This is a genomic window from Cutibacterium sp. LaCa_255 (assembly GCF_057458005.1).
The window spans coordinates 2,644,297-2,759,639 of the sequence record NZ_CP190956.1 but is presented as its reverse complement, the minus strand read 5'-3'; the positions used below and the strand labels follow the sequence as shown (position 1 = coordinate 2,759,639).

The following is a 115,343-nucleotide window of genomic DNA, read 5'->3' as shown; positions in this document are numbered from 1 at the left end:
CCCGCTCGCAACGGAAAGGATGCGCATGACCGACGAGGTCCCCATCTATGACGGAGCACCTAAGCGGGCGGCCTTTGATGGGCCCGAGGTGCCTGACGCAAAGGATACGGCAGCCGACCGTGCTGATGGCTCGACGGCATCTGCTGTGCCATTGACACTCCCCCGTCCCACCGGACCCGCCACGATCGTTGTAGCCAATCAGAAGGGCGGAGTAGGGAAGACCACCACAGCAATCAATTTTGCCGTCGCTTTGGCCATGAGTGGTCTAAAAGTGCTCGTCATCGATACCGACCCCCAGGGCAACGCATCGACAGCTCTTGGGATCGACCACGAGGCAGGTACACCGGGAACGTACGAGGTCCTCATTGATGAGGAGGATATTGCCCTCGTCGCCAAGGAGAGCCCGGAGGCGCCCGGTCTCGAAGTCGTACCGGCTACGATTGATCTTTCCGGAGCAGAGCTCCAACTTGTTGATGTGAAGGGGCGGGAGCGCCGCTTACGGAAAGCGCTGCGTAAGTATCTCAAGACTCACGAGGTCGACTACGTTATTCTCGACTGCCCGCCGTCTCTCGGCCTGCTGACCCTTAATGCACTCGTCGCTGCAGACGAGGTTTTGCTCCCTATCCAATGTGAGTATTACGCCCTTGAAGGCGTTACTCAGCTCATGCGCACCATTGACGCTGTCCGTCGTGCGATGAACAAGGATCTCCGCCTTGGGTCGATACTTATGACGATGTTTGACGGCAGGACCAGGTTGTCCACGCAGGTGGATGAGGAGGTCCGGACCCACTTTGCACGCGAAACGATGAAGGCGCGGATTCCGCGGTCCGTCCGTGTGTCGGAAGCGCCAAGCTACAGCCGTAGTGTTCTGACCTACGAGCCGAAGTCCGCCGGCGCCGTCGCATACCGGGAGGCGGCAGCAGAATTCGCCAAGCGACACGCGCCTGTCTCGGATTCCAGTAAGCATGGCGGAGACTCGCCTGTTGATACCTCCGAGACGAAGGAGTTGTGACTGTGGGAGCAAAACACAGCGGACTGGGCCGCGGTTTTGGGGAGTTCTTCCAGAGGACTGATCTCGATGACGATGATGATGACATCCCCGAGGAGGAGGGAGACTTCGCGGACGCCGCTGCGGAAGATAGAGTCCAAGGATCACGATTCGCGCTCATTGATGTTGACAAGGTCCGGCCAAATGGCCAACAGCCACGCAAAATCTTTGACGACGATGGCCTGACGGAGCTGACAGAATCGATCAAGACGGTGGGCGTTTTGCAGCCTGTGGTTGTCACGCCTGTTGACGATGGATATGAGCTCGTCATGGGTGAGCGGCGGTGGCGTGCGACCCGTCAGGCTGGTCTGACGACTATTCCCGCGATCGTACGTACGACAGCGAGCCAGGACATGCTTCGAGATGCTCTTCTCGAGAACCTCCATCGCGTCCAGCTCAATCCGTTGGAAGAAGCCGCGGCGTACGAGCAAATGCTCAATGATTTTGGTTGTACTCAGGACGAGCTGTCTGAGCGAGTTCAGCGCTCTCGCTCGCAAATTGCCAATTCGATCCGCCTGTTGAAGCTGAGTTCAGGTGTTCAGAAGCGACTCCTCGAGGGTGATATCACCGCTGGGCACGCGCGTCCCCTCTTGTCGCTGGATGATCCAGACCTCCAGAGCAAGATAGCCGATCGCATTGTCTCGGAAGGCTTGTCAGTACGCGCCACAGAAGAACTCGTTCGGCAGACACTGGATGACACCACCGAGGTCAAGCCGCATCAGCGCAAGAAGCCTGGGAGGGACACGGAGGCGATGAAGTTGGGAGATGAGCTGTCCCAGCGTTTCCGGACGGCGGTGAAGGTGAAGCGTCGCAACGGTCGGGGCACGATCACGATGGCATTCAGCGATGATGACGAGTTAGAGCGACTTATCGATATATTGTCAAAGTGATAATCACATGACGAATGTCCCTGGCTGATGCTGAAGCGGTGGCCAGGGACATTGTCATGGGTGATTGGTGATCAGGGGATTTGAGTCCACACGACTGGCGAAGGCCTCCCATGCTTCGAGGAGCTACGGGCAGTTGATGGCATGTCCAGGCCCCTGGGCTCGCTGTGGTTGAGCTCTTGGGGGCATCGACTCACGTAGCCTCCGAAACGGAAGCCGCGTCACTTAGCGGGTACTTCGTGGTGAGCCCAGTAGTCCTTTGCCTCGTCAATACGGCGGTCGACATCCTTACGGGCAAAATGCTCGGCAACGAAGGACAGAAACGGCACGGTTCCAGCGAGGGCAATGATGAGCAACCTCGTGAGCGGCCATCCTGCCTTGCGTCCCAAGATGTAGGCCGTGATGAGGAGAACGGGATAGAGCCATCCGTGAGAGACGCCGACGATATTGACCATGGTCGGCCTTCCGGCCGCGTACTTCAGTGGCATTGCGACACACACCAGGACGACCAAGAAGGTGCCCACGAGATAGGCCATGACTCGGTAGACGATCAAGGCTTTGCGTACCCCAGAGATGTCGTCAGGTTCGATCCACGGCTCTGTTTCGGCGTCAGCAGCGCTCCCAGTCGAACCGGGGTTGGACCCATGATCGTGGGCACTGCCACGCACGTCACTCGTGTCTATTGCCTCGCTTGTTGAAGAGGCAGCGTAGAAGTCGTCGCTGGTCACGTCGTCGCAATGTTGCACGTGAAACAGAGTACTGATGCCGGCCAACCGGCTCTGAACCGGCCACCAGTCAATCCTTGTGTTTCCCCGCTGCTCTGGTGAAGGCAATGGACATAGCGATCGTGAAGATCGCAAACACCCACCATTGAAGGGCATAACCACGATTGCGTTCGCCGCCATCTCCCTTGGGAAGCACGGGCTGGGCAGGGGACAGACCTTGGGCACGAGCATCTTGCTCGATGAGGGTCAGTGTTGCCGGCACCAATGGTTGCGGCCACGTCTGGGTCAGCACCTCCAATCGAAGCGACGGCAGCACAGCCGCCGGCATCTGTGGGTTGCGGTGCTCGTCGGACTCCGAAGCAGCCAGGACACCCGTGAGTGTGACGGTGCCCGAGGGAGCTGAGGGAATTTCTTGACCCTTGGAAATCTGGCCTCTGACGACAGCGATCGTCTCACCTGAGGTGAGACGCATTCCCTCGACGGCTCTGACAGGCCATGATGTCCCCACCATTGTGCTGGTCGATGGCTTGAAGGTGCCGGTGATCCTCACCCGACGCCCGTACTGGGCCATGACGTCAGCTCGTTTGGGAGCTTTGTTCCACGTGATGACAGGCTGATCTATACGGGCTTGGGTGGAATTGTTCTGCTGGGACTCGAAGACATTCATCTGCCACAGGCCGAGGACGACCATCACCCCGGCCAGCACTGTGCCGATCAGCATGATCAGCGTCTGCTTGACACGAATAGCAGAGCTGGATCGTGAAGTCGTGCTGTGCTCAACCATGGTTACGGGCGACGTCGTCGACAAGCTGCGAACACACCTCGCCGAGATCCAGGCCAGCAGCTTCCATGGCCACGGGGACAAGGGACGTTGCCGTCATGCCGGGAGCAGCGCCAGCCTCCAGGAACACCGGACGACCAGACTCATCGACGATGGCGTCCACGCGAGAAATGCCGGAGAAGTCCAGCACGCGCTGGACGATGCGGGCCATCTCAGTTGCAGCCTCGGCAGCCTCGTCACTGATGTCGGCGGGAGCCGTCAGACGGGTCTCGCCCCCGGTGTACATCGCCGAGTAGTCATAAACCCCGCCGACCGGACGAATCCCCACGGCAGGCAACACTCGCGTCCCCTCGGAGGTCGTGATCATGCCAATTGCCAGCTCAGTACCGGTGATGAACTCCTCGACGACTGCCATGTCGTCATACGCGTACGCATTGGCGATGGCTTGGGGGAAGTCTGCGGCATCGTCGACCTTCGTGACCCCCAAGCTCGAGCCTCCCCGAGCTGGTTTCACGATGACTGGAAGTCCGAACCGTTCCAAGATGGACCGGATGACGGTCCGAGCTCCAAGCTTTCGGAAAATGTCGTGGGGGAGAGCCGCCTGCTGCGGCGTGACGACACCCGCGGCAGCAACAGCTCGTGACGCAATGGACTTGTCGAAGGAAATACGGCAGGTTGCCGGTCCCGACCCCACATAGGGGATGCCCATGAGTTTGAGGACTTCAAGAAGGGCGCCGTTCTCTCCCAGGCCGCCATGCAGCATGGGGAAGACGACGGCTCCGTCGTTGGCACGTAGGGTCTCGATGAGGGAGGAGTCGATGTCGGCCTCGACGACCTCATGCCCGACTCGCCGCAGCGCCTGGGCAACGGTGCGACCTGACTTCAGAGAAATGTCGCGCTGGTGGCTGAGCCCCCCGGCGAGGACGACGACTGGTTGCAACATGGAACCATTCAACCAGCGTCATGACGATGATGGGGATACCGACCCTCCCGTGACAGCCAGACAGGGCACACAACCGCGGCCATACGCGGATTCTTCACATCGATTCGCAGATAAATCGACAAATCTCCGATTTCTCAGTCAGTGGCCAGGTGAACCTTGCGGTCCCATGAGTCATTGTCCGGTGAGCTGGACACGGCGTCGGACCCGGGGGCGAGACCCTCACAGACCGCGGAACCGTCCGTGCGGAATCAGGCGAGGTTTGGTCCAGGCCCAAGATCGCGGGAACGACTTCGACCATCAGCCAGCTCGAAGGTCTCGGCGATCTCGAGCTCCTCGCGCATCACACCGGCAAGCCTCTCGACTCCGACCTTGATCCGCTCAGGCGTCGGGTAACAGAAGGACAGCCGAATATTGCGCTGTCCCCGTCCGTCGGCGTAGAAAGCCGTTCCCGGGGTGTAGGCAACGAGCTTGGTGACGGCCCGAGGGAGCATAGCCGCCGAGTCGACCGCTCCAGGCATCGTCAACCAGACGAAGAATCCACCGGACGGACGAGTCCACGTCGTCCCCTCAGGCATGTGCTCGGCCAAGGAAGCCAACATGGTGTCGCGACGGATGCGGTACATGTCGATGAAGCTTCGGACCTGTCCGCGCCAGTCCCAGTGGGTCAGGTAGCTGGAAATGGCGAACTGGGAAAAGACCGGCGGGCACAAGGTCGCCGATTCCTGGGCGAGGACCAGCTTGTCGTGCACGAAGGTCGGGGCTAGCACCCACCCGACGCGAAACCCCGGAGCGAAGGTCTTGGAGAACGAGCCTAGGTAGACGACGTTCTCGGGATCCATCGACTTCAGGGTCGGCAAGGGATCCTCGTCAAGATTGAGTAGACCGTACGGATTGTCCTCGACCACGAGAAGGTCGAGCTCGTCTGCCATGGCCAGGATCTCACGTCGTCTCTCGGCCGACTGGGAGATTCCCGACGGGTTCGAGTGGTTGGGAATGGTGTAGAGGAACTTGACCGACTTGCCGTCACGACGGGCCGCCGTCACCTCCTCGCGCAGCGACTCCGGCACCAGGCCGCTGTCGTCCATGTCGACGTGGATGACCTCGGCCTCGTACGAGGCGAAGGTGTTGAGCGCTCCGACGTAGGACGGCGATTCCGCCATGATGACGTCACCCGGGTCGCAGAAGATTCGAGTCACGAGGTCGAGTCCTTGCTGGGACCCGCAGGTGACGGTGACGTCGTCGGGGTCAGCGATGAGACCTTCGACGGCCATGACCTCGCAGATGTGCTCGCGGATCTCCGGCTCGCCCTGGCCCGATCCGTACTGCATGACGACGGCACCGCGGGTGTCGACGAGCTCCTTCAACGACTCACCGACGACGTCGAGGGGAAGATCGGCGATGTTCGGCATGCCACCGGCCAGCGAGACGACTTCGGGACGGTTCGCCACCGCGAAGAGAGCCCGAACCGGGGAGGTCTTCAGACCGAGAGTGCGGATGGAGTAGCGATCATGGAACTTGTCGAAGGTGGTATCGACGCGACGGCTTGTGATGGCCTCGGCGGCTTTGGGAGCAGCAGCGGCAGCGGCATTGATGCGCACGTCGTCGGTCGAAGGGACAGGCTTCCTGATGATGTGGTCTGTGCTGCTCACCCTCCCACTGTGCCCCACCAATGCCTCGGAAATCTAGAATGACACTCGTACGAGTGTGGTCTATTTCACCCACAGGGCGTCACAGAAAGCCCTGTCGGTAGTGTTCACCGCCACAGGGCATGTTGGGGATCAACGAAGGAGGCATCGTGCGAGTCAGACACCTGACGACTCTGGCGAGGGAAGATGCCGCATCCCTTGGTGTTTCCGGAAATCTTCGTCCTTGGGGGATTGACGCCGACTCGTCCCTTCCTGACTGGGCTGACGCCGCATGCCGAGCCTGGGGGTTCTTCGGGGTCGCGAGCCGGCACGGAGACGAGGTCGACGGGATCATCCTGGTGGCACCCGAATCCTGTCTTCCCGTCGAACACCCGATGTCGAAAATTCCCCGTACACCCGGGGGAGCGGTTCTGGTGGGCTTCCTGCCTCATCGAAATGATGTTTCTTGGGGGCGAGTACGCACCTCGTTCCTGGCAGCACGCCTGAACGGGTCGGTTCCGGTCATCGAGGCCGGTGCTGTCGTCGGACCATGGGTTGATCGGCGGCTTGCGCCGGTGACCTGGTTGGAGTCGTGGGGATTCCAGGAGGCCGACCCCATGTGCGCGGGGCCCGTTCGACGGATGAGGCTGGATCTGCGTAGGTCAGTCAAGACCGAGGAGACGTGGGCGGAACGCTTGTTCGGGTGGCTGCGTGGTAACGGACTTGCTCCAGCTGACGTCGGTCGATTGCGATGGCCGACGGGTTCAGTGCGCCATGATCACGAACCGCCGGCGACTTTTATTCAGACCAGGACGCAGTCTCCGCAGCAGGCCATTCGCGAGCCGCTCACCTGATAGTAGAGACAGCAACTACGTCGATGGAACCCTGGACCAGCAGTAATACCAGGGCGAGGGTCGACCATGATCAACAACTCGGTCGCAGCGTCGATGGCGGCCTGGCGTAGATCAGGACGGCAGCGGGAAATCATGACCACCGACGTGCTCACGGCCGACGCGAGGTTGTCGCGAGCAATAATTTTGCTCAGCCCGGCCACGATGAAAGCATCCGTGATCCTCTCCACTGCCGAGTCGGTGATTTTCGCCGATCCTGGTTTCCAGGCCACTGACACCGGAATCGGAGCCTGAAGCACATCCTGGAACCAGAGATCCTCCAGGCGGGGGAAAATGACATCGTGGCCCAGAGCCCGTGCTGTCACCACTGGCACGACGAGCCTGGCGACAATTCCCAACTGAGTGGCGGACAAGGCGACCCGACGGGGAACTGGACCGGGAGCTGCGGCGACATCGTGACCGTGACCGGCCCTTCCCTCGTGGCGTTGGGCCAGCAGGGCCTCGTGGGTGTGGTTGATGCGACGGTCCATGACCTCGGGCGTCACCAGTTGGGTAGCGGGAAGCCAGGAATTGGCGGGGGCCTCGTTGGATCGGTGGTTTTCGACACTGACCCACTCGTCGAAACCCGCTGCAGTCAGATCGATGATGTCCACGCACCCATGGTGCTTCCCCCACGGTGGCAGGAGCAGCTGAATTGGGATTTTTGGACCCGGGGCGTCGGTAAAACGCTGATCCTTCGCAGCGAGCGGGGTTGGTGACAGGCACACGACAACCTTCCGGGGACAGTCACCAGGATCCGGGTGCAAAAGCTCCATCTCGGACAGGGCTGAGGCACTCGGATGCGTCGATCCTTGGCGAGGCGGGGATTTTGCCACCATGAGGAGGGCGGCTGTGGAAGACCCCGCAGGGAGAGATCGGTCCCGGGTGACATCACCCGGGACCGTCAATCTCAGCGGAAGTTGACCTGCCGTCCGAGGGTTCCCACCAATTGCTGGCGGTATTCCTCACTGACGGCCCGGTCGTGGAAGCCACGGACGTGATCCAGGCGAGCCTGGACGTCAATCTCCTCGCAGGCGGCGGCGTTGCGCGGGTCAGCCATGAACTCCTCGAGTTGTGCGATGCCCCTCTCGGAGCGTCGGACGTCCTCGGCCTGCTTGGCGTCGAGGCGCTCGGCATACCAGTCAGAGGCCAGCACGGACTCATGGGTGAACATTTCTCTCAACTCGGGATCGTCCAGGGTCCAGCCCTCCGAACAGGTCCCGTTGGCCATGACCTCGAGCAGGGCCCGAATCGGCGGCACGGCCAGTGAGATCGTCCCGTCGTCGAAGTAGGCCTTGGCCACCCGGGCGTGAGTCATCGAGATCGTCCGCACCGAATCAGCGAAGATCTCGGCGTCCTGCAGCTCCGGACGCAGCATCTCCGGGGTGAAAACCGTATCGGGGTGCAGGAAAATGCGGCCGAAGTAGGCGCGCATGAACTTCTCGGTCATGCGGTAGCCCAGACGGGAAGCGAGAATGAGCTCGCCGTCCTTCTCGAAGTCCTCCATCTTCTCCAGGTACCCGCCCTCGATGAGGGTCTTGGCATCCCTCTCCGTCGGCGACATCCGGGAGAAGATTTCCGGAACGAGCAGGGAGATGTCGTGGGCCACCTCGACGTTGGGCCCGATGAACCCGGCCGAGGACAGCCAGCCGTCGTAACCCGACAGCACGAAGGACAGGAAGGAGGAGTTGAGGTCAAAGACCGCCGGCAGGGCATTGAACGGAGCCTTCGTCAGCGCCCCCTCCGAACCGGCACCCGTCGTCGAGGGGCTCTTGCCGGTCATGGAGGAGATGAACTCCATGAACAGCTCCGGCAGCTCCATGTAGTGCAGTGGGTTGTAGGCGCACAGAGCCGGAATCTTGTCCTCCGGCGGGTTGTTGCGCCGTCCAGCGGCGACGATGTCGACCGGGAGCGGTAGTGGCTCGTTGACCCGACGGCCGTGATACAGGTGGCTGGCCAGGTTCGCGATGGCCGTCTCGCGCGGCTTCGCGATGTCGGGACGAATCTGCAGGTAACGCGGGTTACGCGACCGCACCCCGTCGATGAGGCGCGGATCAGCACTAGAGACGATGTACTTCGGTTCCTCGGAAGGATCGGAGTCGGCGAAATTCGACAGGAACGTGCGCATCGGCTTGGTGAACTTCGAGAAGGTCACCACGTCGTCACGCATCGCCGTGACATCCTCGCGAGTCAGCGGCTGATAATTCGAGATGAACAGGCCACGCTCACTCATGTCGCGCTCGGTCTGGGTGTCATAGCCACGGTGAATGGCGTCGTCAGGACGCTGGAAGAGGAGAGCCTCGCAGTTGGCGACGACCTTGCGCGACAGGCCCTCTGGACCGGTGACCATGCCAGGAGAGGTGACGATGGAGGCCGTCATGTCGTCCTCGGTCTGGACCTTGATAGCCGGGGCGTAGTCGTGGCGCAGGGTGAACAAACGCCAGGAACCGTCGGGCTGGAAACCGACGCGAGCCATGCTCACTAGGATCTTCTGGCCGTCGAGTCGCACCATGTTGCCGTGCCGACCATTCGTCGGCGCGACGGTGAAGTGGGAGAGCCAGTCGTCACCCCATTCCGGCTTGTAGTAGCGCTTGATGGTGAAGACGAGCTCCTTGCGGAACGACGGGATGGAGTTGATCCAGTCGTTGTACCAATCGGTGAAGTCCGAGGACGGAGTCAGCAGCTTGATGACCGACCCGACAGAACGCTCCGCCGACAGGATCGGACGGTGATCCTTGCCGTTGAGCTCGGGATCGGCGAATCGGGTCGAGAAGTCCCGATGCAGGATGTCCTCGACGGCATCCATGTCGGCCTCGAAGTCCGGGACGTAGGCGTTGCCCTGCAGGAAGGTGTCCGAGATCGCCTTGGAGATCTCCGACTTGCCGCCACCGGAGACGGTGCAGCACTTGTGCAGGGTAGTCGACTCACCGTAGGTGCCCTTGAGGTACCACTGGTCGTCGGCCTCGTTGTGGATCATCGTCATGCGGTAGCCGTCAGGGGAGAGGTACTCGGTGTCGGCCCGCATCGGGATGGACTGTGCACCGTCATCCCAGGAAACGGTGCCATCCCGCAGGCTGAACTTAGTCCCGCCGGGCACCAGCAGGACGTTGTCGATGCCGAGGACCTTCGCATGGCCCTTGTCGAGCATCTCGAAGTCATCCGGGTTGTCCGCGACGACGTCGGCGACTGTCTGCTGGCAGCTCGGGGTGGCGTACTCCTGGCCCTGGTTGTGGGAACGGTAGGCGCGGGCACCGCCGGAGTGCTCCTCCTCGGCCAGCCCGAAGAGGTTCGCGGAGTAGGAGATCTGGGTCTTGACCTCCTTCTTGCAGTAGCCGAAGTAGTTGTCGGCGACAATCGTGAGGATGACTCCGGATTCGTCACGGGCGCACAGCTTGAACGGCTTGCCCTCGTTGTAGAGCTCGGACTCATCGGACCAGCACATTCCGTCGCGACGCTGCCGGTCGGTGGCCTGGTCAATGTGAGGCAGACCGAGATCGACCTTGCGGACGAGGTTGAGGTGCGGGGCCAGGATGACGCAACCGCTGTGGCCGGTCCATCCGGCGGGGGCGAGGGCGGAATCGTTGCCCGGCAGCAGCGGATCGCCGGCGTTTCCGAAGATCCCCTCGACGAAATCGAGGTTGGAGACCAGACCGCCGGGGGCGAAGAAGCGGATCTCCATCCGACGCTCGGAGACGAAGTCGGGAATCTCGGGAACCACGAGCGGGCGGAGCAGCAGGGACACCCAGGTGTGAGCCTGACGCTCCACGGGCTGGGTGGAGGTGTAGGGGAGCAGGGTGTGTTCCGGTGGGGCCTGGAAGGCGAGGTCGAGGAGACGAGCGACGACCTCGATCGGAACGGCCTTCTTGTCGTCGGGGATTGCCAGACCGCCCTCTGCGACGTGGAAGACGCCGGCCGTGGTGCGGCGGTCATTGCGCGGGTTGTGCAGCACGCCGTTGGCGACCCGGTAACTCGCGACCAGGTCGGAGGTGAACTCGTCACCGTCGACCGGGAGGGAAAGGGCTCGGGCCAGACCGGGCTCATCGAGAGTCAGGGTGGTTTCGGGCAGGTGGGGATGGACGGGAGAGTCCTCGCCGAGGTAACGGTCGATGAATGCTTGGATGCGTCGGTCAGCCGGGCAGAGGAGCTCGGGGATCTCCCGTCTGAGTTCCCGTTGGCGAGCAAGTACCGGGGCGACGACGTCGATGTCGGAGGCGCGCGCGGCTGTCGGCAGTGGCAGGCCGTTGAGCGCCAATCTGAGGTTCACGGAGTCGGTGTGAGCTTGGGTGGCCATGAATCCATTGTCCCCTGAAATTGTGAAGTTTCCATGAGCGTGGTCAGACGGGCATCCAAGAGGGGTGGAGATGGGCGTCAGGGCACTCGGCCTGCGTAGGTGCGGATGGTTCTTGACGTTCGGTGGGTCGACACGTGGGCTCCCTCCACGTCAGTTGCACTTGTGTGGCCGAGGTGCTGGACGACACGGGCACCACAAGGCTTTCTGCCGTTCATCAGGGACAGGCGGTGATTCGCTCTGGATGAAAGGCTACGAACCTCTTGATTGAGTAAACGATTTCACCTATAGTCTGTCACACCGCGGGTAAACGATTACTCATCACTGTCGATGGAGGTTCTTGATGTTGCACAGTCCACACCCCACTGATGCTGTCGAGCAGATGCTGAACGCGTCACTGGACGCCTACGACCTTGAGATCGACGCCCTTAAGAAGGCTCGTGGGCATTTTGAGGAAGATCTCATTCCTGCCCTAAAGGTTCTGCAGGAGTGCCGAGGGAAGATCATCGTTTCCGGACTCGGAAAGTCCGGCCATATCGGGCGGAAGATAGCTGCAACCATGAGTAGCCTGGGTAGCCCTGCTGCATTCGTGCAGTCAGGCGAGGCGCTGCACGGTGATTCAGGGGAGTTTGCCCCAGGAGATGTCGGCATCCTCATCTCAAACTCAGGCTCCACGGCCGAGGTCTGTGCTCTTGCGAATATGCTTCACGGCTGGGGTATCCCGTTTGTCGCCATCACCAGGAACGCTGATTCGCCGCTTGCCCGATACGCTGCCTCAACGATTCGTCTTGGGATCCAGAGTGAAGCAGACCCACTAAATCTTGCACCCACATCCTCGTCAACGGCAACCCTCGTAATCGGTGATGCGCTGGCCGTCGGTCTGATGAGCACGAAATCGTTTACCGCAGAGGATTTCGCACAACGACATCCGGGCGGGGCTCTGGGCGCACAGTTGACGATGAACGAGGAGGTTTCCTCATGAGCGTGGCAGTCGTTGGATCCTTTATGTACGACCTGATGGTTGACACCCCAAGGCAACCGAGAATCGGGGAAACACTTCGAGGAATTTCTTTCAGGCAATCAGTTGGTGGCAAAGGCTTCAACCAGGCTATGGCCGCTGCTGCAACCAATGCTGATGTCATCATGGTTGGGCGACTTGGTGACGACAGTTTCGGTGCTGAGTTTCGCTCAGCAATGCATGCAGCAGCCATCGATGACAGTCATGTGAAGGTGTCGACAACCCCAGGATCAGGGACCGGGGTAGGAATGCCCTCTGTCTTCCCTGACGGAAACAACGCCATCATCATAATTCCGCGCGCTAACCTCGAAGTCAGCGTTGAGGATGTTGATGATGCTGCCCGCGAGATCACTTCGGCTGATGTCCTGTTGCTGCAGCTTGAAATACCAGTGGATTCGGTTGTGAGAGCAGCCGAAATTGCGCATGAGGCGGGAACGAAGGTCATCCTCAACCCTGCACCCCAGCGGGACTTGCCTCCCAAGACCTGGGAATTTGTCGATCTCTTCGTACCCAACGAAGGAGAGTTGCTAGCTTTCGCGGAATCCATGGGGATTCTAGGCGGGTCTGAGGACATCCTTGATGTCGCGCAGAGGTTTGCCGATCAGGTGTCAGTCGTCGTCATTGTCACCCTTGGGGACAATGGTGCCGCCATCTGTGATCCGAACGGCACACCCCGCCACGTCAGTGGTTACCGAGTCAAGGCGGTTGACAGCGTTGGCGCTGGGGACACCTTCTGTGGCGCCCTCAGTGCTGCTCTGTCTGCCAGAATGGAGATTGACGAGGCGATTGACTTCGCGAATGCAGCCGCAGCCCTTTCCGTTACGAAGAGGGGGAGTGGCACAAGTGCGCCGGCAAAGACGGACGTCATCCAGTTCATGAACGATCACACTGGTGCTGGCGCGCGGGGAGGCGCTTCATGCTGATCCAAGATGCATCCACGTTGAACCCTGACGGGTATCTTGACCGAACCCCGAGAATCCAGTTCGCTTTGTTGACAACGCTCTTTGCACTCTGGGCAGCTGCTGCTGCTCTCAATGATATCCTGATTACGGCATTCAAGAGCGTATTCAGTCTGTCTGACCTAGCGACAGGATTCGTGCAGACGGCTTTTTATTTCGGCTATTTTGTTATCGCTATACCGGCTGCCAGATTGATACGAAGATTTACTTACAAGACAGCCATTATTATTGGCTTGATATTATATATAATTGGCTGTTGCTTGTTTATTCCGGCGGGTCACGTAGGAACCTACAGTGTATTCCTTGTAGCGCTATTTGTTATCGCAGTCGGCTTATCTTTCTTGGAGACCTCGGCCAACACATATTCGTCGATGATGGGTACTAAAGAATCATCCACACGTCGGCTAAACATCAGCCAGACCATGTATCCGATCGGCTCGATTGCGGGTATCCTATTGGGTAAGTACTTGGTTTTTGGGAGCGGTGATTCCTTGCAGGGCAAGCTAGCTGCGGCGACGTCTGAGGCCCAGAAGCACGCCATTGCCGAACAATCGCTTAATGCCACCCTGCAGCCCTATAAAGTGATCATTGTCATTTTGATGGTCATTCTTGTGATGTTTATCATCACTGATTTCCCTACCTGTAAACCGATCAAGGAAGATGGCGGCCCACAGGCTGGTCTGGGTGAGACGCTGAATTATCTTCGACACGACAAAGACTTCGTCATCAGCATTGTGACCCAGTTCGTGTACATGGCGATGCAGACGTCCGTCTGGTCGTTTACAATCCGTCTTGCCCTCGAACTTGACCGGAACCTGAACGAACGTGCGGCGAGCAATTTCATGCTGATCTCCTATGCGCTCTTCTTTGTCGGTCGGGGGACAGCGTCCTGGCTAATGGGCAAGTTCCGTCCTGCAAAGGTGCTTCAGGCTTACTCTGTCCTTGGTGCCATCTGCATGATTTATGTGGTGTTCGGCCCCGGTATGACTTCGGTTTACGCCGCGACGGCCTCGGTATTGTTCTTCGCACCCTGCTGGCCAACGATATATGGCTCCGCGCTGGAGTGTGTCAAAGAACCCCGATACAAGGAAACAGGAGGCGCCATTATCGTGATGGCAATCATCGGTGGAGCCGTCGGTCCCGTTATTCAGGGATGGGCTTCGGATACGATGGGATCGATGCAGAAGTCATTCGTTGTCTCGGCTATCTGCTACGTCATCATCCTTGCATACTTTGTCCATATGGCCCGCAGTGACAAGAAGGTGGCCGTGGAAACTGTTAATTCAAAGGAGAACTGAGATGCTCAAAGAGATTCCAGATATTTTGTCACCCGACGCGGTCAAGTTGATGATGGAAATGGGTCATGGTGACACACTATTGATCGCAGATGGGAACTACCCTGCCACAACGAACAATCCGCGAGTAATTCGCGCTGATGGGCACAAATTGACTGATCTGCTGGATGCAGTTCTCAAACTTTTCCCGCTGGATCGAGTTGTTGACGCGCCGGTGACACTGATGTCGACCGGCAACAATACGAAGCCTCCAGTGTGGAAACAGTTTGAGGAGATTGTTGAACGACATGAAGGAGGAGTCCAGTTTGGTCAGCTCGACAGGTATCCGTTCTACGACGCTGGAGCAAAGGCAGCTGGCATCATTCAATCGGGCGACAGAGCACTGTTTGGCAATATCATGCTCCAGAAGGGCACACTCTGAGCTTGACTCATGGCTCTGATTAGGAGAAAACAGAGAGGGGCACGGGTCCAGAACTCGTGCCCCTATTCTGAGGTGAAGGGGATGTCGGCGTGGCAAGAGTAACCATCAGTGATGTGGCAGCGGCAGCCGGGGTGTCGACCGCTACTGTGTCGAGGGTGATCAACGGGATCGGAAACGTCAATCCTGGGATGCGTGACCGTGTCAGTGCTGCCGTCAACGAGTTGCATTACCGACCCAATCCCACCGGTCGAGTGCTCCGGCAGCAACGCACGGACACAGTAGCCGTACTCATGCCCGACATAAAGAACCCGTACTTCACGGAATTCACCTACTTCTTCGAATCCTCGGTATCCGCTCACAACATTCAGGTCTCAGTCGGCAACACCGATGAATCATTGGTGAATGAGGAGCGGTATGTCGCTTCCGCTATCGAGCAGCGGTCGGCCGGGGTAGTCCTCGCCGTCGCATCGGACAGATCTGAGGCCCCAGCTCTCATCCAGGAAAAAGGAATTCCGCTGGTTCTTTTCGATCGTCTTGTTCATGGGTACACGGGAGCGTCTGTGTCCGTCGACAATCGTGCTGTTGGAGCGATGGCCGCGTCGCACCTGTTCGCGCGTGGCTTTCAGCGTCCAGCAGTGTTGACCGGCTCCCGTCGCGTGTCCTCGACGAGGACGCGTGCGGATTCCTTCTGTGACGCAGCAGCGAAACGTGGGATGGTGGTTGACCCCGAGCTGGTGGTTCAGACTGACACCCGTGAGCTGGGAGCTGAAAACGCGGTATGGGAATTGATCGGGTCGGGCAAGGAATTCGACTGTCTCTTCTCGACGAACGGCCCGCTGACTATGGCTGCGTTCCGTGTACTCCATGAGGCTGGGTGGACGGGGTACAACCGTGTTGGCCTTATCGGTGTTGACGACGAGTTCTGGACCTCCCTCGTAACTCCCCGGGTGACGGTCATTCGACAGCCGGTCACGGAAATCGGAAGAATGGCTGCGAAGCTCCTGATCGAACAGTTTGGGCGGGGTACGGCCGAAGGCCCACGCAGCGTGGTTCTTGCACCGCAACTTGTCGTCAGGGAGTCCACCATGCGCGTTTGATTCTAGTCCTTCGCCATGGGGAGGCCGCCGATCATTGTTCCGTACCGCGCCATCTCCCGCGAAGGTGGAAGGCGGCCATCTTGGGCTGGCGATCCCGGGTGAAGATGCCCTTCCGGTTGCCACCGACGCGCATCGTGCCGCTGGTGGTCGCGAAGTCCGCGAAGTTCCAGATTTGCTCGCCGATGACGGCGTCGAAGGAGTCGAAGACCCGCTCGTTCATCTCGAGGACCTCGACCTGGTACTCCTCGCTCCACGGTTGAGCGGGGGTCTGGTGCAGGCCAGGCATGGTGTCGGCGCCGTACTCGGTGATGATGATCGGCTTGTTCTCGCTAGCCCAGCCCTCCATCTCCTCGCGCCAGTGACGCTCGGCGGCGGCGAGGTCACCGGTGTCGACGTACCAGCCGTAGTAACGGTTGAGGAGAAGGACGTCGGAGTACTGCGAAACCCGGCACGCCCCGTACGGGGCGAGCATGACGTTGACAAAGCTCACCGGGCGGGTGGGGTCAGCGTCACGGGCCACGTCGAAGAGGGGACGGAAGTAGTTTTCTGCCGCCTCGGTCTCGGACTCGGGCTCGTTGGCGATGGACCAGATGATGACGCTGGGGTGGTTCTTGTCACGGGCGATGAGGTCGCGGATGACCTGGGTGTGAACCTTCTGGGTCTCGCCGTTGATGGTCTCCTCGGAGAAGGTGGTGTAGCCCTGGGCGCCAAAAATGCCGCCTCCCAAGCCCATGTTCATGCCCACTGCGGGAGTCTCGTCGATGACGAGCAATCCGTGACGATCAGCGTAGTCAAGGACGTGTTCGGAGTAAGGGTAGTGGGAGGTGCGCAGGGAGTTCGCGCCAATCCATTCAAGGCATGCGGCGTCCCGCAGCATGAGGGCGTCGTTGTGGGCTTTTCCGATGGTCTGGTGATCCTCGTGCATGCCGAATCCGGTCAGGTGGACCGGTTCTCCGTTGATGAGGAGGCGATTTCCGTCGACGCGGACCGTGCGCACACCAAAAGCCTGACGGTAGGAATCGACGACGCGCTCCCCGTTGAGCAGGGAGATTTCGGCCTCGTAGAGGTAGCCTTGACCCGGCTGCCAGAGGTGGACCGAGGGGATGCTGGTGGTCGCGGAGGCACCGATCCCATTGGCGACCTCATAGCCCTCGGCATCGAAAATCGTCACCTGGGTCGTCAGGGAGTCAGAATTCCGCGAGAGGACCGTCCAGCTGACGATTCCGTCATCCCCGTCGAGATCGGTGGTGATGGTGACGTCCTCGACATGTGAGGTCGGACGGCTGCACAGCCAGACATCGCGGTGAATGCCGGCGTAGTTGAAGAAGTCGTGCCAGTACTTTTGCTTAGGGCCCTCGGGCGAGTCGACGACGATGCCCGGCGGAATGGTCTGGAAGGACAGTCGATTGTCGACGCGCACCGTCAGTTGACATTTTTCGCCGGCGCGGACGTGGTCGGTGATGTCGGCCTCGAAAGGAAGGTAGCCCCCGGCATGGTTGGTCACCTCGACATCGTCGACCCAGACGGTGGCGGTGTGGGTGGCGGACTCGAAGTGGATGACGACGCGATCCTCGGCCCAGCCGCGCGGGATGCGGACTTCGCGCTGATACCAGACCGGGCCGACGTAATCACGGACTGCGGGGTCGGTGGAGAGATCCTGGTAGGAGGCCGGAACTGCCATCTCGGTGCGCTCCGGCAGCAGCTGGGTGAACCATCCCTCGGCCTGGCCGCGGTCCTCGGCGTCGAAGGCGAAGTGCCACATTCCCGACAGACACTTTGTTTCTCGGGTAGGGGTGTCCTGTGGTCGAAGCATCATGGCCTCCCGGTGCTCTCTATTGTGGGATGCTGATTTGAGGCCGAAGGGGTGAGCTCGGAGATGACCGTGATCGTGCGGTCGTCGCTGGGTCGCAGGGCGAAGTCCATGGTTCCCCATGGTGGCTGGTAGTCGCCTTCGACGTGGGTGTGGACGGTGACGGTGGTGGCGTCGTGGTCGACGGTCCAGGTCAACCAGTATCCGTGCCCATCGCGGTAGCCATAGGTGTGGCCGTCGTCATCGAAGAAAAACCCCTCCGAATGGCCCTCGCCATCAGGAAGGTAGAGAACGATCCGGTGCGGGGAGTTTTCGACAGTCTGCGTCGTGATGATCTCGTCGGTGGGCTCGGGAAGGGTGCACTGTGGGATTCCCGCTCCAGCGCGAACGAGTAGGGGAAGACGGTCGAGCGGGGCATCGAGGGTGACCGTGCCGGGGTCGTGGTGGATGCCGGTGTCGAATTCGAACCAGCCGCCTGGGACGTCGGGAAGGGTGACGGTACGGGTGGCCTGACCTTCCTCCACCACGGAAGCGACCAGGAGATCACGTCCGAGGAGGAAGTCGTCGGACTCCTCGAGGAGGGAATCATCGAGGCTGAACACCGGGTTGACGATGGGTTCGCGTCTCTCTGCCGCCAGGTAGGACAAGGTGTAGAGGAACGGAATGAGCCGGTATCGCAGCCGGATCATGCTCCGGACGATGTCGGTGATCCCCGGATACATCCACGGTTCGTTGACCGATCCGTCGTCATGCCAGGAGTGAATGGTGAATCGCGGGTGCATGACGCCGTTGGCCACCCAGCGGGCGAAGAGCTCGGGGCTGGGGCGAGCGGTGCCGGCGAAACCGCCGACGTCGTGGCCGAAATTCACCAGGCCGGACATGCTCATCCCCACGCCCATCCGGGTGTTGTACCTCAGGGTGCGCCAGGAGGTGGAATTGTCACCACTCCAGGTCTGGACGTAGCGCTGCAGCCCGAGCGGTCCGGACCGGGAAATGAGGAAGGGGCGCTCGCCGGGAGCGGCCTCGCGCTGGGCCTCGTAGGAGGCGCGATTCATGAGCAGGGCCTGCACCGGGCGGATCCGGTCGAGTTCCACCGGGTGACCAAAACCGTCACAGGTGGCGTCCTCGGACCACAATTCGTACTCGTTGTTGTCGTTCCAGGTGGATTCCACACCCATGTCGATGAGCTGGCGGCGGACGTTGTCCTTCCACCACTGGACGCCGCGCGAATTGGTGAAGTCGACATTGCTGCCGTGGCCACCCCAGAACATCGAGGTGACGGGTTTGCCGGTTGGTGAGTCGGTGACGAAGATTCCCGCCTCGGCGGCGTCACGGTAATAAGGGTGGGTCGTAAGCAGGGCTGGCTTGATATTTGCCGCTAGATGAAGGCCGGCGTCACGGAACTTCGCGGTGGTGTCGGTGGGTTGGGGGAATTTGTCACGGTTCCAGGTGAAGACGTACCGACGCGGCCCAATGGTGGTGTACCCCGACGACAGCTGGAAGGAATCACAGGGGATGGCGTGCTCCCGCAGCAGGTCGATGAATTTGAGCAGCTGGTGGGAGGCGTCCGGGGCGTCGGTGTAGTGCATCGTCGAACCGGAGTAGCCCAGGGCCCAACGCGGCAGGAAGGCTGGGTCTCCTGTGAGGCGAAGGATCTGCGGGGTGAGGCCAGAGACCTGGTCGGCGGTCATGACCCAGTAGTCAATGTCGCCGTGGTCGGCCTGCCAGGAGGTGAAGGGGCGGTGATAATTGTCGACTTCCGCTCCCAAGTTGAACCGCGACGCCGACAGGTTGTCGTAGAAGATGCCGAAGGCTCCGTTGGCGGTGCGGGTCATGAGGAAGGGGACGTGCTTGTACAGCGGGTCAGTGCTGCTGGCGTCGTAACCAAGGGCATCCAGGCAGCGCATGTCGAAGATACGTCCGGTGCGTTCCAGGTTTCCGGCCTTCTCACCGAGCCCGTAGTACCGGTCGTCGAGATTGCGAACCCGATGATGGGCCACCCGACCGGTCCGCGATCCGATCTCGTAGGCACCTGTGGGGCGGTCCTCGCTGACCGTGACCCAGCCGTCAGTTCGACGTTGCCAGGTCATCCGCAACGGACAGTCCCGGATGATGACCCGTAGGGAGTCGGTACCAACGATGAAGGCTTTCTCGTCGGGATCGGGGGAATCGACCGGCTCGTCGGCATAGACCCCGGAGAATTCCGGGTGGCGGGCGATCTCCGCTGCACTGTCAGCGACGGTCGTCGTCACCTCGACGTCCTCGATGGGCCCGATGTCGCGGGAATTGCCCTGCCACGCCGGGGCGGGGGAGTGGTCGAGCAGGTCGTCGGGGCCGAAGCCGGTGTGGTCGGTGACGTCGGGGCCGGGGCTGATGCTCCAAGTACGATCGAGCTGGGGACCGCCGATGCCGAAAACTCGCACGTGGGCGATGGCCCGCGTCACAAATGTGACGGAGGCACACCATCGGTCGTCAATTGTCAGCCGGATGTTCGACCCGGTCGTCGAGTGATCGGTGATTCTCAGGAGCGTGTCCATGGTGTGCCTCCGTGATGGTGGGATCAGGCGTTGTGCTCAGCTTGGGCCTCGTGGCGGCGGGCCAGTTCGTCGGCATTGGCGATGACCTTGGCGCGGGTGAGCGGGTAGCCCAGCAGGAGGAGGGCAGCGCCGAGGCAGCAGATCGTCGGGATAGCGGTGGCGAGGGTGTACAGGTTATTGACGACCGACTCAGACTGAACCGTGCCGCCCTGAGAGGAGGACTGGTAGCCGACCATCGTCAGCATGACACCACCAATACCACCGGCGATGGCCTGAGCGAGCTTGCGGGCGAAGGAGTTGACGCCATAGATGACGCCGTCCTCGCGCTCCCCCGACATGACCTCCTGAGCGTCGATGACATCGGTGATGAAGGCCCACACCATGAGGTTGAACACACCGGCACCCAGTGACCCGAAGAACAGGCCGACGAGGAAAACCCAGGGGCTGTGGGTGTGGATGATGAGCATGGTGCCGTACACGGCCGCGCCGAAGAACAATGCCACCGTCGCAGATTCTTTCCGACCGAATTTCCGCACCAGGGCTTGGGCGAAAGGCGCAACGAGGATGACTGTCGTGAAATTGAAGACCAGAGCGATCGACATTGCTGTCTTGTTCTGGAAGTAATCATTGAACAGGTAGGTCAGGGTGACGCCGGAAAGATTCTGGTTGATGACGACAACAATATCGATGATGACCAGCATGACGAGGGCCTTATTATGGGCCATCTCCGAGAACATCTTTCCCAGCGGAACACGCTCGGTCTTGTCGATGCGAATGCGCTCCACGGTGAGCATCGTCAGAGCGACATAGCAGAACAGACCGAGGATGGCGAAGACCGCAGCACCTATGAAGAATCGGTGCGGATTGATCTGATGGGAGTTGTTGCCGTACATGATGAGCGGCACGACATAGCTGACGATAGCGGCGCCGGAAGCCGATCCGATGCTACGGGCGGTGGACAGCGAGGTCTTGTTGCGCGGCTTGCCCGAGATGGCCGAAGCCATCGACCCATAAGGGATGTTGACGAAGGAGTAGAAGATGCCCCAAGCCAGGTAGGTGACGAAGGCATAGATGACGCGCGTCGTCATGGGGAGGTGCCCGGCAGCTGGGAGAAAGAGCAGAATGGCGGAGGCGGCGAGTGGGAACTTCATCCGCATGACCCACGGGGTGAACCGTCCGTGCTTGGTCATCTTGGCATTGTCGATGAGGCGGCCGACCATGATGTCGACGAAGGCGTCGACCAGTCGGGCGGACATGAACAGCGCGCCCACCAAGGCGGCCTTGAGGCCGAACACATTGGTGTAGAAGATCATGAGAAACGAATTCACCAGGTTGAAGGTGAAATTGTTTCCTACGTCGCCGAGCGCGTAACCGATCATGTCGCGAATATCGAAATCGCGAGCGTTCACCGCCTTAGCCTTCTGGCTCTTCGTCGTAGTGGTCGACATTGACAACCCTCTGTGTTTTCGGGGCTGCGACGGTCATCGTCACAGCATTTGTGGACAGGCAACATCGCCTTGTTTAGAGAGTCGCACTGCGGCGCTGAGAACCGCGATCCTTTGCCACGGTTTGCACCCTGTGCATCTCGGGCATGAGGCACGCCGGCCAGCGGTAGAGTCAGAGCATGGGGGTAGGCGAGGGGTCCACCACACCGGTTACCATCAGCGACGTCGCACGGGCTGCCGGTGTTGCTCCGTCCACTGTTTCCCGGGCGTTTTCTCGTCCGGGACGGGTGAGTGTCAAGACGTCGGAACGGATCTTTCAGGTTGCCCGGGAGCTCGGTTATCGTCAGGACGAGGTGCCCAGAGTATCGGCGAGTCGAACCCATCATCTCGTGGCTGCGTGCGTTGCTGATGCCATGAACCCGGTGTTCGGTGCCACCGTCAAGGGGATTTTCGCCGGCGCCCGTAAGCGGGGCTACATGGTCGTCCTCATCGACTCCAACGAGTCCTCCGAGATCGAGTCCGAGACCACGAAGCGATCCCTGGTCACCGTCGACGGTTTCATTTTTGCCGGCTCACGTATGTCTGACGCCGGTTTACGGCACCTGGCCGGGATGAAACCGGTGATTACCGTCAATCGCAAGGTGCCAGGGGTGTCGTCGGTGACGCCGGCTGCTGATGAAGGACTTGGAGACGCGCTTGCCCATCTCGTGGCCGATGGACGCTTCACGGTGACCTACCTCGCGGGGCCCACGGCATCGTGGCAATCCGGAGTGAGGTGGCGCAGCTTGCTCGACGGGGCGCGGCGAAATGGACAAGTGACGGTGCATCAACTCGCCTGCCCGACACCCACCATCAGGGGTGGCATCGAGGTCTTCGACATGTGGAAGGCCCACCCAACCTCGGCCGTCATCGCCTACAACGACCTCATTGCCATCGGATTCATGAGGCGAGCGATGGCTTGTGGGGTGAAGGTTCCTAAGGACGTGGCCGTCATCGGGTTCGACGACATCCCGTTCTCGGCGTTGGTCTCGCCGGCCCTGTCAACGATTTGCGTCAACCAGTTCCAGATGGGCGTGGTCGCCGTCAATCGTCTTCTCGACATGGTGGAGAGGCCGAGCCGACATGAGCGTCGGGCCCCCAGCGAGGACATCGTCCCGGTGTCCTTCATGGAGCGTGAATCTGGCTGACGAAGTGGGGCAAGTGACGGCAACTCGTTCCAGGAAATGTCGTCACGGGGCACAGTGAATGTCATGTCAACGTCGACTCTCACCCTTTCCGAGGATCGCCTGCTGCCCCGCGAGTCCTCCGCCCTGGCCGCTGCGCGCGAAATCTACCGATCCACGAAGGATCTGCCCATCATTTCTCCCCATGGACACGTTCCGGTGTCATGGATCGCTGATGACCTGGCCTTCTCCGACCCGACGAGCCTGCTCATCACCCCCGACCATTACGTGAATCGCCTGCTGCACGCCAATGGTGTCGATCTCGAGGACCTTGGTGTCGGTCGAGAGTCTATGAGTGAGGAGGACAACCGGAATGCCTTCCGAATCCTCTGCGAACACTGGCGCGACTTTGCAGGTACTGCAATGCGTTACTGGCTGGTTGACCAGCTCGTCGGTATTTTTGGCGTCACCGAGCGCCCCAGCGTCGAGACCGCTGATCACATCTATGACGCCATCGCTGAGCACATCGCTCAGCCTGACTTCCGCCCCCGAGTCCTGATGGACTCCTTCGACATTGTCTTCATCGCAACCACCGACGACCCATGCGATGACCTTGACGGCCACGCGCGGTTGGCTGCGGATGAGACCTTCACCCGTCGTGTTGCTCCCACCTTCCGCCCTGACAAGTACCTGGAACCGGCGGCCGAGGGCTGGACGGACCTCCTCGCGAAGCTGTCCGAGGTGAGCGGCTACGACGCGACGACCCTCGACGGGTTCACCGCCGCCATGGAGACTCGTCGTGCCTACTTCAAGGATCACGGAGCGGTCTCCAGTGACCACAGCCACCGTGATCTCGGCACCGTCATTCTTGGCCACGATCGTGCAGCGACGATTTTTGCCGACTCGGTTGCGGGGCAGGCCACTGTTGAGGAGATGACCTTGCTGCGTCGGCATCTCTTCACTGATCAGGCAAGGATGGCCAGTGAGGACGGCCTGACGATGACCGTCCATCCGGCGGTGCACCGCAACCACGACACGTCCGCCTTCCGCCGCTTCGGGGCCGACATCGGCTCTGATGTCCCGATTGCCTTGGAAGCCGTGGACTCCCTGCACCCGTTGCTCGACAAATTTGGGAACACCGACCTCAAGCTGGTCATCTTCACGATCGACGAGACCCTTTATTCGCGGGAAATCGCTCCGCTGGCCGGTTGGTACCGCAGCCTCTACATAGGAGTGCCCTGGTGGTTCATCGACGCCCCCGAGTCGGTGATGAGGTTCAAGCACGCCATCACGGAGATGGCTGGGTTCAGCAGGGTGAGCGGCATGATCGACGACACTCGCGCCTTCTGCTCGATTCCTGCACGCCACGACATGAGTCGGCGTCTGGATGCCGCCCATCTCGCCGAACTGGTGGTTTCAGGCAGGCTTGACCTGGACGAGGCGGTCGAGATTGCTCACCGACTCGTCGTGGAGCAGCCCGCCCACGTCTTCGGGCTCTGATCCGGAGGAGATGCCATGAGACTCGATCTCGATTCTCTGCGTGGTTCCGTACTGACGGATGCCGGCATCAGCGTTCCCACCTTCGATGTCGAACGAATGCGTAGTCAGGCCCATGATCATCCGCGCTGGATGCATATTGGTCCCGGAAACCTGTTCCGCGTCCACATCGCTCGGCTGGCTCAAGACGTCATGAATTCGGGAGCGGAACAGTGCGGCGTCGCTGTCGTTGCGCAGCGGAGTCCGCAGCGCCTCGATCGTGGCCTTGGCGACCATGACCTGCTGACCCTGGGAGTCACTTCCCATGCTGATGGCCACACTGACTTCGGAGCCATCGCCTCCATCAGCGAAGGACTGGCCTACCGACGTACTGACGATTTCCGTCGCATCACCGGGATCGCATGTGCTGACTCCCTGCAGCTGATCACCCTGACGATCACGGAGAAGGGCTACCAGCTCACCGGGTACGACGGTTCCTTCCAGGACGCCGTCGTCGAGGATTTGGGCCGCGACCCCATGACCGATGCGATGTCGACGACGATGGCCCTTGTCGCCGCCCTTCTGGTGCAGCGCTCGCACGCCGGTGCCACTCCGGTTGCACTGGTCTCCTGTGACAATTTCTCCCACAACGGAGACGAGCTCCGCACCTCAGTGCTGACGATCGCCGAGGAGTGGGAGAAGAGGGGAACTATCGACCACGAGGTCGTCGAATGGATCTCGGAGAAGGTCGCCTTCCCGATCTCGGTCATCGACAAGATCACTCCTGCCCCCTCGCAGAAGGTTGCCGACCAACTCGCCTCGATGGGGTTCGAGGACATGTCGATTGACCCCGACGCCGGGGTGGCAGGATTCGTCAACACCGAGCCGGCCGAATACCTCGTCATCGAGGATTGCTTCCCGAATGGGCGCCCGGAGCTGGAGAAGGCTGGAGTCCACTTCACCGACCGTGACACGTGCGACCGATTCGAGCGGATGAAGGTGACGACCTGCCTCAATCCGCTGCACACTGCTCTGGCCGTCACCGGCGTGCTGCTGCGCAAGCCCACTATCGACGAGGCCATCAAGGATCCCGGTCTCGCTGGCCTGGTGCACCGTCTGGGATGGCAGGAGGGGATACCGGTCGTCAGTGACCCCGGGATTGTCGATCCCAAGGAATTCCTCCGGGAGGTTGAAGAGGAACGCTTCCCGAACGCATTCCTGGGCGATACACCAAGTCGAATTGCGACTGATTCCTCACAGAAGATTCCGATCCGTTTCGGCGAGACCATCAAGTCCTATCTTGCCGATGATTCCCTGGACGTCGCGTCGCTACGGGCGATCCCCTTCATCCTTGCCGCCTGGTGCCGATACCTCATGGGAATCGCCGATGACGGCAAGCCGGTCGAGCTTTCCCCCGATCCTCTGCTCGATGATCTTAAACCCGTTGTGGCAGGAGTTCATCTGGGTGACGAGGATCCCAAGGCCATCACCCCCATCCTGCGTCGCGCCGCCATCTTCGGTGTGGACCTGACGACGACGCCACTGGCGGAGCTCGTTGAACAATTCTTCATTCGTCTGACGGCCGAGCCGGGTGCCGTCAGGGCGGTTCTGGACAAGGAGTTCGCACAATCATGAAGATGACATTTCGGTGGTACGGTCCGGAAACCGATCCCATCACCCTGCAAAATATCCGTCAGATTCCCGGAACCAGCGGAATCATGGGAGCAATGGACTGGATTCCGGTCGGAGAGGTGTGGTCAGAGGAGGAGATTTCCTCCTACGTCCAGAAGGTCAATGAGGCCGGCCTGGAGTGCGAGGTCATCGAGTCGGTGAACGTCCATGAGGACATCAAGCTCGGCAAGCCGTCTCGTGACACCTACATCGCCAATTACTGCAAGACCCTGGAGAATCTCGCAGCTCATGGGATCAAAGTGGTCGTCTACAACTTCATGCCGGTGTTCGACTGGCTGCGCACCGAGCTGTTCCACCGCAATGAGGATGGATCGACCTGCCTGTACTACGACCACGAGGAGCTCGAGGGTCTGACTCCTCAGGACATTGTCAAGGCCACCCTGGATTCGTCGGCCTTTCCGCTGCCCGGTTGGGAGCCTGAGCGACTGGCCGACCTCGACGAGGTGATGGCCCAGTACGCCGACATGGCTCCGGACCAGCTGCGCGACAACTATCGCTACTTCTTGGAGGGAATTGCTCCGACCTGTGAAAAGGTCGGTATCCGGATGGCTGTCCACCCCGATGATCCCGCCTGGGACATCTTCGGAATTCCACGCGTCGTTCACAGCGATTCAGATTTACAGAAGGTCGTCGATCTCGTTGATTCCCCGGCGAACTCGCTGTGTGTGTGCGCAGGGTCACTGGGGTCAAATCCCGACAATGATGTTCCTGCCATTTTCACGAAATACGGAGATATGGGACGAATTGCTGCGGCTCATGTCCGCAACGTGAAGTTCCTAGGACACAAGAAATTCAAGGAAGCGGCACATCTCTCCAGTGATGGATCGCTGGACATGTACGCCATCATGAAGGCCATTCACGATCACTGCCCGGACGTCTACATTCGTCCGGACCACGGTCGGATGATCTGGGGAGAGATGGGCCGACCGGGATACCCGCTGTACGACCGCGCTCTCGGAATCACCTACCTTAATGGCTTGTGGGAGGCCATCGAAAAGGCGTCCGCCAGCTGATTCAGCCGATCACTGGAGATGACCGGACCAGTCCTCGGCGGTTGTGTCGCACTCGTGGCATGCAGGCTGTTGATGAAGCCAGGCTCGGTCGTTCTGTGTGGTGGAGTCGTGATCGTTTCGGAATGTCTATTCACTGGGAAGAATATACTTTTTCGGTGCGTGATGAATAGGTGAGGTCATGAATGGGTGAGGTCGGTCGAGAGGATGATCGCCAGGGATTATCAATACGCTATTCTCACTGCCACACATCATAATGGATATGCGTTGTTCGAGTCTGTATCTTCGCTACCCGACGGCCAAGGTATTAGGTTGAGACTTCGTTGCTGAGTTTCTCGTAGCCGTTCGGAACCGTGGGATCTGGGTAGGCTTGTACACTTCCCTCAGCGACTGGTCATGACCGGACTTCCCGCACCATGACGACCGTCAGCACCCGATGCGGGGTGTCGCCCCTGATTATGTGCCAGATCTCGAGTCCTTTCGGCAATTTTTGCATGGTCAGGTGAGAGAACTGTGTTCCGGTTATGGACCGCTCGACGTCCTATGGTTCGACTTCTCCTCCCCGGGGACGGGGCCGTAGCAGTGGGGTGCTGACGAGCCCATTCGGATCGTCCGTGAGTTGCAGCCTGACGCGATCGTGGTTAACCGCCAATTTCTGCGCTTGAGAACAGCATGCGATCATCTCGCAGATAGGATTCTTGCGAGCTGGACATGTTGGGAGGCGATGGGTGATGGCCGGCAGTGGGACCACGACTCTCAAGGGCCAGAACGGGCCGCGGGCACGTCAGCTTGCGATCGCCGAGGCGGTCGTTCGAGCGGGGTCGGTCACCGTCGAGGACCTCGTCGAGGCCACCGGTGTATCTGCCATGACGGTTTATCGCGACCTTGCGACCCTCGAGGCCAGTGGAGTGCTGCAGCGCCATCGCGGCCGGGTGGTTGCGGTTGCTAACGGTTTGCACGAGGCGGACGCCACATTTCGGCTGGAGCAGAGTTCGACGGACAAGCAGGCGGTAGCCGACCTTGCCGGAGATCTCATTGGCCCAGGATGCTCGATCATGCTCGACGACTCGACGTCGGGAGTGTGGCTGCTGCGGTCCCTCGGAGACCACTCACCACTGACGGTTGTCACCAATTCACTCTTGGTGGCCGACGAGGTCATTGCCAATGGTTCGGACAAACTCGTCGTCTCAGGTGGCGAGTACCAGTCCTGGGCGAAGTCGTTGATGGGCCCCGCGGCGGTTCGGATGATCCGTTCCATGCACGCGGATCTGTGCTTTCTGTCCGCCTCGGGGATCTTCGAGGCCGGGTGTTATCACCCGTATCAGGAGGTCGTTGAGGTCAAGCGGGCCATGCTCGAGTCAGCCGAGAAGCGGGTCCTGCTGCTCGACCACACCAAGTTCGGACGACGCGCGCTGTTCAAATTTGCCGATCTGACGGAATTTGATCACGTCGTCGTCGATGCCCACACCCCACACGGGATTCTTGACCAGCTGCGCGACCTCGGGGTTCACCTCATGGTGGCAGAAGGCCCTACGAAGAAGTCGTGATCATTGGCGGAGTAATTTTCTCCCATCCCCTTGACCCGGAACGGGTGCGGTGACACGATGAATTGACACCCGCTGATGGCGGATGGCCCTATCGCCTTGGTTTTGGGTTTGCGAAGGGTAATCGGTGGAGTGCGTCTGTGTGGACGCTGAGCCGGAAACCACATGGTCACAGATGTCGATCGGATCTATTTCGGCGATGAGGACCAGCAAACACAATCACGAGGAAGTGATCATGGCTGAAATCGTCATTGGTGTCGATGGGGGAACGACCGCGGTCAAGGCGGTCGCATTCAGTCTCTCAGGCGACGTCGTCTCGACCCGTCATGAATCGGTCCCAGTCAGGTACGGCGATCATGGCGAGGCTGAGCAGGACATGAATCAGATCTGGGAGGCCGTCGCAACCTGTATCCACGGTGTCGCGGATGCCTTGGGCCCAGAAGACGACGTCGTGGCGGTCGGTCTCACCGGGCAGGGTGACGGAGCGTGGCTGATAGACGAGGATGGGGCTCCTGTCCGGCCGGCAGCAATGTGGCTGGATGGTCGGGCCAGCGAACGTGTCGAGCAGTGGAATGACGATGGTCGAGCGTCCCGGGTCTTTGACGTGACAGGGACGAAGGTCTTCGGCGGGCTCTTCCCCGTCCTCATGGAGGAGCTGTTGGAGACGGATGGGGCACGTGTCCGCCGCGCAGCGACTCATCTCAACTGCAAGGACTGGATACGATTCAAGCTCACAGGAAATCGTCTCACGGATTACACCGAAGCTTCCCGGTCATATCTGGATGCGACGACTGCTCAGGGATTCTCGCGCGGATTGGCGGAGGATTTGGGGCAGTCGGAATTACTTGACCTTCTTCCGGAAATCCGCCGTTCCGAGGACATCGGGGGTTATGTCACGGAAGAGGCATCCCATGAGGTGGGGCTTCCGGTCGGTACTCCGGTCGGAGTGGGCATGCTTGACATTGCTGTCACTGGCGTCGGTCTGGGTGCGGCCCACGACGGGGAGGGCTGGCTGATTCTGGGAACCACTGGATTCGTCGGGACCCTGCTGCCGTCCATCGAGGACCGTAGGTCCAAGGAGTCCATGCTGGTGGCGACCGGTCGTGGCACCCAGGTGCTGGAATTCATGGCGCCCATGACGGGCACGCCAAACCTTGACTGGATCCGACGGACCCTGGGGTTGGCCGATGAGAGCTGGCAGAGCATCGAGGCCCGCGCTCGCCGGTCCACCCCTGGGGCGAATGGCGTCGTGTACCTGCCCTATGCCTCCCCTGGGGGCGAGCGCGCGCCCTTTGTCGACACCAACGCCAGCGCATCGTGGATGGGGATGTCGCTCACCACGACCCCCGAGGACGTGTTGCGCAGCGTCTATGAGGGCGTTGCGTTGTCCCTGGCCGACTGCGTCTCACACTTGGCGATGAGTGGCGATCTCGTCGTGTCCGGCGGTGGGTTCAGGTCCGACCTGGTCTGCGAGATTCTCGCTGACATTACGGGCAAGTGTGTGGTGCGACAGAGCGCGCCGGAGGCCGGAGCTCGCGGAGCAGCTGTTCTTGCCCTGGTCGCGGCCGGCCGTTACGACACGATCGGGGACGCCTCTGCAGCCATGGCATGTTCCTTCGAGACCTTCGACCCGCATCCGGAGCGCGGTGAGATTTACCAGGCCGTCGCGAATGTGTATTCCGAATCCCGTAGTGCCATCAGACCGATGTGGCCCCGGATGAGAGCCCTTCGACAGATCAAGGAGGCTGACAATGAGCGTTGATTCTCCAGTGAAAGTCCTTGTGGCAGGTGATCAGTTCGAGACGGTCGAGGTGCTTGGTGGCGCCTTGCGCAAGGCTGTCCCCGATGCCGAGATCACTGAGCTGTCATCACAGTGGCCTATCACACCCATGGGCGACATCGACGAAGTGCACGAGGCAGCCGGTGACGTGGGTGAACTCATTCATGCGCTCCAAGGGATCGATGTGTGTGTCAGCCACACCTATCCATTCACGGAGGAGGTGTTTGACGCCTGTCCCGATCTCAAACAGGTGACCATTACCCGGGGCGGTCCGGTCAACGTCGACATCGAGTCGGCCACTCGACACGGGGTCCAGGTGACTTACGCACCGGGACGCAATGCGACGGCAACAGCCGAACACACCGTCGCCATGATCATGGCGACGGTACGACAAATCCCTGCTCACCACATCACCTTGACCTCAGGCACCTGGGAGGGCGACGCATACCGATACGACCGGGTGGGTATGGAGATCAGCCGAAATGACGTAGGAGTTGTCGGCTGTGGTGCAGTCGGTTCCCGGGTAGCGATGATCATGGCGGCCATGGGAGCCACGGTGCGGGTGTTCGACCCCTGGGCCGATCCCGACTCGATGCCAGATGGCGTCAAGGTCTGTGATGACTTCGACGAGGTGCTGAAGGTGAGTCGCATCCTGACGCTTCATGCCCGAGCCAACGAGAACAACCGTCACATGATTGGGGCTGAGCAGCTCGCGGAAATGCCTGCGGGTTCCGTCCTCGTCAATTGCGCTCGCGGTTCACTCGTCGACTACGACGCAGTGTGTGATGCCATCGAGAGTGGCCATCTCTACGCTGCCGCCTTTGACTGTCTACCCCGCGAGCCGTTGCCGCCGGATTCCAGACTGCTGCACACTCCGCGCGTGGTCCTCACCCCACACGTCGCCGGCGCATCTAGGCAGGCTGCAGAACTTGCGGCGCGTATTGCAGCTGACGATGTCGCTGCACTGGTGCAAGGACACACTCCCACATACCTTGCCAACCCCGATGTCATCGATTGAGTTAGGAGAACAACATGCTCTTGGAACAAGAACGACAGGCTGTCGTCGACACATGCCGCACCATGCAAGCCCAGGGACTGGTCGTGGGAACTGCAGGAAATGTGTCGATCCGCGTCGACGACATGGTCGTCATCTCGCCGTCCGCAGTGCCTTACGAGGAACTGACTGCGACCGACATCGGGGTCCATGACATGGATGGCAAGGCCATCGAGGCGAAGTACAAGCCTTCCTCGGAGCTGCCGCTGCACCTGAGTGTCTATCGAGCCAGCGGCACAGGGGCGATCACGCACAACCATGCCCCGGCATCAACAGCTCTGGGCCTTGTCGTCGACGAGATTCCGTGGTCTCACTACTACTCCGGAATGTTTGGCGGCGCCGTTCGAGTTGCACCGTACGCCGAGTTCGGAACCGATGAGCTGGCACGTAACGTCACGAAGGCGCTTGAGGGACGATGCGCAGCTCTGATGGCCAATCACGGTGCGATCACGACGGGGCCGACGGTTGACAGGGCTCTCTCCCTGCTCCCGTACCTCGAGTACATTTGTGAGGTGCACCTCCGTGCAATGTCTACTGGCCGTCCCATCAAAGTACTTGATGAGGAGCAAATTACTGATGCCACACAGGGGATTGCCGGTTACAAGCCGAAGGCTGCCGACGAAGACTGAATACCCGGGACGACGTTGCCTAGCCTCAGCCCCTGAAACGTCCGGAACATAAGGAGAAAGCGGATGCCGGACCTCGGACGCGGCATGGTCATACCATCTGCCACGAGCCAGACGTTGCAGGCTGCCCTGGCGGCTCCCTCACCGAATGTCTTGCTGACTGGTGTGGCTCTTGACGAGCTTCCAGAACGTGCGAAACAGGTGCTGGGGGCCGGGAAGCACGCGATTGTTCACGCTGACATGACATCGGGCTTACATCCAAACGCGGCGGCGCTGTCGTTCCTGAAGGATCATTGCGGAGTTGAGACGATCATCAGCACCAATGCCAAGGTCATCGAGACAGCTCGACGCCATCACCTACAGACAGTATTCAGGGTGTTCCTGCTCGACTCAATAGCGCTGCGAACTGCGGCGCGCACGCTGGGAAACATTCAAGTTGATGCCGTGGAGATCCTGCCGGGGCCAATGGCAAGGTCCGTCATCGAGCACATACGGGCCACCGGTCCTGATCGCACATTGCTTGCGGGTGGTTTTGTCCGGACGTCGCAGCTCGTCGAGGATCTGTTTCGCGCCGGGTTCGACGGGGTGACGACGTCATACCCTCCGCTGTGGCAGAGAACGCCGCTGAGTCAAGGCACTCGCTAAAACAGCGTGTCAGATCACCCGCCGTCATCCGCTGACACAGTATGCAAAACGTGTCCGGAGAAGGAGAGCAGTTATGTTGGAGCATCTCAAGGCCGAGGTCTGTGATGGGAACCTCGAGCTCCCACGCCATGGCCTTGTGACATGGACATCGGGGAATTTGTCAGCCCGCGATCCGCAGACTGGGTTGGTCGTCATCAAGCCGTCTGGCATGGCTTATGAAGGGATGACGCCGGACGACATGGTCGTCGTCGATCTTGACGGCAAGGTCGTCGAGGGGGTGCACGGACCATCGTCCGACACGGCGTCCCACCTGTACGTGTACCGCCGGCGTCATGACATTCGCAGCATTATTCACACTCACTCGACCTTCGCAACGGCGTGGGCTGCGACCGGTCAGGACATCCCGTGCTGCTTGACGGCCATTGCCGACGAGTTCGGCGGGCCGGTACCGTGCGGCGACTATGCCCAGATCGGTACCGAGCAGATCGGTGAGCAGATCATGAGGTTCGTTGATCAGTGCCCTGCGGTCCTGCTGAAGAAGCACGGTGTCTTCACCGTTGGCACGTCGATCGCGAGGGCCGTCAAGGCTGCTGTCATGGTGGAGGACGTCGCCCGGACCGTGACCTACGCGAAGCTGATCGGGGAGATCTCGCCGTTACCGCAGTCCGAGATCGATGCAAACCATGACCGATACACCAATCGGTATGGAACCGCGGCTGCATCGTCAGGTGTGACGCTCTGACGGGACGCGTTCCCGGAATGCCCCCTGCTATCACGTCCGGCCAGACCTGACAGCAGGGGCAATTTGGCATCGCGTGGCTGGAGCCTGCGCCAGTGCGCAGAGGGGGAAGGATCCAACTGTGGCGAAATCCACACCCTAATCCCTTACTTTTCACATCAACAGTGTTAATATCAACACTATGAGTCGTTGCTTCTCGCATTTGCGAGTGAGACTCCCCAACGCACGGCAACGAAGCATGGAGGGATCATGGGACTGAGAATCGTCGTCGCCGCAGATCCGGCGGCAGTGCAGTACAAGGACGCCATCAAGGCCGATCTCGAGGCTGATGCGCGAGTCGACGAGGTTATCGACGTCGGCGTCCAGGAGGGTGATGACACCCTGTACCCGCACATCGGCGTCAAGGGAGCCCACGTCATCAAGGATGGCAAGGCCGATCGAGGTATTTTCCTCTGCGGCACCGGAATGGGCATGGCCATTACCGCCAACAAGGTGCCGGGCATCCGAGCCTGCACCGCTCACGACTCCTTCTCTGTGGAGCGCCTCATCATGTCCAACGACGCCCAGGTCCTGTGCCTGGGACAGCGCGTTATCGGGCTCGAGCTCGCTCGTCGTCTGGCCCGCGAGTTCATCGGGTACACCTTCGATCCGAGCTCTCACTCCAAGACCAACGTCGATCTCATCAACGCCTACGAATCAGGCGACATCGCCGGGGAGGCTGCCCCGGGCAGCTGCTGCTGACACCGGTGTGGCGCGGGAGCCGATGACCGCGCCACCCACTTCACACCTCACATCTGAGCCACCCCACCCCCTGGGGGGACGACCTCCAGGACGCCCAGAAAGACCGTGTGCAGCACCGTCGTTGCCCACGGACATCCGATCGCGGGTAGATCCCGCCCTCATGAAGGAACACCGATGTTCACCACCTCTGTTGGAGTCTTCATCTTCGGGCTCCTCGCCGCCATCGCCGGCGGCGCTGTCGGAGCTGCCATTGGCGGCAACTACGCCTTCGTCCTCACCGGTTTCTGCGTGCTGGCCTCCTGGGGAGTCTTCGCCGCAACCGGAAACACCTTCGGCCTGGACTACCTGGCCTTCGGTCCCTTCATGGGACCGCACATCGCTTTCGCCGGCGGCGTCGCGGGAGCCATTTACGCCCGCTACCGTGGCCGTCTCGATGACGGCAAGGACGTCAATACCCCGCTGGCCGGCATCGGCCGCCCTGACATCCTCCTGATCGGTGCCCTCTTCGGCGTTTTTGGATACCTGTGCCAGATTGGCATCTCCAACATCCCGTGGTTCGGCAAGCACACCGACTCCGTTGCCCTGACGGTGCTGATCTCCGGTCTGCTCGCCCGCCTCGCCTTCGGCGGTCTCCCCGGAAAGGGTCTGTTCCACGGCTCCCTGCACAACCCGGAGCTCTTCCACGAAGACGCCACCACCTTCCCGGCCAAGATCAAGCCGGGTCCCAACGGACGGTGGCTGGAGTGGCAGGAGAAGCCCAGCCAGCTGCTGACGATCGGTTCCCTCTTCGGCATCTTCGCCGGTGGAGCCTCGCTCTTCCTGGCCGCCAACGTCGGCGCCCGCCTCACCAAGATGGGCTTCGACAACAACCTGGCCGCCCTCAACGCTAACAGCTTCTGCTTCGGAATCTCGGCCGTCATCATCCTGTTCCTCATCACCAACCGGAACATGCCGGTCCAGCATCACGTGACGAACATCGCCGGCCTGGCCGCAGTGCAGTTCTTCCCGCTGCTGATGGGCAAGAGCATTGGCACCTATACCTGGACGGCCACCTCGACGTGGGATTCCCACACCTGGGGAATGGCGGCGGTCGCCCTGCTCATCGCCGCGATCTTCGGCATCTTCGCCGCCGGTCTCGGCGAGTTCTGCGCACGGCTTTGGTACGACCGCGGCACCAGCCACATCGACCCGCCTGCTGCTGCCATCTGGCTGAGCAACACCGTGGTCGTCACACTGGCTGCCCTGTTCGCCTGATCTGACCCAAGGAAGTAGCAAGTATGAATGACGTCATCGACGCACCAACCACATTCGCCAATGCCTATGTCTTCGACATGGACGGCACCATCTACCTTGGCGACCACCTCCTGCCTGGTGCCCGCCGCATGATTGAGGAGCTGCGTCGTCGCGAGATTCCCGTGAGGTTCCTATCGAACAACCCGACGAAGGATCCGAGTCAGTACGTCGAGAAGCTCGAGAAGCTGGGCCTGCCGACCGCTATCGAAGACATCTCCAACACAGTCGTGACGACGACGCGCTGGCTGGTCAACAACCACCCGGACGCCAGGGTCTTCGCCATCGCGGAGGAGCCCCTCAAGCGGAGCTTGCAGGAGGCCGGTGTCGAACTGTGCGAGGATCCCGAGAAGATCGACATCGTCATCGCCTCGTACGATCGCACCTTCGATTACCGCAAGCTGCAGATCGCCTTCGACGCCATCTGGTTCCACAAGCGCGCCTTCCTCGTCCAGACCAATCCGGACCGGTTCTGCCCCTTCCCGGGCGGCCGCGGCGAGCCCGATTGCGCTGCCATCACAGCAGCCATCGAGGCGTGTACCGGACAGCAGTGCAAGGTCAGCCTGGGGAAACCATCCCCGGTCATGCTCACCGAGGCGCTGTCCGGGCTCGACGTCGATCCGTCGGATTGCGTCATGGTCGGTGACCGACTGCAGACCGACATTCAGATGGCCCTCGACACCGGCATGCAATCAGCCTGCGTGCTGACCGGTGAGGCCACCGCGGATGACGTCGCAGCACTGGATGCCGAGCACCGTCCGACCTGGACCCTGGATCGCATTGACCGGCTGATCCCTGCCTCGGCATGGCAGGAACTCGGCTGGACCGAAGACAACGACTGACACGACGACGGGGCTGCGAGCATCGCGGCCACAGCCCCTCAAGACACACTCACAGGAGACAACGATGTTGAACAACGGCCCTTACCTCTTGGGCATTGACTACGGCACCGAGTCGTGCCGAGTGGCAATTTTCGACCTTGAAGGACGTCCGCTGACTTTCGCAGCGACCCCGTACAAGACCACCCACCCCCGTCCAGGCTGGGCCGAACAGGATCCCGAGGAGTGGTGGAAGGCCCTTCAGGCGTCCTGCCATCGTGCCATCGCGGCTGCCGGGATCTCCCCGGCTGCCATCGGCGGTATCTCCTACGACGCCACGACGCTGACGATGGTTGCCATGGACGAGCGTGGCAACGAGCTGCGTCCGGCCATCATGTGGATGGACGTCCGCGCCACGGAGCAGGCCGCTCGCGCGGAGGGATCTGACTCGGTCGCCCGCCTCTACAACGGCGCCGGAACCTCCCCGGCAACCGCCGAGTGGTATCCCTTCAAGGCCGCCTGGCTGCGTGAGCACGAGCCGGAGACCTATCGCAGGACCGCTCACCTCGTCGACGCACCGGACTGGGTGACCTACAAACTCACCGGCGAGTGGACGACCAACATCAACTCCGCCGCTATCCGGATGTACTACAACCGCGACAAGGGCGGCTGGCCGGAGGACTTCTACGAGACCATCGGCTGTGGTGACGTTTTTGACAAGATCCCGGAGCGGGTCCTCGATCTCGGCACCCCGGTCGGCACCCTCGGCACGATTCCTGCTCAGCTGCTCGGCCTGCGTCCGGGAATTCCGGTCGCTCAGGGTCTGGCTGATGCATGGGCCGGCCAGATTGGACTGGGCGTGCTGTCCCCAGGTTCGATGGCTCTCATCACCGGCTCCTCGCACGTGTTGACCGGCCAGTCCGACACTGAGATCCACGGCCAGGGATTCTTCGGCGCGTACACCGACGGCGTCATGCCCGGCCAGTACACCGTCGAGGGCAGCCAGGTCTCGACCGGTTCGGTGCTCAAGTGGTTCAAGGACAACTTCGCCGCCGACTACACCGCTGCCGCAGAGAAGATCGGTCTCAACCCCTACGACGTCCTCAATGAACAGTCCCGGAACATCCGTCCCGGATCCGACGGCCTCATCATCAACGAGTACTTCCAGGGCAATCGCACCCCGTACACCGATTCGAAGGCCCGAGGTATCATCTGGGGACTTTCCCTCATGCACACTCCGGCGCACTTCTACCACGCCATTCAGGAGTCGGTCTGCTACGGCACGGCCCACAACCTGCGCGCCATGAAGGCTGCCGGTTTTGAGGTCGACCGCATGGTCACCTGCGGCGGTGCCACCAAGAGTCGCAACTGGATGCAGATGCACGCTGACGTCGCAGGCGTCCCGATCGCACTGACCGAGGTTGGCGACGCCGTCGTGCTCGGTACCTGCATGGTCGCCGCCGTCGGTGCCGGCCTGTTCAAGGACCTGCCCGAGGCTGCCAAGCAGATGGTTCACGAGATTGACGTCATCGAGCCCGACCAGGAGCGTCACGAGGAGTACCAGTACTACGTGGACAAGTACTGCGACACCTACCCGCAACTGCGCCCCATGATTCATGACATGGTCGATCACGAGGCCGACAAGAACTGACGATCACACCGATCAGAGGAGAAGTAATGTCCGAATTGATTGACAAGGCATTGGCTGATTGCGACGACACTGACGTCGTGATCATGGGTCACGACGTGCTTGATGAGACCGGGCGCGTGTTCAAGGAACTGTTCGGTGGCGCGAAGGCGATCATCATTGCCGACGAGAACACCTGGGCCGTTGCCGGTGAGCAGACCAAGACGTCCTTCGAGACCCACGGGGTTGAGACCGTCGAGCCGATGATCTTCCCGGGACGTCCCACCGTTTACGCCTGCTACGAGAACATCGAGAAGATCCGTGACCACATCCGTGACCTCGACGGGGTGATTGCCTGTTCCATCGGTTCGGGCACCCTCAATGACCTCACCAAGCGAGCCAGTGACGAGCTGGGGCGGCGCTACATGAACGTCTGCACGGCCGCATCGATGGATGGATATGCCGCCTTCGGCGCCTCCATCACCGAGAACGGTTTTAAACACACCATGAGTTGTCGCGCCCCCCAGGCCCTCATTGCCGATCTGCCGATGATGGCTGGTGCGCCCCAGCGCTGCACCGCCACCGGACTGGGTGACCTCATCGAGAAGATCCCGGCCGGAGCCGACTGGATCGTCGCTGACGAGCTGGGTGTCGAGCCGATTGACCAAGAGGTGTGGGATCTCGTCCAGGGTCCGCTGGCTAGCGCGATCAGTGACCCGGAGGGCCTTGCGAATGGAAAGCCGGAGGCATTCAACGGCCTCGTCGAGGGTCTTGTGATGTCCGGTTTGGCGATGCAGAAGTACCGCATCTCGTCTCGTCCCGCGTCGGGTGCCGGCCACCAGTTCTCCCATGTGTGGGAGATGGAGCATCTCGGTATGGATCAAGAACCCCCGTTGACCCACGGGTTCAAGGTGGGCCTGGGGACCATCTCGGTGCTGGCCCTGTGGGAGAAGGTATTGGAGCATGACTTCACGACTCTTGACGTCGACACCGCCGTCGCCAAGTGGCCTACGGCCGAGGAGATGGAGGCCAAGGTTCGCGCCAACTTCACCGGAGACATGCTGGAGCCAGCCGTCAAGCAGACGATGGACAAGTACCTCGACGCGGATGCCCTGCGCGAGCGTTTGGAGGTCGTGAGGTCGAAGTGGCCGACCATCCAGGAGCGTTGCCGCGCTCAGGTGATGCCTGCGGCCCGCGTGGAGAAGATTATTCAGGCCGTTGGCGGTATCTACCATCCGGCCCAGATCGGCTTGACCCGGGAACGTTTCCACGACACCTACTACCGGTGCCAGATGATCAGGTCGCGGTACACCCTGCTCGACCTGCTGGTGGAGACGGGGACCATCAGCGACTTCGTTGAGCCGCTGTTCGAGTCTGACGGATTCTGGGGTCAGCGCCCCTGGCCGCAGGACTGACAAGGTCCGTCAGAACTGACACATAGACCGTCGTGGGGTGGGGCCGGCTTACTCGCCCCGGCCCCACCCCACGACTGCATCGAGGAGAGGGTCATGGCCGACAAGTTCGTGGTGGGACTGGATTTTGGCACTCTGTCGGGACGTGCTGTCATCGTCAGAGTTAACGACGGTACCGAAATGGGCACTGCTGTCCACGAGTACCCGCATGGCGTCATGGACCGGGTATTGAGTGCGGCAGGCGGACAGGAATTGCCGCCTGATTTTGCGCTCCAGGACCCTGCTGACTACATGGAGACACTTGAGGTCATAGTTCGCAGGGGCATCGAGGATGCCAAGATCGATCCCGCGCAGGTTGTCGGGATCGGATTGGATGTCACCTCGGCGACGGTCGTGGCCGCGAAGGCGGATGGCACACCCATGTGTCAGCTGTCTGAATTTCGTGATGAGCCTCACGCCTGGGTGAAGCTGTGGAAGCATCATGGTGCGCAGGACCAGGCGGATCGCATCGTGAAGCTCGCACAAGTGCGTCGGGAGCCGTGGCTCGCTCGCTACGGAGGGATTCTCTCCTCCGAGATGCTCATGCCCAAGGTCCTTGAGACCTTGGAATGGGCGCCGGACGTGTACCACGCCACCGATGTCTTTTGTAACGCATTGGACTGGTTGACGTGGAGGCTGACCGGAGTTCTCGCCTTTTCGGCAGGGGATTCGGGATACAAACGTATGTATCAAGATGGCCAGTACCCGTCCCAGGAATACCTGGCCAGCCTGAACCCTGAATTTGCTGATGTCTTCGTCGAGAAGATGAATGCACCTGTGTTGCCGTTGGGGGCGCGGGTCGGTGGATTGACACCTGAGTTTGCCGAGCGTCTTGGCCTGCCGGCAGGAATCGCCGTCGCGACCGGAAATATCGATGCTCATGTCACGGCAGCAGCTGTTCAGGCAGTTGAGGATGGCCAGATGACGGCCATCATGGGAACCTCTGCCTGCTACGTCGTCCCAGGGCCGCAATTGAAGGAAGTTCCGGGGATGTTCGGCGTCGTCGACGGAGGCATAGTCGACGGCTCATGGGGCTTCGAAGCCGGTCAGACGGCCGTCGGGGACATCTTCGCCTGGTTCGTCAACAATTGTGTCCCAGGTTCCTACCATGACGAGGCCATGCGTCGCGGTATAGGTATCCACGACTTGTTGACTGAGAAGTGCGCGGGTCAGGAGGTTGGAGCCCATGGGCTCATCGCGCTGGACTGGCACAACGGCAACCGATCAGTCCTGGCGGATGCCAATCTGTCTGGAATGATCCTTGGCCAGACCCTCACGACGACCCCGGAGGATCAGTACCGAGCCCTGCTGGAATCAACAGCTTTTGGGGCCCGCACCATCATCGAGTCGTTCCGTGATTCGGGAGTTGACATCGATGAGCTCGTCGTCGCTGGTGGGTTGACCAAGAACACTTTCCTCATGCAGCTGTTCTGTGACATTTGTCGGGTGCCTCTGAGCGTGGGGACCGCGCAGCAGCCGGGTTCACACGGATCTGCGGTCTTTGCGGCAGTGGCCGCGGGTCTCTACCCAGATGTCAAAGCAGCCTCTGCTGCCATGGGAGCGAAGGAGGATGGCGTCTACCAGATCAATGAGGAGAGAGCCGTTCAATATGACGCCTTGTACGCCGAATACGCTCGTCTTCACGACTACTTCGGCCGCGGCGGAAACCAGGTCATGCACCGGCTCAAGGAGATCCGACGCCAAGCACGTTTGCGGGCCCGGGAGGTCAAGAGAGGGTGACGAAGGACGGCATCCTTGCACATCTGTGACATCAACACCTCCACAAGTGCATGACGATGGGGTTGCGAATAGGATTCCCAGTGAGGACCTGAACCCCCACCCATCGCCATGACGAGCGACAACACATCACACAGATCAGGCCAACAAGCCAATACGAGAGGAACATCGTGGCAACCGAACTGACGTGGACCGACACCGACAAGCTCGCTGTCGACACCGCACGAGTGCTGGCGGCCGACGCCGTCGAGAAGACCGGTAACGGGCACCCCGGCACCGCCATCTCCCTGGCCCCGCTGGGCTACCTGCTCTACCACAAGGTTATGGCCGTCGACCCGGCCGACCCGAACTGGCTCGGCCGTGACCGCTTCATCATGTCCGCAGGACACTCCTCGCTGACCCAGTACACCCAGCTCTACCTGGCCGGTCTGGGCCTCGAGCTGTCCGATCTGGAATCCCTGCGCACCTGGGGATCCCTGACCCCTGGCCACCCTGAGTACGGCCTGACGAAATTCGTCGAGACCACCACCGGCCCGCTCGGTGCTGGCGTTGCCAACGCCGTCGGCATGGCGATGGCAGCTCGCCGTGAGCGTGGCCTCCTCGACCCGGACGCCGCTCCCGGAACCAGCCCCTTCGACCACTACGTCTACGCCATTGCCGGTGATGGCTGCATGCAGGAGGGCATCGCTTCCGAGGCGTCGTCCCTGGCTGGGACCCAGGAACTGGGCAACCTCATCCTGTTCTACGACGACAACCGGATCACCATCGAGGGCGACACCACCATCGCCTTCTCTGAGGACGTCGAGGCTCGTTACGAGGCTTACGGCTGGCACGTCCAGCACGTCGACTTCACCAACGGGGGCACCACCTACGAGGAGAACGTCGAGGCCCTCATGGAGGCCATCGACAACGCGAAGGCCGTCACCGACAAGCCGTCCTTCATCCGTCTGACCACCGTCATCGGCTGGCCGATCCCAGTGCTCGCCGGCCTGGCCCAGGTGCATGGTGCGAAGATCGGCACCGAGGGCGTCAGCGCCCTCAAGGAGAAGCTCGGTTTCGAGGACACCCCCTTCGCCATTGACGTCGAGACGGTCCAGAAGGTGCGTTCCGCCTTCGCCGAACGCGGCAAGGGTCTGCGCGAGGCATGGGACAAGAAGTTCGCCGCTTGGCACGACGCCAACCCTGACGGCGCCGACCTCCTTGAGCGGATGCTTGCCCACAAGCTGCCCGACGATCTCGAGATCCCGACCTTCGAGCCCGGCAAGATGAGCACCCGCAAGGCCTCCGGAGCCGTCCTGAGCGCTCTCGGCCCTCAGCTTCCCGAGCTGTGGGGCGGATCGGCAGACCTCGCCGGCTCCAACAACACCACCATGAAGGGGGCCGACTCCTTCCTGCCCGAGGATCGCTGCTCCGAGAAGGATCCAGGTGGCCCCTACGGTCGCACCATCCATTTCGGTGTGCGCGAGCACGCCATGGGTGGCATTCTCAACGGCATCACCCTGTCGGGCCTGACCCGTTGCTACGGCGGAACCTTCTTCGTCTTCTCCGACTACATGCGTCCCTCGGCCCGTCTCGCGGCCCTCATGAAGGTCCCGTCGATCTTCGTGTGGACCCACGACTCCATCGGCGTTGGCGAGGACGGCCCCACCCATCAGCCGATCGAGCACCTGGCTTCCTACCGTGCCATCCCGGGCCTCGACATCGTCCGTCCGGCCGATGCCAACGAGACTGCGGTGGCGTGGCGCACCATCCTGGAGCACAGCGACCGTCCCGCCGGACTGGTGTTGTCGCGTCAGGACCTGCCGACGATCGACCGTAGCGAGTACGCCTCTGCCGAGGGCGTTGCCAAGGGTGCCTACGTCGTGTCCGAGGCCGGCGCCGAGCCCAAGCTCATCCTCATCGGCACCGGATCCGAGCTGTCGGTGGCCCTCGAGGCGCAGAAGAAGCTGGAGGCTGACGGGGTCCCGACCCGGGTCGTCTCTATGCCGTGTCAGGAGTGGTTCGACGAGCAGGATGAGGAGTACCGCGAGTCGGTTCTGCCCAGCTCGGTGACCGCTCGTGTCAGCGTTGAGGCCGGTATCGCCATGGGATGGTCGAAGTATGTCGGCTGCAAGGGTGCTTCGGTCTCCCTGGAGCACTTCGGTGCCTCTGCTGCCGGAACCCTGCTGTTCGAGAAGTTCGGCTTCACCGCCGACCACGTCGCAGAGGTCGCCAAGTCCGTTCTGTGACGCGGACCGAGGCATGACGATGTCGAACCGACGCCGGGCGAGCCAAGACGAGGAGATGCTCCACGTCGCGGAGATGTACTACTTCGAGCAGATGACCCATGCCGCGATCGCCCAACGACTCTCCATGAGCCGTTGGACGGTTGGCAGGATTCTCGAGGAAGCTCGCCGCACCGGGATGGTCAAGATCACCATTGATCACCCACTCGCCCGGCATCACCGGCTCGAGACCGAGTTGGTGGAAACCTTCGGGTTGCAGACGGCCGTCGTCGTGCCCGTCCAGGCCAGTGACGAACTGACCTTGGACCTTGTCACTCGGATGGCAGCTCAGCGGCTGTCCGAGTGGCGACCCCAGCCGCAGGTGGTCGCGGTGAGTTGGGGACGGACGACGGCTCATCTTGCTCAGCACCTGGGGTCTGGTTGGGATCCCGATGTCGTTGTCGCCCAGACCAACGGCGGTGTTGCCGTCACGAGGAACGACCTGGTGGGACGCTCCGTCGTGCGGATGGCCGAACTCGGCCCGGGCAGATCTCTCACCCTGCAGGCCCCGACGATCGTCGGATCGGCGGATCTGGGGAAGATGCTCCGCAAGGACGCGTCGGTCTCACGCCCGCTGGAGGCTGCCCACAAGGCTGATCTCCTCGTCTACTCGCCCGGAGCTGTCAGTACCGATTCGATCCTGGTGACGGCGGGCCACGTCACGAAGGACGGTATCGAGGAGCTGCGTCGCAAGGGTGCCAGCGCAGACATCATGAGCCACTACGTCGATGTCCACGGCGAGGTCGTCGACGAGGAACTGGATTCGCGCACGATTTCAGTGGATTTGGACTGCGTCAGGGTGACAGGCGACGACCACAATCCTTCGCGTTCTCGACGAGTCCTGGCTGTTGCCTCGGGAGCCGAAAAGGCCGAGGCCGTGGGGACCGTTTTGCGGGGAGGATTGTGCACGGATCTCGTTGTCGATGCCCATGCTGCGGAGCAGGCTCTGCAGTGATCCTTTGTGTGGTCTGAAGGCCCAGACCCTCATTTCTGCACGGAAGTGCAGACTGCTGACGAATGTGGGATTCGCGTGTGACTAGTGGTTAGCGTGAATGGTGTCGGGCCCATTGCCGGGCCACAACCCACCTTCGGAGGTACGAAGATGCTCAAGATTGCAGTGCTCGGTGCGGGCGTCATGGCCACCGCATTGACCTTCCCCGCTGTCGAGAACGGCAATGACGTCCGTCTCATCGGCACCCACCTCGATGATGAGATCATTGATTCCATTCAAGCCACCCGGGAGCATCCTGTTCTCGAGCTCAAGGTCGACGAACGCGTCAAGGCCTATCACTTTGCTGACGCTGCCGAAGCCGTCGAGGGGGCTGACGTCATCATGAGCGGCGTCAACTCTTTCGGTGTGGACTGGGCCGGTGAACAGCTGGCCAAGCTGGCGAAGCCGGGCCAGACCATCCTGTGCGTCACCAAGGGCATGCAGGCTGACGAGGACGGTACCCTTCACATCCTTCCTGATGTGTTGAAGAAGCACATGGGCGACCTTGCCAACGAGGTTCACTGGGCAGCGATCGTCGGACCGTCGATTGCTGGTGAGCTGGCTGTGCACCGCAACACCTGTGTGGTGTTCTGCGGTGAGGAGCAGAAGGTCCTGGACCGGCTCGCTGCGGCGTATCGCACCGACTACTACCACGTCTGGACGTCCACCGATTTCATCGGACACGAGGTCGGTGCCTGTATGAAGAACATTTTCGCCTTTGGAGGCGGATTTGCGGCTGGCATGCTCGAGAAGGCTGGCCAGACTGATGCCAGGTACGTCATGTACGACTACACGGCAGCCCTGTTCGGTGAGGGAGCCCGTGAGCTCAAGCAGATGGTTTCCTTCATGGGCGGCGATCCCGAGGTGGCCACCGGTCTGGGCGGTGTTGGCGACATGTTCGTGACGACGATGGGCGGACGCAATGTACGTGCCGGCACCTATGTCGGAGCCGGAGTGCCGTTCTCGGAGATCCGCAACGTCAAGATGAAGGGCATCACCCTCGAGGGGGTTGCCGCCATCGGCGTCGTCGGTGAGGCGATCGGAAAGATGACCGAGCGCGGGGCCATTGCCGAGACCGACTTCCCGCTGGTGCGGGCACTGTACGAGATCGTTGCCCACGATGCGCCGCTCGACCTGCCTTGGGAGAAGTTCTTCGGTGGGGAAAGGTGATCACTGGCCCGCCTCGGTAGGGGGGAACCCCAGTGCGGGCGTGACGGTGCCCGAGAGCCGTGAGGCTCTGCACACCTTCCCACGGCCATGAGCACCCACCGTCACTGGTATCTGCCGTCGGCACCCACCGCAGCGGGTGCAAAAACTGCCGACTCGAGAGGGTCTTGAGCACTCTGGTGTTTCACGACCCCGCGGGTCGGTGTTTTTGTGCACCGGGACTGGATTGCTGGGTGCTTCCAGTGGTTTTGCCTGGATGGGCCGGGTAACCGCTCGGTGGTTGTGAACCGGAGGTGCCCTTCGAGCCACCACGACCTAGACTCATCTGGTCGAACTAGAAAGGCTGTCATGAACAACGTCATCGAGGTCACCGACGCGACCTTCGCCTCCGAGGTTCTCGGGGCTGCCAAGCCCGTCCTCGTCGACTACTGGGCTGACTGGTGCGCCCCCTGCAAACAGCTCTCCCCGATCATCGAGGAGCTGGCTGGGGTCTATGGCGACCGGATGGTTTTCGCCAAGGTCGACACCAACGCCAATACCCGGATTGCGGCCGAGCAGGGAATCATGTCCCTGCCCACGATTCAGATCTGGCAGGGCGGCCAGCTCGTCAAGTCGCTGCAGGGCGGTAAGACGAAGAAGGCGCTCGTCAAGGTCATCGAAGAGTTCGTGCGCTGAGGAGGAATCATGCCGTCCGCCACCAAGAAGGTTTCCCTGGTCCGTCGTAGCGAGGGCCACTACACCGCCACCAACGCGCGTGGCGGTCAGATCCGTTTCGGCTCCGGTCAGGATGCCGAGTTCACCCCCGTTGAGTTGCTGCTGGCAGCCATCGGTGGATGCTCGTCCGTCGACGTCGACACCGTAACGAGCCGTCGCGGCGGGCCGACCCAGTTCACTGTGTCCGTCATGGGCACCAAGGTGAGCGACGAGGAGGGCCGAGCATCCCTGGGAGACGTCTCGGTCGACTTCCAGCTCAGCTTTCCCGACACCGACGAGGGCCATGAGGCGGCGGGACTGGTGAATCGCGTCGTCGCGATGTCGCGAGACAAGAACTGCACCGTTTCTCGCACGGTTGAGGCGCAGACCCCGGTGACCTTCAGCGTCGCCGGTGAGCCCTTGGACTGAGGCACCTCACGCGGAGGTCCTGGGAACTCCACACAGACGTGACGATGGCCGGGCCCGGCGACGAAAATCCCCGGGCCCGGCCATCGTGTGTCAGCAGGAGATGAGATCGCGCAGCCAGGCGATCATGTTGTCCTCAGCCTCCTTCGCTTGGGGGAAGGCGAGGGTGAAGCTCTGGGTGGCGTGGGCCATCCCCGGGATTGTCGTCAGCTGTACCGGCACCCCGGCCGCTTCCAGCTTGTGTTGCCACGCGAAGGAGTCGTCGCGTAGCGGGTCGACCTCGCAGTTGAGCACAAACGTCGGCGGAAGGCCGGTCGCATCCTCCAGACAGATCGGGTTGCTGCACGGGTCGTCAAGACTTGCCCCATGAGACAAGTAACGAACATGGCTGTGGTGCAGCGCGGCCGCGAGACCGGGGGCGTCACGCTGGGCCTCGGCCATCGCGTCGGAAGTGTCTGAAAGGTCGAGAACCGGCACCTCGAGGACCTGACCGAGAATCTTCGGGCCACCCTCGTCACGGCAGGTGATTCCTGTCGCAGCCGCGAGATTTCCACCGCCTGAGTCCCCGCCGACGACAACCCTGGATGCGTCAAACCCCTCAGCTTGGGAATTTTCTGCAACCCATCGCACGACATCGACGACGTCATGCAAGTTCTCGGGGTAGTTGTGCTCGGGCAGCAGCCGGTAGTCGACGCTGACGACGCACATGCCGGCACGCTGGGCAATGCTGGCCGTGCGGGAGAGCACGGTGCGCGGAGAGCCGTGAACAAAAGCCCCGCCGTGGGCCCACACCAGTACTGGAGTGGGATCAGGGAGGCCCTCCGGACGCTGGATCAGGACCGGGATGGGGCGATCGCGGCCTGGCACCATGCGATCCTCGAGCTCCAGCGAGTTGGGAATCTCGGGTGTCAATTTTCCCCGCAGGCTTGCTGCGAAGTCGTTTTGCTGCGCCCGTTGCTCCGCGAGCGTCTGTTCCTTCTGGGGCTGACGCTCCAGGATTTCGGCTAGTCGTGGATCTAGTTTCATCTCACTTCACCCTTGTCACTCGTGTGATGCACAACGATCCGAGGACGGCCAGGACGATCGTTGCGATGAAAAGTCCGGGATAGCCGGTCGTCTTCACCAGCGTCGCGCCGATACCGGGAGCGAAGACGATCGGCAAGGAGTTGGCGGCGTTGAGGAAGCCCAGGTCACGAGCCGAATCGTCGCGGTTGGGCAGGACCTCGACCATGAGTGCGCCATCGACGGCCATGTACGTACCGAAAGCGGCGCCGCCCAAGGCTGCGAAGACGGTGAGGGTCCAGGGCTCGTTGACCAGGAAGAGAGGGATGACACCCGCTCCCGCGATGAGCGGGGCGATCATCGTGAAGGGTTTGCGACGTTTGACCTTGTCGGACCATGGCCCGGTGATGACGTCGAGGATGACGGCGGTGACGGCAAGAACCGATGAGTTCATGGCAATGAGCTTTCCGGCGGCTGCCCGTGTCATTCCCATCTCGTCAGTGGCGATGTAGAGCTGGAACTGCATCACCATGAACAGGGAGATGACGAAAAGGAACCGGCCAACCAGAATCCACCAGAACTGTCCGTCCGAGGGCGGCTTCATCTGGGATGCGAACTGACGCCAGGTGACCGGTGGCCGCGGGGAGTGATTGCGCAGCGGGTGAGGCGGCAGAAGGAAGACCACGATGATGCTCGAGATCAGCATCATCCAGGCTGCGACGAGGAATCCTTGGGATGGTCGGGTGACAAGCGCCCCTGCGATAACCGCACCAATGATCTGGGCCAGAAGATAGCCCGCGCCGCCAAAGGCGGACACCTTGCCGAGTACGGAGTCGGGGACGTAGTCCGGGGGAACGGCGTTGAAGGCGCCGAGCATGCAGTTAAGTCCGCCTTGGTAGATCATGTGCGCGATGACGAGGAGGGCGGGGTTTCTGGTCAGGCCGATGGCGGCGAAGGCCAGGGTTCCGACGATTGCGCCGCCGATGATCCAAGGGTTGCGCGGGCCGAATCTTGACCTCGTGCGGTCTGACAGGGTGCCCGCCGTGATCATGCAGATGACAGCTGCGATGGCTCCCGTGGTGGTGAGCAGGGCAAGGAAGTCGACCTTGTCCTCAGGCTTTACTTCAGCAGCCAGTGCCGCGAGCAATGTTCCACAGGCTGCGCCGACGGCGGCCCAGCCCAACTGTCCGATGAACATGACTGTGCCAAGACGGCCGGTACTCGCGTACTGCTTCTGCTGAGGCTGGGCAGCTTCGTTCGGGGTTGTCGTCATGGGCTTGCTCCTTTGCCGGGGAGGTGCGGGTGGGCCGACCTCCACAAACCCTAGTGGTACTAGGTATTGTAGGACATGGTTCCCGGCGTGGTCGACATCTGGGGTGGCTCGGGCACGTCGGAGAACCCAAAATCCCGCCTCGCGGGCGGTTGAAACACTGCCTTGAGCTGTAAGTCCGTGAGACGGGATTCTTGTGAACCGGAGCTGAGGGGAGTGTGGGGTCGGCGTCGGCTTACCCGTAGGCTGACACGGTGCCCCGATCGCCTCTTCCACAACGTCACGGCCTGGAATCGGCATGGGTCCACACCCCCGATCACGGAGAATGCCGCAGGTTGGCGACCGCACGGGGGATTGACGGCTGGCCCTGGCCGACGATGCGTGACTATCTGGTCGAAAAGCTCGTCAGAGTGGGTGGGCAACGAGTTGACGAGATGCTCGACGAGGGGAGGTTCGTCGACGAAGCCGGATGTGCCTTCACGGGGAGCTCCCCCTTCGCTCCGCAGACATTTGTCTTCTTCCACCGCGATCTTCCTGAGGAGACTTCTGTCCCGGCTGGTATCGGGATCTTGTACGCCGACGATCGGATCCTGGCCGTCGACAAACCGCACTTCCTGTCGTCAATTCCGCGAGGCCAGCACGTTCTCGAGTCGGTGGTTGTCCGGCTGCGGACCCAGCTGGGGTTGCCAGAACTGACCGTGGCCCATCGTCTCGACCGGGTCACTGCCGGAGTGCTCCTGCTGACCAGGGAGAGGAAGTGGCGTCGGCCCTACCAGGAGATGTTCGAACGCCGGAAGGTGTTCAAAAAGTACCGGTTGGTCGCCCCTGTGGCGCAACACCGTGCCGGGGACGGGGTCGTGGTGGCGAAAGACGGCTGGCAGGTGAGGTCGAGAATCATCAAGGAACGAGGCATCCTGCAGGCTCGTGAGATTCCGGGCGAGCCGAATGCCGTGACTGGCATCACTTTGCTGGCCGAGCATGAGGGGCTGGGCCTCTACGAGGCTAGACCGAGGACGGGTCGCACCCACCAAATTCGTCTCCACATGCAGCGGTTGGGAGCTCCCATAGTCAATGACCCCTTTTACCCGGTACTTCTGGATACCCCGGTGGATGACTTCAGCCACCCGCTGCAGTTGCAGGCCTGGCAGATGGGATTCACCGACCCCGTCTCCGGGGAGCCAAGGATCTTCACGTCGAGGTTGGGTCTGTCCGCCTGGCAGTAAGTGACATGGGCCCACCCGAGAATGAGGTGACGAAAATGGCCGCCTCCCCGGAACACGATTCGTAGGAGCGCTTCCCGCTGTGCCAGAGCGGTGTCTCTCGGTGTGGAGCACCCACTGCTATTCCACTGAGACAGTGGTTCGCCGCATCGCCTCGTACCTTCACGAAGCGACACGGCGAAAACTGACGAGAGACTCAGCGTCCCAGCTCGGCGAGGAAGCTCTCCGCGTCGAGGGCCGCACGACATCCGGATCCGGCCGCGGTGATGGCCTGCTGGTAATGGGAGTCGACCAGGTCACCGCAGGCGAAAACTCCCGGCAGGTTGGTGCGGGTGGATGGCTCGGTGCACACGACGTATCCGGCATCGTCCAGGTCGACCTGGCCCCGGAGCAGCTCGGAGCGCGGGTCGTGTCCGATGGCTTCGAAGACTCCTGACACCTCGAGTTGACGTTCCTCGCCGGTCTTGGTGTCACGCAGGGTCACCGACTCCAGTTTGGATTCGCCCTGCATGGCGACGATCTCGCTGTTCCATGCGAAGGTGATCTTGGGGTCGGCCTCGGCACGGTCGGCCATGATTTGGGAGGCGCGTAGCTTGTCACGACGGTGAACGAGGGTCACCGAGTTGGCGAACCGGGTGAGGAAGGTGGCCTCCTCGACCGCGGAGTCACCGCCGCCGACGACAGCGATGTCCTTGCCGGTGAAGAAGAACCCGTCACAGGTGGCGCACCAGGACACGCCACGACCCGACAGACGGACCTCGTCCTCGAGACCGAGCTTGCGGTAGGCCGATCCCGTGGCGAGGATCACCGCGCGGGCGTGGTGAGTGTTTCCATCGGTGTCGATGACCTTCTTGATCTCACCGGTGAGGTCAACCTCGGTGACATCGTCAGCGACGAGCTCGGCCTCGAATCGCACAGCCTGGGCGCGCATCTGAGCCATGAGATCCGGACCCATGATGCCCTCGGAGAAGCCGGGGTAGTTCTCGACCTCGGTGGTCTGCATGAGGGCGCCACCGGCATCCATGGATCCCTCGAAGACGAGCGGCTTCAGCCCTGCGCGGGCGGTGTAAACGGCTGCGGTGTATCCAGCCGGACCGGAACCGACGATGATGACGTCACGGGGCTCGTCGTCGCCTCGGGTGTCGGTGTCAATGGTCTCGGCGGTCGGTTGAACGGTGTCGGTCTCCGAGGAATCGGACAGCGAGATGTTGCCGAGGATGGTGTTGGGCACGAGGGGCTGAGGTGTCATGGCGTCTCCTGGTCGGTGACTGGTTCAGGGATCAACCTATCCAGCACACAAAGGGTTCAGGACATTCCCGGTGGGGATTAGGGGCGGACGGCGGGCCCTCCGGTGCTCTCACGAATGACGAGGTGCCAGGGTACGGGGACGTCGGTTCCTGGTTTGTGCGTGTCACTGCTGGATTGGCCGATGCGTCGGGTGAGGATCGTCAAGGTCTTGTCAGCGAGCGCGTTCAGATCAGGAGCGATGGTGGTCAGGGTCGGGGTTGAGTAGACACCCTCTTCAGTGTTGTCGAATCCCGCGATTGCAATGTCTTGCGGGACTCGCACCCCAGCTTCGTGACAGGCGCGAACCGCACCGATAGCCATTGTGTCGTTGAAGCAGAAGACGGCGTCAGGCTTTTCCGTGAGGCCGAGGAGATGGTTCATGGCATCAAACCCAGCTGATCGCGAGTAAGTAGGTACACCCACCACCAGGTCGTCGTCGAGGGGAATGGCTGCTGTTTCTAGCGCCTGACGATATCCGGTGAGCCGCGTCGATGCAGTGCCCTGATCTGGGACGTGACCTATGACGGCGATCCGTTGGTGCCCAACTTCGATGAGATGCTCGGTCATCCGACGTGCTGCGTCGACAGATCTCACTGCGACATGGTCATGATCGGGTGGAGTTGCCCGCTCACCGAGTAACACCATGGGAACACTGGTGGGATGGTCGGAAATCTCCTCCGAGGTCAGAGACAGGGGTGAGAAGACAATCCCATCAACGACGCCCCGGCCGAACCGAGTGAGTACTCGATTTTCCATGACGGGATCCGCGCCAGTCAGCTCCATCAGAGCGATGAGCCCCTCCTTCTTGGCCCGCTCTGAAATACGAGAGGCGAGCTCTGCGAAATAAGGGGTCTCAATTTCCGGGAGAGCCAGAGCGATGAATCCGGTTCGTCCGGCTTTCAACTGGCGCGCTGCGCGATTGGGTTGATAGCCGAGTTCCTTGATGACCTGCTCGACCCGAGCCCGGGTCTCAGGGCGGACGTGGGGGCTCTCATGTACAACGTTGGAAACAGTTTTGACGGACACCCCTGCAGCTTCGGCAACATCCACGAGGCGCGCTGTCATGGTCATGATTCTAGATCCTCGTGATGGTTCGAGCAATGTCGCAGGGCTGACGTTTCGGCGTGTACCTTGCATGTTCCGTTACATCGTTGTAAGAATGGATTACAACGTTGCACAGGAGCTACGGAGACGGCACCGACGTCGTCGCATAGAGGAGACATCCATGAGGACAACGACTGTCCACGTCCATCCCGCCTATCAGGTGGGAGAAGTAAACCGGAGGATCTTCGGCAGTTTCGTCGAGCACATGGGTCGCTGTGTCTACACCGGCATCTTTGAGCCGAATCATGCCGATGCTGATTCCCGCGGATTTCGGCGTGACGTGGCAGCACTCGTCAAGGAACTAGGAATTACAGTTCTGCGCTATCCCGGCGGAAATTTCGTCTCGAACTACCGTTGGGAGGATGGCGTCGGACCGCTCGAGGAGCGACCGAGGAACCTTGATTTTGCGTGGCGGTCGGTTGAACCCAACACCGTTGGGGCCAATGAGTTTCTCGCATGGTGTCGACGCATGGGTATTGAGCCGATGCTCGCAGTCAATCTTGGGACACGTGGGCTCAACGAGGCCATGGAATTCCTCCAGTACGTGAACGGAGATACTGACACCCGTCTTCCCCAGTTGCGTAGGAGCCATGGGTGGGAAGATCCGTGGAACGTCGAGACCTGGTGTCTGGGAAATGAGATGGACGGACCTTGGCAGATGGGCCACAAGACGCCCGACGAATATGCCCGGACGGTGACCGAGGTGGCCAATGCCTTCCACCGCTTCGACGACAAGCTGTCACTCATTGCGTGCGGTTCGTCATCGCGGTCTATGCCGACGTTCGGACGCTGGGAGCGCGTCGTCGTCGATGCAGCGTTCGACAACCTCGACATGGTGTCAGCCCACGCCTACTACGAGCCCATAGATGATGATGTCGCCTCCTTCGCCTGTTGCGCAGAGGACATGGAGAGGTACATCCGCGATGTCGCCGCCACCCTCGACCACGTCGCGGCCATGCATCACAGCGACCGTCGACTCAAGATCTCCTTCGACGAGTGGAATGTCTGGTATCAGAGCCGGTTTGGTGGGGAGAATTCTATCGGCATGGAGCATGCGCCACACCTCATCGAGGACACTTACTCGGTCTTGGACGCGATGGTCGTGGGCTCCCTCCTCATTACCCTGCTACGTCATACGGACAGGATTGGTGTCGCATGTCAGGCGCAGCTTGTCAATGTCATCGCTCCGATTCGTACTGAAGAGGGTGGTCGCGCCTGGAGGCAGACGATCTTCCACCCATTCGCGTTGATGTCACGACACGCTCGCGGGGTGGTTCTTGATACTCGCTGCGAGGGACCGGCAATCTCCACACAACGGTGGGGAGGGGCCGATCAGGTGTGGACCGTGGCGACGTGGGATGCCGAGAACCATGATCTCGTGGTCTTCCTCGTAAACCGTGACCTTCACGAGAGAGCTCGGGTGCGGATCGATCTGCGGGCCTTCGGCGACTGCAAGGTTGTCGAGTGCCTCGCTCTCGACGATGAGGACATTGCAGCTGTCAACACTGCAGACCGACCAAACCGCGTTGAACCGCGCAACGCTACCTGCGACATCACGTCAGGAATTCTCACTTTCGATGCCAATCCGGCGAGCTGGAATTGCCTGCGGCTGAAGACCTCGTCCAATGAGGACAACTGATTTTCGGAATGGGTGGATCGATGTCGATCTGACCAACAAGGAAGGAAGAACACAGCATGATTGAAAATCTGACACGACGGGGTTTCCTCTCTGGCACAGTGGCGGCCGGTGCGGTAGTCGGCCTGACTGCTTGCGGTGGCGGCAAGTCTGCCGGTGGTACGGCGAGCGACCAGGCATCGGGCAGTGGCGGAAAGACGTACGACGGTCCCAAGGTTGAGCTCACCTTCTGGAATGGCTTCACCGGTGGTGACGGTACCTTCATGAAGAAGCTCGTCAACAAATTCAACTCCAGTCATGACAACATCAAGGTCACCATGCAGTCCATGCAGTGGGCCGACCTTTACAAGAAACTTCCGACCGCTGTCACAGCAGGCAAGGCCCCTGACGTGGCTGTCATCCACCTTGACTCGGTGGCGACCATGGCGGCCCGCAAGTCCATCCAACCTCTCGACGACGTTGCCAAGGCACTTGATCTGAAAGGCTCCGACTTTGCGAAGGTGCCGTGGGTAGCTGGAATCTACCGCGATGTGCGGTACTCGATTCCGCTCGACGTCCATCCCATGGGCCTGTTCTTCAACAAGACCGTCATGGACAAGGCTGGGCTGGATCCCAATAAGCTGCCGCAGACCCAGGGCGATTACATGTCTGCGTTGGAGACACTCAAGTCCAAGGGGGTTGCTGGGCACTGGGCATCACCGTTCCAGTTCACCGGAGGAATGAGCGTCTACAGCTTGGTGTCCCAGTTCGGTGGAGGACTCTTCTCGGAGGATGCCTCCCATGCGACGTGGCACGAAGAGCCGGGTATCAAGGCCATGACGTGGTGGATGGATTTGGTCAAGAAGGGGTATTCCCCAGCCAAGGTTGCCCAGGATGCGGACTTCGTCGCCCTTCAGAACGGGAAGACCGCTTTCAACTGGAATGGCATCTGGTCGCTTAACACCTTGGCTGAGAACAAGGCTTTGGAGTGGGGGGTTGCCCCGTTGCCACAGATCGGTGAGCGTAAGGCCGTCTGGGCTAACTCTCACCAGTTTACGATCCCGACACAGCGCAATGGGAACTCAAACCGTGCGGATGCTGCCAAGGTGTTCGTCAACTGGGTTTCCCAGCAGTCGCTGGAGTGGGCCAAGGGCGGCCAGATCCCGGCACGTAACTCGGTCCGCGAAAGTGATGGTTTCGCCAAGCTGACTGGCCAGTCAACCTTGGCCAAGCAGATCAACGATGTGGTGTTTCCCCCAACCGTCCCTGGCATCAGTGATGTCATCGGTGAGTTCTATCGCGCTGTCAACGAAATCATGCTTGGTGGCAAGGGAATTGAGTCGACGTTGAAGGAATCCGCCAGCAGAGCCGACAAGATTCTCGAGGAGAACCGAAAGAAGTATCAGTGATGTCGGTCTCAAGGGAAGGAACTACAAGGAGGAAACGTAAGAGCGTCGAGGGCTCTGCGGGTGTTGCGTTAGTCTTCCTCGCTCCCTACCTCGTCGTGTTCACGGTCTTCGTCGCCGTTCCTGCAGTGTACGGCATCTGGATCAGTCTGCATGACTGGGACTTCACCCTCCCGGCGCGTCCTTGGGTGGGGTTGCAGAACTATGCGGACCTGTTTGACCCACAATCGGTGCAGTACGAGCAGTTCTGGCGAGGCATGGCGAACACCGGTATCTTCACGGTGGCGAGTGTGCCTTTCCTTGTAAGCCTTCCGTTGGGGCTCGCAATCCTGCTGAGCATGAAGTTCCCGGGGCGGACGTTCTTCCGGGCAGTGTTTTTCGCTCCCTACGTGCTCGGCGTCGCTGTCATCGGTGTCATGTGGAGATACCTGCTGGACGGCAACTTCGGTCTGGTGAACGCCATCTTCCACACAAACATCCAGTGGACCACCTCCCAACCCTGGGCCTGGATTGGTCTGGTCGGTGTCACGGTCTGGTGGACGATCGGGTTCAACGCAGTGATCTACATGGCTGGCCTGGCCAATATCCCTCAGGAACAGTATGAAGCTGCGGCCATCGACGGTGCTGGACGGTGGCAGCAGTTCAAGTACGTGACCATGCCAGGGCTGCGTCCCGTGTTGATCTTCGTTCTTGTCACAACGGTGTTGGCCAGTGCCAACATGTTCGGCCAGTCTTACACCATCACCCAGGGTGGCCCGGCTGAGTCGACACGGACCGCAATCATGGTCATCACCGACCTGGGATTCAGCCAGAACCGTGCCGGTCAGGCCGCCGCGGAGAGCTACATCCTTGCTGCCATCCTCATTGTGATCTCAATCGCGCAGTACTACGCCACACGCGATCACAAAGAGGCGAAGGACCGACGTCGGTTCCGTCATACGGCCCGGTCCAGGAAGGGCGAACTGTCATGAGGAAGACATGGAGGAATCCGATGTTCTGGGTAATGATGGTAATTCTTACCGTCATCTTCCTCGGGCCTCTCGTGGTCATGATCCTCACCTCGTTCAAGACGAGCATCGAGGCAAAGCAAGTTCCGGCCACATTCTTTCCACACACCTGGACGTTGCGTGCCTACCGGCAGTTGCTGTTCGTAGATGATGCGAGTCCGGTTCTTCGATGGGTACTGAACTCATTTGTGGCTGCGACGGTCAATTCGGTACTGACCTGTTTGTTTGCCGCGATGGCTGCCTACGCCTTCGCCCGCCTGCGGCTGCCCGGGAAGAACGTCCTGTTCGCAATCGTCCTGTCGACGATGTTCGTGCCGGGATTCATCTTTCTCATGCCGAACTTTGAGTTGATGTCGAAGCTTCAGTGGTTGGACTCGCTTCCCGCGATCATCTTCCCGGGAACCGCAGGAGCTTTCGGAGTGTTCTTCCTCAGACAATTCTTCGTGGCGCTACCGAAGGAGTTCGAGGAGAGCGCGAGGATTGACGGAGCCGGACCATTCACGACCTTCTTCAAGATCGTGCTCCCCAACGCCAAGGGAGCCTTGGCGACCCTGCTCGTGCTGTCTTTCCTGGGCAACTGGAATGACTTCGTCTGGCCGATTTATGTGTTGTTCAGCGACGCGAGTCTCACGCTCCCAGTCGGTCTGACCCGCCTGCAAGGAAGTTACACAATTGACTACCCGGTCATCATGGCTGGCGCGACGATGGCAGCCGTCCCGGTTCTCGTCATTTACGTAGTCTTGCAGCGGTACATCATCGAAGGCGTTGCCAGCTCCGGCCTCAAGGGGTGAGGATGTGATGTCGAAGCGGCCTTTCGCAGCGCTTGTGCTGGGGTTCTGTCTGATCGTGATGGGTTGTGACGCCGGTAACCGACCGGACCCGACTCCCCGCGCGACTCCGGGGATTGCTGCCGGCCAGATCATCAACCCAGTGTCGCGGAGCTTTGCCGACACCTGGGCCGACCCGTCAGTTATCAGGGGTGTGGATGGCTGGTGGTACGTCTATGCGACGTCAGACCCGCTGCGTGCCGGAGGGGCTCCTGCCCTAGGGCATGTTGCCAAGACAAGGGACTGGCAGCACTGGACGTATGTCGGACCGCTTCTCACCTCGGAGAACATGCCCGACTGGATCAGTCCGGCAGCCGGACTCTGGGCCCCGGATGTTCGTCGTATCGGTGACCGATATGTCCTTTACTTCGCAGTGACGGAGACAGCTCTCAACGCCGGGAAGGACGACTCGGCGATCGGCGTTGCGACGGCTCCCTCTCCAGTAGGGCCGTGGACAGTGAAACCGGAGCCGCTCGTCCCTCCTCACTCCGATGGACACGACGGGTGGTTCTCGACCATTGATCCAACTGGATTCACGGATGTCGACGGTACTCATTACCTTTACTGGGGCTCGTACCGTGGCGGGATTTTTGCTGCGCGAACCGCTCCGGACGGCCTCTCCTTGGCGACAAAACCGGTACAGGTTGCCCATTCTGACCGGTACGAGGCTCCCTACGTCGTCAAACATGGCGACCAGTACTACCTTATGGCGTCCTCGGCAAATTGTTGTGCCGGGCCGAGTACCGGATACTCGGTCTTTGCGGGACGTGGTCAGTCGCCGTTGGGCCCATTCCTCGACGCTGACGGCACCGCCATGACGAAGTCGAACTCAGGTGGGAGCATCGTCGTGACCCAGAACGGTAACAAGTGGATCGGTGTCGGCCACAACGCCGTTTTCACTGATTCGTCAGGACAGGACTACCTCCTCTACCACGCACTGGATCGGGTACGGCCATGGCTTGGGGAGGCCGGAGGGATCAATCGACGTCCGCTCCTGGTCGACCGCCTGGAGTGGATTGACGGTTGGCCGATGGTCAACGGTGGTGCGGGGCCCTCTGACACACCCAGCTCCGCGCCGTTAACAGCCTCTCTACTAGGTGGAGAACCGTGGAATGCCTCGTCGCAATTCACCAATGCTCATCCGGTCGACGCTGGAGGGGTCAATCAGGCCATGCGAATCGAAGGTGAGCGCGTCGTCTCACGAAAGAGACTTCCGGCGGACGACGTGCGCCTGGAGGTGGATGTACTGCCCAAAGATTCGATCTCTGTGGAACTGGCGGATGACGTCAGTGTCGAGGTGGACGCGGATTCCGGTGTGCTGAGGGCGAGACGAGATTCGTGGACTGGGTCAACAGAGTTCCCGAAGGACGGATCGTGGCGAACCCTTGTTGTCACCATTCAGGGGCCGCAGTTGCGCGTGGCACTGAGACCGGCGGGATCAAGCGATGCATCGGCCTCCCTGGTCTCTCCGAAGGGTCGTCAGTTTGAGGGCGGCCCTGTGAAAATCTCCGGCCACGGTGTCGTGACTAACGTCGTCGCGGCCCGGACCCACAGCATCCATGACGACAGGGCACCGCAGCCAACTCCCGTCGGGACACCGCAGCGGGTCGATCTGGTAGCCGCTGTGAGCGGAAGCAACGTCGAGTGGTCGTGGATTCGCCGGCCTTCTGGCGTTCACACGAAGGGTGGCGCGATCGTTTGGCCAGTCACCGACGGAGATCTCGCGGGGGAGGGCGCCTCGGGTGGATTGCTGCTGCGTGACCCACCGGAGGGAGACTGGATCGCTCAGGTGAAAGTCGGTCTGGACCTTGGTTTGGACACGGTCCGTAATTATCAGCAGGCCGGGATGGTGGTCATCAATGGTGATGACGACTTCATCCGCCTTGGCGCGGTGGCTGTTGAGGGAACGCGCATCGTCGAATACGGACGCGAGATTACCGATGCGGATCGGTTCCGCAGTTACGGTGGGGCAGTGGTCGGTCGACCTGCGGGTGTGACATGGCTACGTGTTGCCCATCACGTCGACCATGGCGGTGAGCACCTCTACCGATCGGCGCTCAGCCATGACGGTCGCCATTGGACGTGGGGCGCCACGTGGACGATGTCGTCGGCCTCTCGTCCACGAATTGGGCTGTACGCCGGGGGAGGGGAAAACCCAGCGGTGGAGGCCCACTTCTCCGATCTCATCTTTGTGAATGAGTCGTGGCCTTCCTGAGCACCTCCTGTGGAGATGAGAGGTGGCGAGGTCGATTGGACGGCGGGTTCCCTGACTGGGGGTTGACGCGATCCCCGTGGCGCCTGACCACGGTCGGATCCGACCCCGTTGGAGGGTGGGACTGCAGCCTCGAACCTTCTCCGCTGACGGGAACACGTTGCTGGACAGTGCATCGACCAGTTGGTGCGGTCGTGAACACTTGGAGTTATGAGTGAGTCGACGAATGGTCCCCGTGAGCCGCGTGAACCCAATCCCCTCCAGCACGGCGAGGAGGGAGGCTACCCCTCTCGCCCTGACGACAATCGCCAGAGCTGGGCGCAGGATGCCTACTGGTCGCGCAGTAACGATTCCTGGACGAACCAGGGAAATCCGTCAACCACCCAGCCTCCTCCGTGGGAGGCTTCTGAGCAGCCGGCCCCGAGCGCGGGTGGCAAAAACCCCGACCCGGCTAAGGGCTCGTCGCGATCGGCCCGGAAGGGCTTTCGGGGCGGCACAGTTGTTCTCGTCGCCGTGTTGGCGGCGGCTGTTGGCGGCGTTTCCGGGGGCCTTGTCGATCGCTCCCTGGCAAGGAACGACGCCCCGGCTGTGACGTCGAGCCCTGCATCCCCCAACAGCGTCACCAAAGTGGTTCAAGGCTCATCCTCCGCCCCGGACTGGACGGCCACCGCCTCCGCCGTGTCGAACTCGGTAGTCGCCATCACCGTGAGGACGGGCAATGGAGGAGACGAGGGGTCGGGAGTCGTCGTCGACACGAACGGCAACATCGTCACCAACAATCACGTCGTTGCCGACGCGGTTTCGGGCGGCCAGCTGACGGTTTCCATGGGCAACAAGACCTACGAGGCCAAGGTAGTTGGTACAGATCCATCGACGGACCTTGCCGTCATCCGGGTGACGAACCCGCCGAAGTCCATGAAGCCGATCGGTGTTGCTGACTCCAGCAAGTTGACCGTTGGGTCTCCTGTGATGGCCGTCGGCAATCCGCTCGGCCTGTCGGGGTCGGTGACGACCGGAATCATCAGTGCCCTCAATCGTCCGGTCACCACCATGAATCGCAGTAATTCACGGGATCTGCTGGGATCTCGAGATTCGTCGTCGGGTGTGGTCGTCACGAATGCTATCCAGACCAGTGCAGCCATCAATCCGGGCAACTCAGGTGGTGCTCTCGTCAATGCCAATGGTGAGCTCATCGGGATCAATTCCTCCATTGCGAGCCTTTCGTCAAGTAATTCCGAGCAATCGGGCAATATCGGAATCGGCTTTGCGATCCCGTCAAATCTTGCCAAATGGATTGCCGATCAGATCATTGACACCGGAAAGGCAACTCACGCCTTCCTGGGCATCTCCGTGCGTGACGTCGCTGGCAGCAAGGATGGTGTCCAAGTCCTCGGAGCCGGGATCGCCACGGTCTCACCCAACTCGGCAGCTGACAAGGGCGGGCTGCAGCGTGGCGACGTCATCACCAAGATCGACGACACCGATATCGTGTCCGGAGAGTCCCTGGTCGGTCTCGTGAGGTCGTTCAAGCCTGGCCAGAAGGTCAAGATCAGCTACATCCGTGGTTCGCAGCAGGCCACCGCCGACGTCACCTTGGGTACGGCGAAGTCCTGATACGGGTTACGCGACGTGGGAAGGGGCCCCGCAGCTGCTGTGGCTTCGGGACCCTTCCCACGGGCGCAGGACTGGCGAGTCACATCAGATCGAGGACTGCACGAGCAGTTGCATCGTCGACGACGAGGTCCGTCGCCACCCTGGCACGCAGTGCGGCCAATAGTCCGACAGCCTTGGCGCGGCCAGCGACGACACAGAGCCGACGCGGTATGCGCTGCAACTGGAATGGGGCCAATCCGGTCGCCCTCTTGTTGAACTCGACGTCATAGGCGCCGTCAGCCTTGAGAAAGACGGTGTTGACGTCACCAACAACTCCGGACCGCATCAAATTCGCCTTTTCCTCATCGGTGATGTAACCGGCGGAATAGACGTGGGAGGGGACTGGGCTGTCGAGGGCCCCCACGCCGAACACGGCGAGGTCGAGCTCGCGATGTGCCTTGAGTACTGCCTGAACGGAGCGCTCCTGCCACATCGCGGTCTTCGTCGTAGCATTGTCGAAGAATGTCGGGACCGGGAAATGAATGACCTCACCCCCAAACGCGGCAGCCATTCTGGAAAGGATTGATCCAACGTAAGGAATCCCTGAACTAGCGGGGTTGGCCGACCCATTCATCTGTACGACGCGCACTCCCTTGACGTCCTTGGGGACGACATAATGGGTGACGGCATCCAGGGTTGTTCCCCAGGCAACTCCTATCGCGGAATTGTCCTCGATCATGTCCGTAACCATCTGTCCGGCGATCCTGGCCACCTGGTCCAGGCGGTGAATCTCGGTCGTCCCTGATTTCACCGGCACGACAGTGGTGTTGACCCCGAACATCCTCGTCAGGGTGGAATCCAGGCCGTTACGTAACCCAGTCGGCTCTGACAAGGTGATACGCACAACTCCGGATTGACGTGCCTGTTTGAGAAGGCGAGACACGGTTGAGCGGGATGTGCCGAGATGGCTGGCGATGGCATCCATCGTCTCGCCCTGCATGTAATACATGGACGCTGCTGTCCATACGTCATTGGACAATTCGTTCATGCCCCTCCCCTTGCCATGCACATAAGTGCAGAATTGCGATTCTCCGGCGCCGTAGATGTTTGACTGAGCCACGTCCAGCCCCCACAGGGTCGGGACGACGGTCCCCGTTTGCTGAATCCTACGGGATCGACCGCCACCGGCGAGTAAATCGGTGTCAATGGATGACGCCACGACGAAGGAGTCCTCATGCTTCTCGAAACTGCGGTGCCCGCCGCGACGATCTTCGGATCTGAGTTCCTGGGCACCATGATCCTCATTCTGCTGGGTTGTGGCGTCGTCGCCAACAACCTCCTTCCCAAGTGTAAGGGCAATCCCGCTCCCGGTTCCCTCCAGATCAACTGGGGATGGGGCTTCGGTGTGATGTTCGGTGTCTACGCAGCCTACAAGACCGGCGGACACCTGAACCCGGCCGTCACCATCGGCCTCGCACTTGCTGGTAAGGACCTGGCCAACGGCATTCCCGCCACCGCGAGCAACATCATCATCTACATCCTCGCCCAGTTCGCCGGTGCCTTCGTCGGCGCCGTGCTCTGCTGGCTGGCCTACAAGCAGCACTACGACGAGGACTGCGACCCGGCCCTCAAGCTCGGTACCTTCGCCACCGGCCCTGAGATCCGCAACCCGCTGTGGAACACCATCACTGAGGCCATCGGCACCTGGGTCCTCGTGCTCTGGGTCATCATTTCCGGCTTCACCCAGGGTGTGACTATTGGCCCGCTCGCCGTCGCCCTGCTCATCGTCTCCATCGGCGCCTCTCTCGGCGGCCCCACCGGATACGCCATCAACCCGGCTCGTGACCTTTCCCCTCGTATCGCCCACGCCGTCCTGCCGATCAAGGGCAAGGGTGGCAGCGACTGGGGCTACTCCTGGGTTCCGGTTGTCGGCCCGATCATTGGTGCTGTTCTCGCCGCCCTCACCTACACCATCTTCTGGCACTGAGTAGATTTCTCACTGTCACACCAGAGCTGATTTCGTATCAGTCGCAACCTCTCAGACAAGTCAACGTAGACAAGAAAGGCAACAATCATGAGCGACGAGAAGTTCGTGCTCGCCATCGACGAGGGCACCACCTCGACCCGGGCCATCGTCTTCAACCACTCGGGCCAGATCGTGGCCGTCGGCCAGCAGGAATTCGAGCAGATCTTCCCGCGTGCCGGATGGGTTGAGCACGACCCGATCGAGATCTGGGAAGCTGTTCGCGATGTCGTCGGACTCGCGCTGACCAAGGCCAACATCAACCGCCACCAGCTGGCTGCCGTTGGAATCACCAACCAGCGCGAGACCGCCGTGGTGTGGGACAAGAACACCGGCGACCCGATCTATAACGCCATTGTGTGGCAGGATACCCGTACCCAGAAGATCTGTGACGAACTGGCTGGCGACGAGGGTGCTGACCGCTTCAAGCACATCTGCGGCCTGGGTCTCGCCTCGTACTTCTCCGGCCCGAAGGTCAAGTGGATCCTCGACAACGTCGAGGGTGCTCGTGAGAAGGCTGAGGCTGGCGACCTGTACTTCGGCAACATGGACACCTGGGTGCTGTGGAACCTGACCGGAGGCACCGACGGCGGCGTGCACGTCACCGATCCGACCAACGCTTCCCGCACCATGCTCATGAATGTCAAGACCCTCGAGTGGGACGACTCGATGTGCGAGGTCATGGGTATCCCGAAGTCGATGCTCCCCGAGATCAAGTCCTCCTCCGAGGTCTATGGCTACGGCCGCAAGAACGGCCTGCTGATCGACACCCCGATCTCCGGCATCCTCGGTGACCAGCAGGCTGCCACCTTCGGCCAGGCCTGCTTCGAGAAGGGCATGGCGAAGAACACCTACGGCACCGGCTGCTTCATGCTGATGAACACCGGCGAGGAGGCCATCTTCTCCGAGAATGGTCTGCTGACCACCGTCTGCTACAAGATCGGCGACCAGCCCACCGTTTACGCCCTCGAGGGCTCGATCGCCGTTGCCGGGTCTCTGGTCCAGTGGCTGCGTGACAACCTCAAGATGTTCGAGACCGCCCCGGAGATCGAGGCTCTCGCCAACACCGTCGAGGACAATGGCGGCGCCTACTTCGTGCCAGCCTTCTCCGGCCTGTTCGCACCGTACTGGCGTCCGGACGCCCGTGGCGCCCTCGTCGGCCTGACTCGTTACGTCAACCGCGGCCACATCGCCCGCGCCGTGCTCGAGTCGACCGCCTACCAGACCCGTGAGGTCCTCGAGGCCATGAACGCCGACTCCGGTGTGCCGCTCACCGAGCTGCGCGTCGATGGTGGCATGACCGCCAACGAGACCCTCATGCAGTTCCAGGCCGACCAGGTCAACGTGCCGGTGGTTCGCCCGGTAGTTGCTGAGACCACCGCTCTGGGCGCCGCCTACGCCGCTGGTATCGCCGTCGGCTTCTGGGAGGGTGAGAAGGACGTCACCGCCAACTGGGCCGAGGACAAGCGCTGGGAGCCCAAGATGGACCAGGACGAGCGCGAGCGTCTGTTCCGCAACTGGAAGAAGGCCGTCACCAAGACCTTCGACTGGATGGACGACGACGTCAAGGAGTGATCCTGAGTTGGTTCTGATGGACCGATGACACCTGGTGCCCCGTGCTTTCGAGCACGGGGCACCATTGCGTTTTTTGGGGGGCACTCGCTTTCGCGGGTGACTCTGCAGTTGCCCTCTGCGGGGTTCTCGTGACGGGCCCCTGTCACACGGACCTTCCTCCACCGGCCCCTCATGTCAGACCGCACGACGACCGGCCTGAACAACGACCAGACCGCACGACGAAAAGTGTCAGCTCGAGCGAAGGTCGTAAAATCCTGGCCGCGGAGGAGGGACGAGTTGGGGGTTTCGTCACTGAGGTGGTGCGGCGGCAGAAAAGATGCCTCACTTGACGACGGTTCCGTCGGAAAGCTGTCGGTCAGCAGTTGGGTCGCTGCCAGAAAGCACATGTCGGAGAGCAGATGGTCGCCAGCCCCGGGCGTCGAAAAATGTCGTCAGGACCCGGTGACGGTGATATCTGCTATCCCACCCTGGAACCGCGAGGTCGATTTCGGAGGAAGCTCCGTCAGATAGATCAGGAGATGACGGGCCTTCGTCTTGCCGGATGGTTTCAACGTGACCGTCGATCCGGCCCCCGGCACCGCCGCCACCTGAGTCCACTCCTTGATCGTCGTCATGGGAGCCTCATCGGAGGAGACATCACTGGTCGGCTGCCACAAGGAAATGTCCGTTCCGGATCCGACCAGCCGCACCTTCACCGATGTGACCTCGGTGACGCGTCCCAAATCAATGACCAGGCCGACTCCGGGCTTGAGGTTCCCGAGCTTCGCAGAGTTGTGATAGACGACTGTGTGCCAGGCCGTTGACGGGTCGCCGTCGATCGCGAGTTTGACCTCGTCGTGGTTCTCCTTGGCGTCGCCACCGTCCTTTTCGGGATCAAATTCCTGGACGTGCGTCACCTCGACGGTCGTCGGCTCGCTGGATGCCTCCGGGGCGTTGCTGCCAGAATGACGCACCCCTGCGATGATGAGACACACGATCATGACCACGCCAACGGCAGCCATGAGTACTGGTGGCCATCGACGGTTGTGAGGGCGCGGTTTGGCCAATACCAGCTCGGCACTGCCGTTCTCCGAGGAATCCTGCCCAGCGGGGGAGAGCTGTGTGGTGTGGGGATCGTTGTTGCTCGTCCACGGCACTGGCCCTGCCTGACGCCCCCACTCTCCGGCAGCCGCGTCCGGGGACCAGTACCCCTCGTCGTCAGGTCCGTACTCCTCTGCCCGTTCCGGCTCATCCTGGTCCGGCGCAAAAGCGGCGGATTCGTCGGAGCGCCATGGCTCTTCCCCGGCACGGGAAGCCGGTCCCACTGGGAACCGGATGCGACGCTCGAGGTCAGCGGCGGCGTCAGCTGAGCCGAGGGTCCGACGCAGGGAATGCGCAATCTCATTCGCGGTGCGCAATGGCACCTCGTCATAACGGGGAACCTGCGAGAGGATCTGGTCGCAGAGGACATCGAGGGCCGGGGAGACCCCGGCGCGGACCTCACGTGGGGTGAGCCAGCCGTGGGAGTCAGTCGGGGCGGGTGGCAGTCCCCAGGACATCGTCGAGGCTGGCTCGACGGACGGGCGGTGGCCATGTCCGACTGGCCAGCGCGAGACCAGACAGGCATAAAGAACCCGTCCGATGTCTGTCACGTCGGCGACCTCGCGGTCCGGCCAGGGACGAGAATTGTCGCCCGGCCGAGGATGCAACGCGGCTTCGACGAGCAAGCCACTGATCTTGAGATTCCCGGTCGAGGTGACGAGAACCGTTCCTGGGTTGATGCGTTCGTGGAAGACCCCTTGGGCATGCAAGGGTGCCATCGCGTCGGCGATTTCATGGGCAATCCATGCCGCCTCCAACGCCGAGAGGGGCCCGGTCTCCAACAGTTCCTCGACCGACTTTCCAGGGGCGTATTCGCTGACAACCCATGATGCTGGTTCGCCTGGTCCGGCGACGATGGCGTCGAGGACCCGCAAGAAGCGCGAATCGGTGGCCACGGCAGCTTGTCGGGCCGCGTCCAGGACAGCGGGTGTGCGACGACCGTGCGGGGCCAGAGCGTGAATCAGGACCGGGCGGTGCAACTTGGTGTCGAAGGCTCGCCAGGTCAGTGAGGACTCGGGATGGGAGAGCTCCTGGTCGAGACGGTAACGCTCACCCAGAAAGGATCCTGGGAGAAGGTCGGGGAGGTCATCCGCGGCATGGAGATCCGAGTCGTACTGACCGCCGTGACGATCGGCGAGGTCCTCGAAAGACACTGCCACCTCCTGCCCGATCGATCCGAATGTGCATCGTCAACGATACCGATCCGTGCCGCGAACCCCGGGATTGTCACTCGGCGAGGTTGCCCTCACCGGTGGGGAGGTGATGCTCAGAATCGTCGTCCGAGGCCGTGTCAGGATCCTCTACTGCCGAAGGGGAAGGCGTGGTGTCAGAAATGTCATCGGAGGTTGAGCCAGCGGTGGGGCCACTGGTCTGGGACTCACCGTTGGATTCGGCCTGACGCCGGGAATTCGCGGTCACCTGACGAATGCGCAGCACCGTGGCGATGATGAGCACCAGCGCCGACACCACAACGATGATCCAGCCGACATCGTCCATCTGAGTCGCTTTGACAACGAAACTGGTCTGGGACCCCAGGCTGCGTCCTGACGGAGTCGACAGGTGTGCCTGCATCTCAACGACTCCATTTGAGCTTGCTTTCGGGGCGAACCTGATGGTTTGCGTTTCCCTGGGCTGGATCGTGACGACCTGGGTGTCCGGGATGTCGATGCGCTGTGGGTTTTCTGAGAAGACGACGACCTTGACGTGAACCGTCTGTGCGAGCGAGTTCGTGACCGTCAGGGGAAAGTCATTGGTCGAGGAGGACATCACGAACTGCGGGGCTGAATGCAGGACTAGGCCCTTGCCGGCCATGGCGTCCGCTGCTGGGCGCATGACGTCAGTAGCCCATGCCTGACGATCCTGGAGTGACGACGACAACGACCTGCTGACAAATTTCGCCGAGGTCAAGGAGGTCGCCTCCGTGGGGGCACCCACGAGGTCGGACCAGTCGTCTGAATCGATCCCGACGTCGTGCTGGACGCGCCACCAAGGGCCCTTCAGGGTGATGTCACCGGCGCGTGTTCCCGGTAGCCGAAGGCCCGGCTTGGCTCCGGTGAGAACTGCCGAGAGATTCTGCAGGTGCAGCCACCCGACCGGCGCGGTGGCTTGAACATCGTTGACGGTGGTGACGAGGGTGACCGCCGGAATCGACTCGTGAGTCATGAGGAGGGCCTGGGACAGCAGCATTCCGCGCCGCTGGGGGTCGCTGTTGGATTGTGGATGGCCGTCGGTTCGGGCGGTGTCGGCCAGACCGATCACCTTGACTCCGGACTCCTCCCGGACGCCGTCACGAGCCGATGCCGCACATGTCAGGACCAGCGCGGGGGAGAGTTCCTTGGTGAGGGTCTTGAACGAGGACCTGTCGAGTTCAGCTGCTGGGTCGACGACTGCTAACGGTAACTTCGCGGCTGGATTCGAGGGGTCGAGAGCGTGTTTCACCGTCAAGAGGACGTTGGGGCGGCCCTGCCGAACCGCTCCAATGACATCGGCATTTCCGTACGGTAGGCGATATGCCTGGCCGGTGGTCAGTAATGGTTCGACGAGGTCGAGCCATTCCCTGGCTGTTTGCTGGCCCTTGCCCTCGACGGTGGCCGTGCCTTTGCCAGCCACGCGATATCCCGAGGCCATCGCCCTGGCCTCGTCGATGAGGCTTGGATCGACGAGAACTGTCGCGTTACGGGTGTGTGCCGCTTCAGCAAGAGGCTTCAGTCGATGGGTGATGTCATCCGCGAGCGACTCGTCGGTGAAGGTGCCATCGATCCTGCGGGTGGGCATGGTCGAGAGCACGATGACGGGGGCGAGGTTCGCGCTGGTATGAGCATCTGAGAGAACCGTGAGTACTCGTGCTCGACCGACCGTTCTGCGCGACTGGTTCTCGGGGGACGCCTGCACGTGGATACCGATCGCGTCAACGGCGTTGGGTGACGTCAACCCCATCTGGGCTGGTGTTCCAGTCACGGTGAAGGACCCACTGTCGCCTGGTTTGAAGGTCTGGTTGGCCTCTGGGTCGGTGATGTTGAAAATTGACGCCTCGTTGGGCTCCCGATACCACCGCATGCCAACCGGCACGGTGGCGGGGGATGCCAGCAGGTCAGAAAGGTCACGGGTGTCGTTGATCTGGTCCTGGGAGCGCCAGAACGACGCTTGAACCCATGTCATCGACACCGAAGAGGTATTTGTCACCGTTCCCTTGATGGTGATGGGAGTTTTGGGATCCCCTGTCGGTGGGCTGACAGAAGTAATCGTCACCTTGACCAATTCTGCCGCGGTACGTGCCTGGGCAGGGGAAGATCCCGCGAAGACGGTCGTGAGGACCATCAACAACCCCAGCAGCCAAGCGGCTGGGCAAAGGCGGGAAGCAGGTGACACGTTTGTCATGGTAGTTGGCCGGGGACGGGATTGAACCGTGGTCCGCGTGAGGTTCAGTGCTCTTGCTTGGCCCACCACGCCAGTAGCGCGGCCTTTGCCTCGTCAGGAGTGTGCGGGCCTTCGTCGAGGCGGAGGTTGAGGAGGAACTTGTAGGCCTTGCCGACCGCTGGGCCGGGCTTGATGCCCAGAGTGGCCATGATCTCTTCGCCGTCGAGATCGGGACGAATCGCAGCCAGCTCTTCCTTGGCGGTGAGGTCGGCGATGCGCCTCTCGAGGTCGTCGTAGGCGAATTCCAGCCGCTCGGCCTTGCGACGATTCCGGGTAGTGCAGTCAGAGCGGGTCAGGATGTGCAAACGCTCCAGTTGGTCGCCAGCATCACGGACGTAACGACGCACCGCCGAGTCCGTCCACCCCTGGTCGCCGTAGCCGTGGAAGCGCAGGTGCAGTTCGACGAGTTTGGACACATCTTTGACGACCTGGCTGGGGTAGGTGAGGGCCTTGAGACGTTTGCGGGCCATCTTTGCTCCCACGACGTCGTGGTGGTGAAAGCTCACTTTGCCGCCGGGCTCGAACTTACGCGTCGGCGGTTTGCCGATGTCATGCAGCAGAGCAGCCAGACGACCGGTGAGGTCAGGCTCGTGACCGCGGCGCTTCTCGAGGTCGATGGACTGGTCCAGGACTGTCAGGGAATGCTCGTAGACGTCCTTGTGACGATGGTGTTCGTCGCGTTCCAGACGCAAGGCTGGCAGCTCGGGGAGCACATGGTCGGCGATACCAGTGGCGACCAGGAGGTCGAGGCCCGCGCGCGGATGGTCAGTGAGGAGGGTCTTGGAGAGTTCGTCACGGACACGTTCAGCGGAGATGATCTCGATGCGTGGGGCCATGTCAGTCATGGCGGCACGGACCTCGTCGGTGACGGTGAAGCCGAGCTGGGAGGTGAACCGCGCAGCTCGCATCATGCGCAGCGGGTCATCGCTGAACGACCGCTCTGGCGGGAAAGGAGTGCGCAAAACTCCCGCCACGATGTCGGCGAGTCCGGCGTAGGGATCTGAGAATGCTCGAGTCATGGCATGCAATGCCATCGCGTTGACCGTGAAGTCGCGACGGATGAGATCGTCCTCGAGGGTGTCTCCGTAGACGATCTCGGGCTTGCGGGAGTCAGGGTGGTACGCGTCTGCGCGGTAGGTGGTGACCTCCACCACCCAGTCGTCGATCTGGGCGCCGATAGTCCCGAAGGCTCGGCCAATGTCCCACGTCGCATGGGTGCACCTGCGAAGAATTGCCTCCGTCGTGTCGGGGCGAGCGTCGGTGGTGAAGTCAAGGTCGTGTCCAAGACGACCCATGAGGGCGTCGCGGACGGACCCACCGACGAGATAAAGATCGTGACCTGCCTGCGCAAAGACCTTGCCCAGTTCAGCGACCAGCGGCACCTGCTCAAAAAGCACATCGATGCGGTGTTGGAGCAGCTGCGGCACGGTCATCCCCGACTCGTCGGGGGTTGGGCGCAGGGCGGTGGGCAGCGTCGAGGGGCTGTTGACGTTTTTTTCAGGCATGGCGGCAGACAGCCTACGCGACATTGGCTTTTGCGGCGGTCACGAAGCTGACGAGCTGGAAGGGAAGTACTGAAACCAGCGTAATCAGAAACCGTGTCTCGGGGATGGTCAACAGCCTTGTCAGGACAACTTGCGACCGCGTGAACTCTGGTGGCTGGTGCCGCGGGACTTGCCAATGCGGGCCAGGGTGCGCACTCGGGACCACTCGCAGAACAGGGAGAACAGGACGACGCACGCCAGCGTCACTCCAGCCGCCCAGCCGGGTAGATGACGGTACGCGGCCACCCACAACACGAGGGCAAGAACGCTCAGGGACAGGTAGGCGCGATTCACCATGACACCGAGTTTACGGGGTGCGACGAAAAGCGCCGACATCGTGCGTGTCGGGCAGATCTCGTGATGAGGATCGATGCGACGCGGCGAAAATGTTCAGCAAAGGTCAGGGGGCCAGTTTCAGAGGTCGACATGTCCGCGTGTCATGCTGAGACCATGCGTCCTGATCCGAATGCACCTGTGGTTGTGGCCGTTGACTCGTTCAAGGGCTCCCTGAGCTCCGGCAAGGCGTGCCGGGCGGTACAGCGAGGGTTTTCCGCAGCTGACCCGGGGCGTGAAGTCATGACGATTCCGGTTGCTGACGGCGGTGAGGGAACCGTGGAGGCTGTTCTGGCAGCTGGGTTCCACGCCGTAACCGTCAAGTGTCACGGGGCGACCGGTGACCTTGCCGAAGTCGACTATGCCTTGCGCGACAACCAGGCAGTCATCGAGATGGCCACCTGTTGCGGTCTGGAGAGGGCGGACAGAGTGTCCGGACCACCGAGCCCTCGACGCGGGTTGGTGGCATCCAGTCGCGGCCTCGGGGAGGTCATTGCGGCTGCCCTGCGTAGTGGAGCGACTGACATCACCGTCGGGGCCGGCGGTTCGGCCTCCACCGATGGCGGTGCGGGGATGCTGGAAGCCCTCGGGGTGCGCTTGCTCGACAAGAACTTGGCGCCCATTTCTCCCGGCGCAGCGGGGTTGCCGGAACTCTCGCGCCTCGACCTGTCCGGGTTGAACCGAAAACTGTCGGGAGTGAAGCTGACCGTGGCATGTGACGTCACCTCACCGCTGCTGGGGCCGAGCGGTGCAGCAGCAGTTTTTGGTCCGCAAAAGGGATTGGACGAAGGAGGGATCGAGGTTGCTGAAGCCGGCCTGACTAGGCTTGCTGATTTCATGGAGGCGGCCATTGGTAGCGCGTACCGGGACGACCCTGGCTCTGGTGCCGCTGGTGGAGTTGGCTGGGCGCTCCGTTGTCTGGGCGCGAAGTACCGTCCAGGAGCAGCTGCAGTGCTCGGATGGGCAAAGGCGGTGTCAAAAATCTCCGAGGCAGGGTTGGTCATCACAGGTGAGGGACGGATCGACCGGCAGACTCTCCTGGGGAAGCTCCCCGACACCATCCGCAAGATTGCTCTCGATGCCGGGGTGCCGGTGTGGGCAGTCTGTGGAAAGTGCGACCTCCCCGAGGATAAGCGCGGGGCATTCCAACGAATCATCTGTTTGTCGGACATCGAGCCGGACCCGGATGAGTCGATGGCCAAGGCCGGATCGCTGCTCAGCCAGGCTGTGGAGCAGGCGGTGCGGGAGGAACTCGGACGTTGACACTCTCCCTTGCTGACGACGCACGTTCGGCAGAGCCATCCACGACCATTCCTAGGATTTCGGTCTCACGATCGGTGATGAGAGAGTGACCCCTTCACATCGCAGTGGCGGCGAGATCCAGATCGATGTCCTCGGCAATGAGAGTTCTCATCGTCATGCGCGTTCTTCCGTCACCCCGGTGACGGCGTTGGTGCCTTGAAGGGAAAATCGCACCGGAGCTGGAAGTTGTTCTGGAATCGTTGGAAGAATCCTCAAGGAGTCGTGGCCACCGCCAATGTCCATGCCGTTGGTCAACGGGCAGCGGGCAAGAGCCGTGATGTCGTAGGCGGGGTCCATCGTCCGATGGTGGGCATGGTGTCGCTCAATGGGATGAAGACATTGTCGAAGAACGCCAATCCGGTGATGACCAGACCGGGAACGTGCATGGCGACCTCGAGGCGTACGTTGTCCGGGCGGGTCAGGCCCAGGGGCATGTCGATGGTGGTCGACGGTGAAGGAGATGTCGTTCACCGCGTGAACAATTTCCCTGGCTGAGCGACAGAATGATTTCGACACGCCCTTGATGGTCAGCGGGGTGTGATTTTTCGTCATCAGCCGCTCCTGCCCTGTCGTTCCATTGGGAAGGACTCTTGCCGAGGGAGAAGTCCAGGACCGCATTCGAGAGTCGTTTCGGGGCACGGTGTCACACCATGGTGATGACAGGTGTCATGTCGTGATGAAAATGGGCCGCCGGATCAAAAGGCTCCACGGATTCTCGCGGCGTCGAAAGCGTCCTTGCACTCACGGCGCAGGGCGCGCAGCACGTCATGATGCTGGTTCGCGATGCACTTCGTCATCACCTGGAAGGTCATGGTGTCGCCGGTGATGTCGCCGACTCCCAAGACCAGGGGCTTGTCGAGCAGGGTGCCCTCGAATTCGACCGCAATATCGTCGAGGACCTTCCGGATGACCCGGATGACCTGATTCGGGTCCTCCAAGGCGTGCACCTTGATGTCGGTGAACGAGGTCGTCCATCCTTGAGTCACATTGCCGACCTTGGTGATCTCGCCGTTGCGCAGGTACCAGGCCACGCCGTTCCAGTCGCGGATGCGCGTCACCCTCAGTCCGACGTCCTCGATAACCCCCTCCACCTCGTTGATCTTCACCGCGTCACCGACGCCATACTGGTCCTCGAAGATGATGAAAAGTCCCGCCAGGACATCCTTGACGAGCGTTTGCGCGCCGAAGGCCAGGGCGACGCCGACGATTCCGGCGGAGGTCAGGATTGGGGTGATCTTGATGCCAATGGTGCTGAATCCCGACAGCAGGGCGACGATGATAATGATGGCAACGCCGACATTCGAGAGCAGTCCGCCGACGGTCGTCGTGCGCTGATTCTGCCTGTCGAGAGTCGCACCTGTCGCTTCGGCGAGGATACGGCGGGTGCGCCCGGGCATGGTGGCCTCGCGCTTCTCCGAGCGCGACACCATGAGGCGAATCGTCCAGTCGACGCCTTTGCGTAGCAGCCAGCGGGCAACTATCGCAAGGGCGATGATGATGAGGATGTGGATCAGCGTGTCCCAGGTCCACACGTCGGACTTCAGCGGAGGCATGGTCTCCCTTCGCGGTCGGGTTCAGGTGACAGATGTGCTCTTGGTAACACTTCTACCTTCTCACTCCGGGCAAGAAAAAACCCTCCCCGGACGCGTCCGAGCCATCAACATGACAGGATCAAGGCATGAGTGACGACAACGTCTCCCCTGCAGCACGCCTTCCCGGCGGTGATCAGCCGGCCGCAGAGCGACCGCTGGATCCGCAAGACCTGCCTGAGCATCTGGCCGAGCCGACACAGATGCCTTCGACTGGCCCTCAGGTTGCCCAGGCCGTGGTCGAGGCCGTCGGCGGCACTCCGCGCGCCGACGGCATGGTCGATGCCGCTGAAGAAGTTCGTATCGACGTCCTGTCCTTCGCGGACGCACCTGCACCGGGATGGTCAACCTGGTCGACGGTGAGCTTGCACGCTGAGCCGAACTCAATAGCCCTCGTCGACGGGACCAGCAGTGACATTCGCGCTGAGCTCATGGTCGTGGGCGCTCCCGGCTCCGACGTCATGGGCAAGGTTCTGGGGTCGTGCGCCTTTGCGGTGCTGCGTGACCACTGGCCGATGGCCCCGGGAATCGTCTTCGGCGACGTCGTGTCGATGTACGCGCCGAATTCCACCACCCCGCATCTGATGTGGTGTCATCCATTCACCACCCCTCAACTCGACCGGGTGGAAATTGGTGATCTCAAGGTGCACTGGCTCCTGGGCGTCCCGATCACCGAGGCCGAACGTCAGTGGCTGGAGGTCAACGGCTTCGACGATTTTGTCGATCTGCTGGACGCCAAGGCGGTGAATTACACCGACCTGCAGCGTCCGTCGGCGGTGTGACGTCTCAGGCTGACTCCCGCCAAAGCACTTCGTTCGGTATGACGAGGTGGCGTTGGGGGAGTTCCTGACCACGAATCTGTGCAACCACCATGTCTGCCAGGGCGGCTCCGGTCGCCCTGGCATCACTTCGTACGGTCGACAATGGCGGATCGCTGAGGGTCGCAGCCGGCGCATCGTCGAACCCGACGACTCCAACATCCTGCGGTACTCGCCGCCCAGCTTCGTTGAGGACGCGGATCGCACCGGTGGCGAGTAGATCGGAGGCCACGACGACTCCGTCGAGATCCGGGTAGCGCTGGAGGAGCTCGGACATTGCCCGTTCGCCTGCGGCGAGGGTCCACCCATCGACCGTGGTGTGCCCGAGCGCGGCATTTCTCGCACCTTGGTGGAACCCGTCGAGACGCAACGGGGTGACTGGTGCCCAGGAAGGCCCACCAATGGCGACCACTTTTGACCGACCAGTGGCCACCAGCCGTTCGGTAATGGCTCGGGCACCTCCGACGTTGTCCGTGTCAGCGGAGGGGATGTCGGATCCGGGGAATGGCGTTGATGCCGTCACGAGCGGGATATTTGTCGCCATGAGGCGTGCAACGAGCGGATCCTCGTTGGTCATGGCGACCAGAATCGCCGCGTCGAAGGATCCTCCGGCAATCAATGACCCCACACGTTCTGCTGAGCGGGGATCATCGACGAGGGCAAGCAGCATCTGGTAGCCGTGCTCCGACAAACGAAGGTTCGCGCCGGATGCCATCGGGGACAGGGTCGGCTCGGTGTAGAAGACATTGACGTTCTCGCGGGCGACGAGGACCACGGTGTCAGTTGACTGAACCCGTAGTGACCTTGCTGCCCGATTGGGTACGTAACCGGTGGTGATGATCGCGTCAGCCACGGCACGAGCAGTTGCGGGGGCCACATTGGTGTGACCGTTGAGAACTCGTGACACCGTCGCATGGGATACGCCGGCCACCCGAGCCACGTCATGCATGGTGGGCCGACCTGTGTCCTCGCTCATCGGCAATCCTCCTTTTGTCCCCGGATCGTCATCGGCGACGCTCCGATTGTGGGCCCTCACTTGTCGGAGTGGGGTGGCATGCCGTAATGTACACGTGTACACGACGTTTGTGGCGGATCCAAGGCGGTCTCCACCACACGCCGGTCAACATCCCGAGGATGCGGGCTCTCCGCGTCCCGACGCTCAAGGAAGAGGGTTGACATGATCACACGCCGTACTCGTCGGGTGGCCTCTGTGGCTGCGATGGTCGCCGGAACGCTCGTTCTCGGTGCCTGTGGCAGTTCCTCGGAAGGATCCGGGTCGTCGAGCCAGAGCGCTTCGCAGTCCGCTGCCACATCTGCGTCCGGCCCGGTCACCATTAAGTACCTGCATCGTCTTCCCGACGGCGAGGGCATGACAAAGGTTGCTGACGTCGTCAAGAAGTGGAACTCCGAGCACCCCGACATCAAGGTCGAGACGACGAAGTTCCCAGGCAAGGCCAACGAGCTCATGCCGAAGCTCGAGGCCGACGTCAAGGCCGGAACCGCCCCCTGCCTGGTGCAGGCCGGGTATGCCGAGGTCCCGGACATGTACGTCAAGGGCCTGGTCCAGGACGTCACCAGCGAAGCTGAGAAGTACAAGGACCACTTTTCCGGCGCCTACGGGCAGATGTCGGTCGGCGACAAGGTCGTCGGTCTCCCCCAGGACACCGGCCCGCTGGTCTACGTCTACAACGAGGCTGAGTTCAAGAAGCTCGGCATCGAGGTTCCGAAGACCTCCGATGAACTGCTCACCGCTGCCAAGAAAGCCGCGGCCAAGGGCAAGTACATTCTCGGGTTCGAGCCCGATGAGGCCCAGAACTCGCTGTCCGCCCAGGCGGCTGCCGCTGGTGCCGTCTGGTACTCCGCCGAGGGTGACAAGTGGAAGGTTGACACCAACGGCGACAAGACCAAGGTCGTTGCTGACTTCTGGCAGAAGGCCCTCGACGACAAGAGCGCCCTCACCGACGCTCGTTGGAGCGACGCCTACACGAAGGCTCTCGTCAACGGAAAGCTCATCGGCAACATTGCTGCTGCCTGGGAGACCGGCTTCATGCTCGACGCCTTGGACAAGACGCTTTACAACGGCCAATGGCGTGTGGCTCAGCTGCCGCCCTTCGGTGGCTCTGAGCTGACCGGTCCTGACGGTGGTTCCGGCGTGGCGGTGGTCAAGGGCTGCAAGTACGCCGCCCAGGCGATGCAGTTCAACGACTGGTTCAACACCCAGGTCGATGACCTTGCCACCCAGGGGCTGGTTCCCGCCGCCAAGGGCCAGGTGACCACCCCCGAGAAGATGAAGAAGCAGTTCGGCGGACAGGACGTCATGGCTGAGCTCGCCAAGGCCAACGAGAAGCTCGCTCCTAAGTTCGGTTACATCCCTGGATTCGCCGTTGTGGGCACAAAGATGAATGAGAAGGCTGCCGATGCCGCAGCCGGCAAGGTCAAGGTATCGGACATCTTCCAGACCGCTCAGGACACTTCGGTCAAGGCGCTCAAGGACGCCGGCCTTCCGGTCAACGAGTGATGTCGACTGGGGCCGGGATCAATTGCCGGCCCCAGATCCCATCTGTCGCATGACGAGCGCGGATCGGGACAACGATTTTTCGTCAGCTCGGGGCCTCTTGAGCTCCAAGAGGCCCCGGTCCTCACCCCAGCAGACATTTTTGGTCCGCCATGGACGCGGTTCTCGGTGGTCGGCAATTGGCCACCTCACGAACGGTGCGAGACGATCCACACCGTGACAATTCCTCACAGGAGACGTCATGTCCTCAACCACGATGGCCAGTCGAAAGGCCAGACACGAGGCGCTGACCGGTTGGCTCTTCGCGTTGCCGTTCACCGTCGTCTTCATCATCGTGTTCATCGCCCCCATCATCGAGAGCATCCGGGCAGGCTTCCACAAGCAAGTTGCCGAAGGCGGTGGGCTGTTCGGTGGCGGCCAGACGGTGGAGAAATTCGTCGGTCTGCAGAACTTCCAGGAGGTGTGCACGAATCCGGCCTTCTGGCACGGTATTGGTCGCGTCATGCTCTTCGGAATCTTCCAGATCCCGATCATGATCCTGGCGGCGCTGTTCCTGGCCCTGGTCATCGACTCCTACTTGGTGCGCCACCCCGCATTCTGGCGCCTCTCCTACTTCCTGCCCTACGCGATTCCGGGTCTCGTCGGCGCAATCATGTGGACCTACCTCTACCTGCCCGAAATCTCCCCGTTCGCCGGGCATCTCGGCTTCAGTCTGCTGAGCTCCCACGTCATCCTGGGCTCAATGGCCAACATGACGACGTGGACGTTCACCGGCTACAACATGCTCATCTTCTTGGCCGCCTTGCAGGCCATCCCGTCGGATCTCTACGAGGCAGCTCGCATCGACGGTGCTTCCGGGTGGCAGATCATGACGAAGATCAAGATCCCGATGGTTCGCGGTGCTGCGCTGCTGGCCGTCCTGCTGTCGATCATCGGCACCGTCCAGCTCTTCAACGAGCCGACGGTTCTGGCCACCGTGGCGACCTGGATGCCGCGTGACTACACCCCGATGATGATGGCCTACAACACCATGAACGGAAATATCAGCCCGAGTGGTGCCGGACCGGCCTCGGCAGTGTCCATCATGATGGCGTTGGTTGCTGGAGTGCTCGCAATGATCTATGCCCTCGTCCAGAGGAAGGCGGACTGACATGGCACGCGACAAGACCGCCGTCACCAAGGATGGCATTCGCTATCGTCCGTCGCTGGCGGGGCTGCCGCCGCGCTCCATTGCTCCCTCCAAGACAGCTAGGACGATCACTTTCGTGATCCTGGCCTTCGTGGCCTGCTACTTCTTGCTTCCCATCATCTGGTTGGTCGTCGCATCAACCAAGAACAACACCGATCTCGTGAGCACCCCCGGATTCGCCTTCGGCGAGTTCAACTGGGCCACCAACTGGCATTCCCTGATGGCCTGGACCAAGGGGATGTTCCCGCGTTGGGTCCTCAACTCGCTGGTCTACTCGACCGTGGCAGGTGCCGTTGGGACGATCATTTCTGTCGCCTGCGGGTATGCGATGGCAAAGTTCCAGTTCCCGGGGCGCCGGGTGCTGCTCGTCGTCATCATGACCGGCTTGCTGATGCCGGTGGCACTGCTCACCGTTCCGCTCTACCTGCTGTTCATCAAGATGCATCTGGTCAATACCGTGTGGGCGATGATCATCCCGTCGATGGTGAGCCCCTTCGGGGTCTTCCTCGGCAACGTTTACGCCGATTCGTCGGTTCCGACTGAGCTTCTAGAGGCTGCTCGCATCGACGGGGCCGGCGAATTCCGAATCTTCTCCACGATGGTATTGCGCCTGCTGGCTCCTGCCATGGTGACGATCTTCCTGTTCATTTTCGTCGCCACGTGGAACAACTTCCTATTGCCGTTGATGATGATCACCAACGAGAGTCTGCAGCCGGTGACCCAGGGCCTCTACGGCATGATGGCCTACTTCGCCCCGGACAAGGGTGCCGTGATGCTGGCCTCTGTCATTGGCGTCATTCCGCTGGTGATTTTGTTCCTGGTACTCCAGCGTTACTGGCAGTCCGGGCTCGCCGCCGGCGCCGTCAAGGGCTGATGACAGCTGGGGTCCGATAGGACTTCAGCAGCATGGATTCCATCCTCGGTGGGATCCCCCTAAGGGGACCCTCGGACCGGTCAAGGGCAGTTCGTGCCCTGAGGACGCTTGCTCCTCCTGTCCCCTTCCTGCCGTGTATAAAAACATCGGGCCGGTCACTGTCAATGCAGTGACCGGCCCGATACGTCGTTGGGGCGGCGAAAATCACTCAGCGGCGCTGGGGTGAGTCATGTCGGCGGGAACGACCCACTTGTCGAAGTCCTCCTCGCTCATGCCACCGATCGTCAGAGCGGACTCACGCAGGCTGATGCCCTCGTGATGCGCGTTCTTGGCGATCTTTGAGGCCAGGTCGTAACCGATGTGACGGTTGAGAGCCGTGACCTGCATGAGGTTCTTGTCGAGATTCTCCTTGATCTTGTCGGGGTTCGGCTCGATGCCGTAGGCGCAATGCTTGTCGAAGCTGATGCACGAATCGGCGATGAGGCGGATCGACTCCAGGCAGGCGTGAGCCATGACGGGCTTGAACACGTTGAGCTGGAAGTTGCCCTGAGAACCGGCGAAACCGACCGTCGCGTCATTGCCGAACACGCGGGTGGCGACCATCGTCATGGCCTCGCACTGGGTCGGGTTGACCTTGCCAGGCATGATCGAGGAGCCGGGCTCGTTCTCGGGGATGAGGAGCTCACCGATGCCGTTGCGGGGGCCGGATGCGTACCAGCGAACGTCGTTGGCGATCTTCATGAGGGCGTCGGCGAGAACTCGCAGGGACCCGGAGACCTGCACCAGAGCGTCGTGGGCGCTCAGTGCGGCGAAGAGGTTGTCGGCCTGCTTGAACTCGATGCCGGTCTCCTCGGTCGCATGCTTGGCGACGGTCGGGCCGAAGTCGGGGTGAGCGTTGAGGCCGGTGCCGACAGCGGTGCCGCCGATGGCCAGCTCGCGAGCGCGGGAGTCGGCGTAACGGATGCCGTCGAGGGCGAAGTCGATCTGGGCGACCCAGCCGCTGATGACCTGGCCGAGCCGTATCGGGGTGGCGTCCTGCAGGTGGGTGCGGCCAACCATCACGACGTCGTCGTACTTCTTGGCCTTCTCGTCGAGGGTGTCGCGAAGCTGCTGGACGGCGGGGTACAGGCGCTCATTGAGGGCGCAGACGACGGCGATGTGCATGGCCGTCGGGAAGGTGTCGTTGGAGGACTGGCCGCGGTTGACGTGGTCGTTGGGGTGGACCGGCTTCTTCGAGCCGCGCTCGCCCCCAGCCAGCTCGATGGCGCGGTTGCTGATGACCTCGTTGGTGTTCATGTTGGACTGGGTGCCCGAACCGGTCTGGAAGACGACCAGTGGGAACTCGTCATCGAGCTTTCCGGCGATGACCTCGTCAGCGGCCTGGACGATGAGGTCGGCGACGTCGCCCGGCAGCTCACCCAGTTCCTTGTTGGCCAGTGCCGCGGACTTCTTGAGGGTTCCGAGAGCACGGATCATGTCTCGGCCCCAGACGAAGGTGTCACGACCGATCTCGAAGTTGTGAAGGGAGCGCTGTGTCTGGGCGCCCCAGTAATGCTCGGCGGGTACTTCGACCTCGCCCATGCTGTCTTTCTCAATGCGCATCTCTGCCATGTCGCAAGCCTACTTGTGCTTCCTGGCTGAGGGGGTAGTGGGGTCGGGTCCATGAGGAGGTTCCCTGGGGCCGACTCCACGCACTGGTACGTGATCAGGTTATATCAGTGATGCGATGCGAATAATGAGCCACCCGACCGGGGTCGTCGCCCCTCCGACAAGGTTGCTGATGCGGGTTGCACCGTTAGGGATCTTGATGCCTGAGGTGTGAGCGGCGCCGGTGAACCATGTAGCCAGGTCCGTCCCGGCGTACATGATGACGGCGAGGGCCAAGGTGCCGGTGAGGAGCATCCGGAACATGTTCCTGTGACAGAACGGAGTGACCAATGCCATGAGGAACATAAGCGAAGGAAGATCAACGAATGGGAGAACCTTGTTTCCGGGGAGTACGAATGCCAGCAGCAGTGCGATCGGGATGAGCAGGACTCCGGTGGCCAGGACGGAGGGTTCCCCGATTAGCAATGCAGTATCCATGCCGAAGTAGAAGTCCCGGTTGGGAAACCACTTCTTTAAGCGTTCCTCAGCGCCGTCACGAACGACCGTCAAGCCTTCTACGAGGATGTCGATCATCTTTGGAAGAATGAACATTGCAGCTGCGATATCGACACCGAGAATTAGAGACTTTCCAATGTCATAACCAGAGCCGAGTCCCATGCCAAAACCCAGGATGAGTCCGATGACAATGGGCTCCCCCAGAACTCCGAAACGGTTGGAGATCGTCTCTGGATTGAAGTCAACCCGCCTCAGTCCGGGAGTGCGTTCGATCAGCCAGTTGACGGCGAGGCCGAAGGGCACGAAGTTGAGACAGGTGAAGTGAGGGAACGAGATTCCCCGCAAGCCGTACTGCTTCTGAATGAATGGTGCGATGAGGTCTCCGGCAACCAGGCTCAGCACGAAAGCCACCATGCAAGCTATGACTCCGATCCAGAAGGATCCTGATGCATTTTGCGCTAAGGCGCCCACCAGCAGGAATATCCAGTAATTGAAAATGTCGATGTCAATCGTCCTAGTGGCTTTCAGCATGAGCAGAATCAAGTTAAGGACCAGGAAGGAAACGACGACGACAGGTACGAGGGGCGACCCCCAGCCAATGGTCGAGGCAGTGCCCCAGCCGACATCGAGGACGGTGAGGTCCAGACCCATCCGCTCGACCATGAGATGAGTGGCGTCTCCCAGGGAATCCAGGAGGAAGGTGATGATGAGGTTCACTCCGACGAAGCCGATTCCCACCAGCATTCCAGCTTTGAAGGCCTGGCCGAGTCTCAGGCCGAAGACCAGACCGATGAGGAGGAACAGTATGGGCATGAAAACTGGGGCGCCGAGCCCAAGGATGGAGTTGATGACGGACATGGTCTTTCACCGTCTCCGGAGTGCGGCGTGGAGCCGGGTTGCGAGCATCGCCGGTGTCTTCCGAAACGCGTCGATGGTTGATCCCGCAAGGTGACCGGTCACGGTGACGTTGTCCAGGTCGAGGAGCGGGTCGTCACTGGCCAGGGGCTCGTTGTCGAAGGTGTCGAGGGCTGCTCCTGCGATTGTTCTGTCTCGGAGGGCTCGGACCAGCGCCTTCTCGTCAACCAGGCCAGACCGGGCAGTGTTGATGAGGATGGCATGGGATGGCAGCGCGGAAAGGACCTCGCTGGACACGAGATGGTGGGTTTGAGGTGTGAGCCGGGCGTGGACGCACAGGATGTCGCTGACCGTGGCAAGGCTGGTCATGTCATAGTGGCGTTCGAAGGCCTCCTCCTCCACCATGGGGTCGTAGTAGGCGACCCGGGCCCCCATGACTTGAACGAAGGCGGCCACTCTGCGCCCAATCTGCCCTAACCCGACAATGCCCACCGTTTTCCCTTCAATCTCTGGGATGGACTGGACATTGGGGAAGTCCCGGGCCCAGGATCCATCGCGCAGGTTGGCCTGTGATCGTGCGATGTTTCGGGTCTCGGCGAGGATCATCCCCAACGTGAATTCCGCGACGGCTTCAGCATTGCGTCCAGGAGTGTTCAGGACCTCGATGTGATGCTTTGCAGCAGCTTCGGTGTCGACGTTCTCGGTGCCTCCGCGCAGGACCCCGATGACCTTCAGGTTGGTCGCCGTTTCCATGACAGAGGAGGGCACTGGGCAGAACTGGGTGACGATGGCGTCGAACTCGGCGACGTCATCGAAGATTGCTGCTGGAATATCAATGGCGTCAGGGCCTGCCTGCTCGACGAGGAGATTGTCGTGCTGGAGGTCTTCGATGGAGTCGTGATTCCAGGTTCGTATGACTGAGGATTTTTCCAATTCTGGGATTATGGAGAATCCAGACCTTATGTAATCGGCTGGGATGAAATTATCGGCGATGCACAAAATTTTCATGGTTCACCTCATTAACATTCCACCAGTGGCGTTGACTGTTGCACCGGTGATGTAATCGCTTTCTGGGCTTAGAAGGAACAGGATAACGGGGGCGATATCATTGGGTTGTGCAATCCTTCCAATTGGTATCCGATTTCGGTAATAGTCGGGCCGGGCGGTGATGGAATCGCGAACCATGTTGGACTCCATCATGCCAAGAGCGATGCAGTTCGCGTTGATGCCACGTTGAGCCACTTCACGCGCAAGTGACATCGTCATTGTCACAATTGCCGCTTTTGACGCGGCGTAGTGGGCGTGTCCGGTGGTTGATCCTTGGAAGGCTGCTTGTGAAGTGACGTTGACAATTTTCCTGGTGATATTTGCTGGTTCTTGGGATACCATTTTCTGGCACAGAATGAATGGGGCCCTGACATTAATGGCGAAGGTCAGATCCCAGTCGTTGACCGGTATGTCCTCGAATTGCCCCGAGAGCCACGTTCCAGCATTATTGACAAGGTGGTCGATGCCCCCCATGTCATAGGCGGCATCTTGAAAGAGTCTCTCGGTGGAAGCAACATCGGCAAGGTCACAGGCGTAACCATGGGCGCGGTTACCAAATTTGTCGACGAGTTGCGCAATACCGTCAGAGTGACCGTCTGGCCGATACGACATTCCAACCGAAGCGCCGGCTTCCAGCAATTGGCGGCTCACCTCCCATCCCAAGCCCGTTGCGGCTCCTGTGACGAGAGCGGTGCGTCCCCGGAATGGTTGGTCAATCATGAGATGTCTCCTTGTTGAGGGTCTCGCGCCAGGCGTCATAGTGGTCTGCGAAAAGTCCGGCCTTGGTGGGATTCGGGATGAGCTCGCGATGCTCGGGAGCCATCTCCCGAGCTGCTTCGAGAACGTTGGAGTACTCCCCGATCATGGCCGCGGCTGCCATGACAGTTCCCAGAGTCCCCGCCTCGTTGACCTGGACGACATGCAACGGCCGTTGGGTTGCGTCGCAGAACATTTGCGTCCATTGCGGGCTGTTGGCTATCCCGCCGGTGAACACCGCCTCTTCCGACAGGGGCTGGATTCGTTCGAGGCGTGCGATGTGATCCATGTGACTGAAGATGATGCCTTCATAAATCGATCGCAGGATGTCGGCCAAGCCGGTGGACGCCTGGATCCTTGAGAAGACGCCTCGCACCGTTGGATATGCCGAGTTGCCGAAGACGAAGGGTAGGAAGGACGGGGCATCGGAGTGCTCGGTGTGTGTGGAAAACACGACCTTGTTGATGAGTTTATACAGTTCCTGTCGCGAGGGCAGTTCGTGCCCACTGAGCTCCATGGCCGGGTTGAGGACGGAGTTGATGAACCACTCGAAGACCCCCGCTGACGTCGGTGATCCCTCAGTTATGAGCCACGCATTGGGGGGCGGGTAGATCGATGTCATGAACAGGTCGGGATCGACCACAGGGGCGCTTGACACGAATTCATTGATCGACCAGGTGCCGGTGACGATGGCGAGACGATTCATCTCTACCAGTCCTGAGGCCAGTGCCGATGAGGCAATGTCGAAGACCCCACCGGCGACCGGTGTGCCAGCTGCCAGGCCAGTCTCGGCCGCTGCCCGGGGTGTGACAGTGCCGGCCTGCTGGTCGGACTCCACCACAGGAGGCATGAGGTGGGCCAGCTCGCCGATTCCGTAGAAGTTCATCACATCGGCGTCGTACTCACGTTGGGAGACGTTGAATAGGCTCGTTCCAGAGGCGTCGGAAATGTTGTTGGTCGCCTGCCCGGTCAGGCGCATCCGGACGAATCCGGAGGCGAGCAGGGCCCAGCAAGACCGTTCGATGACTTCGGGTCGGTGCCGTTGCAGCCAGGACAAGAGAGCAGGAGGCTGTCCAGGCCACAGTGACTGGGCCGTGCGTGGTAAAATATCGGTGGCAAAGTGGGAATCCTTTCGCCAATCTTCCACGAGAAGTTCGGCCCTCTCATCGGTGGAGATGATGGCGTTGTACGTGGGTCTGCCTTCATCGTCAACCATGTACAGCCCATTTCCGTGTCCGGTTGCCGACACGGCGGCGATGTCGTTCCCGCTGATTCCCGAGGCATCGAGCACCCGATGGATTGCGGTTACGTTTGAACGCCACAAGGCATCCATGTCCCGTTCGGTCAATCCCGGTCCGGGAGTGTGGAGTGGAACGTGATCTCCGCAGCGAGAAGCGACGAGAGTCCCATCCGGCTTATACAGGGCGGCCTTCGTTATTGAGCCGCCGTCATCAATTCCGAGTAGATATTTCATGATGCTCACTCCACAATGAGATGTTGCTTGTTGTTGCTCCGCTGAGGCCGGCATCACGCAGCGCGCTGAGCATCTCGTCGGTTCGGATGAATCCACCCGCGAGGATCTCCGAATCGGGCAGGACGTCTCTGAACTGCGCGTGTACATCCAGTGCGACTGCAGCAGGGAGAAGCTCGACGCCGTCTCCTTGGAAGCCCTTGAGTGCCTGCAGCGCTGTCGTGACCGAACGTGAATCCATCAGGGCGACTCGGTAATAACGACGCATGCCGGTGCGCTTGGCTAAGGCAAGAGTCTGGTGGGAGGACGTGAACACGCCGTCAACCTTGAAATTGTTGCGCAGAAGAAGGATTCCGTCCGGATCGGCACGAAACCCTCCGATGAGATCTGACTGCACGAAGACGTTCTTGCGCATGGCATGAACACGAGATGACAGGCTGACGAGGTTCCCGATGTGCACGTTGGACAACAGGACGTCAGGACTGGGACTCGAGAGCGCCGCGTCGAGTGTGCGCAGATCGCGCACCGATGGGATGACTCTCCATGACGGGGAGGTCATGATCGGCATTTCTGTTGGTATATCGCCATAGCTGCATCCACCCCGACGCCCCCGTGGATGACGGCTGCCATGGCAGCGACCTTCGCTGTCGGATCTGGGTCGTCCACGATGTTGCGTCCCACCGCGACACCGCGCGCCCCGGCATCGAGGCATCGCGACAGGTAGGTGAGGTAGTCGGACAGATCCTCGGTTCTCGGGCCCCCGAGGGCGACGACGGGCACGGTGACGGCGTGGATGATTCGGCTGTCCTCCACAGTTCCTGTGAGCCGAGTTTTAATCATGTCAGCCCCCACTTCCTCAGCGAACCGGGCCGCGACTGCGACGTTTTCCGGTCGTGAGCCCGGGTCGTCGACACCTGCGTAGGAATAGGGGAGGGACTCGACGATGAGCGGCATTGCGAAATGTGATGCTTCGCCACTGAGTTTCTGGATCTCAGCCTGGGTACGGGGACCGTGTTCGGCTCCCATGAATGACATGACGACCAGCCCGTCAGCGCCGATGCGGACCCCGTCGAGAGCCGAGTTAACCATGTGCGTGGATGGTACGGAGGGATCGAAGACGTTCGTTGAGGCATCGCAGCGTAGAACGACGCCGACGTCTCTCAAGAAGGATGCACAGCGGGCCGCGATCCCATGGGGAACTAGCACGGCGTCGAGGCCTTCCTGCGCCATCTGTGGAACGGCAGCCACAGCTCGGTCCACATTGCCGGCGTGCGGACTGAAGTTGTGGGCATCCGCTGCTAGCATGAAGCTGCGACCGTCGGGGGCAATAATGTGGTCCATGCGACGTTGTGAAATCTTGTGAATCGACATTGATTCTCCAGCCTTGGTGGTGACGTGGAAATGGATCCCGCGCATTGCTTGTAGGGTGTTTCTAGAAGTGATGGCGTCAACAAAAAACGCCCACCAATCCCTTTTGGGATGGTGAGCGTTCAAGGCGCTAACTCACGAAAACTTTATTTTTCTTAAAATGATAACAGTCGACTGCTGGTCTGTCAAGGGGCTGGGGGTCATGTGTGTGAGGGGAATCATCCCAGGGCTGGTTCTGTGCCTGCGTTCTTCGGAGAATAGGAACAGGACGATGATCCGCGAAGCTCCGGAGCTGGTTCTTGACACCATCAGGTCAGCATTGTGGCGTCGACATCAAGGGGTGCTCGTTCCGGTGTGAGGCGCGGCTGACGGTGCTTCGGCTCGGAATATTGGAGCGTGCCCCAGATGGGTGGTTGACGCGGGTGCGAAAACTGTCACCTCAAGAAGGGGCGGAGCAGGTTCGTGTAGATCCCCTGGAGCACCGGAGACTTTTCATGCCTCACAGTGAGAATCGGCCACATGTTGAAGGCTGTCAGTCCTGAGAGAAGAGGGACGAGGCGGACAGACACGAGCCGTGGTCCTCCGAGGCGTCATGAAGGTGCATGGTTGATGATTCGTGGGTCATGGAAATGGCAGCTGAACCGCGATGCATGTCGTCAAAATGACGCTCCCTGACGGGTCCTGCCGTGCCAAGGCCGCTGGGGGATTTCGTGCCTGCAGTAGTGGAGGGCTTCCGGGGAGTAGCGAAAGTCTTCGGGGGCGCCGCTGGATGCGCGCCCTGCACAAGGTGAGCCGAGGATGCGTTGGGAGTTGGGAGACTCGCTGCGTCGAAACGAGGGGCAGCAACTTCGGACGGAAGGGGTTCGTAATTGTCAATCCCCAAGGATTCGGGAACGTCTTCACCTGGATCCCGGGTAGGAGACGACGAGCGCTGAGAATACGACGGTGTCGGAAGGGTCTGATGAGGGTGAGGACGTGCAGGTTCGTCGTGCTTCTCGGAGTCGTCAGAAATACCTGAGAGCGCGCTGGTCAGGGCGGTGAAGGAATCGCTGAGCAATTTGTCAGCTGAGAGGTCCGACACCGGGTCAGTAGCTTTCGCCGATGTGTGAGGCCGCCGCTTGATGACTTTCTTCTGCCCCAAGGAGTCGGGACTCAGAATCCGCAGTTCTTGGTCATCCGAGCCAGATTCGTGTTCGTAATCCCGACCGATCTTGCGTTTTTCCTTGTCCTTCTGCGCCTGGACGATCCACATGATCACCGTCGCGAGCAGCACCAAGCCGATGATCCCATCGAAGGCGCTGTCTTTCATGACGAAAAGGAGAATGGTGAGGAAGACTATCGCCGATGAGTGCTTGCTAGCTGACGAGCCCTTGCTCGAGGTGCCCTTGCTACCGGTGGCCATGTCACGAGGATACGTGATTGGTGTCCCCGACACTCTGCCGGCGGAAATGGAAAAGGATCACCTGAAGTGACCGTGTGCCGTCCTAGCTGCGTGCGAGAACGAGACGATTCCTAGGATTACTCACATGACACACGATCCCGTGACACAACGAGCTCCTCACAAGGCCGTCATCATGGCTCGAGGCCTGGGAACCCGCATGCGCAAGGCCGCTGTGGGTGTCTCCCTCACTGCAGAGCAGGCAAGCGCCGCACAAGCGGGCGTCAAGGCAATGATCAGTCTGGATGGCCGTCCTTTCCTCGATTATGTGATTTCTTCCCTCGCAGATGCCGGGTTTGACCAATTCTGTCTGGTGATCGGTCCGGAGCATGATCTGATTCGCGATTACTACGACTCTTGCGAGAAGTCACGAGTCGAGATCACATACGCGATTCAGGAACAGCCGCTAGGTACTGCTGATGCGGTTGCAGCTGCCGAGCACTTCGCCGGTGACGACAGAGTCCTTGTTGTGAACTCGGACAATTTCTACCCCGAGGACGCTGTTGCCAGGCTTCGCGAAGTACCCGCATCTGCGACGCTCGGCTTCACGAAGCGTGCCATGATCGATCAGTCCAATATCGACCCGGAGCGTATTCGTGCCTTCGCTCTGCTGGATTCTGACGATTCTGGTCAGCTCACCGACATCATCGAGAAGCCGGCCCCCGAAGTTGTTGACGCTGCTGGGGAGACCGCGTTGGTCTCGATGAACTGTTTCCTGCTTACCCCGAGGATTTTCGAAGCCTGTCGTTCCATCGAGAAATCTGCGCGTGGTGAGTACGAGATCGTCGATGCGGTGCGGTGGATGGTCGAGCAAGGCGAGCGGTTTGCCGTTGTTCCCGTCGAAGCGGGCGTTCTTGACATGTCGAACCGTGGGGACATCGCCTCGGTGGTTGACGCGCTCGGTGGTCGCGAGGTGAAACTATGACGCGTTGGTTCGTTCCAGGGCGTATCGAGGTCCTCGGGAAGCACACCGATTACGCCGGTGGGTCGACGTTGGTGGCCGCAGTGGATCGCGGCGTGACAATTTCGGTGGAGCCAGGGGACAGGGGGCTCACGGCATCGACCGACGCAGCTCCCGGTGAGTTGTCGTTGAAGGCTGGCTACGATCCAAAATTGCCGGCAGGGCACTGGGGCAGGTACGCCCAGGCCGTACTCGATCGCCTGACGGCCAATTTTGGCGACCTGGCCCCGGCGAGGATCCGGTTGACCTCCGACCTGCCGCTTGCCAGCGGGATGAGCTCCTCGTCAGCTCTGGTCAGCGCGATTGTGCTTGGTCTGGCCGATTTCAACGGGCTGTCGGATACCACTGCTTGGCAAGACAACATCACCGATGACGTTGACCTGGCAGGATACCTGGCCTGCCACGAGAACGGCATGACCTTCAAGAACCTTGCTGGTGCCGCTGGCGTGGGAACTTTTGGCGGCTCAGAGGACCACACGGCGATGGTGTGCAGCGAGGACGGTCGACTCGGGCAATTCCGCTTCTGCCCGATCCGACTGGAGACACGAGTCCCGTTCCCCGAGGACATGTCGTTCGTCGTCATTGTTTCTGGGGTGGCGGCTGAGAAGACCGGAGCTGCGCGGGATCTCTACAACGCAGCGTCCCTGGCAACTCGGGAGATCGTCAGTCGGTGGAATTCGAACACTGGTCGTCATGACGCGGTCATCGGCGATGTCCTTGCCGTTGACCCTGACGCCGAGAAGCTTTACGAGGTGGTGCGGGATCGAGAGGACCTCACCCGACGCCTGGATCATTTCCTCACCGAGTCCGAAAAGATCATCCCGGAGGCGTCCAAGGTGCTATCGTGTGGCGACCTCGAGGAGTTCGGTCGAATGGCCCAGGAATCTCAGCGAGCGGCCGAGGATCTTCTTGGCAACCAGGTTCCGCAGACCGCCGCCTTGGCGCGCATCGCGCATGATCTCGGAGCGGTTGGTTCAACCTCCTTTGGTGCTGGTTTTGGCGGCTCGGTGTGGGCGTTGGTTCCGTCCGCGGAGTCGAAGGAGTTCGCCGAAAAATGGATCGCCTCGTATCGCGACGAGTACCCGGAAGAAGCGTCCCAAGCGATGACTGTCGTTGCCCGTCCGGGACCCTCTGCTCGGCGCCTGGACTGAAAAGCCGGGAGTCCGCTCATCGCCATCTCGCCATCGCGCAGGGGTGGTGAGCGGATCTTCGCGACCGCGGTCGTCCTGGAACCTGAAGGCGTTTTCCAGCTTATCCTTGAACCGTGGCGGACGAGATCGAATTTGGCACTGGCGGCTGGCGAGCGATCATCGCGGATACCTTCACTCGTTTCAATGTTGAGCGAGTCGCTCAAGCGCTATCAGACCGTATACATGACGAGAACCAACAGCAGCGCCCGGTTGTCATTGGGTACGACCAACGCTTCCTCTCCCCAGAATTCGCATGGTGGGCGGCAGAAGTGCTCGCGGCTAATGGGCTCACCGTTCGGATCATTGACCGGCCTGCTCCGACCCCGATGATCATGTGGACTGTCCGCGACCTGGACTGTGCCTATGGCATGGCGGTCACGGCCTCCCACAACCCCGCGACGTACAACGGACTCAAGGTGTTCACGGAGGGCGGTCGTGACGCCAAGGTGGAGATTACTGAACCCATCCAGCGTCGTGCCAATTCCATCGGCCCATCCGACATCAAGCGCGTACACCGCGCTGACGCCCTTCGTGACGGGCTGGTCGAGGTGCAAACCTCGATGAACTGGTACATCGACGCGATCCTCGACCATGTCGACCTCGAAGCGATTCGACACGCCCACCTCAAGGTTGTCCTCGACCCGATGTTCGGAGTCTCTCGCACCTGCCTCCAGACCATCCTCATGACGGCTCGTTGCGACGTCGACACCATTCACGAGCGCCGCGACACCCTCTTTGGCGGGCGTCTCCCTTCCCCGAACTCCAAGACCCTGCAGGCGTTGACCCAGGAGGTCGTCGAGCGGGGAGCCGACATCGGCATCGCCACCGATGGTGACGCTGACCGACTCGGTATCATTGATGATCAGGGACATTTCCTGCACCCCAACCAGATCTTGGTCCTGCTGTACACCTACCTGTTGGAGGACAAGGGCTGGAAGGGCGGGTGCGTGCGCAACCTCGCGACGACACACCTGCTCGATCGCGTTGCCGAGGCCCACGGGCAGACGTGCTACGAAGTTCCGGTCGGTTTCAAGTGGGTGTCGTCCAAGATGGCTGAGACCGGCGCTGTGATCGGCGGTGAGTCCTCGGGAGGTTTGACCGTCAAGGGACACATTGCGGGCAAGGACGGCGTCTACGCGGGCACCCTGCTGGTGGAAATGATCGCCAAACGGGGCAAGAAGCTCTCCCAGATCTACGCTGACATCGAGGAGCGTTACGGTCGCCTCGAGATGGTGGAGGATGACTTCTCCTTCGCGTCCGAGGACAAGGAGGCGCTCAAGAAGCGCATCTACGAGGAGAAGGATCTTCCCGACTTTGGCCTCGAGATTGACCACATCAGCGACATGGACGGAGTCAAGGTGTACTTCGCCAACGGTGGGTGGATCATTGTTCGCTTCTCCGGTACCGAGCCCCTGCTACGAGTGTTCTGCGAGATGCCGGACGCTGAGATGGCCCGTGCGTGCATCGACGAGGTCGTTGAGCACTATCAATTCGAGTGACGGGGTGGCCCTGCTTACGCCAAGGGGTTGGGCCCGGCGACCCGGGCAGTTGGCCTGGTGATGGGTTTTCCCCGCTTGGTGTGTGGTTGCGACAGAGGCGTGACGTGACCACACACCAAGCGGGGATTTTGCCCGGTATTGGGCTCGGGGGCAGGGGGCACGACGCGCGGATGAGGTGAGGATGTGCCTTGTTGCTATCCACGCAGCCCAGTGACGATTAGCCCATCATTCCCCGGTCCAATGACGATCCACCCGCTTCGAAATGTCACAGGTGATCTCGTAACTGATGGTTCCGAGCTGCTCGGCCATGTCGTCGGCGGTCAAGACCTCGTCTTCCTGGGTTCCAATGAGAACTACCTCATCACCCACGGTGGCAGTCGAATCAGGGCCGAGATCGACCATGAACTGATCCATGCACACCCGACCGACGATGGGGTGAACAGCGCCTCCGATGAGCACGCGCCCCTTGTTCGACAACGCCCTGGATAGCCCATCGGCGTATCCGACAGGCACGGTGGCGATTTTTGTCGTCTCGCCTGCGGTCCAAGTTCGTCCGTAGCCAATAGTGTCGCCTGGATTGACAGTTTTGACGAAGGTGACGTGACTCACCCAGGACAAAGCAGGGTGCAGTTCGGCGCGACCAGCGTGCGGGTCGGGGTCGTATCCGTAACCGACGATGCCTGCGCGCACCATCGACGTTCGTCCCAGGTCATGTCCAAGGATCGCGCCGGAGTTGGCAAGGTGCACCAATGGGAAGGGTCCGCGCTCCGCCTCGATTCGGGATACAGCATTCATGAAAGTGCTTATCTCGCGTCGTGTGAAGTCCTTTCCCTCGGGGACGTCACTGATGGGCAGGTGAGTGAATACTCCCTCGACCTCGACGTTCTCGGCACGATCCGCGGCGGCCGTGAGTTCGCCAAGTTGTTCAGGCCGCAACCCAATACGCCCCATACCGCTATCGACGGCAATGTGGATCTTGACGGTGACTCCCCGCTTCCCGGCGGCAGAGTTCACTGCATCCAGGGTGTCGAAATCCACCACCGTGAGGCGCATGCCGGATTCGATAGCAGCATCGAGGTCCCAGGGGTCAACGGGGGAGAGCTTGAGGATGGGGAGTGTGATGTTGGCTTCCACCAGCTCTTGGCCTTCCGCGACAGTGGCGACGGCAAGCCAGTCAGCGCAGTGATGTTTTTCGACATAGCGGGAGACCTCGACGGCACCGTGCCCATAAGCATCGGCCTTGACGGCGAAAAGGATCTTCCGGCCACCAGCCCGTTTCCTGACGACGGCGAGGTTCGCAGCGATGGCAGACAGATCAACAATGGCGTGTGAGGGCGACGGGCATCTTGACATGTGTCATAACTCCTTTGAGCTGTCAGAAATTGCGATGCGGTCAACGGATAGGGGAGGGCGACGCCGGCACGCATGACGGAATGATGGAACTGGCCACGTCCGCGTGGCTGGCGGACGGCCCCATTCCGGGCACTTCACTGCGGGCCGGTTGCATCAGTTGTCATCGTGTCTCACACTCTGGTCCAATTCCCTACCAGCCAAGATTTGGTGCGGTCCCGATAGAACGTGCTGGTCATCATCGTCGCTCGACTGTCCCTCTCTAATCGGTATCGTCGGTCCCCGCGTCGTCGCGGATGGCGTGGTGGCGGTCGAAGAACCAGCCGATTCCGAGAATGAGGAACCAGAGAGGCGTGAGTGCGAGAGCATGGGCGGTGTCAGGTTCCTGGGCCAGCAACACGAGGGTGAAGACGAAAAACGCCAGGATCGCCCAGCACATGCCGCGCCCACCAGGCATGGGGTACTTCGACGTTGAATGGGCGTCCGGAGCAATCTTTCGGTACTTCATGTAGCTGATGACGATCATGCTCCAGACAAAGATGAACAGCACTGAGGAAATTGTCGTCACAAGAGTGAAAGCCTCGACGAAGGATTCTGACGCCGCCAGCAAAAGCGCTGTGCTGAGAACCAGGACGGTGACGACGAGCCCCCATCGCGGGACGCCATTTTTACTGAGGCGCCCAAACTGTCTCGGAGCCATCCTCTTATGCGCGAGGCCAAAGAGCATCCGTGAAATGGAGTAGATCCCGGAGTTCGATGACGATGCAGCGGACGTGAGTACGACGAAATTCATCACGCTGGCGGCCCCAGTGAATCCGACGAGTCCCAAAACCTGTACGAACGGGGATGAATCCGGGCGGACCTCGTTCCACGGCACGGCTGTCATGATCGCGGCCAGAGCGCCGATGTAGAAGATGAGGATTCGTGCCGGAACAGCACTGATGGCTCGGGGAAGCGTATTTTCAGGGTCTTGGGTCTCGGCTGCGGTTGTGCCGATGAGTTCAATCCCTACGAATGCGAAGGCCGCCATCTGGAATCCAGCGAAGAACCCACTCCATCCATTTGGCATGAATCCACCGTGATCCCACATGTTGGTGAATGATACGGCGCCCCCAGAGGGGGACTTGAATCCAATGATTGCCAGCACGATGGCAAGAATGATAAGTGAGATAATCGCGATGATCTTAATAAGTGCGAACCAGAACTCCAGTTCACCGAACATTTTAACAGTGAGGAGATTCAAACAGAGAAGTAGGAAGAGTGTCGCAGCTGCTAGTAAGGTAGCAAGGCTATGGTTTTTGATCCAGAAATCCCAGTAAGTGGTGATTCCAATGAGTTCGGCCATTCCAGTGACAATCCAACAGAGCCAGTAGGTCCATCCCAGGAAGAATCCTGCCCAAGGGCCGATCAGATCGGCTGCGAAATCCTGGAAGCTCTTGTAATCGAGGTTGTACATGAGCAACTCGCCCATGGCTCGCATGACGAAGTAGAGCATGGTCCCGATGATGAGGTAGGACACGATGATGCTTGGTCCGGCAGCGTGGATGGCTTTCCCGGATCCGAGGAACAGGCCGGTCCCGATGGCGCCACCGATTGCGATCAGCTGGATGTGACGGTTGTTCAGATTGCGGTGGAGGTGCACCTCGCCGTGCTCCTCGGAATGTGATGAATCCGCAGCCAGGGAAGCCTCACTCATTGGCATTTGAGGGCGCCCCGAAGTGTCTGGATTTTCGCCGAAACCAGTCATGTGTCGCCTCCGTGAAATGGACGTCAGAGTCGCGCGGTGAGGGTGAGTCGACGGTGTCTCAACCTTCCACGATGAAATTTGTTTGCAGCATAGCACCGGCCGGTCGACCCCTGGTGATCGTCATTTAAAGGATGGCCAAATAGTCGTGGTTGGAGTACGAGTGCCATGCTCGTCGATTTCTAATCATTATGGTGATCCATCCGCCAATGAGATGGCTATCAACCCATATCAACAACCATTGACCCCGTCAGGACAACTACCGTGTCTGTGTGGTCAAGAACCTCGATCGAGGCTGGCTGCTTCCAGGGAGCATCTCTGATCCGCGAGGCGTGTCTGCTCCGCGGACCAGAAGTCGATGACGGTCAGCGCAACCCCTCCTTGCGCTGCGTGCGGTGGCGGTAGACGAGGTACATCGAACCGATGAAGACGAACCAGATCGGCGTGATGAGCACCGCGATTCGCGTCGTCGGATCCAAGGCGAGGATGACGAGGCTGATCGCGAAAAATGTCAGCACGACCCAGCACATCGGGACGCCGCCAGGCATCTTGTACACCGACTCCTCGTGCAGGTCGGGGCTCTTGTGGCGGTACACGATGTAACAGACGACGATGAGGGACCAGCTGAACAGGAACAGCAGAGCGGCAACAGTCGTCACGAGGGCGAAAGCCTGCATGATCGAGTCTGAGGTGTACAGGAAGATGATGCCGCAAAGCAGCAGCAGGCAGGATGCGGCAAGCGCGTTGCGCGGGACGTTGTTGCCCGACAGTTTTCGGAACCTTGACGGAGCCTGACCATCGAGAGCCAAGCCGTACATCATCCGCGATGTGGAGTACAGCCCCGAATTGTCCGACGATGCCGCGGCGGTGAGCAGGACGAAATTCATCACGCTGGCAGCAGCTCCGAAACCGGCCAAGCCAAACAGCGACACGAACGGGCTGACACCAGGCACCACCTTGCGCCAGGGGATGACGGTGGTGATGGCTAACAGGGCGAGCACGTAGAACAGGGCCAACCGCACAGGAATGGCGTTGATCGCCTTGGGAAGGGTAGTGCAGGGGTCCTTCGTCTCGGCGGCGGCGGTGCCCACGAGCTCGATGCCGACAAAGGCGAAGAAGGCAATCTGGAATCCGCCGAGGAATCCCATCACTCCGTTGGGGAAGAAGCCACCGTCGTTCCAGAGGTTCGCAATCGTGGCTGGGTCCCCGTCCGGGGACACGAAGCGGGTGGCCACGAGCACAATGGCGACGACCACCAGCGCACCGACAGCGATGAGTTTGATGAGCGCGAACCAGAACTCGGCCTCGCCGAAGAACTGCACGGCAATGATGTTGAGGGCTAGCAGGACGGTGGCCAGGGCAGTCGCTGGCAGCCATTTCGGGATGTTTGGCCACCAGTACTGCGCGTAGGCGGTGATGGCCGCGAGGTCTCCCATGGCGGCGACGATCCACGAGAACCAATACGTCCACCCGGCGATGAAACCTCCGGCAGGCCCCAACAGGTCCTCAGCGATGTCACGGAAGGACTTGTAGTGGAGGTTTGAGAGCAGCATCTCGCCGAGGGCACGCATCATGAAGTACATGAAGAAGCCGATCAGCGCGTAGATGAGGGCACTGGATGGGCCGGCAAGGTGAATGGTGCTGCTGGAGCCCATGAACATTCCGGTGCCAATGGCCCCACCCAGGGCGATGAGTTGCAGATGCCGGTTGGTCAGGCCGCGCTGCAGTTCCCGCTCTTCAGCAGGGTCGATCTGCTTGAGGGTCGCTGATGCATTCTTCATCGGTCTGGTTAGATTGCTGCGGCGGGATGCGCCGCCGGATTGCGTTTCTCGTGCACTCATGGGGAACTCCTTTGTCCACTGAGCGTGATAACGGACGCCTCACAGGCGATGGGGAGTAGCTGCTTCCTTCCAGACAGCAGAGGAGGTGGCGGTGGCAAGTAAGCCCGCGTAGGTCGGCCGGAACCTCACTTCGGTCCCGATCTCAACCGGGCTGCCAGAATCGGTCACGTCGACGATGAGGTGATCCGAGCTGGCCCCAAGCACGATGTGCCCGGGATCAATGGGCGTTAGATCAGACGGGTTGACGTCCTGACGCCCGAGATTGCAGATGGCGCGCAGCCGAACGCCGCGGTCGGTGAAAGTGACGTGCTGGCCGAAAGCGTCCTCGCCGGTGCGGCCGAGCGGGATTGACGGTTTCCGCTCGAGTTCGATGATCTCGGAGACCACTTGGATGGTGTCCTGGCAAGTCCCTGGCCACGGAGACCGGTCCAAGGTGTTACGCCCCAGGATGATGGCCTCGCCAATACGTAGATTGTTGATTTCCGACGGCATGTCTCCGCTCATCATGAGGGGGAGGTTGGCCGAGTTCCCGCCGGAGATGAGGCCGAGTTCCAGACCAGTCGCCTCTCGAGCGAGGTCGCGGAGCTGGACCAGGCGGGTCATGTTCTCGGCACTTGGCTGGACTCCGCCATAGCAGGCGAGGTTGGTGCCAACTCCCCTGACGTCGATCCCGGGCAGTTTGGCCGCTGCAGACACCACTTCGACGAGATGGTCCGGCCAGACGCCTTCTCGCAGGTCACCGACGTCGACCATGATGATCACCCCGTGGCGGGTTCCCGCTCGGACGGCGGCGTCCGACAATGCGGTCATCGTGATGAGCGACGAGTTGAGAGAAATGTCGGCGAGCTGGACGGCGGCGTCAATGTCGTGACGTCCCGGGGCTCGCAGCAACAGAGTTGGCAGGGAGGTTCCGGTTTCAGCGATGCGGCGCAGGTTCTGCAACCGGGAATCGGCGAGCATCGTGATACCGGTATCGTCCAGAGCCCGCAAAAGGGCTGGGTGGGCGTGCAAGACCTTGGTGACGGCAGCAACCTGAATGCCGTGGTCGGCGCACTGGTGCACGATTGCTCGTGCGTTGTCGTGAATCCGGTCGGCGAAAATCTCCAACCGGGGTGTGGGGCCGTTCATGATGTGCTTTCCATCCCATGTGAGATGTCGTTTTTCGTCACGTCGGGCGAGGGGACGTCTCCGTTAACGCCTGGCCCCTCGTCACCCGGCAGTTCTGTGTTGTCAGTGATGGCGTCGATCCAGGCTGCGAAGCTTTGACGGACCTCGTCGCGGTAGCACTGGGCCACCGTTCCGAGGGCAGAGAACCGATAGTCGCGGTCGATGACGATGGTGGCCTCGGGGCTCGGCAACAGCTGGGCTCCAGCTCCGGTGCAGATACGACGGAGGATGTCCGCACCACCAGGAATTCGCGTTAGAGCACCGCCGGTTCCCACCACCCAACGCACGGCACTGAGGTCCTTGCCACGCACCACCTGGGTCTTACCAGTGGGAGTGAATATTTCAGTCACGGTACCGGCGTGGCGACCCACCCCGATTTCAACAGCCTCCTTAGCCAGCCATCGGGTGACTTCCGCTTCGCGTTCATCACTGGGAATGGCACTCAACCATTCCAGACGCTCCTCGTCCTCGCCCTCGTCAGTCATGGCAGCGACCCGCCGGGCGTTGACGAAAACTCCCAGGTCCCCCTCGACGGTACGCTTGGTACGCGGCTCCGGATCGATGACTCGGGCAGTCCACTCCGAGGACCCGTCCGTGACACTGTGGACGTCAGTGGTGGCACCACCGACATCGACCACCACGGCGTCCCCGACCGCGTCGGCGAAGAGCTCGGTGGCGAGAAGTACCGCTCCCGGGGTCGGCAGGATCCCGTGTCTGGTCATTTTGGCCAGCCCCTGCATCCCCGGTGCTGCGGTGATGTGGTCATTGAAGACGTCGTGGATGACGGCTCGCACCGGTTCGACGCGCAAAACATCGACATCAGGGAAGACATTGTCAACGCATGTCAGCGGCTGGCCTGCCTCGGTAAAAATGTCCTGGATCCGTCTCCGGACTCGAGAGTTCCCGGCGTAAATCACCGGCACCCCCAACCTGGCAGAGGCGATGATCCTCGCGTTCTCGACCACGGTCCGTTTCTCCCCGTCGTCGACTCCGCCGGCCAGCAGGATGATGTTGGGGTTGTTCTCCTGCAGATCCTCGAGATCGAACTCGTCCATCGCCCCGACGGTGGTCATCGTGACGATGGCCCCGGCACCCAGGGCTGCCTCGCGGGCAGCCCTGGCCGTCATGGACTTGGTCAGACCGTGGACGCTCATGCGCAACCCACCGGCTGCCGAGGAGTTCACGAAGACCTCCCCGGCGTCCAGCGGTAGGTCACACCGCTCACTCATCTGGGCGATCGCAGCGTCCGCGCCGATACGCACGTCGCCGGCGGCCACTGAGGTGGGGGCGAAGCCCTGACCGATGTGGTGCAACAACCCGGACTCCAGCTTGAAGGCGTTGGCCTTGGTGATGGTGGAGCCGATCTCCAGAGTCGTGAGCACGGTCATTTTTGTCAGGCCTCCTCGCGGGCCCGCATGGTGCGGACGATGGCGTCGAGGACGTCGATGCCCTTGGTGCCGCGTCCGAAGGTGGCATCGAGACCAGTCTCGGCAGCCATCTCTCGGCTCACCTGGGTACCGCCGGCGACGAGCACGACCTTGTCGCGAATGCCCTTCTCGGTGGCCAGATCAGCCAGCTTGCGCATCATCGTGCGATGGATGTCGTTGTGGCTGATGATGGTCGAGATGAGGATCGCGTCGGCGCCGCTCTCGATGGCCGCGTCAACCATCTTCTCCACCGGTACAGAAGTCCCGAGGTAGCGGTACTTCACGCCATATTTCTCGATGCCGCCGTGCTTGATGTCGAGAATCTCGCGCAGACCGACGCTGTGTTCGTCCTCGCCGACGGTGCCGGCAACCACCGACAACTCGTGGTCGGTGACGTACTGACGCAGTTCGTCGGGAGGAAGCAGCTCGATCTTCTCGGGGATCGTCAGTTTGGACGGGTCGACGTCGACGTGGGTTGCCTGGCCCTTGACCTCGACGAAGCATCCCTCGGCCGGGTGCAGCACCTGCAGGTTGCACACCTGCGGGTCGTTGATGCCCATCTTGCGCGCCATCTCGACAGCTGCCTCACGGGCGATGTCCTCCGAGGCGGTGATGTTCATCTGCACCAGGACGACGCCGTCGCCAGCCCACTCGGCCTCCGGACGCAGTGCCGTGCCGTCGCGGAACGGACGGGTCCGGGCCAGACGGGTGGCAGCGGAGTCGTTCGGGTCGAGCTCGTCGATGTAGACGATCTTCTCGGGCTTGCACAGGGTGCAGCCGTCGATGAGGTCACACGGCTTGTCGAGCCCCTCAGGCAGGTTGTTGTTGCCGAAATGGTCGCAGACCGGGGCGAGGTAGTCGGGGTCACGCTCGACGACGGTTCCCTCGGCGATACCGCCTTGGCCGTCACGGGCGATGCCGTCATGGTTGCGCTCCGGGAATTCTGCCGAGTCGACGAAGAACCCGTCCTCCACGGCGGCGAAGTACCCACCGACGTGCAACATTTCGGTAAGGAACCCGATGGCCCTCTCTTTGAGGTCGCGGACCATGGCGCCCAGCGGCCCCTCACGGTTGATGGTGACCATGTCCTTGATGCCGTCCAGGGCGGCCCAGGTCTGCTTGACCGTCTGGACACCACGGATGGAGTTGTGGTGCCAGGGCAGGTTGCGACCCTCGTCAGGGGTGATGGTGCTCTGGATGTCCGCGCTCGTCAGCATCGAGATGAGGGTGTCGATGGTGTGGGTGCGGATGGCTTCGGCGAGGTCGGACTCGATGTACCGGGTGTTTTGTTGGGCGCGCATCTTGTACTCGCTGAACAGATCACGCAGGGCCACCGCGTACGGCAGGTCGTACCAGAGCTTCGGGGCCGGGGGAGCGCTCGGCGGGACCGTCGACAGACCGATGAGATCCTTCGGCATACCCACCAACACCGAGAATATGCAGTTGAGACCGTGCTGGACCATCAGCTCGGGCATGACCTTCCAGCCATGGCGAGCGGTGGCATTGGCGTTGTGGGCGCCGTCGATCTGGAAGATCTGGGCTCCCGCCATCACCTTCTTGGCCTCACCGGCGTCGACGTAGCTGCGGTAGGCGTTGATGTTGCGGTACAGCAGGTTGTACTGCGGGTCCTGGTGAGCACCGTTGACTCCCTCCTCGGCGAAGAGGACGGCCACCTCAGGGCCAGCCACTCCGGAGACATAGGAGTGGAAGTTGATGGGGCGTCCCACCTCGTCCTCAATGAGGTCGCAGGCCTTGCGGCTGGCGCGCAGCTGCTTGCGGGTGATCGGGACGCCGCCAATGCCTTCCGGGGTGCCCTCGAGGAGCCCGTCGATGTGGCTCTGTCCGGTGGTGCGGATGACCATGATGTGGTCGGCACCGTTCCAGGCGGCCATCCTCATGCGGCGCAGGTCATCCTCGAAATGTCCGGAGGCGATCTCGGAGGTGACGACTGGGGCCGGCTGGGGATCTATGTTCTCGAAGTACTCCGCGGCGGGCAGGGGCATGCTCCGCTTCAGCGGGGTGGACATGTTCCGGTAGTGGAAGTCGCCCATGTCGACTCCCTCCCCCGGGACGTTGCGCCAGGTCCATCCCTTGCGACGGGGGTGATAGTGCTCGAGGTCGGTGAGGATTTCCTCGACGTCAAGCTTGGTGTCCGGGCCGAGGGACTCCTGCTCGGGGCGGGGCTCAGTGGGCTCCGTCGACTCGACAGGCGGAACAGTGGACTCACGCGGCGAGTCCATGGGGTCGAGCTGCTCGCGTTCCTGAGCGTGCTTGTGGTGGAGGCACGGGTCTTGGATGGTCATGCCGGGACTCCTTCCTCGGATTCCGTCGGTGCCATTGCCGGGGGCAGTGGGCTGCCGTCGAACAGTCCGTCGAGGGCCTTGGGGTCCTCGGCAATTCGGGTGGCGGCGTCGCGCAGGTCCATGCCGTCACGACGGGACAGTCGCAGTACGGCGTGGCCGGCTCCCTTGCCGCCCAGTCCTGCTGCGAAGACGTTCTCGACGACGGCGTGGGTCGTCACGGAGTCGATCCCCATGCGCAGCAGGACGGACCGTTCGATCGACGGCGTGGTGTGGGTGCGGGCGAGGTCGACGACCGGGGTCATGACCTGCTCGCACAGCTGCCAGAAGCGTTCCTTGATAGCAGCGTCATCGAGGTCGGCGAGCTCGGCACGCAGGGCCTCGTAGCGTTCGACGCGCTCCTGATCCGGGTCGGACATCATGCTCCTTCCTTGGCCAGATCAGCGCCGATCTGGCGGACGGCATCGGTGGTGGTGTTGGTCTCGTCGGCCAGGAACTCCAGCTCGGCGTCTCCCCACTTGTCGGGGGGCATCACCTGGCTGGCATGGCGCAGGTAGCTGCGACGCAGCTTGTCGAGGTCGAGGGCACGGGTGCCGACTTGGTCGAGGCGTTCCGGAATGACGATGGCCTTGCCGGGGATGTTGCCGGCAGGGTCGCCACGGCGGACCTCGATACCGCGCGAGCGGGCGAAGGACAGCTGGCTGTTGTGGTGCTTTCCGGCGCCGGTGTACTCGGTCTCCTGGACGACGACGATCTGGTCGCGATCCATCTGACGAGCCATGGCGACCGCGGCCGTCAGGCTGGTGTTTCCGGCCGGGCCCCGCTCCAGACCTTCGATCTTCGTCAGGAGCTCGGTCATGTAGAAGACCTCGCCCTGGGAGACCAGATGGTAGCCATTCATGTACCGCAGCGGACGAGCGGCGTTGCGTGGGACGTCAACGCGGTCGGGCCAGGTGGCGAACGGCACGCCGAAACCGGTGTGGCCGGTGGTGAACGACTTGTTGTTGAAGTCGTGGTCGGAGGCCATGTGCAATCCGGTGAGATCCACCGAGACGGCGACGACCTCGGTCTCGTCACAGCCCACCTTGCGCAGGCCGCGGGCAGTTCCGGTGATGTTGCCGCCACCGGCATTGGTGACCACGACGGCGTCGGGCTGGCGTCCGTAACGCTGCTGTACCTCGTGACCGATCTCGGCGCCGAGGGTCTCAATGCCCGCGATTCCGTACGGCGTGTAGAGGCTGGCGTTGAAGTAGCCGGTGTCCTCCAGGGTACGCAGCAGGACGTAGAAAAGCTCCGGCCCGACCGTCAGCTTGATCACTTCGGCGCCGTAGGCCTCACAGGCCCGGGACTTCTCGACGATCTCCGGCTGGCCCACGTGGTGGGAGTCGTAGATCTCCTGGATGACGATGCAGGCCAGTCCGTGCTGAGCGGCCTGGGAGGCGACGGCGGCACCGTAGTTTCCGCTGGTGGCCGTAACCATGCCGGCAAATCCCTTGACCTCCGCCTCGTGGGCGCTCAGGGATGCACGACGAGCCTTGAAGCTGCCGGACGCATTGGCGGCCTCGTCCTTGAGGAGGATCCGAGCTCCCTTGCCAGGTCGGGCGATCTCGCGGACGGCCTCGGTCAGACGGTGCAGCTCGTACAGCGGGGTGTGACCCACCTTGGTCTCGGCCTGGATGCGAGCGACGTCGTCGAGGTCGTAACCGGTGGAGGACATCAGGGCGTCGTAGTCGAAGGCCAGGTCACCGCGCTGGAAGCTGTCGTAGTCCAGAGACAGGGCACGTCGCATGATTTCGCTGCGGCGAGCCATGACGTCGTCATAGGAGTTGCTCATGACCGGTCCTCCTTCCCGTGGGACGTGATGGATTCGTGCATGGTGCCGATCGACAACAGCTCGGGCACGGTGTGGCCGAAACTGTGGCTGTAGCTGGGATTGACGCGGTCGAGGACACCGGTGTGATGCCGTCCGATGATCGAGGTGATGGTGGCCTCGTCGCCGATGTGCGCCTCCTCGTCGAGGAATCCACTGATCCACTGCACGAGGGGAGTGGCGGCGGTGTCAGCCGGCACGACGGCGGCGCGTTCGGAAGGCTGCAGGATGATGGTGCGAACCTCCACCCAGGTGCCCTCGGGGACCGGGCCGTCCGCCTGCGGGGTGGTGTTGGGAGTCTCTGCCATGATGACCTCGCTCAGCGACGCTCGTAGGCCGACGGTCCCATGAGGGCACACGGCGAGGGCAGGTCGATGATGCGCTTGAGGCCGGGGGTGGCGGCGACGATGCGTGGGATGGTGTTGACGCAGATACCCGCGGTGGCCTTGCCGCCAGCGATCTCCGGTCCGGTCGATATCGAGATGTCCGGGACGCCGGTGATGGTGATGAAGTCGCCGGTCTCCTGTCCCTCGGCCTCCGGGGCGACCTGCTGCGGATGGATGAGTCGGATGACCTCCTGGCCCCCGCGACGGCCGACTGCCGTGTGGTTGCACCCGGCGACCTGACCCGGCTCGACGGTGCGGTCGCGGGCAGGACGGGCAACCTTGGCGATGATGGGCTCGATGTTCTGCTCGACCGAGTCGACCCCGAGGCCGAGGGCGTCGCTGAGGAGTCGGATGGATTCCGGGAAGCCGACGTGGCCGACGATGGAGCCGTCGGCGACTCCGGCCCTGAACTCCTCGGGGGTGGTGCCGACGCCCTGGGTGCGAAGCACGGTCTCGCCGTAGGGGGCGAGGTCGTTGACGCGGCGGGCCTCGATGTGGGTGACCTCCTGGCTGCCGGAGCACAGGGCGACGACGAGGTGGTCGAGGACGAATCCGGGGTTGACGCCAACACCAACAGCTGAGACGCCGTGCGACTTGGCGAGTTCGTCGAGTTCCTTGGCCATCTCGGGGTTCTGGGCCTCGGGGCAGGACATCTCCTCGGCGATGCTGACGACGTTGACTCCGGCAGTGATGATGGTGCGAAGGTCAGCAATCTGGTCGCGTACCCACGAGGTGGTGGCGATCGTGACGACGTCGACCTTGTCGGAGTCGAGGATGGTGGAGGGATCGGTCGTGACATGGACTCCGAGGGAATCGATGCCGACCACTTCGCCGACATCCTTACCGTCCAGGGCCGGGTTGACGTCGATGGCCCCGACAAGATCCAGTCCATCCTTGGACGCGATGAGTTTGGCCATTCCTTGGCCCATAGCTCCCAGACCCCACTGGACGACTCGGATGGGATTGGTGGCGGTCATTGTGGTTCCTCCTGACGACGATGTCTGGTGCTGAAGCGAGCCGACTTCCTTACTGGTCACTGTCTGGCACCGTGCAAGCACTGTGCTGGAGGCATTTCTGCAGTCGAAGGGGGCCTGCCCTGGCCTGCGTTCGTGCAGGTCGACGGTTCTTCGTTGATCCGTCCGGGCTCTACTTTGTCACTGGACGTTTGTGCAATGTCCCGTACTCCAGATGTGCGCAGAACTGGGAGGGTGGCCACACATTATTCCAATCGAGGTGACAAACTGTTGGAGATCCTCCCAACGGCGGCGAAGGAGACACATGTACGAAGAGCTGGACCGGCGGCTTGTCAATGTCCTGCAGATCGACCCGCGCGCCACCTGGGCCAAGGTGGGCAAGGTCCTGGGTGTGTCACCAACGACCGTTGCCCACCGTTGGCAGCGTCTCGTTGATGACGGAATCGCCTGGATAACCGCTTGTCCGAACCTCAATCAGCAGATGACGGCCATCGTCGAGGTTGACTGTCACACCGAGAGCCTGCCCCAGGTCATCAAGACTTTGTGCGCGAATCCGATGATCGTCAGCGTCGACGAGACGACAGGGGATCGTGACCTGTTGCTCACCGTGGTGGCACCCGATCTCCCCACTCTCTCCGACATGGTCATCGATTGGATCGGTGGGCTGCGCGGTGTCCATGGGTCACGTAGCGCGCTGGTGACGTCGGTGGTCATCGGGTCGGACACCTGGCACATCAATGCCCTCAACAAGTCGGAGAAAATCCTCGCCAGGGGCCCGCAGTCAGGGGAGCTGTGGATGCTGCCACCAGACGATCTGGATCGTGAGCTGGCCCAGTTGCTTGCGGCTGATGGACGTGCCAGTGCGACCTCCCTGGCCAGGACCCTGGACATTCCGGCCAGCACCCTGCATCGCCGGTTGCAAAAACTGCTCACCAACCGGAAGATCCAGCTCAGATGTGACGTCTCCCCGGAGCTGGGCGGGTGGAATTTGGAGTGCACCTGGACGGCCACCATCCCCCTCAATCACAAGACGAGAGTGCTGGAGTTGCTGCGTCAGCAACCGGCGCTGCGGTCGTGCATGTGGATCACTGGCAACAATAATTTGCGGGTGAACTTCAGGGTGGAGCGCCAGAACGGGATCGGCATGATCGAGTCGGCGATCGCGGAGGTGATACCAGGTCTTGCTCCGGCTGAAACCATCGTCTACATGCGTAGTCACAAGTCGATGGGATGGATTCTGGGCCGTACCGGCCGTGCCACCGGGGAGTTCATCTGCCCTCCGCTGATCGGGGATTACGAGAGAGGCGATCACTAACAGTGCCAGCTCCGGATGAACGGATCTCGAGGTTTGCCGGACGCTTTTGAAAGAGTCAAGGGATTGCCTTGCTGGCTGTTGGGTTGAGCCGTGCAAGTGCTTATTCTCTAGGTGTTACCCACAGCTGGTTGACCCTCGGCTCGTGTGCGATCGTGTCGCGCGTCTCACTAATGTGGGTGGCTAAACCACGCGTCTGAACAGAATCAAGGTGGCCAGGATCGAGCCACTCGCCAAGATCTTTTTCGGTGAGGAAGACTGGCATTCTGTCATGCATCTGCTCGGAGGCATCGCGGGAAAGCGCGGCGATGATCACCATCGCCGTTTCGGATCCGTTGGCGATTTTTCGCGTCGGGGCGGTAGCTGCAGCACTTGAGACCCCAGACCCGTGTGTGTAATGGGGATTTTGTCACCGCGCTTCTCGATCCACCCGAAGTAACCAGTCATGGGAGCGACACACCACTGGGAGACCGTGACCTCACGGAAATTTCATTCATGTGACGGTCTCGAGCCGAGCGCTGATGGGATGTGCCCCGGGTTCATTCGCCCAACCGGGCCGAAAGCCCCACCTCACTGGAGAACGGACTCGCGAGTCGCCCCGGTGAAGAGCCGGGGCGACCCCTCCGATGGAGCGATGAAGTACCTCGGGCACCATGACACCGTGAGATTGCCGTGGTAGAAGTCTGCGATTTCGTCGCCGTCCATGCTGAGGCTGAACCGTCCACAGATGCGGACCACATGCACGGTCAGACTTGGTGCTCGTCATCCTGCATGTGGTGGAGCTCCTCGAGGGCACGGATTCGCTCGGCGTCGAAGTCGATACGAGTGTGATTAGCGCGAGTAGAAGCCAAAAGGCGATACAGCACCATCATAAATATCACCCAGATAGGAGCAGCAATGAGGGCCTGACGAGAGTCTTCCGAAAAACCCAACATGATGAGAATGGTAATGAAGAAGATGATGCCGACCCACGACATGACGCGGCCGGCGGGCATCTTGAAGGCTGATTCGGCATGGCGTTCGGGATGTTTGCGTAAATACTTGAGGTAACAGACCAAGATAAGTCCCCACACCGACAGGTAGAGCACTGATGAGACGCCTGCCACGAGGGAGAACGCATCCATGACCGAATCTTCAAGGGTCACGAGGATGATGGCCGGCGAGATGCATATCGCCGTGAGGATGAGAGCGTTGCGAGGAATATGGTGGCTGGACAACTTGGCGAAGATTGGCGGTGCATCTTTCTCGCGTGCTAGTCCGTAGAGGATACGAGATGTTGAGAAGACCCCCGAGTTTGCTGAGGATGCCGCTGAAGTGAGTACCACGAAGTTGACGATGTGGAAGGCGATGAGGATCCCAATAAAGCTAAACATTTCGACGAAAGGGCTTGCCTGTGGGTTGATGAGATCCCATGGTTGTACTGCCATGATGACGCCGAGGGCTAACACGTAGAAGATAAGGATACGAGCCGGAATCGAATTGATGGCCTTGGGAAGATTGTGTTCGGGGTCGGCCGTCTCAGCTGCCGCAGTTCCCGCCATTTCAATACCTTGGAAAGAGAAGATGGCGATCTGAAAACCGGCTATGAAACCCATGAACCCGGTGGGGAAGAACCCGCCGCGGTCCCACAAGTGAGAAAATGACGCGGCTGGTGCTCCGCTGCGGGGTGGCTGGAATCCGGTGATCGCAAGGTAGCATCCGACTAGGATCAACGCGATGATAGTGACGATCTTAATCATCGCAAACCAAAATTCCATCTCGCCAAAGAGTTTTACTGCGACCATGTTAAGACAGGTCAGTAGTAAGACGATACATGTGGCTGGTATCCATTTGTCGAGATTAGGGAACCAGGCAGCCAGATATCCACATATTGCGATCGTGTCGGCGTTACCTATGACTACCCAGCACATCCAGTATGTCCACCCCATGTAGAACCCGGCTCCGGGGCCAATGAGGTCTGTTGCAAAGTCGGCAAAGGACTTGTAAGCCAGGTTTGACAGCAATAGTTCTCCCATCGCCCTCATGACGAAGAAGAGCACTACTCCGATGATGAGGTAGACCAGCAAGATGGACGGCCCTGCAAGGGAGATGGTCTTTCCGGATCCCAGAAAGAGGCCTGTTCCAATGGCGCCACCGATGGCAATGAGCTGGAGGTGCCGGTTCTTGAGGCCGCGCTGAAGTTGGGGCTCTCCATCAGTTGGCTCTCCAGCTTGAGCTGTCGCCTGGGCGGCGTTATCTATGTGACTCATCTACGCACTCCCGGTATCGACGGTGCTCTCCGCCAGCATCGTTGCTGAACAGAGAATTGTGCTTATTCTAGAAGCCATGCAGGTCAACCGGGACTGTTAGTCGATAAAAAAATTTTCAGATGTGGCAGATACCACATGGACTCAAGAACATCATGCGATGCTGATGAGGTTACTAAGGCAATGCCATGAGAAGACGCGTATGATCGGTTATGGATCGGCACCGGTGCTGATCCCCCGAGGATCCTCTCGGCGATGACTGCAAAGGAGCAGAAGGTATGCGTGTTGGTATTCCCACAGAGGTCAAGAACAATGAGTTCCGCGTAGCCATTACGCCCGCGGGCGTCCATTCGTTGGCGAGTCATGGGCATGAGGTGTTGGTGCAGGCTGGCGCAGGCTTGGGTTCGGGGATCCCGGACGACGAGTACGAAGACGCTGGCGCAAAGATCATCGACGACGTCGACAAGGTGTGGGACGACGCTGAGCTCATCCTGAAAGTGAAGGAGCCCATCGAGGACGAGTATCACCGTATGCATGAGGGGTTGACCCTCTTCACCTACCTGCATCTGGCTGCGGATCGTCCGCTCACCGAGGAGCTCTTGAAGCGCAAGGTCACCTCGATCGCCTACGAGACCGTCGAGATGGACGATCACTCTCTGCCGTTGCTGTCCCCGATGTCGGAAATTGCCGGCCGACTCGCAGCCCAGGTTGGTGCGAACTGTCTCATGCAACCTGCCGGCGGAAATGGCGTGCTCATCGGCGGTGGCTCCGGTGTCCGCAACGGTCGAGTGACGGTGCTCGGCGGTGGCGTTGCCGGATTCTGCGCTGCTCGCGTTGCTGACGGCATGGGCGCCGACGTCACCATTTATGACGTCAACGTCGCCCGCATGCGCTACATCGACGAGGTGACGGGCGGACGTATCCGCACCAAGTTCTCCAGCCCGCTGGCCGTCAAGGAAGCCTGCAAGGAGTCGGATCTGGTCATCGGATCCGTGCTGGTCCCTGGCGCTCGTACCCCGCACCTGGTCGACAACGAGACCGTCTCGCAGATGATGCCGGGCTCGGTGCTCGTCGACATCGCCATCGACCAGGGCGGCTGCTTCGAGGATTCCCACCCGACGACCCATGCCGAGCCGACCTTCAAGGTCCACGACTCGGTGTTCTACTGCGTCGCCAACATGCCGGGTGCTGTCCCGCACACCTCGACTTACGCACTGACCAACGCCACCATGCGTTACGCGGTCCTTATCGCCGAGGAAGGTTGGAAGGATGCCTGCAAGAAGCGCAAGGAGCTGGCTCGTGGCCTGACGACTCACGACGGCAGGCTCTACACCGCTGGCGTAGGGAAAGCTCTTGACATGGACGTCTCCTGCATCTCCGAACTTCTCTGAGGTGCTGAATGGTCATGGGGCGGTATCTCAGAGATACCGCCCCATGACCATGTCCAGACGCGAGTCTCACACCAGCAGGGGTGCGAGGGACTTCTTATCGGCCGAGGTGCAGAAGGCCGCCTGCAGGGCACTGCGCTGCACCGAGAGAGCATCGTCGCGATTCCAGTTGAGGACCCGGGACGCCAGTGACAGTTCCCGGGACGTCGTCGTACGGCTCATGAGGCGGTTGTCGCAGCTCAGGGTGAGATTGAACCCTGCCGGCCACAGCACCGACAGCGGATGATCGGCAATCCTGCGACAGATGCCGGTCTGGGTGTTGGACGACGGGCAGACCTCCAACGGCACCCGGTGGGACAGCACCCGTTGGGCTGTCGGACCCCAGCCGGATGCGTCGCGGTCCTCAACGATGCGCACTCCGTGACCGAGACGCTCTGCCCCGTGGTCGAGGGCGTCGCGAACCGACTCCGGGCCAGCGGCCTCGCCGGCATGGACGGTGAGGTGGATTCCGGCTGCCTGGACGCGCTTCAAGGCATCGGTGAACGGGGCCAGGGGGAAACCGTCCTCAGGGCCAGCAATGTCGACCCCCACGACCCCCGGAGCATGGTTGACGGCGAGGTCGACGACGTCTTCCGGGACGTCGAGCTGTCTCATGAGGCACAGGATCTGTCGTGCGATGATGGTTTTGCCCGACCTGGAGGCGGACTCCATCCCCTCCAGGAGGCCGGCTTGGACTGCCTCGGTGGCGTCCGCTGCGGTCAGACCATCTTCGAGATGCTGCTGGGGAGCCCATCGAGTCTCGGCGTACACGACTCCGTCGGCCGCCATGTCCTCGACGAATTCTCGCGCTATGCGGCGCAAAGAGTGGGCATCTTGCATGAGGGCGACGGTTTCGGTGAAAGTGTCGAGGTATCTGGCCAGGGAACCGGAGTCAGCGGCCTCGAGGAACCATTCGGCAAGCCCCTCGGGAGTGTTGGCAGGAACGGGTCGGCCGCGCTCGGCAGCGAGGTCCAGAACTGTCGCCGGACGTAACCCGCCGTCGAGATGATCGTGCAACACGACCTTGGGGAGACTCATCGCTTCAGCCGAATCCATGCGCCGGAGTCTATCGACGGTGCTTCCGTTCCGAAGTCGCCTTCGGCAATCCCAGAGCTGATGCGCGAAATTCCCCGTCACAGGGGTGGTCCTGGCTCTGGAATGACGCGCGGCTCGGGGAACTGACGAAAATCGTCATGGGAGGTGGGGAGTGGCGTCAGCCTGGCGGAGGAAACTGGTGGTCCGGGTGGGTGCCGGTGCCGGGCAACGCTCCAAGGGTTGCCGCTTGCCGGAGCATCAGTCATGAAATGGCCCCGGGAGCCGAAGGCCCGGGGCCATTTGCACACTCAGGCGCGCTGATCCAGCGGTACGTAGTCGCGCAGGTCAGCTCCGGTGAAGATCTGACGCGGACGCCAGATCTTGTTTCCGCCGGTGGCCACCTGCTCGCGGTACTGGGCAATCCAGCCAGGCAGACGACCCAGGGCGAACAGTACGGTGAACATGTTCATCGGGAAGCCCATGGCCTCGTAGATGAGACCGGTGTAGAAATCGACATTCGGGTAGAGCTTGCGCTCCTTGAAGTAGTCGTCGCTCAGAGCGGTCTCCTCGAGTTCCTTGGCGATCTCGAGGAGGTCCTCGCGACCGGTGTGGAGCTCCATGATGCGATCGGCATGCTTCTTGATGATGGCGGCTCGCGGATCGTAATTCTTGTAAATACGGTGGCCGAAGCCCATCAGCTTGATGTCGGACTCCTTGTCCTTGACCCTGCGGACGAACTCCTTGGTCGTCATGTCGGAGTCACGGATGTACTGCAGCATCTCGAGGACGGCCTGGTTTGCGCCACCGTGCTTCGGGCCGGACAGCGCATTGACGCCGGCGGCCACTGCGGCGTACATGTTCGCACCCGACGAGGCGACCATGCGAACGGTCGAGGTCGAACAGTTCTGCTCGTGATCGACGTGCAGGATGAGGAGAGTCTCCAGAGCCCTGGTGATCTCGTCGTTGAACTCGTACGGCTCGGTCGGGAAGCCGAAGCTCATTCGAATGAAGTTCTGGACGTAGCTCAGCGAGTTGTCTGGGTACAGGGTCGGCTGGCCCATCGAGTTCTTGTAACCGAAAGCAGCCAGGGTCGGGGCCTTGGCGATCAGACGGGTGGTTGCAGCCTCAATCTGATCGGGATCAGTTCCCGACGACTTCTGGGAGAAGGTCGACAGAGCCATGATGCCGGCGGCGAGCACGGGCATTGGGTGGGAGCGACGAGGGAAGCAACGGAACAGGTCTCGCATTCGCTCATCGATGAGGGTGGTGCGGCGAATTCGTTCCTCGAATCCCTCCAGCTGGGCCTTGCTCGGCAGTTCGCCGTAGAGAACGAGGTAAGCGGTCTCGAGGAAGGTGGACTGCTCGGCGAGTTGCTCAATGGGGTAGCCGCGATAGCGCAGAATGCCCTTCTCGCCGTCGATGTAGGTGATCTGAGACTCGCAGGACGCCGTGTTGACGAATCCGGGGTCGATCATGACGTTGCCGGTCTTGTTGAGCAGACCCCCGATGTCGTAACCCACCTGGCCGTCAGTGGCGACAACCTTGCCGAAATCGAGTTGGGTGTCTTCGTCGACAAACCTTGCACTCGAACCCATCGTGCGATCCTTCCTGGCGGCCGCGTCCGGACATCACCGGTGGCCGGGTATACGTGGACGGGTGGCACTACGGGTTCGTTCCCGAGCGTCACCACGGTGTGAACTATGGCACAGCCAAGGCTACGGCTCGCCGGTGCAAATCACCAAGAAACCGGCATATTGGTCGGCATGGTTGAGGGTTCCCCGGGTCGGGTGACAGTTTTCGACACCGGCCCGACGGACCCCCGGCTGACGAGACGCGCGTCGGGGTGGCCCGCCCATCGGCGAGCCACCCCCACGAGGAGTTGGGCTCAGTCCCTCGTCATCAGTCGAGGACGGTGTACGTGATCGGGGTCGTTCCCTGTCCGAGATCGGCGATCTCGGCGAAGGAGGCACGTGAAAGGTCGACGCAGCGACCGGCGACGTACGGGCCACGGTCGTTGATCCGGACGACCACCGAGCGACCGTTACGGACGTTGGTGACGCGGATGTGAGTACCCAGGCTCAGGGACTTGTGAGCGGCGGTCATGGCGTTCGGGTTGAACTGCTCGCCCGAGGCGGTCGACTGCGGCTCGTCGTAGAACGAGGCGACGCAGCGTGCATCGGCGCGACCCGAACCCTTGTTCGAGTCACCGTCCTTGGCGTGGTGACGCGAGGGACGGGTCGTGTCGCGGCTGGTGTCTCCACCCTTGTGCTTGACGGGTTCGGCGTGCTTGATGGGCTGGGCGGCGGGCACCTTGCCGCTCAGGTGGGTGCGGTAGACCCAACCGGTGTGGCCGTTGGCGCGGACCTCGACCCAGTTGCCGCGGGCGTCGCCGGTGACCTTGACGCCGGTTCCTTCGGCCAGGGAGGTGACGATGCTGGCCTTGGGGGTGGGGGCGGTGCGCACGTTGACGCCGCTGGTGGTGTGGGTGGAGGCGCCGTCCTTGGCATGCTTGGTGGACTTGGCGGGCTTGGAGTGCTTGACGGGTTCGGCGTGCTTGATGGGCTGGGCGGCGGGCACCTTGCCGCTCAGGTGGGTGCGGTAGACCCAACCGGTGTGGCCGTTGGCGCGGACCTCGACCCAGTTGCCGCGGGCGTCGCCGGTGACCTTGACGCCGGTTCCTTCGGCCAGGGAGGTGACGATGCTGGCCTTGGGGGTGGGGGCGGTGCGCACGTTGACGCCGCTGGTGGTGTGGGTGGAGGCGCCGTCCTTGGCATGCTTGGTGGACTTGGCGGGCTTGGAGTGCTTGACGGGTTCGGCGTGCTTGATGGGCTGGGCGGCGGGCACCTTGCCGCTCAGGTGGGTGCGGTAGACCCAACCGGTGTGGCCGTTGGCGCGGACCTCGACCCAGTTGCCGCGGGCGTCGCCGGTGACCTTGACGCCGGTTCCTTCGGCCAGGGAGGTGACGATGCTGGCCTTGGGGGTGGGGGCGGTGCGCACGTTGACGCCGCTGGTGGTGTGGGTGGAGGCGCCGTCCTTGGCATGCTTGGTGGACTTGGCGGGCTTGGAGTGCTTGACGGGTTCGGCGTGCTTGATGGGCTGGGCGGCGGGCACCTTGCCGCTCAGGTGGGTGCGGTAGACCCAACCGGTGTGGCCGTTGGCGCGAACCTGCACCCAGTTGCCGCGGGCGTCGCCGGTGACCTTGACGCCGGTTCCTTCGGCCAGGGAGGTGACGATGCTGGCCTTGGGGGTGGGGGCGGTGCGCACGTTGACGCCGCTGGTGGTGTGGGTGGAGGCGCCGTCCTTGGCATGCTTGGTGGACTTGGCGGGCTTGGAGTGCTTGACGGGTTCGGCGTGCTTGATGGGCTGGGCGGCGGGCACCTTGCCGCTCAGGTGGGTGCGGTAGACCCAACCGGTGTGGCCGTTGGCGCGAACCTGCACCCAGTTGCCGCGGGCGTCGCCGGTGACCTCGACGCTGGCGCCGTCAGCCAGCTGGTCAATGACCTGCCCGGACGGAGACGGAGCCGTGCGCACGTTGACGCCGCTGGTGGTGCGGGTGGCAGCGTTGTCGAGGGCCGGACGGTTCGTGTCACGGCTGGTGGACGAGTCGCCCTTGGTGTCGGTGTTCGGCTTGGCCGGAGCGGGGGCTGACTTGCCGGTGGTGAGGTAACGACCGTAGATCCAACCCGACTTGCCATTGACGGAGACAGGGAGCCAGCCGCCGTCAGGACGACCTGTGACCTGAACCTCCTGACCACGCTCGGCAACGGTGAGAACCTTGCCGGCATTGGCGGAGTCGTCACGAACGTTGACCGGGACGGTCGCGATCATGGTGTCAGGGAGCGGGTCGGACCCAAAACGTACCGGGCGGATGCTCTCCGCAGTGAGGAAGCGCTGGTAAATCCAGCCGGTGGTTCCGTTCACGGCGACGGGGATCCACCCGCGCACCTTCTCGCCGGTAACCTGCACCGACTGGCCACGGGCCATGACGGCGAGCACCTTGCCGGAGTTGGAGGATGCAGAGCGCACGTTGACATCCGTTGTCGCGTACATCGTCTGCGTGTTCGCTGCGTG

The 115,343-nt window shown here is 61.3% G+C and carries 92 protein-coding genes and 2 pseudogenes (1 of these 94 running past the window's edge); 49 read left to right on the top strand and 45 right to left on the bottom strand.

Translation table 11 applies throughout. The annotated features are described in order from the left end of the window. The first annotated feature begins 19 nt into the window (after positions 1–19). Positions 20–1,012: a ParA family protein gene (locus ACP8ML_RS12550; protein WP_065672911.1), complete on the top strand. Its 993-nt coding sequence runs from the start codon at positions 20–22 to the stop codon at positions 1,010–1,012. Further along, positions 1,009–1,938: a ParB/RepB/Spo0J family partition protein gene (locus tag ACP8ML_RS12545; RefSeq protein WP_065672910.1), complete on the top strand. Its 930-nt coding sequence runs from the start codon at positions 1,009–1,011 to the stop codon at positions 1,936–1,938. Before ACP8ML_RS12550 ends, ACP8ML_RS12545 begins: the two co-directional genes overlap by 4 nt. A 218-nt stretch (positions 1,939–2,156) precedes the next feature. Here the strand turns inward: ACP8ML_RS12545 and ACP8ML_RS12540 are convergent, their stop codons facing one another. The 4 genes from ACP8ML_RS12540 to ACP8ML_RS12525 form a co-directional block, all read right to left on the bottom strand. Beyond that, on the bottom strand, positions 2,157–2,603 hold the full coding sequence (locus ACP8ML_RS12540; RefSeq protein ID WP_371258408.1) for a DUF3817 domain-containing protein: 447 nt from the start codon (positions 2,601–2,603) through the stop codon (positions 2,157–2,159). A 127-nt stretch (positions 2,604–2,730) separates the two neighbouring features. Continuing rightward, positions 2,731–3,444, bottom strand: a complete 714-nt coding sequence (locus ACP8ML_RS12535; RefSeq protein WP_063279858.1) for an SURF1 family protein — start codon at positions 3,442–3,444, stop codon at positions 2,731–2,733. Continuing rightward, complete coding sequence (locus ACP8ML_RS12530) at positions 3,437–4,384, bottom strand: D-alanine--D-alanine ligase family protein (RefSeq protein ID WP_065672909.1); 948 nt, start codon at positions 4,382–4,384, stop codon at positions 3,437–3,439. Before ACP8ML_RS12530 ends, ACP8ML_RS12535 begins: the two co-directional genes overlap by 8 nt. Before the next feature lie 248 nt (positions 4,385–4,632). Beyond that, on the bottom strand, positions 4,633–5,982 hold the full coding sequence (locus ACP8ML_RS12525; protein WP_171048521.1) for an aminotransferase-like domain-containing protein: 1,350 nt from the start codon (positions 5,980–5,982) through the stop codon (positions 4,633–4,635). Positions 5,983–6,179: 197 nt separating this feature from the next. Between ACP8ML_RS12525 and ACP8ML_RS12520 the strand changes: the two genes are divergently transcribed. After that, positions 6,180–6,863, top strand: a complete 684-nt coding sequence (locus ACP8ML_RS12520; RefSeq protein WP_117188423.1) for a hypothetical protein — start codon at positions 6,180–6,182, stop codon at positions 6,861–6,863. On the opposite strand, the gene ACP8ML_RS12515 is transcribed toward ACP8ML_RS12520, so the two are convergent. Together ACP8ML_RS12515 and ACP8ML_RS12510 are read right to left on the bottom strand one after the other, a co-directional pair. Then, the gene (locus ACP8ML_RS12515) at positions 6,812–7,513 is read right to left on the bottom strand and encodes a (2Fe-2S)-binding protein (RefSeq protein WP_065672906.1); all 702 of its coding nucleotides are present in this window, start codon (positions 7,511–7,513) and stop codon (positions 6,812–6,814) included. The two genes, ACP8ML_RS12520 and ACP8ML_RS12515, sit on opposite strands and share 52 nt — an antisense overlap. A 296-nt stretch (positions 7,514–7,809) precedes the next feature. Continuing rightward, complete coding sequence (locus ACP8ML_RS12510; protein WP_486702971.1) at positions 7,810–11,190, bottom strand: PPi-type phosphoenolpyruvate carboxykinase family protein; 3,381 nt, start codon at positions 11,188–11,190, stop codon at positions 7,810–7,812. A 340-nt stretch (positions 11,191–11,530) separates the two neighbouring features. Here ACP8ML_RS12510 and ACP8ML_RS12505 point away from each other — a divergent pair, with 340 nt between their 5' ends. The 5 genes from ACP8ML_RS12505 to ACP8ML_RS12485 all read left to right on the top strand — a co-directional run bounded on the left by ACP8ML_RS12505 (position 11,531) and on the right by ACP8ML_RS12485 (position 15,977). After that, the gene (locus tag ACP8ML_RS12505) at positions 11,531–12,169 is read left to right on the top strand and encodes a KpsF/GutQ family sugar-phosphate isomerase (protein WP_065672904.1); all 639 of its coding nucleotides are present in this window, start codon (positions 11,531–11,533) and stop codon (positions 12,167–12,169) included. Then, the gene (locus ACP8ML_RS12500; protein ID WP_065672903.1) at positions 12,166–13,128 is read left to right on the top strand and encodes a ribokinase; all 963 of its coding nucleotides are present in this window, start codon (positions 12,166–12,168) and stop codon (positions 13,126–13,128) included. Before ACP8ML_RS12505 ends, ACP8ML_RS12500 begins: the two co-directional genes overlap by 4 nt. After that, positions 13,122–14,462, top strand: coding sequence for an L-fucose:H+ symporter permease (gene fucP, locus ACP8ML_RS12495; RefSeq protein ID WP_065672902.1), 1,341 nt, complete (start codon positions 13,122–13,124; stop codon positions 14,460–14,462). Before ACP8ML_RS12500 ends, fucP begins: the two co-directional genes overlap by 7 nt. Before the next feature lies 1 nt (position 14,463). Further along, a complete protein-coding gene (locus tag ACP8ML_RS12490; RefSeq protein ID WP_065672901.1) occupies positions 14,464–14,880 on the top strand; it encodes an RbsD/FucU family protein in 417 nt (138 codons plus the stop codon). An 89-nt stretch (positions 14,881–14,969) separates the two neighbouring features. Then, positions 14,970–15,977 (top strand): LacI family DNA-binding transcriptional regulator, encoded by a 1,008-nt coding sequence (locus tag ACP8ML_RS12485; RefSeq protein WP_065672900.1) that lies wholly within the window; start codon positions 14,970–14,972, stop codon positions 15,975–15,977. Positions 15,978–16,008: 31 nt separating this feature from the next. Here the strand turns inward: ACP8ML_RS12485 and uidA are convergent, their stop codons facing one another. From uidA to ACP8ML_RS12470, 3 genes are read right to left on the bottom strand one after another with little or no spacing between them, the layout of a single operon-like run. Then, a complete protein-coding gene (uidA, locus tag ACP8ML_RS12480) occupies positions 16,009–17,793 on the bottom strand; it encodes a beta-glucuronidase (protein ID WP_486702970.1) in 1,785 nt (594 codons plus the stop codon). Further along, on the bottom strand, positions 17,790–20,324 hold the full coding sequence (locus tag ACP8ML_RS12475; RefSeq protein ID WP_486702969.1) for a glycoside hydrolase family 31 protein: 2,535 nt from the start codon (positions 20,322–20,324) through the stop codon (positions 17,790–17,792). The genes uidA and ACP8ML_RS12475 overlap by 4 nt, the downstream gene beginning before the upstream one ends. Before the next feature lie 23 nt (positions 20,325–20,347). Beyond that, on the bottom strand, positions 20,348–21,772 hold the full coding sequence (locus tag ACP8ML_RS12470; RefSeq protein WP_065672897.1) for an MFS transporter: 1,425 nt from the start codon (positions 21,770–21,772) through the stop codon (positions 20,348–20,350). 176 nt (positions 21,773–21,948) lie between these two features. Between ACP8ML_RS12470 and ACP8ML_RS12465 the strand changes: the two genes are divergently transcribed. The 21 genes from ACP8ML_RS12465 (at position 21,949) to ACP8ML_RS12365 (ending at position 46,706) form a co-directional block, all read left to right on the top strand. Then, a complete protein-coding gene (locus ACP8ML_RS12465; protein WP_486702968.1) occupies positions 21,949–22,956 on the top strand; it encodes a LacI family DNA-binding transcriptional regulator in 1,008 nt (335 codons plus the stop codon). Between the two features lie 63 nt (positions 22,957–23,019). Further along, positions 23,020–24,432 (top strand): glucuronate isomerase, encoded by a 1,413-nt coding sequence (uxaC, locus tag ACP8ML_RS12460; RefSeq protein WP_486702967.1) that lies wholly within the window; start codon positions 23,020–23,022, stop codon positions 24,430–24,432. Between the two features lie 15 nt (positions 24,433–24,447). After that, on the top strand, positions 24,448–26,043 hold the full coding sequence (locus ACP8ML_RS12455) for a mannitol dehydrogenase family protein (RefSeq protein WP_117188337.1): 1,596 nt from the start codon (positions 24,448–24,450) through the stop codon (positions 26,041–26,043). Continuing rightward, positions 26,040–27,113: a mannonate dehydratase gene (gene uxuA, locus ACP8ML_RS12450; protein ID WP_065672893.1), complete on the top strand. Its 1,074-nt coding sequence runs from the start codon at positions 26,040–26,042 to the stop codon at positions 27,111–27,113. The genes ACP8ML_RS12455 and uxuA overlap by 4 nt, the downstream gene beginning before the upstream one ends. 728 nt (positions 27,114–27,841) lie before the next feature. Continuing rightward, the gene (locus ACP8ML_RS12445; RefSeq protein WP_065672892.1) at positions 27,842–28,657 is read left to right on the top strand and encodes a DeoR/GlpR family DNA-binding transcription regulator; all 816 of its coding nucleotides are present in this window, start codon (positions 27,842–27,844) and stop codon (positions 28,655–28,657) included. A gap of 232 nt (positions 28,658–28,889) precedes the next feature. Further along, positions 28,890–30,416 carry an FGGY family carbohydrate kinase gene (locus ACP8ML_RS12440; protein WP_065673059.1) on the top strand — a complete coding sequence of 509 codons (1,527 nt, stop codon included), beginning with the start codon at positions 28,890–28,892 and terminating at the stop codon, positions 30,414–30,416. Further along, on the top strand, positions 30,406–31,452 hold the full coding sequence (locus ACP8ML_RS12435) for an NAD(P)-dependent oxidoreductase (protein ID WP_065672891.1): 1,047 nt from the start codon (positions 30,406–30,408) through the stop codon (positions 31,450–31,452). Before ACP8ML_RS12440 ends, ACP8ML_RS12435 begins: the two co-directional genes overlap by 11 nt. Before the next feature lie 14 nt (positions 31,453–31,466). Beyond that, entirely contained in the window at positions 31,467–32,117 is a 651-nt protein-coding gene (locus ACP8ML_RS12430; protein ID WP_065672890.1) for a class II aldolase/adducin family protein, read from the top strand. A gap of 63 nt (positions 32,118–32,180) precedes the next feature. Further along, positions 32,181–32,759 (top strand): glycerol-3-phosphate responsive antiterminator, encoded by a 579-nt coding sequence (locus ACP8ML_RS12425; RefSeq protein ID WP_117188339.1) that lies wholly within the window; start codon positions 32,181–32,183, stop codon positions 32,757–32,759. A gap of 73 nt (positions 32,760–32,832) precedes the next feature. Then, complete coding sequence (locus tag ACP8ML_RS12420) at positions 32,833–33,501, top strand: L-ribulose-5-phosphate 4-epimerase (RefSeq protein WP_016666560.1); 669 nt, start codon at positions 32,833–32,835, stop codon at positions 33,499–33,501. A gap of 246 nt (positions 33,502–33,747) precedes the next feature. Continuing rightward, the gene (locus ACP8ML_RS12415; RefSeq protein WP_016666559.1) at positions 33,748–34,239 is read left to right on the top strand and encodes an RpiB/LacA/LacB family sugar-phosphate isomerase; all 492 of its coding nucleotides are present in this window, start codon (positions 33,748–33,750) and stop codon (positions 34,237–34,239) included. Between the two features lie 174 nt (positions 34,240–34,413). Then, positions 34,414–35,493: a DUF7973 family transport facilitator gene (locus ACP8ML_RS12410; protein ID WP_016666558.1), complete on the top strand. Its 1,080-nt coding sequence runs from the start codon at positions 34,414–34,416 to the stop codon at positions 35,491–35,493. A 23-nt stretch (positions 35,494–35,516) separates the two neighbouring features. Beyond that, on the top strand, positions 35,517–36,371 hold the full coding sequence (locus ACP8ML_RS12405) for an HAD-IIA family hydrolase (RefSeq protein ID WP_117188341.1): 855 nt from the start codon (positions 35,517–35,519) through the stop codon (positions 36,369–36,371). Positions 36,372–36,435: 64 nt separating this feature from the next. Next, on the top strand, positions 36,436–37,998 hold the full coding sequence (locus tag ACP8ML_RS12400) for an FGGY-family carbohydrate kinase (protein WP_117188343.1): 1,563 nt from the start codon (positions 36,436–36,438) through the stop codon (positions 37,996–37,998). Positions 37,999–38,024: 26 nt separating this feature from the next. Then, positions 38,025–39,389, top strand: coding sequence for a sn-glycerol-1-phosphate dehydrogenase (locus tag ACP8ML_RS12395; protein ID WP_016666555.1), 1,365 nt, complete (start codon positions 38,025–38,027; stop codon positions 39,387–39,389). Positions 39,390–39,482: 93 nt separating this feature from the next. Next, on the top strand, positions 39,483–41,165 hold the full coding sequence (locus ACP8ML_RS12390) for a ribulokinase (RefSeq protein WP_117188345.1): 1,683 nt from the start codon (positions 39,483–39,485) through the stop codon (positions 41,163–41,165). Between the two features lie 167 nt (positions 41,166–41,332). Next, positions 41,333–43,390 carry a transketolase gene (gene tkt / locus ACP8ML_RS12385; protein ID WP_065672886.1) on the top strand — a complete coding sequence of 686 codons (2,058 nt, stop codon included), beginning with the start codon at positions 41,333–41,335 and terminating at the stop codon, positions 43,388–43,390. Positions 43,391–43,409: 19 nt separating this feature from the next. Further along, entirely contained in the window at positions 43,410–44,381 is a 972-nt protein-coding gene (locus ACP8ML_RS12380) for a sugar-binding transcriptional regulator (protein WP_117188425.1), read from the top strand. A 147-nt stretch (positions 44,382–44,528) separates the two neighbouring features. Then, a complete protein-coding gene (locus ACP8ML_RS12375; RefSeq protein ID WP_016666551.1) occupies positions 44,529–45,587 on the top strand; it encodes an NAD(P)H-dependent glycerol-3-phosphate dehydrogenase in 1,059 nt (352 codons plus the stop codon). A gap of 345 nt (positions 45,588–45,932) precedes the next feature. After that, positions 45,933–46,259: a thioredoxin gene (gene trxA / locus ACP8ML_RS12370; RefSeq protein WP_117188347.1), complete on the top strand. Its 327-nt coding sequence runs from the start codon at positions 45,933–45,935 to the stop codon at positions 46,257–46,259. A 9-nt stretch (positions 46,260–46,268) separates the two neighbouring features. After that, complete coding sequence (locus ACP8ML_RS12365; protein ID WP_065672884.1) at positions 46,269–46,706, top strand: OsmC family protein; 438 nt, start codon at positions 46,269–46,271, stop codon at positions 46,704–46,706. A gap of 90 nt (positions 46,707–46,796) precedes the next feature. On the opposite strand, the gene ACP8ML_RS12360 is transcribed toward ACP8ML_RS12365, so the two are convergent. Both ACP8ML_RS12360 and ACP8ML_RS12355 read right to left on the bottom strand, forming a co-directional pair. Next, positions 46,797–47,729, bottom strand: a complete 933-nt coding sequence (locus tag ACP8ML_RS12360; RefSeq protein ID WP_065672883.1) for an alpha/beta hydrolase — start codon at positions 47,727–47,729, stop codon at positions 46,797–46,799. Between the two features lies 1 nt (position 47,730). After that, positions 47,731–48,903: an MFS transporter gene (locus ACP8ML_RS12355; RefSeq protein ID WP_117188427.1), complete on the bottom strand. Its 1,173-nt coding sequence runs from the start codon at positions 48,901–48,903 to the stop codon at positions 47,731–47,733. Between the two features lie 449 nt (positions 48,904–49,352). Between ACP8ML_RS12355 and ACP8ML_RS12350 the strand changes: the two genes are divergently transcribed. After that, positions 49,353–50,198: a pseudouridine synthase gene (locus ACP8ML_RS12350; protein WP_065672882.1), complete on the top strand. Its 846-nt coding sequence runs from the start codon at positions 49,353–49,355 to the stop codon at positions 50,196–50,198. A 193-nt stretch (positions 50,199–50,391) separates the two neighbouring features. On the opposite strand, the gene trxB is transcribed toward ACP8ML_RS12350, so the two are convergent. Beyond that, positions 50,392–51,444: a thioredoxin-disulfide reductase gene (trxB, locus tag ACP8ML_RS12345; protein WP_486702966.1), complete on the bottom strand. Its 1,053-nt coding sequence runs from the start codon at positions 51,442–51,444 to the stop codon at positions 50,392–50,394. Positions 51,445–51,521: 77 nt separating this feature from the next. Then, a complete protein-coding gene (locus tag ACP8ML_RS12340) occupies positions 51,522–52,547 on the bottom strand; it encodes a LacI family DNA-binding transcriptional regulator (RefSeq protein ID WP_249361148.1) in 1,026 nt (341 codons plus the stop codon). A gap of 160 nt (positions 52,548–52,707) precedes the next feature. Here ACP8ML_RS12340 and arfA point away from each other — a divergent pair, with 160 nt between their 5' ends. The 6 genes from arfA to ACP8ML_RS12310 all read left to right on the top strand — a co-directional run bounded on the left by arfA (position 52,708) and on the right by ACP8ML_RS12310 (position 61,267). After that, the gene (arfA, locus tag ACP8ML_RS12335; protein ID WP_117188353.1) at positions 52,708–54,225 is read left to right on the top strand and encodes an arabinosylfuranosidase ArfA; all 1,518 of its coding nucleotides are present in this window, start codon (positions 52,708–52,710) and stop codon (positions 54,223–54,225) included. Positions 54,226–54,281: 56 nt separating this feature from the next. Continuing rightward, complete coding sequence (locus ACP8ML_RS12330) at positions 54,282–55,610, top strand: ABC transporter substrate-binding protein (RefSeq protein ID WP_117188355.1); 1,329 nt, start codon at positions 54,282–54,284, stop codon at positions 55,608–55,610. Next, positions 55,610–56,578 (top strand): carbohydrate ABC transporter permease, encoded by a 969-nt coding sequence (locus ACP8ML_RS12325; protein ID WP_117188357.1) that lies wholly within the window; start codon positions 55,610–55,612, stop codon positions 56,576–56,578. The genes ACP8ML_RS12330 and ACP8ML_RS12325 overlap by 1 nt, the downstream gene beginning before the upstream one ends. A 32-nt stretch (positions 56,579–56,610) precedes the next feature. Continuing rightward, the gene (locus tag ACP8ML_RS12320) at positions 56,611–57,405 is read left to right on the top strand and encodes a carbohydrate ABC transporter permease (RefSeq protein ID WP_253255523.1); all 795 of its coding nucleotides are present in this window, start codon (positions 56,611–56,613) and stop codon (positions 57,403–57,405) included. 7 nt (positions 57,406–57,412) lie between these two features. Beyond that, positions 57,413–59,656 carry a glycoside hydrolase family 43 protein gene (locus ACP8ML_RS12315; RefSeq protein ID WP_117188361.1) on the top strand — a complete coding sequence of 748 codons (2,244 nt, stop codon included), beginning with the start codon at positions 57,413–57,415 and terminating at the stop codon, positions 59,654–59,656. A gap of 207 nt (positions 59,657–59,863) precedes the next feature. After that, positions 59,864–61,267 carry a S1C family serine protease gene (locus ACP8ML_RS12310; RefSeq protein WP_065673285.1) on the top strand — a complete coding sequence of 468 codons (1,404 nt, stop codon included), beginning with the start codon at positions 59,864–59,866 and terminating at the stop codon, positions 61,265–61,267. 79 nt (positions 61,268–61,346) lie between these two features. Here the strand turns inward: ACP8ML_RS12310 and ACP8ML_RS12305 are convergent, their stop codons facing one another. Further along, positions 61,347–62,294 carry a sugar-binding transcriptional regulator gene (locus ACP8ML_RS12305; protein WP_117188429.1) on the bottom strand — a complete coding sequence of 316 codons (948 nt, stop codon included), beginning with the start codon at positions 62,292–62,294 and terminating at the stop codon, positions 61,347–61,349. Between the two features lie 186 nt (positions 62,295–62,480). On the opposite strand from ACP8ML_RS12305, the gene ACP8ML_RS12300 reads away from it, so the two are divergent. After that, positions 62,481–63,233 (top strand): MIP/aquaporin family protein, encoded by a 753-nt coding sequence (locus ACP8ML_RS12300; RefSeq protein WP_016666540.1) that lies wholly within the window; start codon positions 62,481–62,483, stop codon positions 63,231–63,233. An 87-nt stretch (positions 63,234–63,320) separates the two neighbouring features. After that, positions 63,321–64,844 carry a glycerol kinase GlpK gene (gene glpK, locus ACP8ML_RS12295; protein ID WP_117188363.1) on the top strand — a complete coding sequence of 508 codons (1,524 nt, stop codon included), beginning with the start codon at positions 63,321–63,323 and terminating at the stop codon, positions 64,842–64,844. Positions 64,845–65,275: 431 nt separating this feature from the next. Here glpK and ACP8ML_RS12290 read toward each other — a convergent pair whose 3' ends face one another. After that, the gene (locus ACP8ML_RS12290) at positions 65,276–67,084 is read right to left on the bottom strand and encodes a protein kinase family protein (RefSeq protein WP_171048508.1); all 1,809 of its coding nucleotides are present in this window, start codon (positions 67,082–67,084) and stop codon (positions 65,276–65,278) included. 67 nt (positions 67,085–67,151) lie between these two features. Then, complete coding sequence (locus tag ACP8ML_RS12285) at positions 67,152–69,083, bottom strand: DUF6049 family protein (RefSeq protein ID WP_171048522.1); 1,932 nt, start codon at positions 69,081–69,083, stop codon at positions 67,152–67,154. On the opposite strand from ACP8ML_RS12285, the gene ACP8ML_RS12280 reads away from it, so the two are divergent. Continuing rightward, entirely contained in the window at positions 69,082–69,327 is a 246-nt protein-coding gene (locus tag ACP8ML_RS12280; protein WP_171015102.1) for a DNA-binding protein, read from the top strand. The two genes, ACP8ML_RS12285 and ACP8ML_RS12280, sit on opposite strands and share 2 nt — an antisense overlap. 19 nt (positions 69,328–69,346) lie before the next feature. On the opposite strand, the gene ACP8ML_RS12275 is transcribed toward ACP8ML_RS12280, so the two are convergent. Next, the gene (locus tag ACP8ML_RS12275) at positions 69,347–70,846 is read right to left on the bottom strand and encodes a CCA tRNA nucleotidyltransferase (protein ID WP_065673287.1); all 1,500 of its coding nucleotides are present in this window, start codon (positions 70,844–70,846) and stop codon (positions 69,347–69,349) included. A gap of 120 nt (positions 70,847–70,966) precedes the next feature. Next, positions 70,967–71,221, bottom strand: coding sequence for a hypothetical protein (locus ACP8ML_RS12270; protein ID WP_065673320.1), 255 nt, complete (start codon positions 71,219–71,221; stop codon positions 70,967–70,969). Between the two features lie 24 nt (positions 71,222–71,245). Between ACP8ML_RS12270 and ACP8ML_RS12265 the strand changes: the two genes are divergently transcribed. Next, positions 71,246–72,481, top strand: coding sequence for a glycerate kinase (locus ACP8ML_RS12265; protein WP_371258414.1), 1,236 nt, complete (start codon positions 71,246–71,248; stop codon positions 72,479–72,481). Positions 72,482–72,771: 290 nt separating this feature from the next. Here ACP8ML_RS12265 and ACP8ML_RS12260 read toward each other — a convergent pair whose 3' ends face one another. Together ACP8ML_RS12260 and ACP8ML_RS12255 are read right to left on the bottom strand one after the other, a co-directional pair. Continuing rightward, a complete protein-coding gene (locus ACP8ML_RS12260; RefSeq protein ID WP_249361152.1) occupies positions 72,772–72,954 on the bottom strand; it encodes a hypothetical protein in 183 nt (60 codons plus the stop codon). A 261-nt stretch (positions 72,955–73,215) separates the two neighbouring features. Then, on the bottom strand, positions 73,216–74,073 hold the full coding sequence (locus tag ACP8ML_RS12255; protein WP_486702965.1) for a mechanosensitive ion channel family protein: 858 nt from the start codon (positions 74,071–74,073) through the stop codon (positions 73,216–73,218). A 125-nt stretch (positions 74,074–74,198) separates the two neighbouring features. Between ACP8ML_RS12255 and ACP8ML_RS12250 the strand changes: the two genes are divergently transcribed. Then, positions 74,199–74,891 (top strand): suppressor of fused domain protein, encoded by a 693-nt coding sequence (locus tag ACP8ML_RS12250; protein ID WP_002526085.1) that lies wholly within the window; start codon positions 74,199–74,201, stop codon positions 74,889–74,891. A gap of 4 nt (positions 74,892–74,895) precedes the next feature. Here ACP8ML_RS12250 and ACP8ML_RS12245 read toward each other — a convergent pair whose 3' ends face one another. After that, positions 74,896–75,876 (bottom strand): LacI family DNA-binding transcriptional regulator, encoded by a 981-nt coding sequence (locus ACP8ML_RS12245; protein ID WP_171048523.1) that lies wholly within the window; start codon positions 75,874–75,876, stop codon positions 74,896–74,898. Positions 75,877–76,128: 252 nt separating this feature from the next. On the opposite strand from ACP8ML_RS12245, the gene ACP8ML_RS12240 reads away from it, so the two are divergent. The 3 genes from ACP8ML_RS12240 (at position 76,129) to ACP8ML_RS12230 (ending at position 79,505) form a co-directional block, all read left to right on the top strand. Next, entirely contained in the window at positions 76,129–77,445 is a 1,317-nt protein-coding gene (locus ACP8ML_RS12240; protein ID WP_171048524.1) for an ABC transporter substrate-binding protein, read from the top strand. A gap of 253 nt (positions 77,446–77,698) precedes the next feature. Beyond that, the gene (locus ACP8ML_RS12235; RefSeq protein ID WP_171048525.1) at positions 77,699–78,592 is read left to right on the top strand and encodes a carbohydrate ABC transporter permease; all 894 of its coding nucleotides are present in this window, start codon (positions 77,699–77,701) and stop codon (positions 78,590–78,592) included. Between the two features lies 1 nt (position 78,593). Then, positions 78,594–79,505, top strand: coding sequence for a carbohydrate ABC transporter permease (locus ACP8ML_RS12230; RefSeq protein WP_016666518.1), 912 nt, complete (start codon positions 78,594–78,596; stop codon positions 79,503–79,505). Positions 79,506–79,709: 204 nt separating this feature from the next. Here the strand turns inward: ACP8ML_RS12230 and fumC are convergent, their stop codons facing one another. The 8 genes from fumC to ACP8ML_RS12190 form a co-directional block, all read right to left on the bottom strand. Further along, positions 79,710–81,116 (bottom strand): class II fumarate hydratase, encoded by a 1,407-nt coding sequence (fumC, locus tag ACP8ML_RS12225; RefSeq protein WP_117188371.1) that lies wholly within the window; start codon positions 81,114–81,116, stop codon positions 79,710–79,712. 99 nt (positions 81,117–81,215) lie between these two features. Continuing rightward, positions 81,216–82,466 carry a PTS transporter subunit IIC gene (locus ACP8ML_RS12220; protein ID WP_117188373.1) on the bottom strand — a complete coding sequence of 417 codons (1,251 nt, stop codon included), beginning with the start codon at positions 82,464–82,466 and terminating at the stop codon, positions 81,216–81,218. A 6-nt stretch (positions 82,467–82,472) separates the two neighbouring features. Further along, positions 82,473–83,471, bottom strand: coding sequence for a 2-hydroxyacid dehydrogenase (locus tag ACP8ML_RS12215; RefSeq protein WP_065673295.1), 999 nt, complete (start codon positions 83,469–83,471; stop codon positions 82,473–82,475). Positions 83,472–83,474: 3 nt separating this feature from the next. Beyond that, the gene (locus tag ACP8ML_RS12210) at positions 83,475–84,230 is read right to left on the bottom strand and encodes an SDR family NAD(P)-dependent oxidoreductase (RefSeq protein WP_171048511.1); all 756 of its coding nucleotides are present in this window, start codon (positions 84,228–84,230) and stop codon (positions 83,475–83,477) included. After that, the gene (locus ACP8ML_RS12205; protein WP_065673296.1) at positions 84,223–85,740 is read right to left on the bottom strand and encodes an FGGY-family carbohydrate kinase; all 1,518 of its coding nucleotides are present in this window, start codon (positions 85,738–85,740) and stop codon (positions 84,223–84,225) included. The genes ACP8ML_RS12210 and ACP8ML_RS12205 overlap by 8 nt, the downstream gene beginning before the upstream one ends. After that, the gene (locus tag ACP8ML_RS12200; RefSeq protein ID WP_065673322.1) at positions 85,718–86,296 is read right to left on the bottom strand and encodes a glycerol-3-phosphate responsive antiterminator; all 579 of its coding nucleotides are present in this window, start codon (positions 86,294–86,296) and stop codon (positions 85,718–85,720) included. Before ACP8ML_RS12200 ends, ACP8ML_RS12205 begins: the two co-directional genes overlap by 23 nt. Then, the gene (locus tag ACP8ML_RS12195) at positions 86,293–87,108 is read right to left on the bottom strand and encodes a class I fructose-bisphosphate aldolase (RefSeq protein ID WP_065673323.1); all 816 of its coding nucleotides are present in this window, start codon (positions 87,106–87,108) and stop codon (positions 86,293–86,295) included. The genes ACP8ML_RS12200 and ACP8ML_RS12195 overlap by 4 nt, the downstream gene beginning before the upstream one ends. A gap of 529 nt (positions 87,109–87,637) precedes the next feature. After that, positions 87,638–88,507 (bottom strand): hypothetical protein, encoded by an 870-nt coding sequence (locus ACP8ML_RS12190; RefSeq protein WP_486702964.1) that lies wholly within the window; start codon positions 88,505–88,507, stop codon positions 87,638–87,640. 124 nt (positions 88,508–88,631) lie between these two features. Here ACP8ML_RS12190 and ACP8ML_RS12185 point away from each other — a divergent pair, with 124 nt between their 5' ends. The 3 genes from ACP8ML_RS12185 to ACP8ML_RS12175 all read left to right on the top strand — a co-directional run bounded on the left by ACP8ML_RS12185 (position 88,632) and on the right by ACP8ML_RS12175 (position 92,193). Then, complete coding sequence (locus ACP8ML_RS12185) at positions 88,632–89,468, top strand: nucleotidyltransferase family protein (RefSeq protein WP_117188375.1); 837 nt, start codon at positions 88,632–88,634, stop codon at positions 89,466–89,468. Further along, on the top strand, positions 89,465–90,655 hold the full coding sequence (locus ACP8ML_RS12180; RefSeq protein WP_486702963.1) for a galactokinase family protein: 1,191 nt from the start codon (positions 89,465–89,467) through the stop codon (positions 90,653–90,655). Before ACP8ML_RS12185 ends, ACP8ML_RS12180 begins: the two co-directional genes overlap by 4 nt. A gap of 113 nt (positions 90,656–90,768) precedes the next feature. Beyond that, positions 90,769–92,193, top strand: a complete 1,425-nt coding sequence (locus tag ACP8ML_RS12175; RefSeq protein ID WP_016666511.1) for a phosphoglucomutase/phosphomannomutase family protein — start codon at positions 90,769–90,771, stop codon at positions 92,191–92,193. Positions 92,194–92,418: 225 nt separating this feature from the next. On the opposite strand, the gene alr is transcribed toward ACP8ML_RS12175, so the two are convergent. From alr to ord, 10 genes are all read right to left on the bottom strand, one after another. After that, positions 92,419–93,546, bottom strand: coding sequence for an alanine racemase (alr, locus tag ACP8ML_RS12170; protein ID WP_065673300.1), 1,128 nt, complete (start codon positions 93,544–93,546; stop codon positions 92,419–92,421). Between the two features lie 259 nt (positions 93,547–93,805). Continuing rightward, positions 93,806–95,290, bottom strand: a complete 1,485-nt coding sequence (locus ACP8ML_RS12165; protein WP_117188381.1) for an amino acid permease — start codon at positions 95,288–95,290, stop codon at positions 93,806–93,808. Positions 95,291–95,652: 362 nt separating this feature from the next. Next, positions 95,653–97,068: an amino acid permease gene (locus tag ACP8ML_RS12160; RefSeq protein ID WP_117188383.1), complete on the bottom strand. Its 1,416-nt coding sequence runs from the start codon at positions 97,066–97,068 to the stop codon at positions 95,653–95,655. Between the two features lie 99 nt (positions 97,069–97,167). Then, complete coding sequence (locus ACP8ML_RS12155) at positions 97,168–98,256, bottom strand: alanine/ornithine racemase family PLP-dependent enzyme (protein ID WP_065673303.1); 1,089 nt, start codon at positions 98,254–98,256, stop codon at positions 97,168–97,170. Then, positions 98,253–99,683 (bottom strand): glutamate mutase L, encoded by a 1,431-nt coding sequence (locus tag ACP8ML_RS12150; RefSeq protein WP_065673304.1) that lies wholly within the window; start codon positions 99,681–99,683, stop codon positions 98,253–98,255. The genes ACP8ML_RS12155 and ACP8ML_RS12150 overlap by 4 nt, the downstream gene beginning before the upstream one ends. A gap of 5 nt (positions 99,684–99,688) precedes the next feature. Then, the gene (oraE, locus tag ACP8ML_RS12145) at positions 99,689–102,025 is read right to left on the bottom strand and encodes a D-ornithine 4,5-aminomutase subunit OraE (protein ID WP_221268513.1); all 2,337 of its coding nucleotides are present in this window, start codon (positions 102,023–102,025) and stop codon (positions 99,689–99,691) included. Continuing rightward, positions 102,022–102,444: a D-ornithine 4,5-aminomutase subunit OraS gene (oraS, locus tag ACP8ML_RS12140; protein WP_065673306.1), complete on the bottom strand. Its 423-nt coding sequence runs from the start codon at positions 102,442–102,444 to the stop codon at positions 102,022–102,024. Before oraS ends, oraE begins: the two co-directional genes overlap by 4 nt. Continuing rightward, positions 102,441–103,856 (bottom strand): 2-amino-4-oxopentanoate thiolase subunit OrtB, encoded by a 1,416-nt coding sequence (ortB, locus tag ACP8ML_RS12135; RefSeq protein WP_065673307.1) that lies wholly within the window; start codon positions 103,854–103,856, stop codon positions 102,441–102,443. Before ortB ends, oraS begins: the two co-directional genes overlap by 4 nt. Then, the gene (ortA, locus tag ACP8ML_RS12130; RefSeq protein ID WP_065673308.1) at positions 103,853–104,200 is read right to left on the bottom strand and encodes a 2-amino-4-oxopentanoate thiolase subunit OrtA; all 348 of its coding nucleotides are present in this window, start codon (positions 104,198–104,200) and stop codon (positions 103,853–103,855) included. Before ortA ends, ortB begins: the two co-directional genes overlap by 4 nt. A gap of 11 nt (positions 104,201–104,211) precedes the next feature. Next, the gene (gene ord, locus ACP8ML_RS12125; protein WP_486702962.1) at positions 104,212–105,255 is read right to left on the bottom strand and encodes a 2,4-diaminopentanoate dehydrogenase; all 1,044 of its coding nucleotides are present in this window, start codon (positions 105,253–105,255) and stop codon (positions 104,212–104,214) included. A 301-nt stretch (positions 105,256–105,556) separates the two neighbouring features. Between ord and ACP8ML_RS12120 the strand changes: the two genes are divergently transcribed. After that, the gene (locus tag ACP8ML_RS12120) at positions 105,557–106,567 is read left to right on the top strand and encodes an Lrp/AsnC family transcriptional regulator (RefSeq protein WP_117188388.1); all 1,011 of its coding nucleotides are present in this window, start codon (positions 105,557–105,559) and stop codon (positions 106,565–106,567) included. Between the two features lie 100 nt (positions 106,568–106,667). Here ACP8ML_RS12120 and ACP8ML_RS12115 read toward each other — a convergent pair whose 3' ends face one another. Both ACP8ML_RS12115 and ACP8ML_RS12110 read right to left on the bottom strand, forming a co-directional pair. Further along, positions 106,668–106,883 (bottom strand): SOS response-associated peptidase family protein, encoded by a 216-nt coding sequence (locus ACP8ML_RS12115; protein ID WP_016666499.1) that lies wholly within the window; start codon positions 106,881–106,883, stop codon positions 106,668–106,670. A 427-nt stretch (positions 106,884–107,310) separates the two neighbouring features. Then, positions 107,311–108,813, bottom strand: coding sequence for an amino acid permease (locus tag ACP8ML_RS12110; protein ID WP_486702961.1), 1,503 nt, complete (start codon positions 108,811–108,813; stop codon positions 107,311–107,313). Between the two features lie 275 nt (positions 108,814–109,088). Here ACP8ML_RS12110 and ald point away from each other — a divergent pair, with 275 nt between their 5' ends. Next, entirely contained in the window at positions 109,089–110,201 is a 1,113-nt protein-coding gene (ald, locus tag ACP8ML_RS12105; RefSeq protein ID WP_117188390.1) for an alanine dehydrogenase, read from the top strand. 66 nt (positions 110,202–110,267) lie between these two features. Here ald and ACP8ML_RS12100 read toward each other — a convergent pair whose 3' ends face one another. The 4 genes and pseudogenes from ACP8ML_RS12100 to ACP8ML_RS12085 form a co-directional block, all read right to left on the bottom strand. Beyond that, complete coding sequence (locus ACP8ML_RS12100) at positions 110,268–111,293, bottom strand: adenosine deaminase (RefSeq protein WP_117188392.1); 1,026 nt, start codon at positions 111,291–111,293, stop codon at positions 110,268–110,270. A gap of 287 nt (positions 111,294–111,580) precedes the next feature. Next, positions 111,581–112,867 (bottom strand): citrate synthase, encoded by a 1,287-nt coding sequence (locus tag ACP8ML_RS12095; RefSeq protein ID WP_065673314.1) that lies wholly within the window; start codon positions 112,865–112,867, stop codon positions 111,581–111,583. A gap of 304 nt (positions 112,868–113,171) precedes the next feature. Continuing rightward, positions 113,172–114,002: pseudogene (locus tag ACP8ML_RS12090) on the bottom strand (septal ring lytic transglycosylase RlpA family protein); the annotation flags it as partial. Positions 114,003–114,131: 129 nt separating this feature from the next. Next, positions 114,132–115,343, bottom strand: a pseudogene (locus ACP8ML_RS12085) (SH3 domain-containing protein); its annotated part runs 129 nt beyond the window's last position; the annotation flags it as partial.

Excerpts from the sequence above, each read along its gene's own strand:
- ACP8ML_RS12550 (WP_065672911.1), top strand. The coding sequence starts at position 20 with ATGCGCATGACCGACGAGGTCCCCATCTATGACGGAGCACCTAAGCGG.
- ACP8ML_RS12535 (WP_063279858.1), bottom strand. The coding sequence starts at position 3,444 with ATGGTTGAGCACAGCACGACTTCACGATCCAGCTCTGCTATTCGTGTC.
- ACP8ML_RS12530 (WP_065672909.1), bottom strand. The coding sequence starts at position 4,384 with ATGTTGCAACCAGTCGTCGTCCTCGCCGGGGGGCTCAGCCACCAGCGC.
- ACP8ML_RS12510 (WP_486702971.1), bottom strand. The coding sequence starts at position 11,190 with ATGGCCACCCAAGCTCACACCGACTCCGTGAACCTCAGATTGGCGCTC.
- ACP8ML_RS12505 (WP_065672904.1), top strand. The coding sequence starts at position 11,531 with ATGTTGCACAGTCCACACCCCACTGATGCTGTCGAGCAGATGCTGAAC.
- ACP8ML_RS12500 (WP_065672903.1), top strand. The coding sequence starts at position 12,166 with ATGAGCGTGGCAGTCGTTGGATCCTTTATGTACGACCTGATGGTTGAC.
- fucP (WP_065672902.1), top strand. The coding sequence starts at position 13,122 with ATGCTGATCCAAGATGCATCCACGTTGAACCCTGACGGGTATCTTGAC.
- ACP8ML_RS12490 (WP_065672901.1), top strand. The coding sequence starts at position 14,464 with ATGCTCAAAGAGATTCCAGATATTTTGTCACCCGACGCGGTCAAGTTG.
- uidA (WP_486702970.1), bottom strand. The coding sequence starts at position 17,793 with ATGATGCTTCGACCACAGGACACCCCTACCCGAGAAACAAAGTGTCTG.
- ACP8ML_RS12475 (WP_486702969.1), bottom strand. The coding sequence starts at position 20,324 with ATGGACACGCTCCTGAGAATCACCGATCACTCGACGACCGGGTCGAAC.
- ACP8ML_RS12470 (WP_065672897.1), bottom strand. The coding sequence starts at position 21,772 with ATGTCGACCACTACGACGAAGAGCCAGAAGGCTAAGGCGGTGAACGCT.
- ACP8ML_RS12465 (WP_486702968.1), top strand. The coding sequence starts at position 21,949 with ATGGGGGTAGGCGAGGGGTCCACCACACCGGTTACCATCAGCGACGTC.
- uxaC (WP_486702967.1), top strand. The coding sequence starts at position 23,020 with ATGTCAACGTCGACTCTCACCCTTTCCGAGGATCGCCTGCTGCCCCGC.
- ACP8ML_RS12455 (WP_117188337.1), top strand. The coding sequence starts at position 24,448 with ATGAGACTCGATCTCGATTCTCTGCGTGGTTCCGTACTGACGGATGCC.
- uxuA (WP_065672893.1), top strand. The coding sequence starts at position 26,040 with ATGAAGATGACATTTCGGTGGTACGGTCCGGAAACCGATCCCATCACC.
- ACP8ML_RS12445 (WP_065672892.1), top strand. The coding sequence starts at position 27,842 with ATGGCCGGCAGTGGGACCACGACTCTCAAGGGCCAGAACGGGCCGCGG.
- ACP8ML_RS12440 (WP_065673059.1), top strand. The coding sequence starts at position 28,890 with ATGGCTGAAATCGTCATTGGTGTCGATGGGGGAACGACCGCGGTCAAG.
- ACP8ML_RS12435 (WP_065672891.1), top strand. The coding sequence starts at position 30,406 with ATGAGCGTTGATTCTCCAGTGAAAGTCCTTGTGGCAGGTGATCAGTTC.
- ACP8ML_RS12430 (WP_065672890.1), top strand. The coding sequence starts at position 31,467 with ATGCTCTTGGAACAAGAACGACAGGCTGTCGTCGACACATGCCGCACC.
- ACP8ML_RS12425 (WP_117188339.1), top strand. The coding sequence starts at position 32,181 with ATGCCGGACCTCGGACGCGGCATGGTCATACCATCTGCCACGAGCCAG.
- ACP8ML_RS12420 (WP_016666560.1), top strand. The coding sequence starts at position 32,833 with ATGTTGGAGCATCTCAAGGCCGAGGTCTGTGATGGGAACCTCGAGCTC.
- ACP8ML_RS12415 (WP_016666559.1), top strand. The coding sequence starts at position 33,748 with ATGGGACTGAGAATCGTCGTCGCCGCAGATCCGGCGGCAGTGCAGTAC.
- ACP8ML_RS12410 (WP_016666558.1), top strand. The coding sequence starts at position 34,414 with ATGTTCACCACCTCTGTTGGAGTCTTCATCTTCGGGCTCCTCGCCGCC.
- ACP8ML_RS12405 (WP_117188341.1), top strand. The coding sequence starts at position 35,517 with ATGAATGACGTCATCGACGCACCAACCACATTCGCCAATGCCTATGTC.
- ACP8ML_RS12400 (WP_117188343.1), top strand. The coding sequence starts at position 36,436 with ATGTTGAACAACGGCCCTTACCTCTTGGGCATTGACTACGGCACCGAG.
- ACP8ML_RS12395 (WP_016666555.1), top strand. The coding sequence starts at position 38,025 with ATGTCCGAATTGATTGACAAGGCATTGGCTGATTGCGACGACACTGAC.
- ACP8ML_RS12390 (WP_117188345.1), top strand. The coding sequence starts at position 39,483 with ATGGCCGACAAGTTCGTGGTGGGACTGGATTTTGGCACTCTGTCGGGA.
- ACP8ML_RS12380 (WP_117188425.1), top strand. The coding sequence starts at position 43,410 with ATGTCGAACCGACGCCGGGCGAGCCAAGACGAGGAGATGCTCCACGTC.
- ACP8ML_RS12375 (WP_016666551.1), top strand. The coding sequence starts at position 44,529 with ATGCTCAAGATTGCAGTGCTCGGTGCGGGCGTCATGGCCACCGCATTG.
- trxA (WP_117188347.1), top strand. The coding sequence starts at position 45,933 with ATGAACAACGTCATCGAGGTCACCGACGCGACCTTCGCCTCCGAGGTT.
- ACP8ML_RS12365 (WP_065672884.1), top strand. The coding sequence starts at position 46,269 with ATGCCGTCCGCCACCAAGAAGGTTTCCCTGGTCCGTCGTAGCGAGGGC.
- ACP8ML_RS12360 (WP_065672883.1), bottom strand. The coding sequence starts at position 47,729 with ATGAAACTAGATCCACGACTAGCCGAAATCCTGGAGCGTCAGCCCCAG.
- ACP8ML_RS12355 (WP_117188427.1), bottom strand. The coding sequence starts at position 48,903 with ATGTTCATCGGACAGTTGGGCTGGGCCGCCGTCGGCGCAGCCTGTGGA.
- ACP8ML_RS12350 (WP_065672882.1), top strand. The coding sequence starts at position 49,353 with ATGCGTGACTATCTGGTCGAAAAGCTCGTCAGAGTGGGTGGGCAACGA.
- trxB (WP_486702966.1), bottom strand. The coding sequence starts at position 51,444 with ATGACACCTCAGCCCCTCGTGCCCAACACCATCCTCGGCAACATCTCG.
- ACP8ML_RS12340 (WP_249361148.1), bottom strand. The coding sequence starts at position 52,547 with ATGACAGCGCGCCTCGTGGATGTTGCCGAAGCTGCAGGGGTGTCCGTC.
- arfA (WP_117188353.1), top strand. The coding sequence starts at position 52,708 with ATGAGGACAACGACTGTCCACGTCCATCCCGCCTATCAGGTGGGAGAA.
- ACP8ML_RS12330 (WP_117188355.1), top strand. The coding sequence starts at position 54,282 with ATGATTGAAAATCTGACACGACGGGGTTTCCTCTCTGGCACAGTGGCG.
- ACP8ML_RS12325 (WP_117188357.1), top strand. The coding sequence starts at position 55,610 with ATGTCGGTCTCAAGGGAAGGAACTACAAGGAGGAAACGTAAGAGCGTC.
- ACP8ML_RS12320 (WP_253255523.1), top strand. The coding sequence starts at position 56,611 with ATGATGGTAATTCTTACCGTCATCTTCCTCGGGCCTCTCGTGGTCATG.
- ACP8ML_RS12315 (WP_117188361.1), top strand. The coding sequence starts at position 57,413 with ATGTCGAAGCGGCCTTTCGCAGCGCTTGTGCTGGGGTTCTGTCTGATC.
- ACP8ML_RS12310 (WP_065673285.1), top strand. The coding sequence starts at position 59,864 with ATGAGTGAGTCGACGAATGGTCCCCGTGAGCCGCGTGAACCCAATCCC.
- ACP8ML_RS12305 (WP_117188429.1), bottom strand. The coding sequence starts at position 62,294 with ATGAACGAATTGTCCAATGACGTATGGACAGCAGCGTCCATGTATTAC.
- ACP8ML_RS12300 (WP_016666540.1), top strand. The coding sequence starts at position 62,481 with ATGCTTCTCGAAACTGCGGTGCCCGCCGCGACGATCTTCGGATCTGAG.
- glpK (WP_117188363.1), top strand. The coding sequence starts at position 63,321 with ATGAGCGACGAGAAGTTCGTGCTCGCCATCGACGAGGGCACCACCTCG.
- ACP8ML_RS12285 (WP_171048522.1), bottom strand. The coding sequence starts at position 69,083 with ATGACATGGGTTCAAGCGTCGTTCTGGCGCTCCCAGGACCAGATCAAC.
- ACP8ML_RS12275 (WP_065673287.1), bottom strand. The coding sequence starts at position 70,846 with ATGCCTGAAAAAAACGTCAACAGCCCCTCGACGCTGCCCACCGCCCTG.
- ACP8ML_RS12270 (WP_065673320.1), bottom strand. The coding sequence starts at position 71,221 with ATGTCGGCGCTTTTCGTCGCACCCCGTAAACTCGGTGTCATGGTGAAT.
- ACP8ML_RS12265 (WP_371258414.1), top strand. The coding sequence starts at position 71,246 with ATGAGGATCGATGCGACGCGGCGAAAATGTTCAGCAAAGGTCAGGGGG.
- ACP8ML_RS12260 (WP_249361152.1), bottom strand. The coding sequence starts at position 72,954 with ATGCCCCTGGGCCTGACCCGCCCGGACAACGTACGCCTCGAGGTCGCC.
- ACP8ML_RS12255 (WP_486702965.1), bottom strand. The coding sequence starts at position 74,073 with ATGCCTCCGCTGAAGTCCGACGTGTGGACCTGGGACACGCTGATCCAC.
- ACP8ML_RS12250 (WP_002526085.1), top strand. The coding sequence starts at position 74,199 with ATGAGTGACGACAACGTCTCCCCTGCAGCACGCCTTCCCGGCGGTGAT.
- ACP8ML_RS12245 (WP_171048523.1), bottom strand. The coding sequence starts at position 75,876 with ATGCATGACGTGGCTCGGGTGGCCGGCGTATCCCATGCGACGGTGTCA.
- ACP8ML_RS12235 (WP_171048525.1), top strand. The coding sequence starts at position 77,699 with ATGGCCAGTCGAAAGGCCAGACACGAGGCGCTGACCGGTTGGCTCTTC.
- ACP8ML_RS12230 (WP_016666518.1), top strand. The coding sequence starts at position 78,594 with ATGGCACGCGACAAGACCGCCGTCACCAAGGATGGCATTCGCTATCGT.
- fumC (WP_117188371.1), bottom strand. The coding sequence starts at position 81,116 with ATGGCAGAGATGCGCATTGAGAAAGACAGCATGGGCGAGGTCGAAGTA.
- ACP8ML_RS12220 (WP_117188373.1), bottom strand. The coding sequence starts at position 82,466 with ATGTCCGTCATCAACTCCATCCTTGGGCTCGGCGCCCCAGTTTTCATG.
- ACP8ML_RS12215 (WP_065673295.1), bottom strand. The coding sequence starts at position 83,471 with ATGAAAATTTTGTGCATCGCCGATAATTTCATCCCAGCCGATTACATA.
- ACP8ML_RS12210 (WP_171048511.1), bottom strand. The coding sequence starts at position 84,230 with ATGATTGACCAACCATTCCGGGGACGCACCGCTCTCGTCACAGGAGCC.
- ACP8ML_RS12205 (WP_065673296.1), bottom strand. The coding sequence starts at position 85,740 with ATGAAATATCTACTCGGAATTGATGACGGCGGCTCAATAACGAAGGCC.
- ACP8ML_RS12200 (WP_065673322.1), bottom strand. The coding sequence starts at position 86,296 with ATGACCTCCCCGTCATGGAGAGTCATCCCATCGGTGCGCGATCTGCGC.
- ACP8ML_RS12195 (WP_065673323.1), bottom strand. The coding sequence starts at position 87,108 with ATGTCGATTCACAAGATTTCACAACGTCGCATGGACCACATTATTGCC.
- ACP8ML_RS12190 (WP_486702964.1), bottom strand. The coding sequence starts at position 88,507 with ATGGCCACCGGTAGCAAGGGCACCTCGAGCAAGGGCTCGTCAGCTAGC.
- ACP8ML_RS12185 (WP_117188375.1), top strand. The coding sequence starts at position 88,632 with ATGACACACGATCCCGTGACACAACGAGCTCCTCACAAGGCCGTCATC.
- ACP8ML_RS12180 (WP_486702963.1), top strand. The coding sequence starts at position 89,465 with ATGACGCGTTGGTTCGTTCCAGGGCGTATCGAGGTCCTCGGGAAGCAC.
- alr (WP_065673300.1), bottom strand. The coding sequence starts at position 93,546 with ATGTCAAGATGCCCGTCGCCCTCACACGCCATTGTTGATCTGTCTGCC.
- ACP8ML_RS12165 (WP_117188381.1), bottom strand. The coding sequence starts at position 95,290 with ATGACTGGTTTCGGCGAAAATCCAGACACTTCGGGGCGCCCTCAAATG.
- ACP8ML_RS12160 (WP_117188383.1), bottom strand. The coding sequence starts at position 97,068 with ATGAAGAATGCATCAGCGACCCTCAAGCAGATCGACCCTGCTGAAGAG.
- ACP8ML_RS12155 (WP_065673303.1), bottom strand. The coding sequence starts at position 98,256 with ATGAACGGCCCCACACCCCGGTTGGAGATTTTCGCCGACCGGATTCAC.
- ACP8ML_RS12150 (WP_065673304.1), bottom strand. The coding sequence starts at position 99,683 with ATGACCGTGCTCACGACTCTGGAGATCGGCTCCACCATCACCAAGGCC.
- oraE (WP_221268513.1), bottom strand. The coding sequence starts at position 102,025 with ATGACCATCCAAGACCCGTGCCTCCACCACAAGCACGCTCAGGAACGC.
- oraS (WP_065673306.1), bottom strand. The coding sequence starts at position 102,444 with ATGATGTCCGACCCGGATCAGGAGCGCGTCGAACGCTACGAGGCCCTG.
- ortB (WP_065673307.1), bottom strand. The coding sequence starts at position 103,856 with ATGAGCAACTCCTATGACGACGTCATGGCTCGCCGCAGCGAAATCATG.
- ortA (WP_065673308.1), bottom strand. The coding sequence starts at position 104,200 with ATGGCAGAGACTCCCAACACCACCCCGCAGGCGGACGGCCCGGTCCCC.
- ord (WP_486702962.1), bottom strand. The coding sequence starts at position 105,255 with ATGACCGCCACCAATCCCATCCGAGTCGTCCAGTGGGGTCTGGGAGCT.
- ACP8ML_RS12120 (WP_117188388.1), top strand. The coding sequence starts at position 105,557 with ATGTACGAAGAGCTGGACCGGCGGCTTGTCAATGTCCTGCAGATCGAC.
- ACP8ML_RS12115 (WP_016666499.1), bottom strand. The coding sequence starts at position 106,883 with ATGGTGATCATCGCCGCGCTTTCCCGCGATGCCTCCGAGCAGATGCAT.
- ACP8ML_RS12110 (WP_486702961.1), bottom strand. The coding sequence starts at position 108,813 with ATGAGTCACATAGATAACGCCGCCCAGGCGACAGCTCAAGCTGGAGAG.
- ald (WP_117188390.1), top strand. The coding sequence starts at position 109,089 with ATGCGTGTTGGTATTCCCACAGAGGTCAAGAACAATGAGTTCCGCGTA.
- ACP8ML_RS12100 (WP_117188392.1), bottom strand. The coding sequence starts at position 111,293 with ATGGATTCGGCTGAAGCGATGAGTCTCCCCAAGGTCGTGTTGCACGAT.
- ACP8ML_RS12095 (WP_065673314.1), bottom strand. The coding sequence starts at position 112,867 with ATGGGTTCGAGTGCAAGGTTTGTCGACGAAGACACCCAACTCGATTTC.